We start from the raw sequence: 115,343 nt of genomic DNA on the forward strand, positions 1-115,343 counted from the left end.
GCACCACCAACACACGCCTTTTAAACCCTTCGTTTTGTTCTAAAATTTGAGCCGCTTTGACAAACAAAGGGAATATTTTAGCGATTTCGCTTTTCCTACTTCCTGGCATAAACACTAGAGTTTCGCCCTTAATATCTTTTTTATAATATTTAATCTCATCTAATAAAGGGTGTCCTACATATTGAGCCTTTTTTTGGTAATAGCCCACTTCAAAAGGTAAAATCGCTCCCAAAAAATCGCAGTATTTTTCAAGGCTTTTAGCGCGCCATTTTTTCCATGCCCAAACTTGCGGTAAAATATAATACATGATTTTTTTATGCGGATCTTGTTTTTTGATTTTTTTGGCTAGGGGGATATTGAAAGAAGAAGAATCCATTAAAAGCACCATATCCGCTTGTTTGGCTAATTGGACCATTTCTTTATGGGCTTTGAGTAAAAACCCCAAACGGCCTATCACGTCTCTAAAACCCATGACAGAAAATTCTCTAGGGCTATAGAGGGCCTCTTTGCCTTCAAACACGCCAATAAAACGATAATCTTCAGGCAAATTGTGGCGTAATTCCTCTAAATGAATATTAGAGCTCGCTTCTAAAGCGCTCACTAAAATCGTGGGCATTATTTGTCTTTCAAAAGGTTTTGGACTTGATAGAGCTTGATTTCTTTATGCAAATCCCTTAATTCAATTTTGAGTAACGAATTTTCAAAATCTTTTTTAGAGAGATGGTTTTTTAAAAGCCTGTTTTCGCGCAAAACGCTGCGGTATTGCAAGTAAATCCCTTCATCAAACACGCGCTTGCTTGGTTTTGCCATTATAACCTGATTGTCCTTAGTGTAAATTTCCACTTCTTCAAGGGCTTTAGGGAAAATTACATCCACTTCTGTATTTTGCACTTCTTTGTTTAATCGGGAGTTTTCTTTTTCTAATTTTTTTTGATAGATTTCTTGCTTCAAACCTTTTAAAGCGCTCTTTTTCTTACGCAAAATTTCTTGGACCTGCTTCAATTCCAAACGGATTTTTTTTAAAACTCCTCTAGTGTCTTCAATTTCTTGCTGGTAAGCGTTCAATTCTTCTTGCATCGGTTTTTATTCCGCTAACATTTCTAAAGACAACAAACGCATTTCGTTGCCTTGAGTGATAATAACATTCTTGCTGTGGCATTTCTCACACACCCCATAATCTAATGCGTTAGGCTTAAAAACATGCGAACAATCCTTGCATTCTAATTCAACCTTTTCATCTACAATGTCTAAAATAGCGTCTTTACACACCAAAGATTCTTCTCTAAAAGTCTCAAACGCGCTCACAAACAAGCTCTTATCCATAGCGCTTCTTTCACCAATACCGACCACGACTCTTTCAATCTTATGGGCTTGATTTTTCTTCGCATGCTCTTCGCAAAGAGCGATTAAAGAAGAAACGACCGAGTATTCATGCATACTAAACCTTAATCTTTAAATTAGCCCCTATTATATTGTATTAGAGTAATCTTTTAGTTTATTGCTTAAGATTCAATAGGGTGTTAAGGATTTGATCGGATGTGGTTACCGCTTTAGAGTTCGCTTGAAACCCCCTTTGAACCACAATCAAATTCGTTAAACTCCGGCTCAAATCCACATTACTAGACTCTAGTTTAGATCCTGAGATCGAACCTCTACGCCCCGTATTAGCCGCACCGATTAAGGCTTGCCCTGAGTTTCCGGTTTGAGAAAAGACATTCCCGCCTAAAGCCTGTAAGCCCGCATCGTTAGCGAAATTCGCTAAAGCCACTTGAGCGAGCGCTAAAGTCCTGCCATTACTGAACGCTCCTAAAAGCACCCCATCTGAATCAAAGCGGACATCCATCAAATCGCCCGCTTGATAGCCGTTTTGCTCAATCGCATAAGTTTCAGAAATCTTATCCACGCTCGTTAGCCCATCAAAACTTCCCGATGAACCAAAGGCTAAATTGATGCGTTGGGGAGCATCAGCGCCATTTTTAGGGTCAAATTGCAAAAGAGGCGGATTCATGCCTGCAAGCGATCCGTCGTTATTAAAATGCAAACGGCCTCCCTCAAACACATTAGGCCTAGCCGCTGACCCTCCTACTAATTCCCCAGGCTCAGGAACGATCACCCTGAAATTCCATTCCGCCCCCCCACTCCTATAAAACTCAATGCGCATGGCGTGTTTAGTGCCTAAGCTGTCTATCACATCAATGCTTGTCGCATGCGTAGCGTGGGTGAATTTAGAACTGCTCGCTGACGCTCCCCCCTCAATCAAAGAAGCGGTATTAAGCCCTTTCATGGCGTTTTTAAACAAAACATTGTTCGTTACGCTGTCTGAAGAATACCCGCTCACAAAGATATTTAGATTTTCTTTAATGACATTTTTATTGTCTTTATTGTTGATTTCAAACATGCCGTATTGATTGATTGTAACCCCTATAGAAGCCGCTGAGTCCTGGTAATTGTCCGCCAAGCTAGGATCTTTAACGATATTAGCGTCATGCTGGATTAAGGCGCGCAAGTCTTCAGTGGTCCTAAACTGCCCAATATCCGCATTAGGGCTGATAGAATGCGTATAACTATATTTGAAAGCCGTTACATCTTTATCGCCGTCTAAAAAGTTGGCGAACGCCCCGGTCCCGGCTTGGGTAACCACAATGTTTTTAAGCTTTTCATCGCCGTCTAATTCATTGGTGTTTTCCAAACGCAATTGTTTGCCGTCCAAATAAGCTTCAATGCCTGTTTGGCTTTTGACCGCATTGATCGCATTTTTGGCTGCCACTAAGCTTGAAGTCCGGCTCACCGCTGAATCGTTTGTGAAAGAAATCTTAACCCCATTCAATTCAAGCGTGCTGTTTTCTGCAGAAGAGAGGATGTCTTTGACCATTTTTGCACTCTTATAGCTCACCCAAATCCCTTGATTTTCATTCAATAAAAGAGCGTCGCCATCTTCATTGTATAAAGATCCCATGTCTTCGGCGACTTGAGCAAGATTTGTGCCTGAATCATACACCGGATTAATGCCATCTGAAGGGGTTTTAGCCGAAGAATCCAAAGCAAATATCGCCGCTGTTTGATCGGCATGCCTTCCAGCGTTTAAATTCGCCCTCATAGAAATGCGGTTGCTCGCTCTGGCTGGCATCACCATTCCTGGATCAATTCTGATGTTTTCTAAAGGGCCGGTGTTATCCACTTTTAAAGCGTCCGTATCGCTCCCTTTATTGCCGGTATCGCTCCCGTTCCTCACCCACCCTTGCACCACAAGCCCGCCGGTGGTAACCAAGCTCCCTTGCGAGTCAAAAAGGAACTCCCCATCTCTAGTGAAATTGCGCGTAATCCCCCTATCAGGGCTAATGATAAAAAAGCCATCGCCTTGAATCGCTAGATCGGTTTTGACATCTGTGTTTTGGATATTGCCTTGCGAAAAGATTTTAGTCGTCGCATCCACGCCTACCCCAAGCCCCACAGAAAAGTCATTCTGCCCTGCTAACCCGTTTTTATAGGGCGCGGTAGCGATGAGTTTGACTTGAGAGAGCATATCCACAAAAGAAGCCCTAGAATATTTAAAACCAGTGGTATTCACATTCGCAATATTATTACTCTCAATATCCAAAGCGATTTGGTGGGCTTGCATCCCATTGACACCAGACCATAAAGACCTAAGCATGGTTATCCTTTAATGTAAAGAAATTCAATCTATGCCAAAATAAAGCAAAAGTCGTTCCTAAATAGCTTTTTAAAAGGATTGGTTGCGGATTTTAAAGTTTTGTTAATCAAAAAGATCAGTCAAATTCATAAGGAAATAGGGGGGTTTTGCAACACCACCCCCATAACGCTTTTTAAAGCTTATCGCTCAAATTTAAGAATCTAACTCGCTTTAGTGCAAAATCGCGCATTCATGATCTTGAATCTCTTCGGCTGAAGCGCGATTTAAAGTCAATGGGTTAAATCGTGTCGCTAACAAGACAAAGGAGTTATCGCTTTGTTGCACCACCGCCAAACCATAGTCTCCCATGCGTTTGTGCGCATTAGGCACTTCTTTAGCAAGCATGACAAACGGGCTTTTTTGCGCCAATTCGCTCTCTGTTACCCGACGCACCAAATATTTATGCCCACTCAAGCCCCCTGATAATGGCGACCAACGGCTGTTGATTTTTTTTAGGTTATTATCAAGCTGTTTGCGCGCATCAAGGCTAATGCAAGAGATATGGATGTGAAAATGGTTTTGCGAGCGCCCTTTACTAGAGTTAATCGTCAAAGAAATTGCGCTATTAGGAATGGGTTTGCCGTATTTTTTACTCATAAAATCGCGTGCTTGCCATGATAAATAAAAAAAGTTAGGCGTGGAAAAATCAAGCAGCAAAGGGTTTTCAATACCGCTAATGTGAGTTGTTGGCATCAACAAATATTGCAACGGACCGTTAATATCTTTTAAAACCACATAACCGGCATCGGGTTTGACTTCTATGCATGGCGAAGGATTCTGATTTTTCTCATAATTAGGCAGACATTTCTCAAAAACAATCTTACGCAACACATTCGGATCTTTAGCGTTTAAACTCATAACAACGATAGCCATTACCGCTAAAAAAAGAAAGCCCGCTTTTTTCATCTTTTTTGCTCCTTGTTTTTCTTGTTTTTAATGAGAGTTTTTGCAAACCCTCTTGTTATTTTTCTACAATAGTGGTTAAAAGCTTTAATCATTATGATTATTTTAATAAATTTTAACTTATTTGCTCCATTTAGTAACCTATTTTTAAAAAGAGCTTTTTGAATACTAACTAGAAAAAATTTAAATTGATAGCATTAAAAAGATCTAAAAGAATTTTTTAAAATATTAAATAGCTTGAGCTAAGCAGGTGATAATTTTTCGTCATGCGATCTTAGGGGGTTGATACTTGTCAAAATAAAGCGTTTTATAACCTTGATTTAGGTAATATCATCACACTAATACCACAATAAGGATAATTATCATGCAAGATTTACCCCCATGCCCTAAATGCAACGATGCCTGCACCTACCATGATGGCACGCAATTGGTTTGCTCTAGCTGTTTGTATGAATGGAATGAAAATGAAGCTAATGATGAAGAATTGATCGTTAAAGATTGCCACAATAATCTTTTACAAAATGGGGACTCGGTCATTCTCATTAAGGATTTAAAGGTTAAAGGCTCATCTTTAGTGCTTAAAAAAGGCACTAAAATCAAAAATATCAAGCTTGTCAATAGCGATCACAATGTGGATTGTAAAATAGAAGGGCAGAGCCTGTCTTTAAAATCTGAATTCCTCAAAAAAGCTTAGGAAAATACAAAAGCTTAAGAAAAGCTTAGTGGTTTTTTAAGCTTGTAAAAATCATTTTTTAGAAAAAATCAACTTATCCAGCTTGAAAAAAATCACCGCTCCAATGGTTTGCCCCAAAAAAAGATTGAGCCACAACGGAAAATTGAAATAATAAAAAACCTCCATAAAAGGCAGCATCACCAACGCACTCAACATCCATCTAAGCCAATAAACTAAAAACAACTTAGAAGCGTATTCTGTGCCAAGTTTCTTAAAAAATTCTCGCATAAAGACAACCCTTTAAACCCTTTTTGCAAACTCTCCCTAAAAAGGAAAGCCCGCTATCAAGGAATATTCCTAAATTTCATGCCTTTAGACAACCGTATAGGACACTCTTTTTTCAAAAAGTTTGCTCTCGTAATTGCCTAAATCCCTACCATCCACAAGGGCAAAGGCATCGCCAAAAGTCGCCAATAAGGCAGAATCTAACTGCATGTCTTTATGGCGATTCAACGGGATAAAAACTTCCTTGTGATTATTTTGAAAATCAAACGCTAGGAATGAATCTTTCAAATACACTTCCACTCTAGGAGCGTTTTTCACCACGCTGTTTTGACCCAGTTTCAAGCCTTGCACTTCAGCGCTTTTAATCCCACACGCATGGCATAAGGACACAAACATGCTCTCTTTTGAAATGGTTGCAAACCAAGGCAAACTCTCACGCTTGGGTAAATTTTCTTTACCCTCTAAAGCCTTCTGTCTCTTAGGCATCTCATGCTTGATAAACGCATAAAAATTGCGAACGCTTTCTTTAGGGGTTGTTCCCTTGAGCTGGTTGGCAATGTTAGCCACGCTCGCATCGTCTCTTTCATAACGCCCCATTGCTACAAAATCGCTCGTTTCAAACAAACGCTCATTCAATTGATAGCTAGCGATCTCATAAGACAAATGGACTTGCTTTTTTTGAGCGCTTTTTAAAAAATCCACTTGCAAATAAGGCACTCCAAAATTGAGCATGCTTTTATAGCTGGCATGATTGCCTTGTAAATGCACATTGCTCGCTACAACACTCGGCATGGGAATGAAAAGCGAAGTGTGTTCTGCAGAATCAAAATCAATGCTGTATTGAGCTTCTATTTTATATTTTGCAACACTCCCTTTGCTTTCTTCTGCCTGCAAAATCTGTGCTCCTAAAACAGCACCTGTAGCGCCTAAAGCAGTCGTTTTAATAAAATCCCTTCGTTTCATAACTATAACTCTTTATTGTAATTTTTAAATTCGTTGAATGAATGAAAAAATAGGACACACCACCAAAGGACTGATGAGTATCCAAAAACCTAAATTTTGAAAGACAAAGCGTTCCTAAAAAATAAGAACGCTTAAAGAAAAGGGTTACTTTTTCTTTTTTGTGTGGTGCATGTCTTTTCCATGCATGTCTTTCATCATTTTTTGGTGTTTTTCAAGAGCTTTTTTAACCCCCTCAGCGTATTTGGGGTCAGCTTTCTTGAAATGCTCCAATTGTTTATCCACAATTTCCTTATGGGTAACATGAGCCAAAGACTCTCCAATAGTGTCATGCAACCTTTCTTTTTCATCAGCTGGCAATGAGCGGTAGTAATCACCTGGTTGGGTGTAGTAATCGCTATCATCAGCTCTGTAATCCCAATTCCACACTTCAAACTCTTTCTCAATATGAGCTAAGTTGAATTTAGGATCTCTCGCGCTCTTATCTTCTTTATAGCCAGGCAATGAGCTAGGCGTATAGTTTTGTAAAGAGCCGTAATACCCATTTTGCATGTAACCATCTCTGCTAGAAGAGTGGAACGGGCATCTTGGTTTATTAACCGGTATTTGAGGGTAATTAACCCCTAAGCGGTAGCGGTGTGTATCCCCATAAGAGAACAAGCGCCCTTGTAACATCCTATCAGGGCTATAGCCAATTCCAGGAACGACATTAGCCGGACTGAATGCCGCTTGCTCCACTTCTGCGAAATAGTTTTCGGGATTTTTATTCAACTCTACAATGCCCACTTCCATCAACGGATAATCTTGGAGGTACCAAATTTTAGTCACATCAAACGGATGGAATCGATACTTCTTAGCATCTTCTTCTGGCATCACTTGAACGCTTAATTTCCATTTTGGGAAATCCCCTCTAGCGATCGCATTGAATAAATCCCTTTGATTGGAATCAGGATCATATTTTCTGACTTCTGCGGCTTCTTCGTTAGTCAAGTGCTTAACGCCTTGCATGGTGTGAAAGTGGAATTTCACCCAAAAGCGTTCGCCTTTAGCGTTGATAAGACTGAAAGTGTGACTGCCAAAACCATCCATGTGGCGGAAAGATTTAGGAATCCCTCTATCGCTCATAACCCATGTTACTTGGTATAAGCTTTCAGGAACATTACTCCAAAAATCCCATACCATGTCATGGTTAGGCAAATTGGTTTGAGGATCTCGTTTTTGAGTGTGGATGAAATCAGGGAATTTGATCGCATCACGGATAAAGAAGACAGGCGTGTTGTTCCCTACTAAATCCCAGTTACCTTCTTCAGTGTAATACTTCATCGCAAAACCTCTAGGGTCTCTTACCGCATCCGCACTGCCTCTTTCACCAGCCACAGTGGAAAATCTGAAGAAGCATTCGGTTTTTTTGCCCACTTTAGAGAAAATTTTCGCTTTAGTGTATTTAGTGATGTCTTTAGTCACAGTGAAAGTGCCATAAGCTCCGCTTCCTTTAGCATGCACCACCCTTTCAGGGATTCTTTCTCTGTCAAACGCCGCTAACTTTTCCAAAAACCAAGTGCTTTGTAATAAAACAGGACCTCTAGGGCCGGCCGTAATCACATTGTTGTCATCCCAAACGGGAGCGCCAAAAGCAGTGGTTTGTTTCACATCTTTATTAACCATCTTTTTTCCTTTATTTGATCTTAAATCTTCGTAATCTGACACTAAGCCGATCACTTGTGGTGATTATTACATAATTTGTTATACAAAGACTAACAAGATTCAATTTCCTTAAAAAATCCTTTTTTAAGAATTAAAAAAACCCCTTAAGTATTTCTATTCGTAACAATTAATGAAAATAAGAAAGATTAAGAACAAAATTTTATTTTTAATCTGGTTTTAATAATAATTATTATACTATTTTATATCAATGCATTGACGGATTTTGTTTTTTTTTTTTTTTGATTTTTATTTTTTGAATTTTTAAATTTAAGGAGAGTTGTTGGATGTTTTTAAGATCATACCCAAGGCTTAGATACGCTTTATGTTTACCCCTACTCGCTGAGACTTGCTATAGCTCGGATCACACTCTAGGCAAGGTTACCACCCAAGCTAAAAGGATTTTCACTTACAATAATGAGTTTAAAGTAACTTCTAAAGAATTGGATCAGCGCCAAAGCAATGAAGTCAAAGACTTGTTTAGGACTAACCCTGATGTGAATGTGGGCGGAGGGAGCGTGATGGGGCAGAAAATCTATGTGAGAGGCATTGAAGACAGGCTTTTAAGGGTTACGGTGGATGGGGCTGCGCAAAATGGCAATATCTACCACCACCAAGGCAACACCGTGATTGACCCTGGCATGCTCAAAAGCGTGGAAGTGACTAAAGGTGCGGCTAATGCGAGCGCAGGGCCAGGAGCGATTGCGGGAGTGATTAAAATGGAGACTAAAGGAGCGGCCGATTTTATCCCTAGGGGGAAAAGTTATGCTGCGAGTGGGGCGGTGAGTTTTTATACCAATTTTGGCGATCGAGAGACTTTTAGATCGGCTTACCAAAACGCGCATTTTGATATTATCGCTTACTACACGCACCAAAACATCTTCTATTATAGAAGCGGCGCTACAGCGATGAAAAACCTTTTCAATCCCACACAAGCCGATAAAGAGCCAGGAACTCCTAGCGAGCAAAACAACGCTTTAGTTAAAATGAATGGTTATTTGAGCGACAGAGACACGCTCACTTTCAGCTGGAACATGACACGAGATAACGCCACACGCCCTTTAAGGAGCAACGCTATAGGGTTAGCCTATCCTTGTGAAGCCCCTTTTAGTCCTGATGGCGCTCAAGGGTGTCCTAATGTGCTAGATAGTTTCACAAGGTATTTGTATCACTCTATTAATAGCACCAACAACTTTTCCTTACAATACAAAAGGGAAGCGGGAAATTCTTTTGGCGACCCACGATTAGATTTTACCCTTTATACAAGCATTAGAAACGCTCAGTTTGATCCCCTATTTGATCCTAATGGCGTTTATGCTAAATTCCCCACTTCTTTAGCGAGCGCATGGGAAAAAGAAAATTACCCATGCGTGGAAGGTGCTTATTGCACCCCAAGCTTTTCAGATGTGGATAAACCAAGCTCACAGCCTAGGGATTTGTTTTTAAACAACACCGGCTTAAACCTTAAAGTCGCGCATGTGATTGATGAAGCCACAGACAGCCTTTTTGAATACGGATTCAATTACCAAAATTTAAGCGTTTTTGACGCTCGCATCCCTAAATCAGAATTATACAGGCCTAATCAAGTTTATACTGATGATAAAGGACAAAAACAAATCGCTTGCTCTCTTGTGGATAATAACCCCAATGACCCTACGCTATGCCAAAGAGGGAAAGCGAACGGGAATATTTATGGAGGCTATGTGCAAGCGAATTACTCGCCTCATAAAATCATCACTTTTGGAGCCGGGGTAAGGTGGGACGCTTACACGCTTTATGATAAAGATTGGAACCACCGCTACACTCAAGGCTTTAGCCCTAGCGCAGCTCTTGTGATAAGCCCCATTGAGCCTTTATCTTTAAAAATCACTTATTCTCAAGTTACAAGGGGGGTTATGCCAGGAGATGGCGTGTATATGCGCCAAAACGATTTGCGATACGCTAAAAATATCAAGCCTGAAGTGGGCTCTAACGCTGAATTTAATATTGATTATTCAAGCCAGTATTTTAGCGGGAGGGCTGCGGCGTTTTATCAAGCTTTGGATAATTTCATCTCACAATACGCGCAAAATTTGATTGTAACCAATTTAAATCAAGCGATTAGGATTTATGGCTATGAAGTGGGTGGGACATTCAAATACAAGGGCGTGAGTTTGAATGTGGGGATCTCGCGCACCTGGCCCACCACCAGGGGGTATTTAATGGCGGATAGCTATGAGCTTGCCGCAAGCACCGGTAATGTTTTTATCATCAAATTGGATTACACCATCCCCAAAACAGGGATCAATCTTGCATGGCTTAGCCGTTTTGTTACCGGTTTAGATTATTGCGGGTTTGATATTTACTTGCCTGATTATGGGACGGCTGAGAAACCCAAAACCCCTACCGATTTAGCCAAATGCGGATCTAAATTAGGGTTAGTGCATATGCATAAACCGGGTTATGGCGTGAGTAATTTTTATATCAATTGGAGTCCTAAAACCAAAAGCCGCTGGAAAGGTTTGCTGCTTTCTGCTGTGTTTAATAATGTTTTCAACAAATTCTATGTGGATCAAACAAGCCCCTATGTCATGAGCCCAGATATGCCAGGCACTGACGCTGTTAAAAGAGCGATCGCTGAGCCTGGGTTTAACGCGCGTTTTGAAGTGGCTTACAAATGGTAGTTAATGGAGCTTTAAGCGTTGCGCATGCGTGATAGCAACGGCTATCGCATCGCTAATATCCAAAGGCTTGATTTCGCTTGTGATGTTAAGCAAGCGCTTGACCATAAAGGCCACTTGCTCTTTAGCGGCTTTCCCGTTACCGGTTAGGGCTTTTTTGACTTGCAAGGGCGTGTATTCGCTAAAATTACCGATCCTTTCTAAAATCTTTAAGGACAACGCCCCTCTGAATTGCGCGAGCTTGATCACGCTTTTTGGGTTATACCCAAAGAAAATATCTTCAATCGCTACTTCATGAACTTCGTAACGATCCAATAAGCAATCTAAGGCTTCTATTAAGTCTAATATTTGTTCTTGCAAGCGTGTCGTGGTGATGTTAATGAACCCGGCCGTGATTAAAGAAAGCTTGTTAGAAGTGTGAGAAATGATAGCATACCCGCATTTCCTACTGCCCGGATCTATTCCTAAAATACGCATCAACCATTCCTGTTTATTTATCGCAAGGTTTAAAAAACGCTATTATTATATCCATGTTTCTTGTTAGAATAAAATACAAGATTGCATTAAGAACTTTTAAAAAATTTAGCATATAAATAAGGGAGCAATAAATGAAAGCAAACACAATCATACTAGTGGATTGGGAGAATTTCAGGCGCGATATTAAACAAACAAAATGCGTTAATTACAATATCGCTTTAGATGTGATCGTTACTATTAGGGCTTTTTTACTGGATGATGAATGGATTAGTCGTATTTACTTTTATACCACCCCACCCTTTGATTTTGAACATGCGTTATGGGATAAGAGGAACGACACCCTCCAAAATGAAAAAAATCCGGGAACAGAAATGAAAATCTTCACGAGCAGCGACATTGAAGAGATCTTGCAAAGCAGTGAAGCGACTAAATGGGAGAAGATTTATAGCGATGTGGAAAATTTCCAACACGATCTGGCTTCATTGGATCAAGTGGAATTGAGGTTAGGGAGGACTAAGTTAAACGCAATAAGGGTAGAGTTTGATGGGAGTTATAGGGCGTTATTGGAACAAAAGCAGGTGGATATGCTCATGGGTCTTGACATTCAAAGAATAGCCTTTAAAAAAATAGCTGATAGGATTTTGATATTTTCAAAAGATACGGATCTAATCCCAGCGCTCAAATTAGCCAGAGATGAGGGGTTAAGGGTGGATATTGCCGATTTGTCTAACAGATTGTCCCTTCTTAGCCAGGATTTGAAATACAATTCGGATAAAGTGAGGAAATTGAGCAGTAACGAAGTCAAAGACAAGCTTTTTTCCATCAGAGAAAATCTCACTAAAACCAACTGGGCTTAAACTAAACCATAAAAAGGGTTATTTCATTTTTATAGAGTTTAAAAAATCATTTTTTAAAAACTCAATTATTGGCGTTTGATTAAAACAAGGCCAGAATTTTTAAAGGGGTTTTTAGGCTTATCTTTCTCATACTGACTGGGTTGGGTAGTTTATTGCCTTGCTTATTCTTTTGTGGTAGGATTGGGGTTATTAGAGTTTAAAGAAGAAGCTAAACGCTCTCCATCTTTTGTAATTAAGTTAGGGTCTATAAACTTAGCTTGCTCTCTAAGATTTCCTGCTTTCTTTTCAAACCCTATAATAACCCACTCACTCTTTAATGATTCGCCTTATCCATTATCCTTCTCGCTTCTCCTATAGATTTGATTGTAGCTATACTCTTCGTTAGTTTTCATTTCTTGACTTCCTTGACTTTTTAAAGTTTTTGTTTTATAGTTTCAATGGTAGCCCACTCATTGCTTTTTAGCATTTTTAGCTATCCTGCGGAATGAAAGAGTGGATAATGTCCGCCTTGTCAATCTCTGCTTTAACATCATTTTTATTTTTCATTCATTCTCCTTGTGTTATCCTTGAAAAGATTTAGGTCGTTATTTGACTTTGTTGGGGTTTTTATGGTAGCATCCTTACAGACATCGCTATAGGAACTCGACCTATGGTTGCCCATTAGAGGGTTTGGTGTCTTGCATTAAAGCTTTGATTGATGCATCATTTTTAAGATTAATTCATTTTTTACCCCTTGACTTGTTGCTTCTTTTTGTGTGATTATTAAAGTATGGGTTAGAGAATAATTTTCTAACCCACACTAAAAACACTTTAAGTGTGCCAAGAGACCCTGACACATAAGACGCAAGGGCTTGTGTATAATCAAGGTGAGGCTTTTTAATCCTTTTCATTTCTCACTCCTTGTGTTTAATTTTTTATGTTAAAGTTTCAAAACACATTAGCTTTATCAAATATGTCTAGCACTCAGCTCATAACTGGTGTTTAATCGCTATTTTTGAGATTTTGCTAGTGTTTTTTATAGATTTATCCTTATCATTTCGTTTTACGCATTTTTTTGCATTGTTTTTAGCATTAGCTCGTGCTTTTATGCTCGCATTTGTGCTAATGGGCTTAAATTTGTAGGCTCTGGTGTTCTTTCGTTTAAATTTTCTTGTTATTTTAATAAAACTTCTTGACTTGTTAGCGGTTTTTGTGTATTGTTATTTTCAATGGAGTTTAAGGGTAGAGTCTCACTCATTGTTATTAGTGGATGAGCGTATAAATTTCCGCTACTCTCTGTCTTCTCATATCTTGTTATAATCCAATGATTAGGTGATTTTTCTCCTTTCCAATTATCCTTTAACCTACTCTTATATTTTGGTATTCAATAGCTACTCTGCCATTTTGTTCAACCTTAACGCCTTTGTCAATCACTTCCGGTATCGTTTTAATCACGCTTATGGCGTAATCTTTGGCTTCTGTTTCATTCGCTCCCTACTTTATCTTATTAGGCTATCCTACGCTCTATTATGCGCACTAAACTAAAAACCTTTTTTAAGAACGCAGTTGTTGTAAGGCTTCTTTAATCGCTGCTTCTATGCTGAGATTGGGTTTTAGGGTTTTTAAGACTTGGTTGATTTCAGCGCTTTTAAAGCCCAAACTCTCTAGGGCTAAAAAGACTTCATTGCGTGCGGGCTTATTTTCATCTTGAATGAAAAAGCCAATCAAATCCACCATGATCTTATCAGCGAGCTTTTTGCCAATGCCTGGGACTTGCTGGAGTCTTTTGACTTCTTTAGTGGCGATAATGCTTTCAAATTCGTTCGGCGAAAAGCTTGAAAGAATGGCTAAAGCGATACGCCCCCCTACCCCATTGATTTTTAAAAGCCTTTCAAAGAGGATTTTTTCACTCTCTTCTAAAAATCCGTATAAAAGATGCGCATCTTCTTTGATCACTTGCAAGATTTTCAAACGCGCTTTTTGGCCCGCTTGAAGCAAAGCAGAAGTGCGCATAGAAACTTGCACCCCATAAACAACCCCTTGCACTTCTATATGTGCTTCTAAAGCGGAGATTTTTTCCACAACCCCTATCAAACCCACTATCATTTTTATCCCTTTTTTATCTCTTGCTTTAGCCTTTTATAGCGCTTTTAGGGATTTTTTTGATTTTATGATCTTCATAGATCACATCCACGCTTTCATTGTGGCTTAACATGGCGGTTGAATTGCTCACTTTAGGGTAATTGCGATGGTAAATCACGATATTTTCTTGCTTGAAAGGGTTTTTAGTCGTAATGCTTGCATGCTGGAAGCTGTTTTCTATGCTGATGAGTTTAGCGTAGCATTCGTTATTGATTTTTTGCAATTCTAACATTTGGGCTTTTAAGATTTTCAAACGCTTTAAAGCAAACACAAACTCGCTATAAGCGTCTTTCACGCTTTCTTGTTGCATTAAAGAGCGTTTGATTTCTTCGGTGGCGTTTTTAAGCTTTTCCATGATGGCTTGATGGTTTTTGACTAAATGGTTTAAGGACTGGTGCTGAGCGATGATTTTTTTGGATTTTAACCCTAATGCATTGAGTTTTTGTTTAGCGGCTTTCAATTCTTCTTGGTTTTCTCGCCCCCCAAAAGCGTAAAAAATAAAGCGGTTGCCATTACCATCCACCTCATCAATCCAACATTGCTTGGAAAAATACAGCTTGTTGTCGCTTTTGAGCTTTTCTAAAGCGATTTCTTTCGCATAGACCACGCTCCCTGCGCTCGCTTCCACTTTAACGCTATTGGCATACACTTTAGCGCGCTCTAAATACTTGCACTCAAACTCTTTAGCGTAGCACACGCCCTTATGGTTAGTGATGCACGCTTTATTGGCATAGACATAGCTTTCAGGGTGGATTTGCCCCTCTATAGTAATTTCTTTAGCCACTAAGATCACATTCTTGCCCACATTGCCCTTAATGTTAATCGCGCTCGCTTCTAAAATGAGGTTAGAATCAATCGCATCGCTCAACTCGTCTTTAGCTTGAATCTCTAAAACTAACCCGCTCTCCACTCCCCCTAAAAGATTAGGCGTTTCAATGGATTTGATCCCGTTTTTGAAAATAAAATTTTGCTTAGAAACCAAACGCCCTTTTTCCATTTTAACCCCTTGTAAGGCTTTGGAGTAATACACTAAGGCGTTATTTTCTTCTCTCTCTTCAAAAGCGTTTTTGTCATGCCCTATGGGGGTGGGCGAATTAGCAACTTTAGGCAATTCAATATAAAGGCCTTTAAGGTTACGGCCGTCTCTGCCTTGTTTGGGGTAATTCACGCAAGCGATTTTTTGATTTTCTTTAGCGATATAATCATTTTCTTTAACAAACGATTCTTCTTGATCGCTTAAGGGAATAATATGCACTGGAAGGTATTCTTCTTCTAATAAAAAATGGGATTGTTCTTCTGTATTAGGGATAAAGGTTGAAGAAGCGTATAAAACAAAGCGCTTGTTTTGGGCTTCTTTTTGATATTTTCTCAATTCTGTTTTTAAATTTTCATACATTTGTGAAAGGTGGCGAAACACCACGCCTTGAAAGGCTAAACACTCTTTAATATACGCAAACATTTCTTGGTAATGCTCTTCAGTGTCTAGAACAATAAAACACTCATCTAGAATGATTTCTATTTTGCTTAAATTTTCATCCACTTCCACTTCAAAAAAGCGCTTATAAGCGTTTGATTTGATTTTAATGTCGTGGGTTTGATAAAGGGTTAGCTCTTTTTTTTCATAGTATTCATCTTCTTCTAATTGCTGCAATTCCCCACCAAAAGCCTCGCTAAAATCGTCTTTAGCGCTGTTTTTGATAAAAATAGAAGTTTTTAAAATCTCAAACCATAGATCTTCTGTTTGTAATTTATTTTCAGCAGCCGCTTTTTTTAATTCTTTTTGAATGTCTTTGCACCGCTCAACTTTTATAGGGGCAAAATGCTCCAAGCTCATTTTTTAATCCTTAAATGGTATAATATAAGAATTTGAAAAAAGGAATATGCTAACAAAAAAACACTGAAAATTAGGTAATAAATACAACTAGTATGCTAAAAAAAATATTTTTAACCAACAGCTTAGGGATTTTATGCTCTAGGATTTTTGGCTTTTTACGGGATTTGATGATGGCCAATATTCTAGGGGCTGGGGTGTATAGCGATATTTTCTTTGTGGCTTTCAAATTGCCTAATTTATTCAGGCGTATTTTTGCGGAGGGCTCTTTTTCACAAAGCTTTTTACCAAGCTTCATACGGAGTTCCATTAAAGGGAGCTTTGCGAGTTTGGTGGGGCTTATTTTTTGTGGCGTTTTACTGGTATGGTGCTTATTGGTGGCATTAAATCCCTTATGGCTCACCAAACTCCTAGCTTACGGCTTTGATGGAGAAACGCTCAAACTATGCGCCCCTATTGTAGCGATCAATTTTTGGTATCTTTTATTGGTGTTTATTACCACTTTTTTAGGCGCGCTTTTACAATACAAACACAGCTTTTTTGCCAGCGCTTATAGCGCAAGCTTGCTCAATGTATGCATGATTTTAGCCCTTTTCATTTCCAAAGAAAAAACGCATTTAGAAGCGTTGTATTATTTGAGCTATGGCGTGCTTTTAGGAGGTGTGGCTCAAATTTTATTGCACTTTTACCCTTTAGTGAAATTGGGCTTATTGAATTTATTATTTAAAGGATTTTTGAGCTTTAAGACCAAAAACGCCGCCAAAAAAAAATACCGCTCTAAAAGGGTTAAAAGGGATTTGAAGGGGTTTTTTAAGCAATTCCTCCCCAGCGTTTTAGGCAATTCTAGCACTCAGATCGCTTCTTTTTTAGACACCACGATCGCCTCTTTTTTAGCGAGCGGGAGTGTGTCCTATTTGTATTACGCTAATAGAGTCTTCCAGCTCCCTTTAGCTTTATTTGCCATAGCCATATCCACAGCCCTTTTCCCTAGCATTGCGATCGCCATTAAAAACAATCAGCAGGATTTGATCTTACAACGCTTGCAAAAGGCGTGGTTTTTTTTGGTGGGGATTTTGCTTCTTTGCAGCATTGGGGGGATAATGTTAAGCAAAGAAATCACCGAGCTTTTATTTGAAAGGGGGCAATTTAGCCCTAAAGACACCCTAATCACTTCGCAAGTCTTTTCGCTCTATCTTTTAGGTTTGCTCCCTTTTGGGCTAACCAAACTCTTTTCTTTATGGCTTTATGCGAAATTAGAACAAAAAAAAGCGGCTAAAATCTCTTTAATTTCGCTTTTTTTAGGTTTAGCGGCTTCTTTGAGTTTAATGCCTTTGTTAGGGGTTTTGGGTTTAGCGTTAGCGAATAGCTTGAGCGGGTTATTTTTATTTGTTTTAACGATAAAAGCGTTTGGCTTTCAACCATTCTTGGGTATAATCAAGAATTTAAAATCATGGCTTGTAATCCTTTTCCTCGCTTGCGTGGAAATCTTATTACTCTTAGCGTTCAAATCGTGGGTTACACATTTATATTTATTTTATTATTTTCAAGGTTTTTAAATGTTTATTTATGATACCAAATTAAAACAAAAAGTCCCTTTTGAGTCTTTAGTTGAAAAAAAGGCGAATGTTTATGTGTGCGGGCCTACGGTGTATGATGACGCTCATTTAGGGCATGCCAGGAGCGCGATTGCTTTTGATTTGTTAAGGCGCACGCTTGAATTGAGCGGCTATGAAGTGGTGCTAGTAAGGAATTTCACCGATATTGACGATAAAATCATCAACAAAGCCTTAAAAGAAAACAAAAGCATTCAAGAATTAAGCAGTATTTATATTGAATCTTACACAAGGGATCTGAACGCTTTGAACGTGAAAAAACCCAGCCTAGAGCCTAAAGCGAGCGAGTATTTAGACGCTATGGTGCGCATGATTGAAACGCTTTTAGAAAAAAATATCGCTTATCAGGTCTCTAATGGGGATATTTATTTAGACACGAGCAAGGATAAAGATTACGGCTCTTTGAGCATGCATAATAGCAGTATTGAATTTGGCCGTATTGGTTTGGTGCAAGAAAAACGGCTTGATCAGGATTTTGTGTTATGGAAAAGCTATAAGGGGGATAATGATGTGGGCTTTGATAGCCCTTTAGGTAAGGGGCGCCCTGGCTGGCATATAGAATGCTCTAGCATGGTTTTTGAAACTTTAGCGCTCACTAACACCCCCTATCAAATTGATATTCATGCAGGCGGAGCGGATTTGTTATTCCCCCACCATGAAAATGAAGCGTGCCAAACCCGTTGCGCCTTTGGCGTGGAGCTTGCCAAATATTGGATGCATAATGGCTTTGTGAATATCAATAATGAAAAAATGTCTAAAAGTTTAGGGAATAGCTTTTTTGTTAAAGACGCCTTGAAAAACTATGATGGCGAAATTTTGCGTAATTACTTACTAGGGGTGCATTATCGCTCTGTTTTGAATTTCAATGAAGAAGACTTGTTAGTGAGTAAAAAACGCTTGGATAAAATCTATCGCTTAAAACAGCGCGTTTTAGGGACTCTTGGAGGAATAAATCCAAACTTTAAAAAAGAAATTTTAGAATGCATGCAAGATGATTTAAACGTTTCTAAAGCGTTGAGCGTTTTAGAAAGCATGCTTTCTTCCACTAATGAAAAACTGGATCAAAACCCCAAAAACAAGGCTTTGAAGGGCGAAATTTTAGCGAATTTGAAATTCATAGAAGAACTGCTTGGCATCGGGTTTAAAGACCCTAGCGCGTATTTCCAATTAGGCGTGAGTGAAAGCGAAAAACAAGAAATTGAAAACAAGATAGAAGAAAGAAAACACGCCAAAGCGCGAAAAGATTTTTTAAAAGCCGATAACATCAGAGAAGAGCTTTTGAAACAAAAAATCGCTTTGATGGACACCCCACAAGGCACGATTTGGGAGAAGCTTTTTTAAACGCCTCCAATTTTACCTTTTTACACATTCTAGCAACAATTTTCAACATTTTTGCTTTTTAAATCTTGTTGAGTTTTATGTTCATTTACTTTAATTTGATAAAAATTGAATATTGGTTGTAGATACTATATATTTATAGCCTTAATCGTAAATGCAACAGAAATTTTCTAGTCTAAAGTCGCACCCTTTGTGCAAAAATCGTTTTACAAGAAGAAAGGAAAAAAATGGAAATACAACAAACACACCGCAAAATCAATCGCCCTCTGGTTTCTCTTGCTTTAGTAGGAGCGTTAGTCAGCATCACACCGCAACAAAGTCATGCCGCCTTTTTCACAACCGTGATCATTCCAGCCATTGTTGGGGGGATCGCTACAGGCGCTGCTGTAGGAACGGTCTCAGGGCTTCTTAGCTGGGGGCTCAAACAAGCCGAAGAAGCCAATAAAACCCCAGATAAACCCGATAAAGTTTGGCGCATTCAAGCAGGAAGAGGCTTCAATAATTTTCCTCACAAGGAATACGACTTATACAAATCCCTTTTATCCAGTAAGATTGATGGAGGCTGGGATTGGGGGAATGCCGCTAGGCATTATTGGGTCAAAGGCGGGCAATGGAACAAGCTTGAAGTGGATATGAAAGACGCTGTAGGGACTTATAAACTTTCAGGCCTTATCAACTTTACTGGTGGGGATTTAGATGTCAATATGCAAAAAGCCACTTTGCGCTTGGGCCAATTCAATGGCAATTCTTTCACAAGCTATAAGGATAGTGCTGATCGCACCACGAGAGTGGATTTCAACGCTAAAAATATCTTAATTGATAATTTTTTAGAAATCAATAATCGTGTGGGTTCTGGAGCCGGGAGGAAAGCCAGCTCTACGGTTTTAACTTTGCAAGCTTCAGAAGGGATCACTAGCAGTAAAAACGCTGAAATTTCTCTTTATGATGGTGCCACGCTCAATTTGGCTTCAAGCAGTGTTAAATTAATGGGTAATGTGTGGATGGGCCGTTTGCAATACGTGGGAGCGTATCTGGCCCCTTCATACAGCACGATAAACACTTCAAAAGTGACAGGGGAAGTGAATTTTAACCATCTCACTGTGGGCGATCACAACGCTGCTCAAGCAGGCATTATCGCTAGTAACAAGACTCATATTGGCACATTGGATTTGTGGCAAAGCGCGGGGCTAAACATTATCGCCCCTCCAGAAGGCGGTTATAAGGATAAACCTAAGGATAAACCTAGTAACACCACGCAAAATAATGCTAACAACAACCAACAAAACAGCGCTCAAAACAATAATAACACTCAGGTCATTAACCCACCCAACAGCGCGCAAAAAACAGAAATTCAACCCACGCAAGTCATTAATGGGCCTTTTGCTGGCGGCAAAGACACGGTGGTCAATATCAACCGCATCAACACTAACGCTGATGGCACGATTAGAGTGGGAGGGTATAAAGCTTCTCTTACCACCAATGCGGCTCATTTGCATATCGGCAAAGGCGGTATCAATCTGTCCAATCAAGCGAGCGGGCGTTCTTTATTGGTGGAAAATCTAACCGGGAATATCACCGTTGATGGGCCTTTAAGAGTGAATAACCAAGTGGGTGGTTATGCTCTTGCAGGATCAAACGCGAATTTTGAGTTTAAGGCTGGCACGGATACCAAAAACGGCACAGCCACTTTTAATAACGATATTAGTTTGGGAAGATTTGTGAATTTAAAAGTGGATGCTCATACAGCTAATTTTAAAGGTATTGATACGGGTAATGGTGGTTTCAACACCTTGGATTTTAGTGGCGTTACAGACAAAGTCAATATCAACAAGCTCATCACAGCTTCCACTAATGTGGCCATTAAAAACTTCAACATTAATGAATTGTTGGTTAAGACCAATGGGGTGAGTGTGGGGGAATACACTCATTTTAGCGAAGATATAGGCAGTCAATCGCGCATCAACACCGTGCGTTTAGAAACTGGCACTAGGTCAATCTTTTCTGGGGGTGTCAAATTTAAAAGCGGCGAAAAATTGGTTATAGATGAGTTTTACTATAGCCCTTGGAATTATTTTGACGCTAGGAATATTAAAAATGTTGAAATCACCAGAAAATTCGCTTCTTCAACCCCAGAAAACCCTTGGGGCACATCAAAACTCATGTTTAATAATCTAACCCTGGGTCAAAATGCGGTCATGGACTATAGTCAATTTTCAAATTTAACCATTCAGGGGGATTTTATCAACAATCAAGGCACTATCAACTATCTGGTCCGAGGCGGGAAAGTGGCAACCTTAAATGTAGGCAATGCAGCAGCTATGATGTTTAATAATGATATAGACAGCGCGACCGGATTTTACAAACCGCTCATCAAGATTAACAGCGCTCAAGATCTCATTAAAAATACAGAGCATGTTTTATTGAAAGCGAAAATCATTGGTTATGGTAATGTTTCTACAGGTACCAATGGCATTAGTAATGTTAATCTAGAAGAGCAATTCAAAGAGCGCCTAGCCCTTTATAACAACAATAACCGCATGGATACTTGTGTGGTGCGAAATACTGATGACATTAAAGCATGCGGTATGGCTATCGGCAATCAAAGCATGGTGAACAACCCTGACAATTACAAGTATCTTATCGGTAAAGCATGGAAAAATATAGGCATCAGTAAAACGGCTAACGGCTCTAAAATTTCGGTGTATTATTTAGGCAATTCTACGCCTACTGAGAATGGTGGCAATACCACCAACTTACCCACAAACACCACTAATAATGCGCGTTCTGCTAACTACGCTCTCGTGAAGAACGCTCCTTTCGCTCACAGCGCCACTCCTAATTTAGTCGCTATCAATCAGCATGATTTTGGCACTATTGAGAGCGTGTTTGAATTGGCTAACCGCTCTAAAGATATTGACACGCTTTATACTCATTCAGGTGCAAAAGGTAGGGATCTCTTGCAAACCTTATTGATTGATAGCCATGATGCGGGTTACGCTAGACAAATGATTGATAACACAAGCACCGGTGAAATCACCAAGCAATTGAATGCGGCCACTACCACTTTAAACAACATAGCCAGTTTAGAGCATAAAACCAGCAGCTTACAAACCTTGAGCTTGAGCAATGCGATGATTTTAAATTCTCGTTTAGTCAATCTCTCCAGGAAGCACACCAACAATATTGACTCGTTCGCTAAGCGCTTACAAGCTTTAAAAGATCAAAGATTCGCTTCTTTAGAAAGCGCGGCGGAAGTGTTGTATCAATTTGCCCCTAAATATGAAAAACCTACCAATGTTTGGGCTAACGCTATTGGGGGAGCGAGCTTGAATAATGGTTCTAACGCTTCATTGTATGGCACAAGTGCGGGCGTAGATGCTTACCTTAACGGGCAAGTGGAAGCTATTGTGGGCGGTTTTGGAAGCTATGGTTATAGTTCTTTTAGTAATCGTGCGAACTCTCTTAACTCTGGGGCCAATAACACTAATTTTGGCGTGTATAGCCGTATCTTTGCTAATCAGCACGAATTTGACTTTGAAGCTCAAGGGGCGCTAGGGAGTGATCAATCAAGCTTGAATTTCAAAAGTGCTTTATTGCAAGATTTGAATCAAAGCTATAATTACTTAGCCTATAGCGCTGCAACAAGAGCGAGCTATGGTTATGACTTTGCGTTTTTTAAGAACGCTTTAGTGTTAAAACCAAGCGTGGGCGTGAGCTATAACCATTTAGGTTCAACCAACTTTAAAAGCAACAGCACTAATAAAGTGGCTTTGAGTAATGGCTCTAGCAGTCAGCATCTATTCAACGCTAGCGCTAATGTGGAAGCGCGCTATTATTATGGAGACACTTCATACTTCTATATGAACGCTGGAGTTTTACAAGAATTTGCTAACTTTGGTTCTAGCAATGCGGTGTCTTTAAACACCTTTAAAGTGAATGCCGCTCGCAACCCTTTAAATACCCATGCCAGAGTGATGATGGGTGGGGAATTGCAATTAGCTAAAGAAGTGTTTTTGAATTTGGGCTTTGTTTATTTGCACAATTTGATTTCCAATATAGGCCATTTCGCTTCCAATTTAGGAATGAGGTATAGTTTCTAAATACCGCTCTTAATACCGCTCTTAAACCCATGCTCAAAGCATGGGTTTGAAATCTTACAAAACATTAACCCCTACAACGCATACACGACAAGCTTGTTGTCATGCCAGATCGCTTCTAAGGGCGTGTCATAGAGCGCGCTTAAATTGTGTGAAGTCATAGCGATTGGCGTGGAAGCTTGTAAAAAAAGTTTTTTATCTTTGAGCATGACCACATGCGTGGAGTGCCTAGCAACCAAATTCGGGTCATGGATATTGACTAAAACGCTCAATTCTCGTTTTTTCATCTCATCTTTAATCGCATCAAAAAAAAGGGCTTGGTTTTTTAAATCTAACGCGCTCGTAGGCTCATCTAATAACAATAAAGGCGTTCTTTGCAACAAGCTTCTGGCTAAAAGCACCATTTGCCTTTGACCGCCGGACAAATCGTTAATGCCTTGATCTTTTAAGGATTCTAAATCCAAGCGCTCTAAAACGCTAGTGGCTTCTTTAATGTGCTTGGCTTTAGGCATAGCGAATAGATTCAAATGCGTCGCTTTCCCCATTAAGACAAAATCCAACACGCTGAAATTAAACGCATAATATTCCACTTGGGGGATATAAGCGATTAGTTTGGCTTTTTCATAAGGCTTTAAGGGTAAAATATCTTTGTTACACGCTTTAATTTCGGTTTCTTCTAAAGGCTTTAAAAGCCCTAAAAGGCATTTTAAAAGCGTGGTTTTACCCGAGCCATTAGGCGCTAAAATGCTGGTGATGCTGTTTTTTGGCACGCTAAAACTCAATTTGTCTAAAATGAGTTTTTGAGAATATTTAAAGGACAGGTTTTTAACTTCTAAGACCATCACACCCCCCTAGTTCTAAACAAAAGCCACAAGAAGAAAGGCGCTCCTAAAACGCTTGTCGCAATGCCTACCGGTAAATCATAGGGGGTAATGGTTTTAGCCACCACATCCGCTAAAAGCAAGAAAAACGCCCCCATTAACAAAGAGCTTAAAAGCAGTTTTTGTAAATTCGCCCCAAAAAACAACCTAGCCACATGCGGAATGACTAACCCAATCCAGCCAATCGTGCCAGACACGCTCACCGCTAAAGCGCTCGCCACGCTCACGCACACCAAACAAAGCGATCGCAATAACACCGGGTTAATCCCCAAACTCAAACTTTGTGCATCGCTCAAGCTCAATAAATTAATGCGCCACCTTAACAAAAAAAGCGGGATAAAGCCCAAAGATAGCCCTATGAAAGCGATCAAGCAATCCTTATAACTGCTTAAAGACAAGCTCCCTAAAAGCCACACGACAATCGCTTGCGCTTTTTGGGGGATCACAAAGAATTTTATCGCTCCGGCAAGTGCACTTAAAAACGCGCTCAACACCACCCCTGAAAGCACCAACGAAAGGACGGAATTGCCTAAAACCCTATTCATCGCCAAAACAGCAAGGCTGGCTAAAATCGCCCCAAAAAACGCTAAAATCGCAATATTAGACTCCACTACCGCTATCGCCATCGCCACGCCTAGCATCGCCCCGCTAGAAATCCCTAGTAAAAAAGGATCCACTAAGGGGTTTCTAAAAATCGTTTGCATCACCACCCCACTCCCGGACAAACTCGCCCCCACTAGGAGCGCTAAGATCACTCGTGGTAGTCGTATTTCTAAAATAATAACACTTAAAGAGCTCAGTTCTTCATTGTGTAAAAAGTGGTTTTTCACGTTAAGGCACACTTCTTGCCATTCTTCCAAACTCAAGGACTCCCCCCCAAACAACAGCACCACCACCGCTAAAATCACGCAAGCTAAGGCGATATGATAGGTTTTAAGCATCACGCTTCCTTTTAAGAACGATTAATCTGAACAAAGAATCATACCAACTACTCGGGAGGATTTGATACAACGCTAACAACAATTGGGTTTTTAAGCCGATCAAATAGCGGGCCTTGATTTTGTGACTCATACTAAGAAAAACGATTTTTTGCGCCACGGCTTTAGCGCTTAGGGCTTTTTGATACACGCTCGCGTAAAAAGTTTTAGCCGCATCCATCTCTAAGGCATAAAGGCCGTTTTCGTTCTCAAAATTCTCAACTGAAAAAGCGGTTTTTTCCCAGTTGCTTTTCACCGGGCCTGGCTCAATCAAACACACTTGAATGTTAAAGGGTTTAAGCTCTAAACGCAAGGCATCGCTATAGGCCTCTAAGGCATGCTTACTCGCGCTGTAATGGCCTAAAAAGAGCATGCTCACACGCCCTGCTATGGAAGAAAGATTGAAAATCTTAGAGTAGGGCTTGTTTTTTAATAAGGGCAAACAAAACTGCACCACTTCACAAAGGGCGAAAAAATTCACGCTAAATTGCTTTTTAACCTCTTCAATAGGCGTGTCTTCTACGCTCCCAAACACCCCATAACCAGCAGAATTGATCAAAACATCGCAATGATCTTCTTTAGTGCTAATGTTTAAAAACGCTTCTTTCAAAGCGTTAGAATCGCTCACATCAATATCAATGCTCTCGCATAACGCATGGTTTAACGCCACGCACAAAGTCGCATGCCTAGAGAGCGCATAGACTTTATACCCTTGATCTAACAACATTAACGCGCACTCTAACCCAATCCCAGAACTCGCCCCAGTGATAACCGCCACCTTTTGGCTTTCTTTTTTCTCGCCCATTATCTAACGCTAACCCTCTTATTATTTTTAAAATTCCTCTAATATTCACTCAATATTACTTAATTTTTACTAATATATAGTTCTTGGAATGTTTTTTACAAAAAACATTTTTAACACCAATTTTAATTAAGGAGAAGCAATGCCTCAAATACAATCATCGCATTCCAATCATTTTGATTTCACTATAGACACAGCGGATCGCACTAAATTATTGATGAGCTATTTAGTCGTGCCTACAACCGCTAATTTCAACAATGTCATGCATGGGGGGGAATTATTGAATTTATTGGATAAAGTGGCTTATGTGTGCTCAACTCGTTATTGCGCTAAAGGAACGGTCACTTTAAGCGTGGATGGGGTTACTTTTAAATACCCTATTCCTGTAGGGAATTTGCTCACTTTTTTAGCCAGCATCAATTATGTGGGCAACACCTCGTGCGAAGTGGGGATTAAGGTTTTGAGCGAAGACATTAAGACTCGTGAAATCACGCACACCAATTCATGTTATTTCACGATGGTGGCTGTGGAAAATGGCAGACCCACCCCCATGCCTAAATACGAGCCTAAAACAGAGGTTGAAATCCGCCGTTATGAAGGGGCTTTGAAGCGCAAGGAAATGCGCACACGAGGGTATTTGAAAAGCGGGAAACACGAGGGTGTGTGAAGCGAAAAAAGCGTAAGCGGTGTTTTAACCCTAAATTTTACCCCTAAAAAAGGGGGATAGTTGGTTGAGCGGTTGGTTTAAAACAGCGTGCTATGGCTGCCTAACCTTACTAAAAAGAGGGTGTTTTCTTGTTTTTTAATTTGATAGACAAGCAATAAATCCGGTTTTTAAGTGGCATTCCCTAAAATCTTTTATAAAGTGCCTTTGAGCGGATGGTCTTTGTATTTGGGAGCTAGGGGTTGCTCTTTGGCTAAATTTTCAACCACTTTATACAAAAGCTTTAAATCAAACCCGTTTTTAACAAGAATTTTAAGATCCTTATCAAATTTTTTTACTGGTTTCAATCATCAGCATTTTTAAATCTTAAATTTTCACAATGTTTTTTAAAATCCTCTACGCTTTTAAAACAAAGGTGGTTTTTTGTATCTTTAGCCCTTGCTAAGATTTCTCGCTCTTCTTCTATGATGTATCCGTTTTCGGTTAAATGGAGTGCTTTTTTGATTCTTTGTTTTTGAGCTTGGATTTCTTTCAATTTTTCTAACGCTCTTTTTTGTTTGGTCTTGATAGAATTTAAAAAATTAAAAAGCTGTTTTTCGCTGTATTGGGTGTAGTCTTTTTCTGCGGTGGTGTTAGGCATGCTTATTCCTTTTTTAAAAATACCAGCTCATTATAGCGCAAGCGATTTGGTTTAAGCGTTTAAGGGGTTTGGGTGGGTTAAAACAACTCGCTATGACTGCCTAACCTTAACAAAAAACAAGTTCATCATCTTCCACTAAATAAACAAGCAAAATGTCGGCTTTAATATGGCATTCCCTAAAAGGTTTCCACTTTCCCTTTAAGGCATGATCTTGAAATTGTGGGGGTAGTGGTTCTTTCTTTCTTAGAATGACTTCATTCAAAACGCTATCATCAAACCCATTCAAAAGTAATTTATCAAAATCTTTTTGAAAAGATTTTTTAAGGTTGAGTTTTAACACCTAACGCTCTTTTTCTTTCATCGCTATAACTAGAAAAATCCTCAACAATCAAATCGGTTTCTTTGTTGAGCGCATCTCTCATGGCTTGTTGCGTTTGAATGTTTGGGATCTTGCGCCCCAAACAGCAATCTCTTTTATCATCAAAAGCTTGGCTGATTTTTTGCAAGAGTCCATTTAATGCGTCTATTTTATCCTTAAAGTTTTGATCCCTTTTTTCCAATTCTTTAGCCATTTTTTCTTTAAAAGAAACTCTATCATTTTGCATCTTTTTGATTTTTCGCTCTAATTGATGGATTAAATTAAAAAGCTGTTTTTCGCTGTATTTTGTGTAGTCTTTTTTGGCGGTGGTGTTAGGCATGCTTATTCCTTTTTTAAAAATACCAGCTCATTATAGCGCAAGCGATAGAGTGGGATTAAAAAGGTTAGAAAAATAAAAACTCAAAGATTAAAAAAGCAGATGAAAAATCAGTGAAAAACTTAAAGATTAAAAACTTAAAGATTAAAAACTTAAAGATTAAAAACTTAAAGATTAAAAGCGGAGGGAGAAATCAATGAAAAATCAGTGAAAAAGATTAAACCCCCCAAAAAAAGCACTTTTTAAAAACTATCGCTTAAATTAGTATCAAGTTTTCCACTAAATAATCACTAAAAACGCTAAAAAGGATTTTTTCATTTTTAAAACTATCGCTTGCTTTTGGCAAGCTCTTTTATCATTGGTTATAAAAAATACTAAAAAAGATTTTTCATCAAACCACCCCAAAAAAACAAAGTGTTTAAGAAAAGAGAGTTTAAGAAAAGAAATCTCTCAATAAGAAGCCCCCTAAAACAAAGGGTTCAAAACAAGAAACCCCCTAAAAAAAAGAGGATTTAAGAGAGGGGGTTCAAAAGAAAAAAGATTTTTCATTAAAATCCCCCAAAAAGAAAGAGGGTTCAAAAACAAAGAGAATTCAAAAACAAAGGCTTCAAAAGAAACCCCCCAAAAAAAGAGTTTAAAAGAAACCCCTTAAAAAGGGAGTTTCACAAAGGGTTTTTAGCTTCTAGTAAGCGAACACATAATTCAAATACACGCTATAAAGCCTTCTGTATTTGAGTTCAGCTCCCATAAAGGAATAGTAATTGGTGTTGATGGTGGGGATTTTCACGCCTAACTCAATCCCATGCTGAGCCGCATGATCGCTGCCTTTTTTCTTGGATCTGGCTAAATTCATCCTCACTCCCATGTTGAATAAGAATTGGAAGTTCGCCACGTTCATTTTAGCGTTATAGACATTATTCACGGTGGCTAAATTCACGTATTCAGAATTAAGCCATGAAGTGCCCGCTAACGCAATCCCGCCAAAAAGCCCCACGGAAAGCTTGTTGTTCTTGCCTAAGAAATTGGTGGCTTTATCGTTGATGAAATTATAGAGAGCGTCCGCTCCAAAACCATAAGTCCACACGTCAGAAGCCGAGTTGAAGAAGCTGGATTTGATGAACGCATGGTTGTAATCAAAAAAGCCGTAATACCTAGCGCCCCATTTTCTTTTTTGCCCAAAGAATTGCTTGTAACCCACTTGAATACCGATCCCATTCATGGCACCATTGTTGGTTTGAGAACCGACGATGCCCACTTTCCTAAAGGGATTACGCCCTAATTCTTGGTTGATGGTTTGGATTTGGTTGTAAGAATTTTGATTCAAGTAGTAATTGGTTTCTATGCCTTGCGGGCTATAGGGGTTATTCTTTTTTCCCACCACGTTTTGCAAGCTTGAGCCGTTAGGGACTTTGGAGAGCGCAGTAGTGATGCTGTTATAGGTGTTGCCCAATTCGCTGTATCTAGATCTGAAATTCACCAAAGTGTCAGCGATGTTTTCGGCTTGCTGTATCTGCTGCTCTTGAGTGCCAAAATGAGCGATGCTGTTGGTTAAATTCGTTATGGTTTCTTGCACATACGCACAACCGGCCCCCCAAGTGTTAGAAGTTACCTGACCTGGATTGGTGCCCCTACGCTCACCCCCTTGCACTTCATAACACACCCCTAAAGAGTCTGATACAAAATTTTTAGGGATTTTTTCAAAGTTTTTCACCACTTGTTCGGCTTGGTTTAAAATCTCTGCTTGGGCTTGAGCGTTTTTGAGCATGCTTTGCGCAAAGCTAGCGTCCGTGTAAGGGTTGAATGGCTTTCCAGTATCCAAGTTGTTTTGATTTTGCGCGTTTTCACTAACGATTTTACTTTGCGCGACAGCTTCTTGAGCGTTAGCGATCATGCCTTGGATCGCGCTGATTTCATTCTTAAACATCCCACACATTGTCCCATTGCCGCTTATCCCTTGCCAATAACCGCTACCACCATTCTGAAAGTTTGGGCATGCCTCATTTAAGGTAGTGATAATGATGCTCGCTTGTTTTAACAACTCTTGAGCGTTATTTTCTGTGTTGATACTTTCTGAGGTGCTTGTTTGTGTTCCTCCATTCCACGAGGTTGAAATAGCTTTCCCATGGCTCCATGGGTATATTAATGGTTCATTTGGTTTGCCCCCCGTTCTTTTGTCTCCATTGATAGTGAAATCAAGTTTTGTAGTGGTGTTGCTTAAAACGGGGACCCCATCTCCATTAGATCCATTGGCTGTCAAAGCCTTTTGGATGATTTGATAGGCTTGATTGATTTTCGCATAGTTTGCAGTGGATATAGGCCCGCCATGTCCTGGTTGATAATACGAATTGCAAGTGATGGTCGTCGTATTTTGTCCTGGCACATTATTAAAAGTTTGGATACCTCCATTCGCGCTCTCGTTACTGCCAGGACCACAAGCAGTAAAAGCGTAGCTTGTAACTTGCCACAACCCCACTGCAGCATTCAGTGCTAAAAGCACGGCTTGATAAGCCGGTGAGTTGGTTTTGACATCAAGCAAATTCCTAGAGCTTGAGCCTAGATTATCCCTTGCGTCGTTAATCGCACTCGGATCAGCGGACAATTTGATAAGGGTGTTTAGGGTGCTGTAATTATTCAAAAGATTGTTCAGCTTTTCATAATTGTCTGAAAGCTGTTGGATGCCTTTGGTGTTTGTTACCATTTGAGCGGCTTCACCGATCTGATAGCCTACGCTTGTGTAAAAGCCGTCGTCTTCAGCGTGGAGCAAAAACGAGAGAGAGAGAGAGAGAGTAAAAGGGTTTTTTTCATGTTTTTTCTCCTTTTTGGATTAAATTGGATTAGTATTAGGGATTTTATACATTAGAATACATTTGCATTAGAATGCATTTGCTATTAGAATGTATTTGGAGTATTATAGCATAAAGCGTTTTTTTTTTTTTTTGTCATTTGGGGAAAATTTTGTGATTTTTTTACTTTTGATGCTTTTTGTTTCATTTGGTGGTAGTGTGGTGATGTGATTTGAAAGATTGGTTGCGGAGAATGGATTTGAACCACTGACCTTTGGGTTATGAGCCCAACGAGCTACCGGACTGCTCTACTCCGCGCCAAAAAATAAGGAAAAATGGCTGGGGTGCAAGGATTCGAACCTCGGAATGCCAGGACCAAAACCTGGTGCCTTACCGCTTGGCGACACCCCAACAAAATTAAAAGAAGCATTATACAAAAGCTTTTTAAAAAAGTCAAGCTAAAAACGCTATAATTTTATCATGGAAAATGGATTTGACCCCCTCATTTATAAACGCTATTTGAAAAAGAAAGAAACCTTTTTGCTGTTTAAAAAAATCGCTCAAGCCTCTGCGTTTAAAAATTTAAAGCTCCAACTCAAGCGAAGAGAGGTAATCAAGCGCTATGTTTCTCAAGCTTTGGGGGATTTAAAGAAAGGATTTAGATACGCTAAAGTAGAACACCAAATCCTAAAAATCTATTTCACGCACCCAAGTTTCTTGAAAGCCTTTAAGATAGAAGAAGACTATTACACCAACCACTTGAAAGCCCATTTAAAAGAAACGCAAAAAATCCTAAAAGCTTTAAATTACCCTTTTGATTTTAAAACTATCCAAGCGAGCGTGAGAAAAAGGGCGTATCAAAAACCAGTTGTTAAAAAAGAAAAACCCCCTAAAAGCGTGAATGTCAATTGCGAAGGTTTGAGCGATTTCACTAAAAAGCAATTTCTAAAGCTCAAACGCGCTTGTAACGATAATACGCCGCGCACGCCCCCTCAGAGCTGACCATGCAACTGCCGATCGGGTTTTGCGGGGTGCAAGTTGTAGCGAACAATGAGCAGTCTAGGGGTTTAGCGATGCCTTTTAAAATTTCCCCACACTTGCATGCCTTGTTTTCTTTAGAGGTTTTGTGGCTTAAGTGTTCTTTAAAGACTTTTTCAGCGTCATAAGAAGCGAACGCTTCTTTGAGCTTTAGGGCGGAATGTTTGATATTCCCTAACCCTCTCCATTCAAAATTTTCCCTAACTTCCATGCACGCATTGACTAACACTTGCGCTTTCACATTCCCCCCATAGCTCACCGCTCTTTTGTATTGGATTTCTAGCTTGGCTTCTTTGTTTAAGGCTTGTTTAAGAAGCATCAGCACGCTTTCTAATATATCCACCGGCTCAAAACCGCTCACGATAATGGGGATTTTGAAGCGATCCACTAAAGGAGCATAGATTTGAGCGCCGCTGATCACGCTCACATGGCTAGGGGCTAAAAGGGCGTTAATCTGGCATGCTGGATCTTTTAAAATCGCGCTCACGCTGGGAGGCACTAAAATGTGGTTGGTGTGGAAAAAAAGGTTGTTGATTTTTTCTTTTTTGGCGTTCAGTAAAACGCTCGCTGTCATGGGCGTGGTGGTTTCAAAACCGATCGCAATGTAGATGACTTTTTTATGCGGGTTTTCTTTAGCGATCTCTAAAGCTTGCATGGGCGAATACAAAAAGCGCGCATCTAGCCCCTTTTCTCTGGCTTGTATCAAACTCCCATAGCTCCCGGGGACTTTCATCATATCCCCTAAACTCAAAACAATGCTATCTTTGATAGTGGCTAACTCATAAGCTTCATCAAGGCGCGCTCTTGGCATCACGCATACCGGGCAGCCCGGCCCATGCACAAACTCTAAATTGTTAGGCATCAAATCCAAAAGCCCGTATTTCATGATCGAATGCGTATGCCCTCCGCACACTTCCATGATGACTAATTTTTTTTCAAGTTTGGAAGCGAGTTTTTTGATTGCATTAGAGAGCGCTAAAAGGGTTCGCTTGTCTCTAAAGGGCGAAATGAGATGATCAACGCTCATTGTTATTATTGCGTTTCGTTCATTTTGGCGATCATTTCTTGATAAAGCTCAATGGATTCTAGGGCTTCTTTTTCATCAATCTTGCTCATCACATAGCCGATGTGGAGCAGCACGTAATCGCCCACTTTAACGGACTCGCCCATTAAATCCAAGCTCGCCTCTCTTTGAACGCCCAAAGTCTCTAAGAGCGCCACATTATCGTTAATGGCTATGACTTTAGAGGGGATCGCTAGACACATTAAAACGAATGCGTGGACTGGTAATTTTCACGCTTTTTTTCTAAAAGGAAGTTTTTAAAATCTTCCAAACTTTTAGGATCTTTGGAACTCATTAAAAAAATAGGCGCTTCAGGCTTTAATTTTTGCATGTCTTCTTTGACTTGAGAAACCCTGAAATTAAACACTTCAATCATATCCGCTTTACTGATAATTACCGCATCCGCACACATGAACATCGTGGGGTATTTTAGCACCTTATCATCGCCCTCTGGGACGGAGAGTAAAACGATATTCATCGCCGCCCCTAGATTATAGCTTGAGGGGCAAACCAGATTCCCCACGTTTTCAATGATTAAGAAATCGCTTTTTTCTAACGCTCCCTCATCTTTTAATAAATCAAACGCCCCCTCAATCATGCTCGCTTCCAAATGGCACGCTTCGCCGGTGGTGATCTGGTGTGCGCTCACGCCTTTTTTACGCAATCTGTCCGCATCTCTGTTGGTTTGCAAATCGCCCTCTACCACGCAAAACTTAAAGTCTTTAAAATCCGCTAGATTTTCTAGCATCGTGGTTTTACCGCTGCCAGGAGAGCTCATGAAATTTAACACATACAGCCCTTCTTTGAGATAGCGCTCTTTCATTTCAGCGGCTTTAATGTCGTTCTTGCTCAAAATCTTTTCCACGATTTTGACGTCTTTTTTACTCAAATTAGGGTTATTTTGTAAAGATTCTTTTCGTTGTTCGCTCATGCTTTTCCTTTCTTTTAAAATTTTCGTATTGTAGCGTGCTTAATTAAACAACTATGATTTAACCACTTCTTTTATCTTCTTGGCTGATTTTTTGTAGATCAAAAATATGCTTTACCCTAACCCCTTATCGTCGCTGTCGTTTTTATCTTTTAACACTAATTTAATGATCCTCCATATGATGATTAATAAAATGATGGTTAAAAGCAAATACCAAACATTGATAAAAACGGCTTTCATCATTTGATTTTCCTTATTTTTTACTCAAAGACAATCTGATAACGCTATTTTCTAAAGCGTCCAAACGATGCGAAACTTGGGCTTCTAGGCTGATTAACGCTCCCTTTGGCATTTCTATTTTTTCATCTCCCACTTCAAAAACGATTTTGCCCTCTAAAACCTGCACGCTGATAGCTCCCGGGGCCTTGTGTTTGTCCATGATCGCTCCCTTGGGCATGCAAATGCGGATTTCCTTATTGGAAGAATTTTCACTCAACGCTTCAATGTGGAGCTTTTCAAAATGAACGCCCTCTAAAAAATTAACCATTCTCATTAAACAACCTTTATTTTAATTTTTCTACTATTTCTTTCGCTTGTAAAGCGATTTCTAACTCTTCATCAGTAGGGATTCGTAAAACCTTAACCTTAGCGTCAGGCTGGCTCAAATCCACTAATCCGTTGCCCGGATTGTCGTTGGTGGGCTTACATAAAGCGATCCCTAAATTTCTAATCCTTCACACACGCTCTCTCTTAAAGCCGAGTAGTTTTCCCCTAATCCCCCTGTAAAGAGGATCGCATCTACTTTTTTTAAGACCACCATGTAAGCCCCAATATACTTTTTAATGCGATAAGCGCACATTTCAAAAGCGAGTTTGGCTTGTTTATCGCCTTTTTGCTTTCTGGCTTCTATGTTTCTCATTATCCCCACAAATGCCTTTCAAACCGCTTTCATGGTTTAACATTTTCATCACTTCTTCTAAGCTCTTGTTCGCACATTGCGCAGTATATTCCACCACAGTGGGGTCAATATCCCCACACCTTGTGCCCATAATCAAGCCTTCTAATGGGGTTAGCCCCATAGAAGTGTCCACGCTTTTACCCTTTTGAATGGCTGTTGCGCTTGAGCCGTTCCCTAAATGCAAACTGATAGCGGTGAAGCACCCAAACGCTAAAGCGATTGGGCTTCCTCGGCTGATGTTGCCCATAGGGAAAGTTTGGTTCTCACTTTGTGTCCCTAATCATAGGGATTTTACAGAGTTTGATCTCCAACGCATTCCCTACAGGTCTCACACATCATATCTCCAAAGGCGTAACTTTGCGTACTTCCTACGCTAGATACAAATGTATGGAGATATTATACTACAAATTAGCAGCATTCATCCCAAACACTAAAGATGTTTGGGATTTCTGCTTGGGTGGTTTAAAAAGCCCGCTCGCATGATCTTTAATCACAAGCTTTTCTTTAAGTTCTTGATCGTTATGGTGTAAATGCGATTTGATTTTCAACTGCCCTATTTCTTCGCCGATTTTTTCGGCCAAACCGCTCGCTAAGGGCTTATTTTCTTTCATGTCAAACAATTTAAACTTAATAGACGAACTGCCCAGATTCAAAACTAAAATTTCCATCAATTCCTCCTAGTCAATTAATCTTGCGCTTGAAGGGCGCTAATCAAAACGGTGTTGATAATAACTTCCACTAAAGCGCCCCCTACTCAAATCGTTAATGGGCTTGTTCAAACCTTGTAAGATAGGCCCTATCGCCACGGCTTTAGCGCTCCGTTGCACCGCTTTATAAGCGATATTCCCAGCGTTTAAATCCGGGAAAATAAAAACGCTAGCTTGCCCGGCCACTTGGCTGTTAGGCATTTTTTTCTTCACTACGCTTTTATCAATGGAAGCGTCAAATTGTAAAGGGCCATCAATTTCTAATTGTGGATCTAACTTTTGAGCGATTGTTAGGGCTTCGTTGATTTTGTCTATCATTTCGCCTTGAGCGGAATTGCCTGTCGCATAAGAGAGTAAGGCCACTTTAGGTGCGATATTGAGTTGCTTAGCGCTTTGTGCAGAAGTGATAGCGATCTCAGCTAATTCTTTAGGGCTAGGGTTAGGGATAATCGCGCAATCCCCAAAAACCAACACTTGAGTGTCTAAACACATTAAAAACACGCTTGAAACCAAGCTCACGCCGGGTTTGGTTTTGATGATTTGTAAAGCGGGTCTAATGGTCTCAGCTGTGATTCACCCCAGAAACCATGGCATGCGCATAACCTGAATGCACGAGCATGGTCGCAAAATAAGTCTTATCCAACACTAATTGTTCAGCTTCTTGCTCACTCAAGCCCTTTGATTTTCGTAATTCATACAAACTATTAGCAAATTCTTCTCTATAATGAGAAGTGCTAGGATCAATGATTTCTACATTTTCTAAATTCAAGTTCAAATTTTTCGAATTAATGGCTTCTTTATCGCCCAATAAAATCAATCCCACCGCGCCCATAGCGTTCAAACGATGCGCGGCTTTTAAAATCCTTTCATCTTCGCTCTCGGGTAAAACCACTTTTTTAATCTGTTTTTTAGCCTTTTTTTCCAAACCCATTTGAAAAGCTAAAGGGGTAATAATCTCGCTTTTTATTTGCAACACGCTTTCTATCAGATCCGCTTCTAATGAGACGCGCTTAAAAAATTGGGTTTTTCATGCATTTCGCCCGCAAATAACCCTACAGCGAAAGGGGCTTCTTTTTTAATGATATGAGAATGCATGGCTTTCAAATATTCCAAACTCGTTTGCGCGACAGCCACAACAGGAGCGTTTAAATGCTTGGCTAAAGTGGTGTTTAAATCTAAAAGAGCGTTTAAGAAAAACTTCGGCGCATACCCTAAACTAATGACAAAATCATGCGTGGTTTGTAATTCATCATAGCGTTTGAGAATCGTTTCAAATAGTAACTCTTCTTGAGCAGCGCTCGCAAACTCTAAAGCCTTTTGTTTGTCTATGGCGCTATGAAACTCTAAAGAGTTCAAGCCATAGCGCTCCCAAAAACCCTCACGCCCCCCATCAATGGGCGAAAACAATGCGATTTTTTGATAGCGTGGCTTTAGCGCTTTTAAAAGGCTCTTACAAGCAACCCCTAAAACTTCTGTATCCTCTGGGTAAATCCATAAACCTTGCATGCCAATCTCCCTAAAATTATCGTTTTTACTTAATTGTAGCGAAATTTAATTAAACCTAAACGAAACCATAGTTTTAAAAATCTCTGTTCTCATTAAGCGCGAATAACGACAACTTTTATTTTTAAAAAATGGGGTTTTTCGTTTTAAAAAACACCTTTAGCATTTTTAGATTTGATCATGCATCTTAAGGAACTCTTTTTGCTTAACTCACACCATGTAAAATAAAAGAGTTGTTTTAAAGGATAACCATGCCATCTCCTATTAATCCCATTCACACCAACGCAAGCGCCAACGCAAGCACTTTAATAAATAGCGGAGCGAAAAACGAAGACACCAAAAACGCCCCTAAAAGCGCATCAAAAGATTTCAGTAAGATCTTAAACCAAAAGATCTCTAAAGACAAAACCGCCCCTAAAGAAAATCCTAACGCATTAAAAGCCGCACCCAAAGACTCTAAAGAGAGCACTAAAGAGGACGCTAAAGCGCTTGAAAAAACCCCTACCCCACACCACCAACACGCTCAAAATCCCGCCAAAGACCAACAAGCCCCTACCCTAAAAGATTGGCTCAACCACAAAAAAACAACAGCCCCACATGAGGCTCAACATGAAACCCATGAGGCTAATGAAACTAACCCCAAAACCCCTAACGAAACTTTAAACAAGAATGAAAAAAAGCCTAACGAAGTTATCTCTAACGCTCATCAAATAAATTTAACTAATAAAAACCCCATAACCCCCACCAACCACGCTAATAACGCTATCAAAAAACCCACAGCCCCAACCCATAACGCTAAAGAGTCAAAAACCCTTAAAGACATCCAAACGCTCAGCCAAAAACATGACTTAAACGCCAGCAACATTCAAGCGACCACAACTCCAGAAAATAAAACCCCCTTAAATGCGAGCGATCATCTTGCTTTGAAAACAACGCAAACGCCCACTAACCACACCCTTGCAAAGAACGACGCTAAAAACACCGCCAACCTTTCTAGCGTTTTGCAATCCTTAGAAAAAAAAGAATCGCACAATAAAGAACACGCAAACCCCCAAAATAACGAAAAAAAAACGCCCCCTTTAAAGGAAGCTTTACCAATGAACGCTATTAAAAGGGATAAAACGCTTTCTAAAAAAAAGTCAGAAAAAACCCCTACTAAAGCCCAAACTACAGCCCCAAGCACAACGCCAGAAAACGCCCCTAAAATCCCTCTTAAAACGCCCCCTTTAATGCCTTTAATAGGAGCTAACCCCCCTAACGATAACCCTCCAACGCCATTAGAAAAAGAAGAAACAACTAAAGAAGCAAGCGATAATAAAGAAAAAACTAAAGAATCCACTAACAACGCTCAAAGCGCGCAAAACGCCCAAGCTAGCGATAAGACAAGCGAGAATAAAAGCACTGCCCCTAAAGAGACGATCAAGCATTTCACCCAACAATTAAAGCAAGAAATCCAAGAATACAAACCCCCCATGAGCAGGATCTCTATGGATTTATTCCCTAAGGAATTGGGCAAGGTTGAAGTGATTATTCAAAAAGTGGGTAAAAACCTTAAAGTGAGCGTGATTTCTCACAACAACAGCCTACAAACCTTTTTAGACAACCAACAAGATCTCAAAAACAGCCTGAACGCTTTAGGCTTTGAAGGGGTAGATTTGAGCTTTTCGCAAGATTCTTCTAAAGAGCAACCCAAAGAGTCATTCAAAGAGCAGGAATTAACCCCCTTAAAAGAAAACGCCCTAAAAAGCTACCAAGAGAATACGGACCATGAAAACAAAGAAACGAGCATGCAAATCACTCTTTATGCGTGATTTTAAGCGAGTTTGCTCTATAATAAGACATCTTTAATAAGGAAGAGATCATGGCCATTGATTTAGCAGAAGTTACAGGAGCTAAAGCCGCGCAAGAAAGGAAAAAAGAGCAACCCACCATCGCTAACGGGTTGGATAAAAACGCTTTCATGAAACTCTTTTTAGAGCAATTGAAAAATCAAGACCCCACCGCTCCTATGGAAACGGATAAAATCATCACCCAAACCGCGCAGCTCACGCAAGTGGAAATGCAAGAAGAAAACAAAAAAACCATGCAAGAAGTCGCCAGTGCGATGAAATCCAATAAAGAAACTAACGAATCTTTAAAAGACTTTCAAGGCGCTTTAAAAGACACCATGGAAAACCTTAATAAAGGCATGGACGATAGCTTGAAAGCCAATAACGCTTTAAGGGAAGTAACGGCCCTTAATTCTGTGAGCATGATAGGCAAAATCGCTGAAACCGATGTGAGCGGGGCGAATTTTGACGGCAACAACAAGCTTTCTTTTTCGCTCTTTTTTGATGAAAAAATTGACGCTTCTAAAGGAGTGCCAGCGATTCAAATCCTGAATGAAAACAATGAATTAGTCAAAACGATTCCTTTAAAAGATTATAACGGGCAAAAGGGGTATATCAATTTTGAATGGGACGGCACAAACGAAAAGGGCGAAAAAGTCCCTAAAGGCAATTACAAAATCAAGGCTGAATACAATTTAGACTCCCAAAGCAAGCAGTATTTGCAAACGCGCATTGGTAGGGGCGAAGTGGAAAGCGTGATTTTTGATAAAGGCAAGCCCATGTTAAGAATGGGCGAAATGATTCTACCCATAGACAGTGCGATAGAATTTTATAAACCGGATCAAAAACCGATTGAACAGAAACCGATTGATCAAAAACCGCTTGAACAGAAACTCTCTGATCAAAAACCCATTGAGCAAAAACCGATTGAGCAAAAACTCTCTGATCAAAGACCGATTGATCAAAAACCCCAAACTCCCCCTAAAGAGACAGCATGAACGACACCTTATTAAACGCTTATAGCGGGATTAAGACCCACCAGTTTGGCATTGACAGCCTTTCAAATAATATCGCCAATGTCAATACTTTAGGCTATCGCTCCAATGATCCGGAGTTTAAGACCTTGTTTTCTTCGCATTTAGACGCTTTGAACGCCAAATCCGTTGTGGCTAATGACCGAAATTACGGCGTTACAGGCTCAGGCAATGTCCTTTCTAATAAAGACGGGGAATACATGCCAAGCGAGGGGGAATTCCACATGGCGTATCAAGGCAAGGGCTGGTTTGTGATAGGGCCCAATAAAAATGGGGAAATGACCATTAATAAAGACGGCTTTAGCAAAAAACAGGATAATTTCCTAACCCGCGCCGGTAATTTCGCACGAGACGCTGATGGCTATTTGGTAACCCCTGAGGGCTATTATGTTTATGGTATTGATTTGAAAAAGATCAAAGACGGCACGCTCAATTCCACCGCTAGAGATGAAGATATTGAAAAATTGCATGGCAACACCCTTTCGCCCTTACAAATCCCCCAAGATTTGACTTACCAGCCCGTGCTTAGCACGAAAGTGGGTATTAGCGTGAATTTAAACCCTAAAGACCATTTAAAAGGCGTGCAAGATTTTTTCTTAAACGATAAGGGCGAGATCATTAAAGAGCGTTTTTTAAACCAGGACATTAACGCTTTAGCGAATGACGATAACGAGCCCATAGACGCGATCACTAATCGTAAGTTAAACATCAGTATCCAAAAAGAGAATGGCAAAAAAGAAGATTTTGTTTTCACTTATGGGGACGCTGAAAAAGGCGAAAACCAGTTCAAAACTTTAGGCGATTTGCAAAAACTCCTTAAAGAAAAAACCGGGCTAGACTTAAACCTCATCAAAAGCGAAAAAGACGCCAAAAGCCCCCCCCTTTTATTAGAGATCGCTAATCCTAGCCAAACGCCTATCACCTTTAGCTTGAGCGGGGGCATTGCGGATAAATTGGGCTTGAATGCGAACGGAATGGAACTAAAAAAGGGCATTAGCAGGGATTCAGTAGCGATTAAAATCCCTTATTACAGCACAGAAGTGGATATTTATGATAAAGCCGGGGATAAATACTTGCTCCAAAGCGAATATTACATGACCAATTCCAACGATCCCACATCAAGCCCCACAAGCAAAAGGAAAAACCAAACTTGGGAAGTGAAAAGCTACATCGTAGATCCCAAAAACAAAACCCCTATCAATGATCCTACTTGGGAAATTGTCGGCTTTGATTCAGCCACGCACAAGATGAAATCCGCCCCCATGACTTTGGATTTTAAAGGCAATAAGCTCACCTACTCTTTAGATAAAAGCGAAAACCATGATTCTAGCGATTTGTCTTACCAAGACTCTAAACTCTTAGAAGCGAGTCAAGACGGCAAGCCTAGGGGCATTTTTAGAGACATGCGCATTGAAGAAAATGGCGTGATTTCTTTAGCTTTTAGTAACGGGGTGGTGGAGCCGGTCGCTCGCATCGGTATTTTAGCTTTCACTAACGATCAAGGCCTAAGAAAAATCGGCGGTAACCTCTATGAAATGCAAGAAGGCACCATTAATGGCGAAAACAGACCCCTAAGCGGTAACCCCATTTTAGGGTGGGACGAAGAGGGCAAGCTCAAGTTTGGGAAAATCAGGCATAAATATTTAGAAACGAGCAACGTGAATGCTGGGAACGCCCTAACCAATCTCATTTTAATGCAAAGAGGCTATTCCATGAACGCTAGAGCCTTTGGCGCGGGCGATGACATGATTAAAGAAGCCATTAGCTTGAAAAAATAAGGGGCTAAAATAAGGAGTGTGGTAAAATACTCTTTTTAATAAGGATATTTAATGATACCCACACAGCTTAATGAAATTGCAGAATTTTTAAAAACAAACCCTTATGATTTGTCTCAACCCTTACAAGATGGGCGCTTAAATCCATCTGTCAATGAAGAAGAAATTTTAAACACCATCAAACATTTTCCTATCCAACTACCAAAAGCCAGAGAATGGTGGGATTTTAGTTTTAAAAAAAACGATATTTTTTATCCTGTTAATATTAAAACCACCACCACAAAAACCGCTGACAATCTTAATGGTAAATTAGGGATTTATTATGCGTTGTGCGGCTTATTACCGGAATTTAATAACGAAATTGCATGGGAAAAATACTTTCAAAAACTGCATAAAGACTTAGGCAAAAACACCGATAGAGACTATTATTTTTTAATTATCAACAAAAACGATCCTAAAGATATTTTTATCAATTCCTTAAAAGGTATTCAAACCCTCCAGCCTAATGGCAATAACTTGCCCTTTCAATGCAAGTGGGACAACAACAGAGAAATCGTTCAAAGAGACTTTGATGGAAGTAAAAATTTCATCTTAAGCGCTTTAGCCAAAAGTGTAACTCTAAGGGCTAATATTTATTAAGAGAAGTTTTTGGAGAATTTTTTGAATAATTTAGACATTAAAACTTTAGGGCAGGTTTTCACCCCTAACAATATAGTGGATTTCATGCTCACTCTCAAACACAATCATGGGAGTGTTTTAGAGCCAAGCGCGGGCGATGGGAGTTTTTTAAAGCGTTTAAAAAAGGCTGTAGGGATTGAAATCGATCCTAAAATCTGCCCTAAAAATGCCCTTTGCATGGACTTTTTTGACTACCCTTTAGAAAATCAATTTGACACGATTATTGGTAACCCGCCCTATGTCAAGCACAAGGATATTGCGCCAAGCGCAAAAGAAAAACTCCATTACAGCCTTTTTGATGAAAGGAGTAATCTATACTTGTTTTTCATAGAAAAAGCGATCAAGCATTTAAAACCTAAAGGCGAATTGATTTTCATCACCCCAAGGGATTTTTTAAAATCCACTTCTAGCGTGAAATTAAACGAATGGATTTACCAAGAAGGCACGATAACGCATTTTTTTGAACTGGGCGATCAAAAGGTTTTCCCAAACGCCATGCCTAATTGCGTGATTTTTCGTTTTTGTAAGGGCAATTTCAGTAGAATCACCAACGATGGTTTGCAATTTTTGTGTAAAAAAGGCATTTTGTATTTCCTCAACCAATCTTACACGCAAAAATTAAGCGAGGTTTTTAAGGTTAAAGTGGGGGCAGTGAGCGGGTGCGATAAGATTTTTAAAAATGAAAAATACGGGAATTTAGAATTCGTCACCTCAATCACGAAAAGAACCAATGTTTTAGAAAAAATGGTTTTTGTCAATAAGCCTAATGATTATTTACTCCAGCATAAAGACAGCTTGATGCAAAGAAAGATTAAAAAATTCAATGAAAACAACTGGTATCAATGGGGGAGAATGCATCACATATCCCCTAAAAAACGCATTTATGTCAACACCAAAACGCGCCAAAAAAACCCTTTTTTTATCCACCAATGCCCTAATTATGACGGCTCTATTTTAGCGCTATTCCCTTATAACCAAAACCTGGACTTACAAAACCTCTGCGACAAACTCAACGCTATCAACTGGCAAGAATTAGGCTTTGTGTGCGATGGGCGTTTTTTGTTTTCGCAACGCTCTTTAGAAAACGCTCTTTTGCCTAAAGACTTTTTAAATCTAGGATAAAACTTGTTAGAAACTTTGCAATTAAACCCTGAGCAACTAAAAGCGGCCAAGGCTTTGCAAGGGTATAATTTAGTGATCGCAAGCGCTGGCACAGGAAAGACTTCTACGATTGTGGGGCGCATTTTATACCTGCTAGATAACGGCATCAAGCCTGAAGAAATCTTGCTTTTGACTTTCACCAATAAAGCGAGTAATGAAATGATTGCCAGGGTGGCTAAATATTTTAAATCAAGCTCCAAAATTGAAGCGGGCACTTTCCATGCGGTAGCGTATCGCTATTTAAAAGAGCATTACCCTAATTTAAGCCTAAAGCAACCTAAGGAACTAAGAAAACTTTTAGAAAGCATTGTGGACACTAAAAATGCCATAGATGATGATAAAAAGCCCTACACTTCGCAACACCTCTACGCCCTCTATTCTCTTTATACCAACGCTCTAAAACAAGAAGATTTTAGCGCATGGCTTTCTAATAAAAGCCCTGAACACACGCCATACGCCGCCCTTTATGAAAACATTTTAGAAGAGTTTGAAAACACCAAAAAAAAGCATAATTATATTGACTATAACGACTTGCTGCTGTTATTTAAAAAAGCGATGCTAGAAAGACCTAGCCCTTATAAAGAAGTGCTTTGCGATGAGTTTCAAGACACTAACCCCTTACAAGAATCCATTTTAGACGCTATCAACCCCCCTAGTTTGTTTTGCGTGGGCGATTACGATCAGAGCATTTACGCTTTTAATGGGGCGGATATTTCTATCATTTCTAACTTCACCCAAAAATACAAAAACGCCCGAGTTTTCACGCTCACCAAAAACTACCGCTCTTCTAAAGAGATTTTAGATCTCGCTAATCAAGTGATACAGCATAACGAGCGCATTTACCCTAAAAATTTAGAAGTGGTGAAATCAGGGAAATTCAATAAACCCACGCTTTTAAATTACAACGACAATATCGCGCAATGCCAAGACATCGCTAAACGCATTGTCATGCGAAAAGATTTTAAAGAAGTGGCAGTGATTTTTAGGAATAACGCCAGCGCGGATCAATTAGAAGCCGCTTTAAGATCCCACAACGTGCCAAGCAAACGAAAAGGGAGCGCGAGCTTTTTTGAATCCAAAGAAGTGGCGTTAGCGTTAGATATTTGCGCGCTATTATTTAACCCTAAAGACATTATGGCAGCCATTCACATTTTAAGCTATATCAGCGATATTGGCTCTAACACCGCTAAAGACATTCATGAAGCCTTGATGCTTTTAGGCAATGGTGATCTCAAATCAGCTTTAATTCAGCCTAATAAAGAAGCCAAAATTTACACGAAGAAAAAAGAAATCACCTCTATGGGGCTTTTTGAAGAAATTTTTGCCCTAGAAAACAGCTCAAGGTTTAACAGCGTGATAGATAAAGCGTTTCATTCGCACCCGGTGTTGATGCACCCTAAAATCTCACTCAATGGGGCTAAAACGCTTAGCGATTTTTTCACTCTTTACACCAAAGCCCCTACTCATTCCCCTAGCGCTTTAATCAAGCACATCTTAGAAAGCGCGTTTTTTCAAACCTTTAAAACACGCCTTTTAAAAGAGCGATCCAAAAATAAGGACGGATCTTATAACGAATTTAAAAAACTCCAAGCGCAAAAACGCTTCAATGAAAAAATGGACTTGCTGAGTTCTTTGGCGAAAAATTACCAAAATTTAGGGCGTTTTTTAAACGGCACTTTAATAGGCTCCAGTGAAGCCACGCAAGGCGAGGGCGTGAATCTGTTGAGCGTGCATGCTTCTAAAGGCTTAGAATTTAAAGATGTTTATATTATAGATTTAATGGAGGGCCGTTTCCCTAACCACAAGCTCATGAATACCGGTGGGGGCATTGAAGAAGAGCGGCGGCTTTTTTATGTCGCTATCACAAGGGCTAAGGAAAATTTATGGCTTTCTTATGCGAAAAACGAATTGAGAGAAAACGCCAAACCTAAAGAGCATAAGCCTTCGGTGTTTTTGTATGAAGCGGGGCTTTTGAAACCCGATTCAAAATAAAATTGGTTTTTGTATTGTTTGTTTAAGCAAAAGATGATATGATTATAGCGATAGTTAAGCCCCTAAGAGCTAGGAACTCTTAAGAGCTTGTTCTTAATAAAGTAGCAGTGTTAAGATAACCACTAAAACTATCGCTATAAAAATGAATTTCATGGTAGTGCCTCCTAACGGAGTGCCACCCACTGCAATCTCCCAACCCATTAGATCAGAAACCACTAATTGCTCCAAATTCGCTTAACACTAGAATTACTACCATGTCATATCATTTGAGTATTATAGTATTATAATGGGATCTTTATGAGATGTAAGAAAAATACAAAAAACGCTAGCAACCATAGATTTTAGACTCTAGCTTGCGCTAGAGCCAAAATTTTAGTATAATGGCGTTGCGAAGGCCATTAAAACTATGATTGCTAATAGTAATTTCATAGTTGGTTATCTCCTTTCGGGGTAACCACCCACTATCACCCCAAACCCTAACATGCTCCAAATTTTCACAACAAAAGAGAAACCTAGAAATTACTATTTGCGTTAGCGTGATTTTACATTAAAAAACCTAAAAATGCCAAAAAGCGTTTTTAAAACCCCCTAAAATTTAACGCTAATCCCCCCTAAAATCCCGTTTTTTTTTTTTTTTGTAAAAAACGCTCCAATTGGTGTAACTTTATTTCCTTAATAAGGGGTTTTTAAGGGGATTTTTAAGGTTAGTTTAACTTTTCTTATGTGAAAATATCACAATTACATTTGACAATTTGTATTACTAAACATTATTTACAAGCTCTGATGTAACTAAATCCCAAATTTAATCTCAATCAAGGAGCATCCCATTGATAAGGAAAATCATGATAAAGAAAAATAGAACGCTGTTTCTTAGTCTAGCCCTTTGCGCTAGCATAAGTTATGCCGAAGATGATGGAGGGTTTTTCACCGTCGGTTATCAGCTCGGGCAAGTCATGCAAGATGTCCAAAACCCAGGCGGCGCTAAAAGCGACGAACTCGCCAGAGAGCTTAACGCTGATGTAACGAACAACATTTTAAACAACAACACCGGAGGCAATGTCGCAGGGGCGTTGAGTAACGCTTTCTCCCAATACCTTTATTCGCTTTTAGGGGCGTATCCCACGAAACTCAATAGTAGCGATGTGTCTGCGAACGCTCTTTTAAGTGGTGCGGTAGGCTCTGGGACTTGTGCGGCTGCAGGGACAGCCGGTGGCGCATCTCTTAACACTCAAAGCGCTTGCACCGCTGCGGGCTATTACTGGCTCCCTAGCTTGACTGACAGGATTTTAAGCACGATCGGCAGCCAGACTAACTACGGCACGAACACCAATTTCCCCAACATGCAACAACAGCTCACCTATTTGAACGCGGGGAATGTGTTTTTTAACGCGATGAATAAGGCTTTAGAGAAGAATGGGACTACTAATGGCACTAGTAGCACTAGCGGTGCGACTGGTTCAGATGGTCAAACCTACTCTCAACAAGCCATCCAATACCTTCAAGGCCAACAAAATATCTTAAATAACGCAGCGAATTTGCTCAAGCAAGATGAATTGCTCTTAGAAGCTTTCAACTCTGCCGTAGCTGCTAACATTGGGAATAAGGAATTCAATTCAGCCGCTTTTACAGGTTTGGTGCAAGGCATTATTGATCAATCCCAATTGGTTTATAACGAGCTCACTAAAAACACCATTAGCGGGAGTGCGGTTAATAGCGCTGGGATAAACCCCAACCAAGCTAACGCTGTGCAAGGGCGTGCCAGTCAGCTCCCTAACGCTCTTTATAACGCGCAAGTAACTTTGGATAAAATCAACGCGCTCAACAATCAGGTGAGAAGCATGCCTTACTTGCCCCAATTCAGAGCCGGGAACAGCCGTTCAACGAATATTTTAAACGGGTTTTACACCAAAATAGGCTATAAGCAGTTCTTTGGGAAGAAAAGGAATATCGGTTTGCGCTATTATGGTTTCTTTTCTTATAACGGAGCGAGCGTGGGCTTTAGATCCACTCAAAATAATGTAGGGTTATACACTTATGGGGTGGGGACTGATGTGTTGTATAACATCTTTAGCCGCTCCTATCAAAACCGCTCTGTGGATATGGGCTTTTTTAGCGGTATCCAATTAGCCGGCGAAACCGTCCAATCCACGCTCAGAGATGACCCCAATGTGAAATTGCATGGGAAAATCAATAACACGCACTTCCAGTTTCTCTTTGACTTCGGTATGAGGATGAACTTCGGTAAGTTGGACGGGAAATCCAACCGCCACAACCAGCACACGGTGGAATTTGGCGTAGTAGTGCCTACGATTTATAACACTTATTACAAATCAGCAGGGACTACCGTGAAGTATTTCCGTCCTTATAGCGTTTATTGGTCTTATGGGTATTCATTCTAAGAAAGGGGGGAAGAGACAAACATGAAACAAAATTTAAAGCCATTCAAAATGATTAAGGAAAATTTAATGACACAATCTCAAAAAGTAAGATTCTTAGCCCCTTTAAGCCTAGCGTTAAGCTTGAGCTTCAATCCAGTGGGCGCTGAAGAAGATGGGGGCTTTATGACCTTTGGGTATGAATTAGGTCAGGTGGTCCAACAAGTGAAAAACCCGGGTAAAATCAAAGCCGAAGAATTAGCCGGCTTGTTAAACTCTAATACGACAAACAACACCAATACCAATATTGCAGGCACAGGAGGCAATGTCGCCGGGACTTTGGGCAACCTCTTTATGAACCAACTAGGCAATTTGATTGATTTGTATCCCACTTTGAACACTACTAACATCCAACAATGTGGTGCTACTAATAGTGGTGGTAGTGCGACCACAGCCGCTGCTACTACTAGCAATAGCCCTTGTTTCCAAGGTAACCTGGCTCTTTATAACGAAATGGTTGGCTCTATCAAAACTTTGAGTCAAAACATCAGCAAGAACATCTTTCAAGGCGACAACAACACCACGAGCCAAAACCTCTCCAACCAGCTCAGTGAGCTTAACACCGCTAGCGTTTATTTGACTTACATGAACTCATTCTTAAACGCCAATAACCAAGCGGGTGGGATTTTTCAAAACAACACCACTCAAGCTTATAGAGATGGTGTTACCGCCCAACAAATCGCTTATATCCTAAAGCAAGCTTCAATCACTATGGGGCCAAGCGGTGATAGCGGGGCTGCCGCAGCGTTTTTGGATGCCGCTTTAGCGCAACATGTCTTCAACTCCGCTAACGCCGGGAATGATTTGAGCGCTAAGGAATTCACTAGCTTGGTGCAAAACATCGTCAATAATTCTCAAAACGCTTTAACGCTAGCCAACAACGCTAACATCAGCAATTCAACAGGCTATCGAGTGAGCTATGGCGGGAATATTGATCAAGCGCGCTCTACCCAACTGTTAAACAACACCACAAACACTTTGGCTAAAGTTACCGCTCTAAACAACGAGCTTAAAGCTAACCCATGGCTTGGGAATTTCGCTGCCGGTAACAGCTCTCAAGTGAATGCGTTTAACGGGTTTATCACTAAAATCGGTTATAAGCAATTCTTTGGGGAAAACAAGAATGTGGGCTTACGCTACTACGGCTTCTTCAGCTATAATGGTGCGGGCGTGGGTAATGGCCCTACTTACAATCAAGTCAATCTGCTCACTTATGGGGTGGGGACTGATGTGCTTTACAATGTGTTTAGCCGCTCTTTTGGTAGCCGAAGTCTTAATGCGGGCTTCTTTGGGGGGATCCAACTCGCAGGGGACACTTACATCAGCACGCTAAGAAACAGCCCTCAGCTTGCGAATAGACCCACAGCGACGAAATTCCAATTCTTGTTTGATGTGGGCTTACGCATGAACTTTGGTATCTTGAAAAAAGACTTGAAAAGCCATAACCAGCATTCTATAGAAATCGGTGTGCAAATCCCTACGATTTACAACACTTATTATAAAGCTGGCGGTGCTGAAGTGAAATACTTCCGCCCTTATAGCGTGTATTGGGTCTATGGCTACGCCTTCTAAAAAAGCTCAAGGCCTTTTATAGGCTTTGATTTAACCCTTTTAACCCCCATTTTAAAAACAAACCCAAACCCTTATCCAATAATCAAATAATGGAATTGACCCCCTAAAAACGCTTAAAAATAAAAACGCTTGATTAAAAGCTACCACTCACAAAAAGCTTAACATTCAAGGCTTATTGAGGTTTTAAAACGCTTGATTAAAAACTTTTAAAAAGCTTTAGCGCTTCAAAATTTTTATATTTAGAAAAACAACCCAAAATCTTTATCAAATGTTGTCAAATATTGAGATTATCCCCCAAGAACGGCTTTAATAATAAAGGTGATCAAACGCTAAAGGCGTTTAGGATTTCTGTGGTTTAAAAACTTTGTTTTGTGGTTCTAAATTTTATGGTAAAACTCATTTTTTAAGGGGATAGGAGATATTTTGAAACCCCCCCCAAAACTAAATCCCCCCTAACCCAAGAAAACCGCTTTTAAGAAACTAGCTACGCAAAGTATTAGATTTTAAAAAATGCCTTGGAGTGTTTTTAACTTGCTGTGATTAAAAATCAAAACTTCAGCGTGAGGTTGGTCATCATGTAACTTCTGTCTTGGTAATTAGCGCTAAAATCGCCATCAGGGTTATTGAATTTGGGCGCTCCAAAATACCCTGCTTGATACCCTTTATTGATCCTAGCCCCATAATAAGTGATCCTAAAGTTAAGAAGAACCGATTCAGTGAACGCATAGCTCGCATTGAATTGCAAGGAATATTCATTAGCCCTCCCCACTTGCCCTAACGCATTTTTATTCGCATGAGAGACGCGCCCAAAAACATGCCATGCAAAACGCTTATGGATCCCTCCAACAGAAGTGTAAAAAGTGAAAGTGTTCGCGTTAGTGATCGCATCAGCCAGCCCATCATAAGCCGTATTATCCCAAAAATCATAGCCAATCATTCCGGCATGCCTAGTCGTTATGGAGATTTCACTACCGATATAGGAAGTGTTATTACCCCTTGGCATCGTGTGAGAGCCTAAAAAAGCGTCTGAATTGCCAAAGGTGTTATAAAAGCCAATGGACCAGTTGAAATTATCCCACCAAAAAACCTGGCGGATATTTAAAGTAACGCCATTCCTCCCCAACAACGATCCATGAGGCGTGCTGTCTTCTAAACTATAAGTGTTTGTTTCTGGGTTATACCACCCCCTATAGTATAAAGGAAAGGTTGTCATGATCATGCTTTGAGAGCGAAAGCCTACATTTTGAAAATTCCTATTCGTGTCATAAACCAGCTTAAAACCAGGAGCGTTATAAGTCTTAGGCGCAAAATAATAAAAAAATTGAGCGTCTAAACCTTTATAAGAATAAGTCGTGGTGATCCCATGCCAGCCATAATTGATGAAATCGTTGCTGTTATTAGGATTGCCTCCCTTTTTCAAATAAGGCACTGTCGCAAAAAACTCATAAATCCAAGAGTTGAACGCCAAACCTCTCCCAAAAGAACTCCACCACCAAAACCTTAACCTTTGCGTCTCAGTCTTATAGGGCTGATAATACACTTCCCACCCTTGATTGGAACCGCTCATAAAATCAATATTCGCCTCATAACGCCCCGCTTTAAACCCAAAAACATCTTTGTAATCGTATCGTAAAAAAGCGGTATCCACCACATAAGGCCTTGCATGATAGCTCGCTGATTGAGAAGTCCCCGCATAAGCAGGGCCAAGATACTTATTGAAAAAGTATCCATGATAGCCCCCAATGAAATTCTCTACAATAGAGCCAAAAATCTTCCCGTTAGCTTGGTTAATATCATACTTAGTCTTATCATAAGGAATGGCTGCAATCGCCCCACCCAAAGAGACAGAGAGCCTATGGTTTTCGGTGCCTTTAGGGAGTAAATTGACTTTGACTTGCGCTAAAGTTACAATATCTATAAAACTTTCAGTAGGATAAATCCCTTTTTTAGTATTGATTTGAGAATTGTTAAAACCAATCTTAGAAAAGTTCTCCACACGACCGCTAAAGCGATAATCAAAAGCTTCTACAGGACATAATAAAAACGATAAAAGCGATAAAGAAGAAGTCAAAAAACACTTTTCTTGCCTCACTAAACTCTCCCTAATTTTAATGGTATGATCTTTTTTGTTGAGATTATAATTATAATCAAAAAAAAACAGCATAAAGTTAAAATATTAATTAAAATCCACAACCTTATTTTACAAAAAATAACCCCTCATTGTAAATTGGTTTAAAATTAAAGGATTAAAATCATATATTTGTTACTTCTAAAGAATGTTTTATTTTTGATTAGATCCGCTACCCATGAAATCCTCATTTTTAGCTCCATTATTAAAACTTATAAGAAATTTCAAATCTAGCGTTAAAGCCAGGCTCTGCCATGCCCCTTGCGTATTTGTCTTGATTGGGTTCATCAGGGCTCATCACCGGGCTGGCTTGATCAATATATTGTTGGTTAAAAACATTGGTGAAGCACCCAAACGCTAAAGCGATTGGGCTTCCTCGGCTGATGTTGCCCATAGGGAAAGTTTGGTTCTCACTTTGTGTCCCTAATCATAGGGATTTTACAGAGTTTGATCTCCAACGCATTCCCTACAGGTCTCACACATCATATCTCCAAAGGCGTAACTTTGCGTACTTCCTACGCTAGATACAAATGTATGGAGATATTATACTACAAATTAGCAGCATTCATCCCAAACACTAAAGATGTTTGGGATTTCTGCTTGGGTGGTTTAAACACCGCATTCAAGCTCAACCCTTCAAGTTTTTTATAAGTGGGTTTGTAAGTGATAAAAAAACTGCTCACCCCATAGCCGGGTTTATGCACATAAAAAATCCCGGGCGTTTTAGGGCAATTACTAGGCCGTCTGTCAATATCCGTAGGGCCGTTACGATAAGGGCTATAAGAGCAATAACTCAAATCCGTAACAAAGCGTGAAAGCCAAGTGATGCTAATGCCGGTGCGTGGGATTTTATAACTTGCCGTTAAAATAAACACATTGCCGGTTGTAGCAGCCAATTCATACACATCAGCGATCAAACGCCCTTTTAAAGAAGGCCATGATCGCGCTACGCTCAAGCCTAAAGAAAAACCCTTGTATTTAGCTGTCCCTGAAACTTCATAACCCGGCACATAAATAATATCTTGTGCGGGCAAATTGGTTACAAAAAGCGTTGAAGAAAATTGATTGATGTAGTTAGAAATCAACTGGACAAAACCGGCGGCCCTGAAATCAAAATACTGACTGCTGTATTCGGTGTTAAATTCCACATTTTGCCCGATTTCTGGCTTTAAATTGCGGTTGTAGCGCAAATTATCTTGACGCATCCACACCAAACCTCCAGGCATAGGGCCTCTGGTTACATACGCGTAAGAAAGCCTGAAATTCAAATTTTCTAAAGGCGAGACATTTAAAGCCGCGCTAGGGCTAAACCCTTGGGTTATGTGCAATTGCCAGTCTTTATCCACTAAAGTATAGACATCATAACGAGTCCCTGCCCCTAAAGTTACCATAGGATGCAAGGTGTAATTCGCTTGCGCATACACCCCAACCACATTCGCAGTAGCGCCATTTCGTTGGCAACGCCCGTTCATGTTAGGATCATTGGGGCTTGTAACCCTTAAACATGCATCAGGGGCATCGCCGGGTTTGACTAATTCGCTATTAGGGATCGCTTTATCAAAAGTGGTTAAGTTTTGGTAATTCAACCCGTATTCAAAAAGATTGTCATTCTTATGATCTATGGTGTGGATCACATTCGCATTAAACCCAGAATTGATGATGAATAAATTTTTATTAGCCACCACAGAACCCCCTCCAAGGCTTTTAAAAGTGATGGAGCAAGTTTGTTTAAGAGCGTCATAAATGCCCCCTTGCGCCACGCATTCATTTTCTTCGCTAAGTTTGGGGTTTGGGGTGAAAGGAATACTAGCCGCTATATCGTTAGACTTAAAAAGCGGATCAATTTGGACATTCCTAATACTTGTATAACCATTGATTTTTAATTTAGGATCACCAAAACGGCTCCCCCCTTCTCTTTCATAATTCAAACTCACGTTATGCACTAAATTGACGCTATAAGTTTTAAACAAACTAGCGTCATTTTCAAACAAGCAATCATCAGGGTTTTTCTCGTTAGGGAAAGCGTTAAAATCACCGCAAGAATAGGGTAAAAAAGTGCCTGTAAAATTCGCTCTTAAAGGGCGGTTAGCGTTGTCTCTGGTCATGTTATAGCTGAGCGTTAAGGTATCTCTTTCGCTCAAATAACCATTGATCTTAGCCATCACATTGTTTTGCTCGCTAGGACTTCCTGTAACTTTATTATCTGCTTTAGGTCTAAAGAGATCTTTTGTGGCATTATCCCCATCACGATAGTAAAAAATATTTTGATGCGTGTAATACAAAAGCATATCAAAATGATTGTTACGATAAGCGCCCATCACGGTTTCTCGATCCCCAAAGTTGGTCAAAAAAGTGGCAGCCCCACTTATAGCGTAGTCTTTACCTTTAGGGATAAAATCGCTAGCGCTCTTAGTCTCCATTTTGATCGCGCCAATCAAAGCCATAGGCCCTGCGCTCGCTTGAGCCGCCCCCTTAGTAACCACCACGCTTTTGAGCATTCCAGGGTCAATGATCGTATTGCCTTGATGCCCATAGCTTGCGCCCATTTGCGCCGCGCCATCCACCGTAACCCTAGCCAATCTGTCTTCAATGCCGCGCACATAAATTTTTTGCGCTATCACCGCGCCACCGCCCACATTGATATTGGGGTTTCTTCTAAACATGTCGCTGATTTGGTTGGCTTGCCTTCTTTCTAATTCATTATTTGAAATGGTTGTCTGGTTGTTGTAATTAAAGATTTTAGCCGCTTGAGTGGTAACTTTACCCAGAGTGTGTTGGGCGTTCTTATCTTTTTTCCTTTCTGTCTTTTTTTCTTCTTTTTCTTCTTCTTTAGCCTCCAATTCAAACATGCCTAATAAGGACAAAAAAATAGAAAAACTACAATATTTCCTAAAACGCTTGTCATTCATTCTTAAAATCCTATTTATTATAATTTCTCTTAAAAAATAAAGGTGTTATTATAGTCAAAAAAATATTACAATCACCTTAAAAGAGCTAGCTATTTTTAATAAACGAATGATAAACTTTTAGAAAAATCCCACAAAAACCCCTTTCAAAGCGCGCAGAATACGAAATAATAAAGGGTAATTTTATCTTATTCTCACTTTTTTATTTTTATAAAGCCTGAATATTTTAGAACTAGTGCTTTCAAACAAACCCCTTTCATCGCTCACAATGACATCAGCGAGGCTGGAAGCGATTTCTTTATCATAAGCGCATCGGGTGAGGTTGGCTGAGGTGCTATAAAGCGTTTTAAAACGCTTTAAAAAATCCCCATGCCTGCCCTTAATCACACGAACGGCCTTAGAGTTAGGGTAAATAAAAGTGGTTTTAGCGCTTCTTCTAATGAGGTTTTTAAACGCATTGGGCGCGCGCACTAGGCTTTTTAGGGTGCTAAAATCAGCGCTTTCTATTAAAACGCTTTGGTTTTTAGGGCGGCCTTTTAAGACGTTGAGCTTTTCGCTGTCTTTAGAAAGCAGTCCTATAGTGGTATCGCTTTGAGCCAGATACACTAACGCCATCAAACTACTTTAAATAATCTTGTAAGGCTAACAACTCGTCTTCTTTAGAGCTTTCTTCTAACGCTAAAATCAAGACTTCTATCGCGCTTAAAGTCGTGAAATAACTCACATGGTTTTTCAGCACAGAAGCACGAATGAGTTTGGCGTCATCTTGAGATTTGTGATCGCTGGTGTTGATAGCCATGCTGATTTCCCCATTCATCATTAAATCCATGATATTGGGGCGGCCTTCGGAGATTTTAAGCACTTTCAAAGATTTCACCCCGGCTTTTTCCAAAGCTTTATGCGTGCCTTCTGTAGCACACAATTCAAAGCCTAACTGAACCAAGCGCTTCATTAAAACGCATGCTTCTTCTTTATCCTTATCTTTAATAGAAACAAAAATAAGCCCCTTGTTTTTAATGGGGTTAAAGCAAGCCGTTTGAGCCTTGAAAAAAGCCAACCCTAAAGATCTAGCAATCCCCATCACTTCGCCGGTGCTTTTCATCTCAGGCCCTAAAATCAAATCCGATCCATAAAGTTTATTAAAAGGGAAAACCGCTTCTTTTAAAGCCACAAAATGGGGCATTTTAGGCTTATAAACGCCTTTAGAATATCCCACGATATTTTTTTTATCATAAAACTTCAAGGCTTCTTTCAAATCTTCTAACACCATAACCCTAGTCGCAACTTTGGCTAAAGGAACGCCTAAAGCCTTGCTTAAAAAAGGCACGGTTCGGCTGGCTCTGGGATTGACTTCAATCAAATACAGCGAATTTTGATGCACAGCAAATTGGATATTCAATAGCCCTACTACGCCCAAATGCAGAGCGATTTTCGCGCTCACCCGCTCAATTTCATCTAAAATTTCAACCCTTAAAGTGGAAGGGATAAAGCACGCCGAATCGCCTGAATGGATTCCGGCTTCTTCAATATGCTGTAAAATGCCGGCAATATAAACCTCTTTTTTATCGCAAATAGCATCCACATCTAATTCCACCGCTTTTTCTAAAAACTTATCAATGAGGAGCGGGTTTTTAGGGCTAATCTCTAAAGCATGCGTAACGCTTTCTAAATAATGGTGCAGTTCTTCAATGTTTTCTAAAATTTGCATGTGTTGGCCGCCTAGCACATAACTAGGGCGCACGATAATAGGGAAACCAATCATGTTAGCGATGCTATAAGCTTCATCAACGCTCTTAGCCATGCCGTTTTTGGGCTGCTTGATGTCAAGCTCTTTTAAAAAGAGGGAAAACTTTTCTCTGTCTTCTGCAGTATCAATCACCTTAAAAGGCGTGCCAATAATGGGGGCTTGCATCTTCGCTAAATCTTTAGCGAGTTTTAAGGGGGTTTGTCCCCCAAAATGCACGATAATGCCATCCACGCGCTCCCTTTGAATGATAGTCTTCACGCATTCAAAATGGATCGGTTCAAAATAGAGTGTGTCGCTCGTGTCATAATCCGTGCTCACAGTTTCTGGATTGCAATTGAGCATGACGCTTTTAATGTTTAAATCTTTTAAAGCAAAGCTTGCATGCACGCAACAATAATCAAATTCAATGCCTTGACCGATGCGGTTAGGCCCAGAGCCTATGATTAGGATTTTCTTTTCTTGTTTTTCTTGTTTGTTTTCAATAGGGAGCAAAGGGTTAGGGGCATAGGTGGAATACAAATAAGGCGTGAGCGATAAAAACTCCGCCGCGCAAGTGTCCACTTCTTCAAAATGGGGCGCGATTTGTAAATTAGATCTAGCTAATTCCACTTCAAAAGGACTCACCTCTAAATTTTCATTTTCTTTGATTTTAGCGGCAATCCTGGCATCGCTAAAGCCTAAATTTTTAAGCCCTCTCAATTTTTTGGCATCCGTTAAAACGCTAGAATTGATACCCTCTTCTGCTTTGACTAGTTCTTGGATTTGAGATAAAAACCACCTATCAATCTGGCATAATTCAAACACTTCATCTACAGAAACGCCCAACCTAAACGCATCAGCGATATAGAGCAAGCGTTTGGGATTGGGCCGGCGGATTTCCTTTTTGATCGTTTCTAAATCTTTGCTTAACGATTCAAACCCTAGCCAATTGTTTTCCAAAGAGCATAACGCTTTTTGTAAGGCTTCTAAGAAATTCCCCCCTATCGCCATCACTTCGCCAATGCTTTTCATAGAAGTCCCTAAAGTGCTAGAAACACCGGCAAATTTTTCAAACGCAAAGCGAGGGATTTTCACCACGATATAATCCAAACTAGGTTCAAAACTCGCCGGGGTGTTGGTAATATCGTTTTGGATTTCATCTAAGCTAAAACCCACCGCAAGCATGGTAGCCACTTTTGCAATAGGAAACCCAGTCGCTTTTGAGGCTAATGCGGAGCTGCGGCTCACTCGTGGGTTCATTTCAATCACAACCATTCTTAAAGTCTCTGGATGGATCGCAAATTGCACATTACTCCCGCCCGTATCCACGCCAATTTCTCTCAAAATCGCAAAGCTCGCATCGCGCATGCGTTGGTATTCTTTATCGGTTAAGGTTAGGCTTGGAGCGATGGTGATGCTATCGCCGGTATGAACGCCCATGGGGTCAATGTTTTCAATGCAGCACACAATGATGCAATTATCCTTGCTGTCTCGTATGACTTCCATTTCGTATTCTTTCCACCCCAACAAGGACTCTTCAATCAAAATTTCATTAATGGGCGAAGCGTCTAGGGCGTTTTTAGCCAATTCTTGAAACTCTTCAATATTATAAGCGACCCCACTCCCTCCCCCAGCTAGCGTGAAACTCGCTCTGATAATGGCTGGAAAACCAATTTCATTAATGGCTTCTAGGGCTTCTAACTCGCTATAAGCGTAACGCCCTTTAGGCAAATCCATCCCGATTTTTAACATCGCTTCTTTGAAAGCCTGCCTGTCTTCGCCTTTTTTAATCGCTTCAATCTTAGCCCCTAAAAGCTCCACGCCTTCTAACATGCCCTTTTGGTGCATTTGCATGACCGCATTCAAAGCGGTTTGCCCGCCCATTGTGGGTAAAATAGCGTCAATTTTTTCTTTTTTGATGATAGCGGCGATATTTTCTGGGGTGATGGGTTGGATATAAGTTTGATGAGAAAATTCAGGGTCAGTCATCACGGTGGCCGGGTTAGAATTGATTAAGATCACTCTATAACCTAAAGATTTTAAGGTTTTACAACTTTGAGTCCCTGAGTAGTCAAACTCACAAGCTTGCCCGATCACAATAGGGCCTGAGCCTATCAGTAGAATGTTAGAAATATCGGTGCGTTTAGGCATAACTAATCCTTAAAGAAAGAATATCAACGAAGCGTTATCAATATTTTAAAGTATTTTTTATTAGGTTTTTGCGTGGCTTCCCCCCCTATTTTTTCAAACTATTTGTCTCTGTCTGAAAAAATACCAATGATTTGCAAGATAGAAATGAAGACATTCAAAAAGTCTAAATACAAGCTCACCGCCGCATCAATGGGGCTATCATACATGCCTTTAACGATGTTTTGGGTGTCATAAGCGATGTAAAGACTAAATAATATCGCACTCGCTCCCGCAATGACAACCTGGAACATGGGGCTACCCAAAAACAAGTTAATAAGCGAACACACCAGCACCACAATCAAAGCGATGAAGAGCATTTTACCCATATTCGCTAAGTCGTTTTTAGTTTTAAGGGCATACACGCTCATCAAACCAAAAACAATAGTCGTCATGCCTAAAGCTTGCCAAATCGCTCCTAAACCAGCTTTTGCAATCACCATACCCAACAAAGGCACTAGAGTAACCCCTGATAATGCAGTGAAAGCAAACAGCATGAACAGATTCAATCCAGGTTTGGATTTAGAAAACATCAAACCAAAAAGCACCGCAATTTCAGCGATAAAAAACACCCATTTATACTGCACTACGGCTTGAAAATTCATTAAACCTAATAACGCCCCAATAGTCGCTAGTAACAAACTGCCCGCAAAGAACTTGTAAGTCGTTTTAACAAAACCCACCAGCTCGCTTTCGTGCAATAAAGAATCTTCTGCATACGCATTACGAGAATCAGCTCTGTCATACAATGCCATGTTTTACTCCTTGAATTCAACTCAATAAATAATTTTAATTAACCCTATAGCTAGGTCCAATATAATAGCGCAAAATGTAGTAAAATACCAAACAAAACCCCCTAAAATTGAAATTGAAGTCTGAAAATAGGATAATAGTTACGATGAAAATTTTTATCAATGGATTTGGCCGCATTGGGAGATGCGTTTTAAGAGCGGTTTTAGAGCGTAGCGATACAAACCCTAAACTAGAAGTGATAGGCATCAATGACCCTGCTAATTGGGAAATCCTGGCTTACCTTTTAGAGCATGACAGCGCGCATGGGTTGCTTTTTAAAGAGGCGCGTTACTCTAATTACAAGCTTATTATCGGCTCGTTAGAAATCCCTGTTTTTAATAGCATCAAAGACTTGAAGGGCGTGGATGTTATCCTAGAGTGTTCAGGGAAGTTTTTAGAGCCTAAAACGCTAGAAAATTACCTTTTGCTTGGGGCTAAAAAGGTTCTGTTATCCGCTCCCTTTATGGGCGAATACGATGAAAAACAATACCCTACTTTGGTGTATGGGGTCAATCATTTTTGCTATCAAAACCAAGCCATTGTTTCTAACGCCTCTTGCACGACTAACGCTATCGCGCCCATTTGCACTATTTTAGATAAAGCTTTTGGCATTAAAGAGGGCATGCTAACGACCATTCATAGCTACACGAGCGATCAAAAACTCATTGATTTGGCCCACCCTTTGGACAAACGGCGCTCCAGAGCGGCCGCAAGCAACATTATCCCCACCACCACTAAAGCCGCTCTAGCCTTGCATAAAGTTTTACCCAATCTCAAAAACAAAATGCATGGGCATAGCGTAAGGGTGCCTAGCCTTGATGTGTCCATGATAGATTTGAGTTTGTTTTTAGAAAAAAAGGCCCCTAAAGATCCCATCAATGATTTATTGATTGAAGCTTCCAAAGGGGTTTTAAAAGGCGTGCTAGAAATAGATTTAAAAGAAAGGGTGAGTTCTGATTTCATTTCTAACCCTAGTAGCGTCATCATCGCGCCTGATTTGACTTTCACGCTAGAGAATATGGTCAAAATCATGGGGTGGTATGATAATGAATGGGGGTATTCTCATCGTTTGGTGGATATGGCGCAATTTGTGTATCATTATTAAGTCATTTTGCGAATCTTTTTGAGTTTGTTTAACATCAAGTTGTATAATGTGGGATTTATAAAAACGATTGGGGTTTTAAATGGCGTTTAAAAAGGCTAGATTGATTTCTAGGTTTATTTCAAAGGGATCTTTCAAATTGAATAAGATCTCAAAGAAAATTTTCACATTGAATCAAATCTTAAAGCGTGAAAATCCCTTAAAACGCCATAAAAAAACAAAATCCATTAAAAAGCCCTTTAATAAAAACAAATCTTTTTTAAAAGCTTCGATTTTATTGATAGGAGCGTTGGGGGGATTATCTCACCTAAGGGCTAGCGAATGCCGTTATTGGTCATGGTGGTCAGGTTATCATGACAAGATTGAAAGCGGCCCTAATTCACCCACGCACAACTCTTATTGTCTTTTTAGTAGCGCTCAAGGCTCTGGGACTTATTATTTGAACACCCTTACCACTTATAGCGCTGGTGGGGCTAGTTTCACGCAAAAATTCAATGGCGGCACGCTTAATGTGGGAGGGAATATCCGCTTTGGAGGCACAGGTATTAATGGGGGTGATGTCGGCTATATCACAGGCACTTATGATGCGACTAATATTTACTTGACAAGCCATTTAACAACCGGAAACTCATACGCTGATGGCGGTGGGGCCACGCTCAATTTCAATGCGGCCAATAATATCACTATCAATCAAGCGAGTTTTGATAACAGCGATGCAGGGACGCAAAAATCTTACATGAATTTTAAAGGCTCTAATATCAATGTCAGTGGCTCTAGCTTTAAAGATGATACTGATGGGGGCTTTAATTTCAGCGGTAATAACAATAATAGCGTTATCTCTTTCAATCAAACGAACTTCAATCAAGGCACTTATAATTTTAGTAACAGCACCACTTTAAGCTTTGATAATAGTAACTTCAATCAAGGGACTTATCACTTTAATAGTACCCAATCTGCTTTTAATAACAGCACTTTCAATCAAGGGACTTATAATTTTAATGGCAACACCAGCTTTAATAACGACACTTTCAATCAAGGGACTTATGACTTTAATACCAGCAAGGTGAGTTTCTCAGGCATCAACACTTTGAATTCAAGTTCGCCTTTTGCCAGCCTTAAAGGCAGTGTGTCTTTTAATTCTGGTGCGATCTTTAACCTCAATCAAACCCTTAATAATAATCAAACCTATGACATTCTCACTACAAACGGAGCGATCTAGTATGGGGTTTATCAAAGCTATTTGTGGGATCTAATCAACTATAGGGGCGATAAAGCCATTAGCCATGTTGGAGTGGGCAATAATACTTATGATGTAACCTTTGGTATTAACGGGCAAGATGAAACCTTACAAGAAACCTTTAACAACCAATCCATTATTACCCAATTTTTAGGAGACGATTTACAACAACAAGCCCAACAAACCTACCAACAAGACTTGAGTGATTCACAAAGCGCTTTAAATAACGCTGCTAGTGATAGTAAGATCGCAAGCAACGATACAAGCTACACTCAAAGCAAAAACACCGCTGTCGCTAAAGACGCTCAGAATTTAGAAAACACCAACCAACAAATCGCTCAAGATGAACAAGCGTTACAAGGAGATTTAGACAAGCTCAAACAATTAGCCAACTCCACCACAGGCTTTAACGAACAAGCCTTTAATACTGCGCAAAAACAAGAGCAACAAGATGAACAAACCTTACAAAACGAAGAAAAGACTTTTAATAGCGAGCAAGATAGTTTAAATAAAGCGATACAACAAGCGCAAGCCCAACAACAAAAACAAGAACAACAACAAGCCCAACAAACCTATCAAGAGGATCTAACCAATTCCCAGAGCGCTTTAAATAACGCTGCTAGTGATAGTAAGATCGCAAATAGCGATACAGACTACACCAACAATAAAAACACCACTATCAAAGAAGACGCTAAGGATTTAGAACACACTAACCAACAAATCGCTCAAAATGAACAAGCGTTACAAGGAGATTTAGACAAGCTCAAACAATTAGCCAACTCCACCACAGGCTTTAACGAGCAAGCTTTCAATCAAGCGCAAAGCAAAGAGCAACAAGATGAACAAACCTTACAAAACGAAGAAAAGACTTTTAACGCTGAACAAGAGGGATTAAAACAAGCGATAGCTAACGCTAAGCCTACAAGCCCCACACCAAGCCCTACACCCACTCCTACAAAACACACAGCGCCAAACACTCCCACTAGTCAAGTTCCGCCCACACCCCCTACTCAAAATTTACCCACAACGAATGTGTGGAATGGAGTTTATTGGCTTCAAAATCAAACTTACTCAAACAAAGGGGTTTATTATATTGATCCCAATCTTTCAGGACAGAGCGGTCAAAGCGGCAACACGCTCAGCACTTATACGGCTAATTTGTTTGGAAGAAGTTTTGGCGTGAATATCCAAAATGGCACTTTGATCATAGGGAATGACACAGAGAGCGTGAATGATAATGGGTTGATTTGGATAGGGCATGGAGGCTTTGGCTATATCACGGGAACTTTTAATGCGACTAACATCTATTTGACCAATAATTTTAAAACCGGTGAAGGCGTTTCAAATTCAGATGGTGGGGGAGCGAACATCACCTTTAAAGCAAGCGATAATATCACTATGGATGGCTTGAATTATAATGACGCTGAAACCGTTACTAAAATGATTCAAACAGGGGCCAGTCAGCATTCCTATGCCGCTTTTGATGCTACCAATAATATCAGTGTAACCAATTCCAGTTTTAGCGATATGACTTGGGGGAAATTCAGTTTCAGTGCTAAAAATATTTCGTTTTCTAACGCTTCGTTCAGCGGCTTTACAAACCCTGGAGGATCAAGCACTATCAGCGCTAACGCTTCTAATTCTTTAAGCTTTATCAATTCTCGCTTGAATGGTGGGGCAGTTTATAATTTGCAGGCAAATAGCCTTATTTTCAATAACACGCAAGCGGTTTTTAATGTCTTGTATTCTAGGGGGACAAGCAATTTTAACGCCACCACACAGCTTTTAGGCAACACGAGTTTTACGCTTAGCTCTCAAAGTTTGCTGAACTTTAATGGCGATACAACCTTGCAAAACAACGCTAATATCACGCTTGGCAATAAAAGTCAAGCCGCTTTTAAAAATTCTTTAACGCTTGATAACAATTCTAATTTGAGCTTAGACAATCAAAGCGTTTTGAACGCGAATGGCGCAAGCGCTTTTAACAATCAAGCGAGTCTCGATATCTATAATGGGAGTCAAGCGACCTTTAATAGCCTCTTTTTTAATGGCGGGACACTCAGTCTTAATGCGAATAGCAAGCTCAACGCTTCTAACGCTAGTTTTTCAAACAACACCACTATCAATTTAGACGATAGCGTTTTATCAGCCAATAACACAAGCTCTTTAAACGCTAATATCAATTTCCAAGGCGCAAGCCAAGCCAATTTTGGAGACAACACGACTATTGATACAGCAAGCTTTAATTTTGACAGTGCAAGCTCATTGAGTTTTAATAATCTCACGGCTAATGGGGCGTTGAATTTTAATGGTTATGCGCCCTCTTTGACTAAGGCTTTAATGAGCGTTAGCGGGCAGTTTGTTTTAGGGAATAATGGGGATATTAATTTATCTGACATCAATATTTTTGACAACATTACAAAATCTGTAACTTACAACATCCTAAACGCTCAAAAAGGCATTACTGGCATTAGTGGGGCTAATGGCTATGAAAAAATCCTTTTTTATGGCATGAAAATCCAAAACGCTACCTATAGCGATAGCAATAACATTCAAACTTGGTCGTTTATAAACCCTCTCAATTCTTCTCAAATCATTCAAGAGAGCATTAAAAATGGGGATTTAACCATAGAAGTTTTAAATAACCCTAACTCGGCTTCTAACACTATTTTTAATATCGCTCCTGAGCTTTATAATTACCAAGCTTCTAAGCAAAATCCTACCGGTTATAGCTATGATTATAGCGATGATCAAGCAGGCACTTATTACCTGACAAGCAACATTAAAGGTCTTTTCACCCCTAAAGGCTCTCAAACGCCTCAAGCCCCAGGCACTTATAGCCCGTTTAACCAGCCTTTGAATAGTTTAAATATCTACAATAAGGGTTTTTCTAGTGAAAATTTAAAAACGCTTTTAGGGATCCTTTCTCAAAATTCCGCTACCTTAAAAGAAATGATTGAATCCAATCAATTAGACAATATCACTAATATTAATGAAGTGTTGCAACTCTTAGATAGACTTAAGATCACCCCAACGCAAAAGCAAGCGCTCCTAGAAACGATCAACCATTTGACTGACAACATCAATCAAACCTTTAGTAATGGGAATCTCGTTATAGGCGCTACTCAAGATAATGTTACAAATTCTACCAGCTCTATATGGTTTGGGGGCAATGGTTATAGCAGTCCTTGCGCGCTAGATAGCGCCACTTGTTCTTCTTTTAGAAACACTTACTTGGGGCAATTATTAGGCTCAACTTCCCCCTATTTAGGCTACATTAACGCTGATTTTAAAGCTAAAAGCATTTATATCACTGGAACGCTTGGAAGCGCTAACGCTTTTGAAAGTGGAGGGAGCGCAGATGTAACCTTTCAAAGCGCTAATAACTTAGTGTTGAATAAAGCTAACATAGAAGCTCAAGCCACAGACAATATCTTTAATCTTTTGGGTCAAGAAGGGGTTGATAAAATCTTTAATCAAGGGAATTTAGCGAATGTTCTCAGTCAAGTGGCTATGGAAAAAATCAAGCAAGCCGGCGGTTTAGGGAACTTTATAGAAAACGCTCTAAGCCCTTTGAGTAAGGAATTACCCGCTAGCTTGCAAAATGAAACCTTAGGCCAACTTATAGGTCAAAATAATTTAGATGATTTATTGAATAATAGTGGAGTCATGAATGCAATCCAAAATATTATCAGTAAAAAACTAAGCATTTTTGGTAATTTTGTTACCCCATCCATCATAGAAAACTACCTTGCTAAGCAGTCTTTAAAAAGCATGCTAGACGATAAAGGGCTTTTGAATTTCATCGGTGGGTATATAGACGCTTCTGAATTAAGCTCTATTTTAAGCGTGGTTTTAAAAGATATTACTAATCCCCCTACAAGCCTGCAAAAAGACATCGGTGTGGTAGCGAACGACTTGTTGAACGAGTTTTTAGGACAAGATGTTATTAAAAAGCTAGAAAGTCAAGGCTTAGTGAATAATATCATTAATAATATTATTTCTCAAGGCGGGTTAAGCGGCGTTTATAATCAAGGTTTAGGGAGCGTGTTGCCGCTCTCTTTACAAAACGCGCTCAAAGAAAACGATTTAGGCGCTCTTTTATCGCCTAGAGGCTTGCATGATTTTTGGCAAAAAGGGTATTTTAACTTTTTAAGCAATGGTTATGTTTTTGTCAATAACAGCTCTTTTAGCAACGCTACAGGGGGCAGTTTGAATTTTGTCGCCAACAAGTCTATTATTTTTAATGGCGATAATACGATTGACTTTAGCAAGTATCAAGGCACATTGATTTTTGCTTCCAATGGTGTTTCTAATATCAATATCACAACCCTAAACGCTACTAATGGCTTAAGCCTTAATGCGGGTTTGAATAATGTGAGCGTTCAAAAAGGGGAAATTTGTATCAATTTAGCTAATTGCCCTACAACCAAAAACAGCTCTTCTACAAACTCCAGCGTAACCCCCACTAATGAGTCTTTAAGCGTGCGCGCTAACAACTTCACTTTCTTAGGTGCAATCGCTTCTAATGGGGCTATTGATTTGTCTCAAGTAAAGAATAACAGCGTCATAGGCACGCTCAATCTTAATGAAAATGCGACCTTGCAAGCCAATAATTTGACGATCACTAACGCTTTTAACAACGCCTCTAATTCTACGGCCAATATTAATGGTAATTTCACCTTAAACCAACAAGCGACTTTAAGCACTAACACTAGTGGTTTGAATGTCATGGGGAATTTTAATAGCTATGGCGATTTGGTGTTTAACCTTAGCCATTCAGTTAGCCATGCCATTATCAACGCTCAAGGCAGTGCGACAATCATGGCTAATAACAATAACCCCTTAATCCAATTCAACACTTCTTCAAAAGAAGCAGGTACTTACACGCTCATTGATAGCGCTAAAGCCATTTATTACGGGTATAACGACCAAATCACAGGAGGCAGTAGCCTGGATAATTACCTTAAGCTTTACACGCTCATTGACATTAATGGCAAGCGCATGGTGATGAGTGGCAACGGCTTAACTTATAACGGGCAAGCCGTGAATATTAAAGATGGCGGTTTAGTTGTGGGCTTTAAAGACTCTCAAAATCAATATATTTACACTTCCATTCTTTATAATAAAGTGAAAGTCGCTGTTTCTAATGATCCTATCAATAACCTACAAGCCCCCACTTTAAAACAATATATCGCTCAAATTCAGGGCACTCAAGGCGTGGATAGTATTGATCAAGCTGGAGGCAATCAAGCGATTAATTGGCTCAATAAAATCTTTGAAACTAAGGGAAGCCCTTTATTCGCTCCCTATTATTTAGAAAGCCATTCCGCAAAAGATTTAACCACGATCGCTGGAGATATTGCCAACACTTTAGAAGTCATCGCTAACCCTGATTTTAAAAATGATGCCACCAATATTTTACAGATCAACACCTACACGCAACAAATGAGTCGTTTAGCCAAGCTCTCTGACACTTCAACTTTCGCTCGTTCTGATTTCTTGGAACGCTTAGAAGCCCTTAAAAACAAGCGATTCGCTGATGCGATCCCTAACGCTATGGATGTGATTTTAAAATACTCTCAAAGAAACAGAGTCAAAAATAATGTATGGGCGACAGGAGTTGGAGGGGCTAGTTTCATTAATGGAGGCACTGGAACTTTATATGGTATCAATGTAGGGTATGATAGGTTTATTAAGGGCGTGATTGTGGGAGGTTATGCCGCTTATGGGTATAGCGGGTTTCATGGAAATATCACTCAATCAGGCTCTAGCAATGTCAATATGGGCGTTTATAGCCGAGCGTTTATCAAAAGAAGCGAATTAACCATGAGCTTGAATGAGACTTGGGGATACAATAAGACTTTCATCAACTCCTATGACCCCCTACTCTCAATCATCAATCAGTCTTACAGATACGACACTTGGACGACTGACGCTAAAATCAATTATGGCTATGATTTCATGTTTAAAGATAAAAGCGTTATTTTTAAACCCCAAGTAGGCTTAGCCTATTATTACATTGGTTTGTCTGGTTTAAGGGGTATTATGGATGATCCTATTTATAATCAATTCAGAGCCAATGCTGATCCTAATAAAAAATCCGTTCTAACGATCAATTTTGCCCTAGAAAGTCGGCACTACTTCAACAAAAACTCTTATTATTTTGTGATTGCGGATGTGGGCAGAGATTTATTCATCAATTCTATGGGGGACAAAATGGTGCGTTTTATTGGTAATAACACCCTAATCTATAGAGATGGCGGCAGATACAACACTTTTGCTAGCATTATCACAGGCGGGGAGATAAGGTTATTCAAAACCTTTTATGTGAATGCCGGCATTGGGGCTAGGTTTGGGCTTGATTATAAAGATATTAATATCACCGGAAATATTGGTATGCGCTATGCTTTTTAATGGTATCATTAAACCTATTTTCAACAAGCCCAATTCATAGCAGGATCAACCCATGCCAAAAACCTTATTACATTCATCATTCTTTTTACCTTTACTTTTATCTTTTTGTATCGCTGAAGAAAATGGGGCGTATGCGAGCGTGGGGTTTGAATATTCCATTAGTCATGCCGTTGAGCATAATAACCCCTTTTTAAATCAAGAACGCATCCAAATCATTTCTAACGCTCAAAATAAAATCTATAAACTCCATCAAGTCAAAAATGAAATCACCAACATGCCTAAAACCTTTGCATATATCAACAACGCTTTAAAAAACAATTCCAAATTAACCCCCACTGAAATCCAAGCTGAGAAATACTACCTCCAATCCAGCTTTGAAAATATTGAAAAAATAGTCATGCTTAGCGGGGGCGTTGCATCTAACCCACAATTAGTCCAAGCGTTAGAAAAAATGCAAGAACCCATTACTAACCCTTTAGAATTTGAAGAAAATTTAAAAAATTTAGAAGCGCAATTTGCTCAATCTCAAAACCGCATGCTTTCTTCTTTATCTTCTCAAATCGCTGCCATTTCAAATTCCTTAAACGCACTTGATCCCACCTCTTATTCTAAAAACATTTCAAGCATGTATGGGGTAACTTTGAGCGTGGGCTATAAGCATTTCTTCACTAAGAAAAAAAATCAAGGGTTGCGCTATTACTTGTTCTATGATTATGGTTACACCAATTTTGGTTTTGTGGGTAACGGCTTTGATGGTTTAGGCAAAATGAATAACCACCTCTATGGGCTTGGGATAGATTATCTTTATAATTTCATTGATAATGCACAAAAACATTCTAGCGTGGGTTTTTATGCGGGCTTTGCTTTAGCGGGGAGTTCGTGGGTAGGGAGTGGTTTGAGCATGTGGGTGAGCGAAACGGATTTTATCAACAATTACTTGACGGGCTATCAAGCTAAAATGCACACGAGTTTTTTCCAGATCCCTTTGAATTTTGGGGTTCGTGTGAATGTCAATAGGCATAACGGCTTTGAAATGGGCTTGAAAATCCCTTTAGCAGTCAATTCCTTTTATGAAACGCATGGTAAAGGGCTAAACACTTCCCTCTTTTTCAAACGCCTTGTGGTGTTTAATGTGAGTTATGTTTATAGTTTTTAGGGGCTTAGGGAAACAAGCACCCCTTAAATGTTATCGCAACAATTTTAAAGATTTAGTTTTTTTGTCTCAAATGATGGACACTCTCGCCCCCAAGACCATAATTATTAGAATCGACCTCATCTATAATGACCACAATAGAAGCCTTATTTTTGTTTAACACCTTAACCATCAAATCTGAAACCCCTTCAATCAATTGCTGTTTTTGCTCATTTGTTGGCCCTCCATTTTCTGGCACAAGTTTGATATTGATAAACGGCATAGTATTCCTTTAATTTGAGATGACGCATTATAACGCTTTTATCCATAAATTTGAAACGATTTTTTAAAAAAACAATGGATAAAAACCCTTTTGATCCCTTTAGAGTTAAGTTTGATATACTAACAGAATGAATACTTATAAAAACAGCTTGAACCACTTTTTAAATTTAGTGGATTGTTTAGAAAAGATCCCCAATGTGGGTAAAAAGTCTGCCTTTAAAATGGCGTATCATTTGGGTTTAGAAAACCCCTATCTGGCGCTCAAAATCACGCACGCTTTAGAGAACGCGCTAGAAAACCTTAAAACATGTTCATCTTGTAACGCGCTCAGCGAGAGTGAGGTTTGTGAGATTTGCTCTGATGAGAGCCGACAAAATTCTCAGCTTTGCATGGTTTTACACCCAAGAGATGTGTTTATTTTAGAAGATTTAAAGGATTTTTTAGGGCGCTATTATGTGTTAAATTCCATAGAAGAGGTGGATTTTAACGCCCTAGAAAAACGCCTGATTGAAGAAAACATTAAAGAAATCATTTTTGCTTTCCCTCCCACTTTGGCTAATGATTCTCTAATGCTTTATATTGAAGATAAATTACAGCATTTCCACCTCACTTTCACCAAAATCGCTCAAGGCGTGCCTACTGGAGTGAATTTTGAAAACATTGACTCCGTTTCGCTCTCAAGGGCGTTTAATTCAAGGATCAAAGCATGAATTTAAATTTTATGCCCCTATTGCATGCTTACAACCATGCGAGCATTGATTTTCATTTCAATTCTAGCGCTAGGGATTTTTGCGTGCATGAAGTGCCTTTGTATGAATTCAGTAACACAGGCGAACATGCCGTTATTCAAGTGAGGAAAAGCGGTTTAAGCACTTTAGAAATGCTTCAAATTTTTTCTCAAATTTTAGGGGTAAGAATCGCTGAATTGGGTTATGCGGGCTTGAAAGATAAAAACGCGCTGACGACTCAATTCATCTCACTCCCTAAAAAATACGCCCCTTTATTAGAAAAAAACACGAGCAACTTTCAAGAAAGAAACCTTAAAATCCTGTCTTTGAATTACCACCATAATAAAATCAAATTGGGGCATTTGAAAGGGAATCGCTTTTTTATGCGTTTTAAAAAAATGACCCCCCTAAACGCTCAAAAGACTGAGCAGGTTTTAGAACAAATCGCGCAGTTTGGCATGCCTAATTATTTTGGCTCGCAACGCTTTGGGAAGTTCAATGACAACCACCAAGAGGGTTTAAAAATCTTACAAAATCAAACGAAATTCGCCCATCAAAAATTAAACGCTTTTTTAATTTCAAGCTATCAAAGTTATTTGTTTAACGCGCTTTTAAGCAAACGATTAGAAATCAGTAAAATCATTAGCGATTTTAGCCTAAAAGAAAATTTAGAATTTTTTAAACAAAAAAATTTAAGCGTTGATTCAAACACTCTAAAAACCCTTAAAAACCAAGCCCACCCCTTTAAAATTTTAGAAGGCGATGTGATGTGCCATTACCCTTATGGGAAGTTTTTTGACGCTTTAGAATTAGAAAAAGAGGGCGAAAGGTTTTTGAAAAAAGAAGTTGCGCCTACGGGGTTACTAGATGGCAAAAAAGCTCTTTATGCAAAAAATTTGAGTTTAGAAATTGAAAAAGAATTCCAGCATAATCTTTTAAGTAGCCATGCTAAAACGCTAGGATCCAGGAGGTTTTTTTGGGTGTTTGCAGAAAATATAACTTCTCAATACATGAAAGAAAAAGCGCAATTTGAATTAGGATTTTACTTGCCTAAAGGGAGTTATGCGAGCGCGTTGCTCAAAGAAATCAAGCATGAGAAAGGAGAAAATAATGACGAATTTTGAAAAGATTATCGCGCAAAACAGGATCAAAACGAACGCGGTTTTAGCGACTTATTGCGCGATTTTTGCTTTTATCGGGTTGTTGGTGGATGTCATTAGAATCAACGCTAATGATTTAGGAACAGCTCTTTTTAAACTCATGACTTTTCAAATTTTTCCTACAATTACCATTATCATGTTTTTAGCGGCTTTTGTCATTATTGTTGTTTGTATCCAAAATTTTAGCTCTATCATGTTAAGCGGTGATGGATACAAACTTATTGACACAAGCAAGGTTTTAAGCTCTAAAGAAAATCAAATCCATCGCCTTTTGTTAGAGCTTTTAGAAGAGGCTAAGCTTCATTTTGAGCCTAAGCTTTATATCATTAACGCCCCTTACATGAACGCTTTTGCGAGCGGGTGGAATGAATCCAATTCTCTTATCGCTCTTACAAGCGCTTTAATAGAAAGGTTGGATAAAGATGAATTGAAAGCCGTGATCGCTCATGAGCTCAGCCATATCAGGCACAACGACATTCGCTTGACCATGTGCGTGGGGATTTTAAGCAATATCATGCTGTTAGTGGCTAATTTTAGCGTGTATTTTTTCATGGGGAATCGCAAGAATAGTGGGGCGAATTTAGCCCGAATGATTTTATTAGTCTTGCAGATCATCTTGCCTTTTTTAACGCTTATTTTGCAAATGTATTTGAGCCGCACACGAGAATACATGGCCGATAGCGGGGCGGCGTTTTTAATGCATGACAATAAGCCCATGATTAGAGCCTTACAAAAAATTTCTAACGACTATGCGAACAACGATTACAAGGGCATAGATCAGAACTCCACCCGATCGGCGGCTTATCTTTTTAACGCTGAAATGTTTAGCACCCACCCTAGCGTTAAAAATCGTATCCAATCCTTAAGAAAGCGTGTGATTTAAATGGAAAATTTTTTCAACCAATTTTTTGAAAACATCGGCGAAGATAAGAATAGAGAAGGTTTGAAAGAGACGCCTAAAAGGGTTCAAGAATTATGGAAATTCTTGTATAAAGGCTATAAAGAAGATCCTAAAGTGGCTTTAAAAAGCGCGTATTTTCAAGGCGTTTGCGATGAAATGATAGTGGCTCAAAACATTGAATTTTACTCCACTTGCGAACACCATTTGCTCCCTTTTTTGGGGAATATTAGCGTGGGATATATCCCTAAGGAAAAGATTGTAGGCATTAGCGCGATCGCTAAACTCATTGAAATTTATAGCAAACGCTTGCAAATCCAAGAAAGGCTGACCACTCAAATTGCAGAAACCTTTGATGAAATCATAGAGCCAAGGGGCGTGATCGTGGTTTGTGAAGCTAAGCATTTGTGCATGAGCATGCAAGGGGTGCAAAAGCAAAATGCGATCATTAAAACAAGCGTTCTAAAAGGCCTCTTTAAAAAAGACCCTAAAACCAGAGCTGAATTTATGCAACTCTTAAAATCTTAGGTTATAATTCCATGCATGAATAACCCTAATTTATCCTTTTATTATAATGAGTGCGAGCGTTTTGAAAGCTTTTTAAACCACCATCATTTACACCTTGAAAGCTTCCACCCTTATTTGGAAAAAGCCTTTTTTGAAATGGTGCTTAATGGGGGTAAGAGATTTCGCCCTAAGCTTTTTTTAGCCGTGCTTTGCGCGTTAGTGGGTCAAAAAGATTATTCTAACCAACAAACAGAATATTTTAAAATCGCTTTAAGCATTGAATGCTTACACACTTATTCGCTCATCCATGACGATTTACCATGCATGGATAATGCCGCTTTAAGGAGAAACCACCCCACTTTACACGCTAAATACGATGAAACCACAGCCGTTTTAGTCGGCGATGCGCTCAACACTTACTCTTTTGAATTGCTTTCAAACGCTTTACTAGAAAGCCATATCATTGTGGAATTAATCAAAATCTTAAGCGTTAATGGGGGGATTAAAGGCATGATCTTAGGGCAGGCTTTGGATTGCTATTTTGAAAACACGCCCTTAAATTTAGAGCAGCTCACTTTCTTACACGAGCATAAAACCGCTAAATTGATTAGCGCAAGCCTGATGATGGGGCTTGTTGCGAGCGGTATTAAAGATGAAGAGCTTTTTAAATGGCTTCAGGCTTTTGGGTTAAAAACGGGTCTTTGTTTTCAAGTGTTAGATGATATTATAGATGTTACGCAAGATGAAGAAGAAAGCGGTAAAACCACTCATTTAGACAGCACTAAAAACAGCTTTGTGAATTTATTGGGGCTAGAGAAAGCGAATGATTACGCTCAAACTTTAAAAACAGAGATTTTAAACGATTTAAACCTATTAAAACCCGCTTACCCTTTATTGCAAGAAAATTTAAACGCATTATTGAACACTCTATTTAAAGGCAAGACATGAAAAAAATTTTACTCACCAACGATGATGGCTACCATGCAAAAGGCATTAAAGCTTTAGAACAAGCTTTAGAAGAAATGGCAGAAATTTATGTGGTCGCCCCCAAGCATGAAAAAAGCGCATGCTCGCAATGCATCACCATCACTGCACCTTTAAGAGCGGAGAAAATTAAGGGTAAAGAAGGCCGGCATTATAGGATTGATGATGGCACGCCAAGCGATTGCGTGTATCTGGCTATTAATGAGCTTTTTAAACATGTTTGTTTTGATTTAGTGGTTTCAGGGATCAATCTTGGATCTAACATGGGCGAAGACACGATTTATTCGGGAACGGTGGCCGGAGCGATTGAAGGCACCATCCAAGGCGTGCCTTCCATTGCGATTTCTCAGATCCTTTCTAACAAAAACAAAAACACCCCCCTAAGTTTTGATCTAGCTCAAAAGATTATCCAGGATTTAGTCCAAAACATCTTCACAAACGGCTACCCTTTAAAAGGACGCAAACTCCTAAATGTGAATGTCCCTAATTGCTCCTTACAAGAATATAAGGGTGAACGCATCACCCCTAAGGGCTATAGGCTGTATAAAAAAGAAGTGCATAAACGCACAGACCCCAAGAATGAAAGCTATTTTTGGCTAGGGTTGCACCCTTTAGAATGGCAAAAGCGTGAAAATGAAGACAGACTCTCTGATTTTGACGCTATTGCTTCAAACCATGCCTCTATCACGCCTTTAAATTTAGACTTAACCAGTTATGATGATCTGAAAAGCTTGGAATCTTGGCATGAGGGAATGTTAAAGTGAGTAAAAATCACCGCTTGGCTTTTTTAGGGCTAATTGTTGGGGTGTTTTTTTTCTTTAATGCATGCCAACACCGCTTGCACATGGGGTATTATTCAGAAGTTACAGGGGATTATTTGTTCAACTATAATTCCACTATCGTGGTGGCTTATGACAGAAGCGATGCGATGACTTCTTATTATATCAATGTGATTGTTTATGAATTGCAAAAATTAGGCTTTTACAATGTCTTCACACAAGCGGAATTCCCACTAGATAAAGCCAAAAATGTAATCTATGCACGCATTGTCCGTAACATCTCAGCTGTGCCGTTCTACCAATACAATTACCAGCTGATCGATCAGGTCAATAAGCCTTGTTATTTTCTTGGGGGGCAGTTTTATTGCTCCCAAACCCCTACCGATTACTACGCTATCAATGGCTTTAGCGAGCAAATTTTAATGAGCGCTAATTCGCATTTTATTTTAGATTGGTATGATGTGGTGTTGCAAAAACGGGTTTTATATGTGGATGGGAGCGTGAGCGGGAGGACTTGCGGCTATCAGATGCTTTATAGGGATTTGATTAAAAGCACGATCAAGCGCATTGATTTTAACCGCCCTGAACGCTACTACTACAATTTAAGACTGCCCCTTTATCAGCCATGTTATAGAGAATGAAATGGTTATCAGGCGATTGTATAAATTTTGCGCTAGCCATGTGGTGCGCAATTGCTCTTCTTTAAAATGCGCTCAAAATATCCATGGGCATAATTATGAAGTGGAAGTCTTTATTGAAACCAACCGCTTGGATAATGCGAACATGGCATTAGATTTTGGGCTGATGCAGCAAGAAATGCAGGTTTTCATTGAGTCGTTTGATCATGCCCATCATTTTTGGGACAAAGAAAGCCTTGAGTTCCAGCGTTTTATAGAAAATCATTGCGTGCGTTACGTGAAATGCTCGTTTAATTTGAGCGCAGAGAGTTACGCCCTCATGTTTTTATACTACTTGACAAAAATTTTACAAAAAAGCGTTTTTTCTAATGATGAAGGGGAGTTAAAAGTTTCTAGCGTGCGCGTGCATGAGACTAAAAACGGCTACGCTGAAAGCTTTTTAAAAGATTTAGAAAACCCCCATTTTAAATCTTTAGTGCATGATCATTGCGTTTCTTTTTCGCAAGGCATTCAAAATTTGTGGCATGATAATGATTTTTTTAATAAAATCATTAGCGATGAAAAACAATGCTTTTTTCATGCTAAGCCCTTACACCAAATCCCATGAAACTCCCGGTCGTTGAGAGCTTTTTTTCCTTACAGGGTGAAGGAAAAAGGATAGGCAAGCCCAGTCTTTTTTTACGCTTAGGGGGGTGTAACCTTTCATGCAAGGGCTTTAATTGTAAAACCTTATTGAATGATGAAATTCTAACAGGTTGCGACAGCTTGTATGCGGTGCATCCTAAATTCAAAACATCTTGGGATTATTACAATGAGCCTAAACCCTTGATTGAACGATTAGAGGATTTAGCCCCTAATTATAAGGATTTTGATTTCATTCTTACAGGCGGGGAGCCAAGCTTGTATTTCAATAACCCTATTTTAATCAGCGTTTTAGAGCATTTTTATCGCCAAAAAATCCCTTTATGTGTAGAGAGTAATGGTTCTATTTTTTTTGAATTTAGCCCTATTTTAAAAGAATTGCATTTCACCCTGAGCGTCAAACTCTCTTTTTCTTTGGAGGAAGAAAGCAAGCGGATCAACCTCAAAGCCTTACAAAATATCTTAAATAACGCTAAAAGCGTGCATTTTAAATTTGTATTGGAGAGTCAAAACGCCGCTCAATCTATTACAGAAATCCAAAGCCTTTTGAAACAACTCTCCTTAAAAAATAATGAAATCTTTTTAATGCCCTTAGGCACAAATAACAACGAGCTAGACAAAAATCTAAAAACCCTAGCCCCCCTAGCCATAAAGCATGGTTTCAGGCTAAGCGATAGGCTTCATATCCGCTTGTGGGATAATCAAAAAGGGTTTTAAAAAGTTAATCATGACCATCAAAGTTTTTTCGCCCAAATACCCCACTGAATTAGAAGAATTTTATGCTAAGCGCATCGCTGACAACCCTTTAGGGTTTATCCAACGCTTGGATCTTTTGCCCAGTATTAGTGGGTTCGTTCAAAAACTGCGCGAGCATGGCGGGGAATTTTTTGGAATGAGAAAGGATAAAAAGCTCATCGGGATCTGCGGGCTTAATCGTATCAATGAAACAGAAGCAGAGCTGTGCAAATTCCACATGGATAGTGCTTATCAATCTCAAGGGTTGGGTCAAAAACTCTATGAGAGCGTGGAACGATACGCTTTTATTGAAGGCTATACTAAAATCTCTCTGCATGTGAGCAAAAGCCAAATCAAGGCATGCAACCTCTATCAAAAGCTGGGTTTTATGCCAATCAAAGAAGAAGATTGCATGGTGGAGTTGGGCGAAGAGATTTTGATTTTCCCTACTCTTTTTATGGAAAAGATTCTGTCTTAATTGGCGCATCCATTTGACACACGCCCAAGCGATAATTTCCCTATCAAACTTTGATTAACATAGCCTAATTAATGATAAATAAACTATAAAACAAACGCTTGTTGTTAAAATTTTGTTTTAATATGAAACACTAATCCCTTGTAAAAACTTTAATTTTCAAAAAATAAACAAACCATCCCCTTAAATTGTATAATAAAGACACTATAAACTAAAAAGAGATAACCATGAGAAAACTATTCATCCCACTTTTATTATTCAGCGCTTTAGAAGCGAATGAGAAAAATGGCTTTTTCATAGAAGCCGGGTTTGAAACTGGGCTATTAGAAGGCGTTCAAACGCAAGAAAAAAGACACACCACCACAAAAAACACTTACGCAACTTATAATTATTTACCCACAGACACGATTTTAAAAAGAGCGGCTAATTTGTTCACGGACGCTAAATCCATATCACAATTAAATTTTTCATCTTTATCTCCTGTTAAAGTGTTGTATATCGGTGGTAAATTAACTATAGAAAACTTCCTACCTTATAATTTAAGCAACGTGAAGCTTAGTTTTACAGACGCTCAAGGCAATGTAATCAATCTAGGCGTGATAGAGACTATCCCCAAACACTCTAAAATTGTTTTACCTGGGGAGGCATTTGATAGCCTAAAAGAGGCGTTTGATAAAATTGGTCCCTATACTTTCTTTCTTCCAAAATTTGAAGCCACTAGCACTTCTATTTCTGACGCTAACACGCAGAGGGTGTTTGAAACGCTCAATAACATTAAAACAAATCTTATAATGAAATATAGTAATGAAAATCCAAGCAATTTCAACACTTGTCCTTACAATAATAATGGTAATACAAAAAATGATTGTTGGCAACCTTTCACCCCACAAACCGCAGAAGAATTCACCAATTTGATGTTGAACATGATCGCTGTTTTAGACTCCCAATCTTGGGGCGATGCGATCTTAAACGCTCCTTTTGAATTCACTAACAGCTCAACAGATTGTGATAATGATCCTTCAAAATGCGTAAATCCCGGAGTAAATGGGCGTGTTGATACTAAAGTTGATCAACAATATATACTCAACAAACAAGGTATCATTAATAATTTTAGAAAAAAAATAGAAATTGATGCGGTTGTTTTAAAAAATTCAGGGGTTGTAGGGTTAGCCAATGGATATGGTAATGATGGTGAATATGGCACATTAGGAGTAGAAGCCTATGCCTTAGAACCCCAAAAACTCTTTGGTAATGACCTTAAGACTATCAATTTGGCTGATTTAAGGACCATTTTGCATGAATTCAGCCACACCAAAGGCTATGGACACAATGGGAACATGACCTATCAAAGAGTGCCAACCGGTCAAACTGAAAATGGCAAGCCAAAAGATTCTGATGGTCTCCCCTATAACGTGTGCTCTCGCTTCAATGGTTCAGGTCAACCCGCTTTCCCTAGCAACTACCCTAATTCCATCTACCACAATTGTGCGGATGTCCCGGCTGGGTTTTTAGGGGTAACAGCAGCGGTCTGGCAGCAGCTTATTAATCAAAACGCTTTACCGATCAACTACGCTAACTTGGGGAGTCAAACAAACTACAACCTAAACGCTAGTTTGAACACGCAAGATTTAGCCAATTCCATGCTCAGCACCATTCAAAAAACCTTTGTCACTTCTAGCGTTACTGACCACTATTTTTCAAGCGCTTCACAGAGTTTTAGAAGCCCTATTTTAGGGGTTAACGCTAAAATAGGCTATCAAAATTACTTTAATGATTTCATAGGATTGGCTTATTATGGCATTGTGAAATACAACTATTCTAAAGCCCTTAATCAAAAATTCCAGCAATTGAGCTATGGTGGGGGGATAGATTTGTTGTTGGATTTCATCACCACTTACTCCAATAAAAATAGCCCTACAGGCGTTCAAACGAGAAAGAATTTTTCTTCCTCTTTTGGTATCTTTGGGGGGTTAAGGGGCTTGTATAACAGCTATTATGTGTTGAACAAAGTCAAAGGGAGCGGTAATTTAGATGTGGCTACTGGGTTGAATTACCGCTATAAGCATTCTAAATATTCTGTAGGGATTAGCATCCCTTTAATCCAAAGAAAAGCTAGCGTCGTTTCTAGTGGTGGCGATTACACGAACTCTTTTGTTTTCAATGAAGGGGCTAGCCATTTTAAGGTGTTTTTCAATTACGGGTGGGTGTTTTAAAACGCTAAAATATTAAAAAACTCAATCAAGCGATAATCTCATTGTGATGCACGAAGTTAGGGTGTTTTAAATCACTCAAGCAGAAATTCCAATCGCTTTATCGGTTGGGTGCTTCACTGAGATTGCAGAGAGGAATTATAATATCCCCCACCCCCTTAAGAGTTTTACAACAAAGTGAAATCTAAAACGATAAGTTTAAAAATCTTTGAATGTTAAGAATTTCATCGCCACCAAAATCCACCGACGCTAAGCGTTAAACCCTTACAACAAATAGCGCTAAAACACCTTATTAAAACTTAAATAATAACGCTTTCTTTTTAGCTTTTTCTCTCTTTTTCCACGAAATTCCTCTATATTTTTAATTCTAGGGTCAATACGATTTTTTTAAATATGGTTTAATGAAAATCGGCTCAATCTTGGTTGAATCACTCAAAAGTTTGTGCTTCTTTCATGTTATGGGCGATTCGTGTTGGGGGTTAGATTGATTGTAAATTGGCGCCATTAAAAGCGATGTAATAAAGGCAATTAAAGAAACCACAAAAATATAAAAGCTTAAACCATAACTTTGCAAGCTTTCAGGCGCCACTATAGCTTTTGCGTTTAACCAGCTTGAAAGTTGAGGGGTAAAGCCAGCGGTTATAGCATAGGCTATGTTATAAGCGAAGGAAATCCCGCTAAAACGGATTTTGGCGCTAAACACATCGCTCATAAAAATGGGGCAAAAATTCATAATACCCGCGCAAAAGCAAGCTAAAAAGTATAAAACTATGGTATTGATTAAACTTGGCGCGTTAGAATAAAATTCTCTAAAGAATAAAAAGCCAAAAAAAGCAAAAGCCACGCTAAAAGCCATGCAAACTTTGTGTGGTTTGATTTTATCGGCTAAAAACCCGGTTAAAACAATAGAACTCACAATACCAACAAGTCCTAAAATTTGAAAATAGGTTTTTTCAAAAGGAGTGAAATTAAAATTGGGATGCATGAGAGTGAAATTGGGAACGAAAAGGATAAAAATCAAAATGCAAGCGGTTAAAACCCAAGTGATAAGCATGGAGATTAATATGCCAAAGCGAGAGTTTTTAAACACCTCTTTAAGCGGGAATTTAACTAAGGCGTTGTCCTGCTTCATTTGCTGAAAAACAGGAGTTTCCTCTAAAAAGCGCCTCAAATAAACAGAAATGATACCAAAAATCCCTCCAAGCCCAAAGGCAACCCTCCAAGCCCAATCTTCAACAACAGGCTTGTCAAAAACCATGTAAATCCCTATATAAACCAAACTCCCAAGCAAAATCCCAGAAACTACAGAAGCGCTTAAAAAACCGATATAAGTGTTTTTTTGGCCTTGCGGGGCATGCTCATGGACAAAAACCCAAGCGCCAGGCAATTCACCACCCACAGCAACGCCTTGACAGATCCTAACAAACACCAAAAAAACAGGAGCTATGTAACCAAGATAATGAGCGTTTTTTAGGCTAAGTCCCATGCTACCAACGCCAAAACCCACCAAATCATTAAAAGTTGGCATCAAAGCGAGCGCAAAGGTTGGGATTACCATCAATAAAATAGAGAGCATGAACATGTTTTTACGGCCGAATCTATCCCCAAAGTGGGCCATCACTATGCCGCCAAGCGGGCGCGCTAGATAGCCTGCAGCAAAGATACCATAAGTGTTGATTTCAGACCAAATAGGGCTAAGCGTGTTCGGGAAAAAGTGTTTGGCAATGATACTCGTAAAAAATACAAAGATGATAAAATCGTAAAATTCTAAAGTCCCGCCAAGCGAAGATAACCCTAAGGTTCTTACCTCTTTTTTGCCTAAATGTTTTATTGATTATCCTTTCACTAAGGCTATCGCCCTTTTAATTTTTCATTTTGAAACTAAGATTGATAAAATTAATATAGCTACCTTACACCTTAACGGCATTTTTAGATAGCAAGCAGTAAATGAAATTTATTATCGTTCAAAAAGTGAATCATTCTACCTTTTTTATCATTAAGCATGACTTAAACGAGTTTAAATTTTGTTTTACCCATTTTGTCAAAACGCTTTACCCGATTCTATCAGCCAAAAAAACACTCCTATGAAGACTTAGGCAATAACGCTTCTTTTAATCTTTTAATGATAGCTTCTTCTCTTTTTTCACGAAATTCTTTTATATTTTCCCATTCTAATTTTAGGGTAGGGTCAATATAATTTCTTTTTTTATACTCTTCTATGGCTTGCTCATTTTTATCCAACTAGCGCGAAAAACTCCGTCCTTTAGGGCGGAGATGTAAGCGTTTAGCCGTTAGGCTATTTGAACATTGTTTCACCTAGATCCATTCGCTTTTTAGAGCATTCTATTAAAAATCAAAGTTAGCTAATTTAATGCGGTGTTTCTTGATCTTATATGTATTGCTTAATCATCTCTAAAGGTGCACCCCCACAACTCCCAGCGAAATAACTAGGCGACCATAAATGCTTCCCCCATAAACAAGCTTCAACGCTTTTGAAATGGTGTTGCCTAGTCAAACGACTGCTCACGCCTTTTAAAGAATTGACTAACTTGCTCACGCTCACTTTTGGAGGGTAGTTGATAAGCAAATGCACATGATCGCTTTCCCCATCAAACTCCACCAATTCGCTCTCAAAGTCTTTACACACTTTAGCAAACACCGATCCTAAAAAATCTATCACTTCCTTGTTGAACGCTGAACGCCTGTATTTAGTAACAAACACCAAATGCACATGCATCAAAAAAACACAATGTCTTCCGTGTCTTGTGTCATCAATTTTTTTCATAGACCTATTTTAACTAAAAGATGTTAAAATACTTCTATGAAAGTCAATAAGGGTTTTAAATTCCGCTTGTATCCCACTAAAGAACAAGAAAGCAAACTGCAACATTGTTTTTTTGTCTATAACCAAGCTTATAATATTGGCTTGAATGAATTGCAAAAGCAATATCAAAACAACAAAGATTTACCACCTAAAGAAAAAAAATACAAAAAATCAAGCGAGCTAGATCATGCGATCAAACAATGCCTAAGAGCTAGGGATTTACCCTTTAGTAGTGTGATAGCCCAACAATCACGCATGAATGTTGAAAGGGCTTTTAAAGACGCTTTAAAAATTAAAGATAGGGGTTTTCCTAAATTCAAGAACTCTAAATTCGCCAAACAATCTTTTTCGTGGAGTAATCAAGGCTTCTCTATCAAAGAGAGTGATGATGAGCGCTTCAAGGTATTCACTCTGATGAAAATGCCTTTATTCATGCGCATGCACAGAGACTTCCCCCCTAACGCTAAAATCAAGCAAATTACAATCTCTTGCAGCCACAGAAAATATTTCGTTAGCTTTAGCGTGGAATACGAACAAAACATTACTGCCATCAAAAACCCTAAAGATTGTGTGGGGCTAGATTTGAATGTTCTTGATATAGCGTGTTCTTGTGGCGTGAATAACCATGAAAAACTCACTGACTTTAAGCGCTATATTCAAGACATGAAAGAATTGCTAGGATTAGAAATAGATGAAAAAACAGATCCAAAACGATTTATCCCCACTTGTTCCAAATTGTATTCTTTAAAAAAATACTCTGAAAAATTTAAAAGATTGCAAAGAAAACAGAGCCGTAGGGTTTTAAAATCCAAACAAAACAAAACCAAATTAGGAGGTAATTTTTACAAAACGCAAAAGAAATTAAACCAAGCCTTTGACAGGTCTAGTCATCAAAAAACAGACCGATACCATAAAATCACAAGCGAACTTTCAAAGCAATTTGAATGGATAGCAGTTGAAGACTTGCAAGTAAAGAACATGACTAAAAGAGCCAAACTCAAAAATGTTAAACAAAAGAGTGGGCTTAATAAATCTATTCTCAACGCTTCATTCTATCAAATCATCTTCTTTTTAGACTACAAACAACAGCATAATGGCAGATTGTTAGTGAAAGTTCCCCCACAATACACTAGCAAAACTTGCTGTAATTGTGGGAGCATCAACCCCAAGCTTAAACTAAATCACAGGCAATATTGGTGTTCTGATTGTGGGTATAAAGAACACAGGGACATCAACGCTGCGAACAATATTTTAAGCAAAGGGTTAAGTCTTTTTGGGGTAGGAAATATCCATGCAGACTATAAAGAACAAAGCCTTTCGTGTTAGCATTCAATGGAATGCTTTAGTTAGGAAGCTCCTTGCTTTAGCAAGGGGTGGTTTCACCTGTTCTAGGTGTGAATACTAGCGATAGTTGTAACTTGGGCATTAAGTTTAAAAGAATGATTAAAGCCTTACATAGCATCGGTTATGAAGTTGAAATTATAAAAGAAAAAAAAGGGATTGATGCTAGGCGCATCTCGGCTTTGCGTTTTAATTTTAAAGAAATAAAACAAGACGCCACTAAACAAGCTAATATTACCACTCCCACCACTACTAAAGCCACTAACACTCGCTCGCTAGATTGCCTTATTAACTTAACTTATAAAAAAGATGATAAGCTTGTAAGGTTAGCTAGGATAGATAAAGATGGCGCTTATTATAAAGCGTGGTTTGATGATGTAGACAATAAAGGTGGCTTCTTTGTCAATATCAAAGACTATGATTACTTTATGGATTATTTGCTATTAAATGGCTTTATTAAACAAGATAAGCCTATGATTAGTGAAGTTAAATCTAATCAAGCTGAAACGCCTGTGCCATTTAAAGAAAACGATGCCCTTATTCGCTTTAAAAATGCCATTAAAAGGCTAAATAAAGATAAGCCTAACCCTACCATAACACCCACGGTTAAAAACGCTAATAATAAGCAAATACAAGCGAATAATGAAATATTGACTAAATTTGAAAATATAGTGCTGACAAGTCCTAAATATTTTGATTATACGATTAAGTCGGTTACTAAAGGCTCATTATACTATGAGATAAATGCGTTCTGTGATTTAAAGAAAAAACATGAGATGATTAGATTGCTCGTGGCTGAATATAGTAAGATAGGAAAGATTAAAGCATGGTTACTAAAACGCATCATTTCTTCTATCGCATCGTTAGTGATTTTTAAAGGGCTTGTTTGGTGTTTGGCTAAATTATGGTTGAATGATTCAAAAGTTTGCACATCTTTCATGCTATTGGCTATGTTGTTTAATTTTGTATCCGTTGAAGGAGTGAAATAACTCGTGATTTGAGCGTTACGGACAAATTTTAGGGCTTGTTCTTCATCGTTTTTATCCATTTTTGAATTTAAAAAATAAAAATAGGCTAAACTGGATAAAATATAAGCTGAACCTAAATAGCCTGCATAACCAAAAGTTTCTAATAGTTTTGTAGCATTATCAATGCTTTCTGTAATTTTTTCCCAATTTTCTTCAATCTCTTTGATATTCTTTTTATTAAAATTTTTTAATTCAAAAGTAGTGTCTTTACCAATGAGAAGCAAGCAAGTTTTTAACACCTGGTCTTTCCCCACATTTGGAAAACCTTTATCTTTTAAAATATCCACTAGCTCATTCATTTTTTCTCTAATATTGCTTGAAAAACTTGCTGTCAAAATAGACATCAATAAATCAGAATAGCTTAACTTGACCCCGCCGCTATTGACACGGATAAAGATATTTAAAACTTTATTAAGATTTTTTTCTGTTTCTTCAAAATATGAAATGAGCTTTTCGGTGCAAAAAGCATTTTTTAGATTTTCTAGTAATGCTGACTCTTCACCACCTAAATTGTGTTCTCTCGTATAACTTACAACATTTTTTAATTCTAAAATATCCCCCACCTTAAACCACCAATGTTTTTTATCGTTTTCAGGCTTTTTGGCATGAAATTCAAACTGGTAATTGTCTTCTGGGTTGTCCATGTTTGGCTGGTGTTTCAAGTTCAAATACAAACGCTTCTCTTCATAAGCGTTGGGGTCATCGTATCTAGCCCCCTTTTTCTTAAGCGTTGCCTTTAAGCCCGATATAAAGCGAGGTTAAACGCTGTTGGCCATCTAGGACAATAGACAAATCATCAACATTAATTTTTTCAACATGGATTTTTTCATTGTGGGGCTTTCGCGCATCGTAGTTTTCAATGAATTGATAAAGTTGGAAATTGAGTTTATTATTATCTTGTTCGTTACTCGTTGCTATATCTTTTCTTTGTAATTTCTAAAATAAAAAAGAGCCAATAGGATAGCCCCTAAGAATGGAGTCAAAAAGTTGCTCTATCTTTTTTTCATCGGCGTTTTTGAGCCACATGTATTCACGCTGAATGTCAGGCAAAAAATAACGGACATTCAATTCATCTACCACATCTTTAATGCTCTTATCCAAAAACACACCCATGCGAATTTCCTTATTTTATATTATTTAGGCTGTATTATAATCAAATATTAGATTGAGCCAACTCAATTTAAGATTTTTTCCACGCGCTTTTGGACCGCTTCTAAAACCAAGCAAAAAAGCCAATAAATCAAAGCGGCTTCCAAATAAATAGGCAGAAAGTCATAGCTGGCGTTCGCTTTTTGCTGCGCGATTCTAAAAACCTCTGCGATAGTTACCACAGACGCCAAAGAAGTTTCTTTAAAAAGGCTGATGAAGGTGTTACTCAGGCTTGGCGTAGCGACTTTGAGCGCTTGAAAAAAGATGACATGCCAAAAGGTTTGCAAGTAATTCAAACCCAAACTCAAGCTTGAATCCCATTGATCTTTAGGGACAGAAAGAAAGCTCGCCCTTAAAGTCTCTGAAGCGTATGCCCCCACATTAAAAGAAAACGCAATAATGCCTGCCGGGATTGGATCCATATAAACCCCAAGGGCGGGCAAACCATAAAACACCACCACAATTTGGACCAATAAAGGCGTGCCTCTAATGAGCGAAACATAGAAATTCACGCCCGCTAATAAAGCCTTATGAATGAAATGTTTAGGAGGCGCGATTTTAATGAGAGCCACCATAACCGCAATGAATAAGCCCAAAATAAAAGAGATGATCGCTAAAGGCAAAGAAATGCAAAAAGCGGCTTTTAGCATGGGGTAGAAAGCCTCTAATAATAATTCCAAACGCTCCTTGCTCAAATCTAAAGATTCAAAAAACAAAGACAGATTAGGGCTGGCTGACATCTTTTCCAAAAAATTGTTCGCCTAAGCGTTTTAAAACCCCTTTATCTATCAATCTTTGCATCGCTTGGTTGATAAGCTCTAAGGCTTTTTCTTGGTGCTTGTTAATAACAAAGGAAGCGCCCCCATCTTTTTCTTTGGACTCCCATGCGATTTTAAAGGGGTTGTTTTTGTGGGTGTTAAGGTAGTTTAAGATCGCTAAAGAACTATTTAAGGTCAAATCGGCTCGTTTTTGCACCACCAGCAACAAAGCTTGCGCCATAGAATCCACCGAAACGATTTGAGCGTCGTATTTGGAAGCGATTTCCCCATAAGTGGAGCTTAAAGTGTTAGCCGCTCTCAAACCTTTAATGTCTTTGATGTCTTTAATGCGGTTTTCATCTTTCCTAACGAGCATGATCGTGCCTGAATAGCTATAAGGCAAGCTTTTATCAAAAGCCGCTTGGCGTTTTTTAGTCGTCAAACTCACCTGGTTAGCGACCATATCAAAACGCCCCGATTTCAAACCTGTAAGCATGATATCCCATGAAGTTTCGTGGAATTTGATTTTCACGCCAAGCTCTTTAGCCAACTCCCTAGCCACTTCCACATCATAGCCGGTGAGCTTGCCTTCTTTATTATGGTAAGTGAAAGGGGGGTAAATGCCTTCTGTGCCAACGCTGATCGTTTCTTTATTAATCAGTTTTTCATACAAGCTAGAAGCGTTCAAAAAACCCCAAAAAAAGCTTATTACCAATAAAAATAAAACTTTTTTCATTTTATATTTTAATCCTAAATTTTTTCGAGCATTCTAACACAAAATAAAAATTTTGCATGGTTTGATTTTAAATATAAACGCGCTCCAAGCGTTTGGATAGGGTGCTGATAGTTTCATAAGCAATGGTGTTTAAAAGCACAGCGATTTCGCTTGCGTCGTTAGCCTTAGCGCTTTTATCCCCAAACAAGATGACCTCATCGCCCTCTTTAGCTTGAATATCATTGAGTTTGACAAAACACTGATCCATGCACACCTTGCCAATAAGAGGGGCTAATTGGTTATTGATCACTACTTGAATGCGATTGCCTAAAGCGCGCGCTAACCCGTCCGCATACCCTAGAGCTAAAACGCCCACTAAAGTCTCTTCATTGGTATAAAAATGCTCGCCATAGCCAATAAATTCGCCTTTTTTAACGCTTCTGATTTGAACAATTTGCGCTTTCAAGCTGATAACATTTTTCAAGATGGTTGGGCATGATTCTTTCATTTCATTAGAGGGGTAAAAACCATAGAGCATGATACCTGGGCGATAGAGATTTAACAAACGATTTTCATTCCCGTTACACAAAGAAAGGATACCGGCGGAATTATAAGCATGGCGGTATTGAAACTCTATTTTTTGATCCAAAAGCTGCTCTAAAAAAGCGTTAAAGGCTTTCATTTGGTTTTTAGCATGGGTTTTAATCTTAGCATCAGCGTTGCTTAAATGCGTGAATATCCCTTCCACTTCCAAGCCCTTTAAAGCGCGGATTTTTTTAATGGTTTCTATGCTTTTAAAATTAGGCTCTAAGCCCAAGCGGTGCATGCCGGTATCAATTTTGAGATGCACTTTTAAGCGTTTTTGAGATTTTAAAGCCATTTGGGAAAAAACTTCCGCTTGTTCAAGGCTAAAAACCATAGCGCTCAAATCGTTATCAATCAGCACGGAAGCGTTAGCATTAGGGCTATAACCTAAAATCAAAATGGGGGTTTTAGGGAAATGAGAACGCAACTCTAAAGCTTCATCTAAGGCCGCTACCCCTAAATAATTAGCCCCTTCTTGTAAGAAAATTTCGCTCGCTTTAATGGCGCCTGCCCCATAAGCGTTCGCCTTGACAACCGCCATGATGTGGGCGTCTTTAGGGACAATGCTTTTGACTGCGCTAAAATTATGCCTTAAAGAAGCGCTATTCACTTCTACAAAACTCGCCCTTTTTAACATGCCATCTTACTTGTTAGAATGCTTGCTAAAATACCAGCGCGTTTCTGAAGAAACCACCTTATGCAATAAAATCAAAGCGATTAAATTAGGGATAGCCATAAGCCCGTTAGAAAGATCCGCTAAATTCCACACAAAATCAATTTTAGCCATAGCCCCCACCATCACGCTCGCTAAAAAGATCAAGCGGTAATATTTCACTTTTTTTTCACCAAAGGCGTATTCAGTGCATTTTTCCCCATAATAAGCCCAACCAATAATCGTAGAGTAGGCAAAAAAGATCATGGTCAAAAAAATCACCACCGTCCCTAACGAGCCTAGAAAATACTCCGTGCTTTTTAGAGTGAGCAAATTAGCGCTTAATTTTTCCCCATTAGGGAGCAAGGTGTTGTATTCTGGCGCCATTAAGATCACGCTCGCTGTTGCCGAACACACTATTAAAGTTACAATAAAAGTTTGGAGCATGGACACTAAGGCTTGACGCACCGGGTGGCGCGTTTGAGCGCTTGCAGCAATAATGGCTGAACTCCCCAACCCCGCTTCATTAGAATACAACCCTCTAGCCACGCCCGTTTTTATCATCGTCGCTACCAACGCACCACTCGCTCCGCCCACAACGGGTTTAGGGTTAAAGGCTTCTTCAAAAATGAGTTTGATCGCTTGAATGGCTAAATCAAAATGGCTAACAATAATATAAATAATAGCGATCAAGTATAAAAGCACCATAATAGGAGCTAAGTAAGAAGTGAATTTACCAATGGATTTAATCCCCCCAATAACAATGAAAGCGGTTAAAATCGTGAGCAATAAACCTGAAACCCAAGTGGGAAAGTTCGCTTGTTCGCTCAAAATGGAAGAAACCGCATTAGATTGCGTCATGTTACCGGTGCCAATGCTTGCAATAATCGTAAAAATCGCAAACGCCATGGCGAGTTTGGGCATGTTAAGGCCGTTTTTGATGTAATACATAGGCCCTCCGTTGTATCCAAACGCCCCTTTTTCCCGGTATTTCACCGCTAAAATCCCCTCAGAATACTTAGTCGCCATGCCAACAAGCCCAGTAACCCACATCCAAAACACCGCTCCTGGCCCTGCAATGCTGATAGCAGTCGCTACGCCTACGATACTCCCAATGCCTACAGTCGCTCCTAAAGAGAGCATGAGAGCAGAAAATTGCGAAATGTCGCCCTTAGATTGGGACTCTTTGTCAAAAAGGATTTTGATCGCATAAAAGATCTTACTGAATTGCAAACCCCTAAGATAAAAGGTTAAAAACAAGCCGGTGCCTACTAATAAAATTTGCATGGGAATCCCCCACACCAAATTAGATAACGAACGCACCACCGAATCAATCGTTTCCATAAAAACTCCTTAATAAACTAGGGGTTAAAAAAGAAATCCCTTAATCCCTAAAAAATGCAGAAAAAAGCATAATATCGGCATTTTTTTCATTCGCTCCGTCTTGGCTTAAATTGGCGATGATTTTACCAATGGCCGGGCCAAAAGTGATGCCAAGCCACCCCAGCCCTGTCGCATGGATTAAGTTTTTATAGCGTTTGTCATAGCCCAAATAAGGAATATCATTAGGGGTTAAGGGTCTGAAACCGCACCACTCTATGGCGTCTTTCATTTCAAAAGGCTGCGTGAAAGCGGCTAAATTCTTTTTCATGTTAGCGATTTGCTCTTTATCAATGAGGGCGTTGTTGGTGTTTAATTCCAGTTTAGAGGTGATCCTAACGGTGTCTCTTCGTGGGGTCATTGCCATGAAAATATCCGCAAATAAAGAAGAAGTCTTGGGTTTTAATTCTTCAGGCATTTTAAAGGTGATGCTATAGCCTTTAGCCCCCATCATTAAAAAATCGTTTTTGGTTTTTTTAATGAGAGTGGGGTTAGCCCCAGTGGCCAGAATGATTGTTTCTGCTTGGATTTTTTCCTTGTGCGTGATAACGCCCTCAATAAGGTTGTTTTTAAACTCAAAATCGATCACTTCTTCATTATAAAGGAACTCCACGCCAACATTTTGTAGATATTCTTGTAAAGAGCGCATCACTTCGCCCGGATCCACATGCGCGTTTTCGGTCAAAAGCACGCTCCCACAGATATTGTCATTAACAACGGGCATGTATTCTTTGGTTTCTTTCACACTAAGGATTTTATAAGCGCCGCTGTCATCACAAGTTTTAAGCTTTTTTTCAAAGCTTTCTTCTAGAGTGTAGATCATTAAAAGCCCGTCTTCTTTATACCAAAAATCCATGCCATCTTTTAGCATTTGATGATACATATCAATACTCAGCCACCCGTAGCGTTCAAACAACGCCATGGTGCGGTGCGTGGATTTGGCGTTCGCGCTTTTCATAAACTTTAAAATCCATTGATAGAGCTTTAAATTAAGCCCAAAATGGAATTTTAAAGGGGCTTGGTTTTTGAGCATGAGTTTTAAGGTGTCTAACACCACACCAGGGCATGAGAGCGGGGCTTTTTTAAACGCAGAAATGAGCCCGGCATTCCCAAAAGAAGTGCCGTTTTTGCCATCGCTTTTTTCAATCACGCAAACCTTATGCCCTAATTTATGCATAGAATACGCGCAAGAAAGCCCCACAATCCCACCGCCTATGACCACGACTTCTTTTTTCATGCTGATAGCCCCTTTAATAAATTACCTAATGGCTATCGCTTCAATTTCTACTAAAGCGTCTTTAGGCAGTTTAGCCACTTGAAAGGTCGCTCTAGCCGGATAAGGCTCTTTAAAATAACTCCCATAAATTCCATTCACCACCGAAAAATCGTCTAAACTTTTCAATAAAATAGTCGTTTTAACCACGCTATCCATCCCTAACCCTGCTTCTTTTAAAATCGCTTTGATATTTTCCATTGACTGTGTGGTTTGAGAGTGAATGTCTGCGCCTTTAAATTCGCCGGTGCTCGCATCAATGCCTAATTGCCCAGAGACAAAAACAAGATCGTTAGTGGCGATAGCTTGAGAATAAGGACCTATCGCTTTTGGGGCTAGTGTTGAATGAATGACTTCTTTCATGATTGAAACTCCTATGGTGATGTGTCATGCCAACTATTATTATGCAATCAAATTAAAAAGAAATAAAAAATGAGCGCAAAACGCCATGAATTTTCATCTTATTATAAGGTATTGTATATTTTTTACCCATATTTAGAAATTCTTAAACGGGTTTTGTTTGAATGGAAACTCAAAACATTATTGTTCATTTTTTAAATAAAAGGGGTTTTAGCTGTTTTTGATTGGTTTTAAAATCAGTTTTGAAATTTTTCATAAGCCCTTGACTTTTATTATTGAGTTTAGATACAATAACAATTGTCTTTTTGAATAAAGAGTGCGGGAATAGCTCAGTGGTAGAGCACGACCTTGCCAAGGTCGGGGCCGCGGGTTCGATCCCCGTTTCCCGCTCCATATTTTGATTTAACTTCTAGAGCATGGTTTCTATTTAGTTAGTTTACCCATTAGTTTGCCCAGGTGGTGGAATTGGTAGACACAAGGGACTTAAAATCCCTCGGTAGCAATACCGTGCCGGTTCAAGTCCGGCTTTGGGCACCATCATTGCAAATTAAACCAAATTAAACATGGTTTGATTTTGTTATCTCAATAGATGTGCTATTGTTAAATTTAAGGCGACATAGCCAAGTGGTAAGGCATGGGTCTGCAAAACCTTGATTCCCCGGTTCGAATCCGGGTGTCGCCTCCATATTGTAGTCATTTAGGGACTTTTGTAAGGGACTTTTATGAAAATAGCGGGAGATGGCTGAGTGGTTGAAAGCGGCGGTCTTGAAAACCGTTGAGGGTCATACCTCCGGGGGTTCGAATCCCTCTCTCCCGGCCACTTGATTAAAATCTTTTAAGCGATTTGTTTTGGCAAATTCATCTCTTCTTTTAACAAAGAATTTTGTGAATATTGATTGTCTCTTTTAATTGAAATTTAAAGATTAGTTTAAAGGATTTTATTCGGTGGGATTGTCAGCGTTAAGCCTTATCGTTCCTTTTAGCGTTATTTTAATGGTGGTTTTCACTAAAAGAGTCGCACTCTCGTTGTTTGTAGGCATTTTAGTGAGCGCTGTTTTAATGCATTCGTTACACCTTTCTCAACTTGTAGAATATATTTATCATAAAATCACTTCCGTTTTTTACACTTACGAGCCAGAAAAAGGGCTTCATTTCAATCTTTCCAACCTCTATGTTTTTGGGTTTTTAATCTTTTTAGGCGTCTTAAGCCAAGTGATTTTAAAATCCGGTAGCGTGCAAAACTTTGTCAAAAAAGCTAAAAAATATTCTAAAAACGCCAAAACCCCTGAATTTATCGCCTTTTTTTCAGGCATTATTATTTTTGTAGATGATTATTTTAACGCCCTAACCGTGGGGCAAATCTCAAAATCTTTAAACGACGCTCATAACTCCACACGAGAACGCTTGGCTTATATCATAGATTCCACTTCAGCGCCGGTGTGCTTATTAGTCCCTATTTCTAGCTGGGGGGCGTATATTATGGGGATCATGAATAACGACAGCTCGCCCTTATTAAAAGATAGTTTTTCGGTGCTTGTGCAAAGCTTAAGCAGTAATTATTATGCGATTTTTGCGCTCATTGCGGTGTTTCTCACCATTTTATGGCAAATCAACCTCCCTAGCATGAGGAAGTATCAAAACATAGGCGTGAAGGATTTTTATAGCGAACAAGAAGAAGGCTATTCAAAACTAGCCCCCTTAAGCCTGTTACCCCTTTCTATTTTATTATTGATCGTGTCCATTTCATCATTGATTTTTTATACAGGAGTGGTCTTAAAAAACACTGATGCGAGTTTTTCGCTCTTTTATGGGGGGCTGTTTTCGCTCATTGTTACTTATCTTTTAGCTTATAAGTTTTTAGAAAAAGGGAGCTTTTTTAAACTCATGTTGGATGGCTTTAAGAGTGTGGGGCCAGCGATACTAGTCTTAACGCTCGCTTGGGCTATCGGGCCTGTGATTAGAGATGACGCTCAAACAGGGATTTACTTGGCCCACATCAGCAAGGGATTTTTAAATAGTGGGGGAGGCGTGTATATGCCTTTAATCTTTTTTTTAATCTCTGGGTTTATCGCTTTTTCTACCGGCACAAGCTGGGGAGCGTTTGCAATCATGCTGCCCATTGGAGCGGGCATGGCCAATGAAAGCGATATTATTTTGATTGTTTCAGCGATCCTCTCAGGCGCGGTTTATGGCGATCACACAAGCCCCATTTCTGACACGACTATATTATCGGCTGCAGGGGCAGGGTGTTCGGTGCAAAGCCATTTCATCACACAACTCCCTTATGCGACTATTGCGATGCTTTGCAGCGCGGTGAGTTTAGGGGTGGCAAGTTTTATGCATTCGCGCTCGCTCGCTCTTGTAATCGGTGTGGCTTTGCTTGTGGGGGTGTTTTATCTTTTAAAAAAATTTTATGGTGAAAATCTAAAAACTTGAATATTGATTGAAGAAGCTTAAAAATCCCATTTTTTAAAATTAAAATAAGGTTTTAGCGATCCCTATTGGATTAAAAAAGAGTTATTCCATTATCAATCAATTAAAAAAGGTTATTCAAAAATAACCATACAATTATAAAAATCTTCACAAATCTCTAAAGAGTAACGCTTTTTAAAAAAATACATTTTTTTTAATTTTTTAATCAATCGTTAAGGTGTTTTAAGTTAAATTTCCTTATCTGTTAAACATGCGGATAATGTTATATCTTAAGGAAAGAAAATGGGGTTAGGACACTAATAAGTTTAGGGATTTTGTTAAGCGTTTTGAGTGGCGATGATCTGAAGTTGTATTCAAAACCTTTGGTCTATTCGGCTGGAAGTGGGATGATTGGGATTGATATTGACAAACGGACATTTTACAAACGAGCGTTCGTTTTCACGATGAAATCGTTGTTCGGTGAAAACTTGATTCTGTTTGTCAAATTAAAGCATTCTGCATTGATGAGCAAGCACATGAAAGGGCCTTTGGAAAACCGCCATCACCATTCTTTCACTAAAAATTATGAAAAAGCGATCAATGGTTGTCAAAAGTATTTCCATATCAAATTGCCTGAAGGTGCTCCTAGCAACTTCAAATCAGGCTCATACATGGCCACTATGGTGGTGCGTTTTTAAAGCGTTATTTGGGGTATTCTTTAATACCATTATTATCTTTTAAAAACACAAATTTGTTTTTTAGCCTTTTTTTTAAATCTTCTTAGAACTCTTTATATTGATTGAGTGGAGTGTTTTCAAGATACGGATAAAAATTCGTAGAAGAAAAATAAAAAGGCTTTGTTTCCATCAAATACGGGTTACTAAAACTTTTTATGGTGGGTTATAGCGTATTTTTGGCTTTAGTTGTTTCTTTTAGGATTAGTTTTATCAAGGTTTAAAGCATTAGCGTCTTTCCTCTTATCATTTGGCGTTAAAAGCGACTCCATTAGCCCATTTCTTGAATTTTTTGCAACCATCTATTTTTAATCTGCCCTAAAGCCATGAAGCAAAACAAACCCCCTACAAAAACGCTTCTAACTTATAGGCTTTTTTATGCTCTTGTTTCAAATCCATATAAGCGTTTAAAAGCATGTATTCTTCAAAAGATAAAACCGCTAAATGCTCCTTAGCGAGATCGTTCATTTCTAATTCTAACAACACGAATAAAAAGGCTTTTTGCGCCTTATCGTCTTCTTGGCTTAAAATCTCAAAAAATTGGAACCATTGATCGGGGACAAGAAATTTTTGTGCTTTTTGCGCGAGCTTCAAATAATCGTTCTTGTCATAACCCACCTTTTTGCAAAGCTCTGAAATTTTTAAAGTGTCTGTGTTTAAAGATTTTTCAAAAAAGGCTTTTAAAAAAGATTTCACGCACTCTTTATCCAAGTTATCTTGCATCGCGTTCAAAGCCTTTAAAATCTCTTTTTTGTCGCCTTTTTGGGCGATTTCTATAAAAGCGTAGCGGCGTAATTCCAAAGGGATTTGCGCGTTTGTTAAAACTTCAAAGGCGTTTTTTAAATCGTTATGAATGAAAGCCTTCAAGCGTTTAGAAAAATAAGCATGCTCATAAGCTAGCGAATGCTTAGCGTGATCTTTAGGCTCAAGGGTGTTATTTTCTATATTGTGGTAATGCTTAAAAAGGTTGTCCACTTTTTCGCACCCGCTATTTGGCGTGTTTAAATCAGCCTTTAAATCATAACGGGCTAAAATTTGAGAGAGGTTTTTAGCGAGATCGCTTTTAAATTTCGTTTTTAAAAAAGTCTTTTGAGTGTCTTGGGATAGGATTTGTTTGAGCAATTTGTCAAAATCCCTTTTTTCATGGTATAAGCGGATTTTATGGCTGAGATTGTTCTTAAATAAAAAAACCCATGAAAAAAAAGCGAATATGCCCAAAACGCCCATAAGCCATACGGCAATGGGAAAATTAAAGCTGTAGCTCCCTAAATTGAAGGCATACGCTTGCGGATCAATACTATAAACAAACACGCCAAAACCCACAATGAACAAAAATGTAAAGATAATGTAAAAACGCATGCGCACCTCCTATTTATGGTATGGATGCTTAAAAATAATGCTTAAAGCCCTATAGATTTGCTCGCATAAGACAATTTTAGCCACTTCATGACTAAAAGTCATCTCGCTCAAACTCCAAGCTTGACAACCCTTTAAAAAATTTTCTTCAAACCCATACGCTCCAGCGATAAAAAAATTAATATTAAGATGATTTTCTAACATTTTACTAAACGCAAAGCTATCGCCCCTTTGAGCTTTAGGGTGTAAGGCAATATTTTTTGCCTTAGGGTTTAAATACGGCTCAAAGGCTAGAGAGTAGCTTTTTTGAGCGAGTTCTTTAGAAACTTTTTGAGCGTTGGCGGTATTTTTAGGGAATAAATCCACTAATTCCAGCTCGCAATCAAATTGCTTGCATTGCTTTTGATAGACTTTCACTAACTCTAAAGGCGAACTTTTAGCGATAGAATACACCACGCAACGCATCAATGTTAAAACTCTAAAAAATCTTTGAAGTCTTATGCATCATCATAGCGATGAGATCGCTCAAAGTTTTTTTCAAATCCTTCCTGTGTACAATCATATCAATCAAACCATGCTCTAATAAAAATTCCGCCGTTTGAAAGCCCTCAGGCAAATCCGCCCCTATAGTTTGCTTGATCACCCTAGGCCCTGCAAAACCTATCATCGCCCCTGGCTCTGCGATAATGAGATCCCCTAAAAAAGCAAAAGACGCGCTAACGCCCCCATAAGTGGGATCGCTTAAGAGCGAAATGAAAGGGAGTTTGGCCTCACTCAATCGGTTCAAAGCCGCGCTCGTTTTAGCCATTTGCATGAGCGAATAAGTGGATTCTTGCATCCTGGCCCCCCCACTCGCTGAAACAATCAATAACGCTTCTCTTTTAGCGACCGCGCGATTGATCGCTCTTACAATCTTTTCCCCCTCTACAGAGCCTAAACTCCCCCCCATAAAGCTGAAATCAAACACCACGATCTGCAAAGGCATGCGGTTGATTTTAGCCTCACCGCTGATCACTGAGCTTGGGCGGTTAGTCCTTTTTTCGTATTTTTTAATGCGTTGTTTATAACTCTCTTTATCCACGAAATTTAAAGGATCATTAGGCCGTAAGTGCTTGTCAAACTCTTCAAAACTCCCCACATCGCATAAAAATTCAATCCTTTCAGCCGCTTTCATGCGGAAATGGTAATGGCATTTCAAACACACGCTGTATTTACCAAACACTTCTTTATGATACATTAACGCATAACATTTAGGGCATTTCACCCAATGGCTTGGCTGTTCTTCCTTACTTGGCGCTGTCCGCAATTTATTGATCTTAAAATTTTTAAAGAAATCTGCAAATCCCATGTTTTTCCTTAATTTTGCAGTTTTATTAGGATTGTATCCAAGTTTTGCTTATAATAAACCAAATTATCTTAAGAGTAGTGATGCAAGGGTTTCTTTTACAAACACAAAGCATAAGAGATGAAGATTTGATCGTGCGCGTTTTAACCAAAAACCAGCTCAAAACTCTCTATCGTTTCTATGGCAAACGCCATAGCGTGCTGAATGTGGGGCGTAAAATTGATTTTGAAGAAGAAAACGATGATAAATTTTTGCCCAAGCTAAGGAATATTTTGCATTTAGGCTACATTTGGGAAAGAGAAATGGAGCGCTTGTTTTTTTGGCAACGCTTTTGCGCCCTCTTGTTTAGGCATTTAGAGGGCGTGCATTCTTTGGATAGTGTCTATTTTGACACTTTAGATGATGGGGCTAACAAACTCTCCAAACAGCACCCCTTAAGAGTGATTTTAGAAATGTATGCAACGCTTTTGAATTTTGAAGGGCGCTTGCAAAGTTACAATTCTTGTTTTTTATGCGATGCAAAATTAGAGCGTTCTGTCGCTTTAGCGCAAGGGTTTATTCTAGCACACCCCTCTTGCTTGAAAGCTAAAAGCCTGGATTTAGAAAAAATCCAAGCTTTTTTTCGCACTCAAAGCACGATTGATTTAGAAACAGAAGAAGTGGAAGAATTATGGCGCACGCTGAATTTAGGGTTTTGAAAGGTTAAAAATGAAATTTAAATTTTTGAATATGGATAATGAGAGCGGTTTTATTTTGATTGAAAAAGAATTAGAACGATTAAACATTCTCGCTCAAGTCAAAGAAGATTGCATTGAATTAAAAGGCGAGAATGTAGAGCGTGCGAGAGTTTATCTTAAAACGCTTTTTAATTCTAACATTGTGGAATTAGACGATCACCAAAAAAGCGCAAACGCTTTAATAGAGCGCTTGAAATCTTTAGGTTTAAAAATTGCGGTGGCTGAAAGCTGCTCTGGGGGGTTGTTATCGCATGCATTCACTTCCATTAGCGGGGCTTCAGCGGTTTTTATGGGGGGTGTTGTGTGTTACAATGAAGAGGTTAAGCGCGAATTATTGAAGGTCAATGCCACGACTTTAAAAGTCTTTGGGGTTTATAGTGAAGAATGCGTGAAAGAAATGCTACTAGGCGTGTTTTTGAATTTTAAAGCGGATTTAGCGCTTGCGATGAGTGGGGTGGCTGGCCCTAATGGGGGGAGCAAGGCTAATCCTGTAGGCACGATTTATATTGGTGTGCAAAAGTTAGGATCTCAAGCTTTAATCGATCGCTGTTTTTTTGAAGGGGACAGAGAAAGCATTCAAAATAAAAGCGTAGAGCATGCTTTAAACATGCTCGCTAGAATGCTATAAAACTACCTTAATGCGCAAACGCTACCAAATTCTTTTTGAGCGACCTTAGCGATGTAAGCGATTTCATTATCGTTAAGGTTTTCAACGCTCGCTTTTAAATACCTTTTGATTTGCTCAATCTGGCAACCCACTAGCTTGATTTTCACCACAGCCACCTCCGATTTTAAATTCGTATAGGTGTTGGATACCTGGATCTTAGTCGCTAGGTAATTATAGACAGCGTAGCTGATACTCGTAGTCGTCTGCTCGGACTCATGGAATTGCTCAATGAAGCGTTTTTTATACTTCATCATGATTTCATGAAAAACCACGATCAGGCTCAATTTAGCGTTCAAAGTCGCTTGCTCAATCCCTAAATATTTGTTATTAACAGGGATATACGCCACTCCCATTTCTTCGTAGGGGACTTTAGCGTCTTCAAAAACCCAAGCAGGAGCATCAGACAGTTCTGATTTCATGCCCTTTAAATCAGAAACTAAAATCCCATCATCTCTTAAAATACTCTTAGCGCTTAATGAAACGCTTGAAAACACCCCTAAAAGAGCGATTAAAACCATTCTTTTAAACAAAATGCCACTCCTTAAACTTTAATTTAGGTTTGATTATAGGTGAAGCACCCAAACGCTAAAGCGATTGGGCTTCCTCGGCTGATGTTGCCCATAGGGAAAGTTTGGTTCTCACTTTGTGTCCCTAATCATAGGGATTTTACAGAGTTTGATCTCCAACGCATTCCCTACAGGTCTCACACATCATATCTCCAAAGGCGTAACTTTGCGTACTTCCTACGCTAGATACAAATGTATGGAGATATTATACTACAAATTAGCAGCATTCATCCCAAACACTAAAGATGTTTGGGATTTCTGCTTGGGTGGTTTAAATCCTTATTAGTAACTATCACAAAATGCCATGGCTGCGTGTTGTAAGAGCTTGGCGATAGCCTGGCGATTTCAGCGACTTCTTCTAATTCCTCGCTAGAAAACTCATAATGGCTATCAAACATCTTGCAAGAATGGCGCTCCTTTAGTAATTGTCTTCTTTTTTCTTGATCCAAAAATTTCATTGATTTTCCTTTATTTTTTTAGAATTTTTTGTAGCATACAATAAAATCCCTAACGAAACAATTACCATAAATAAGCTTAAAATCTGCCCCATGCTCAAATTCAAAAAATAAACCCCCATTTGGCTGTCTGGCTCTCTGTAAAATTCCGCAATAAAGCGCATCAAGGAATACCCCAAGCCATAAACCACAATCAGCAACCCATGCGTTTTGGTGTGTTTTTTAGCCCACATTACCATTAAAAACACGATAACCCCCTCTAAAAACGCTTCAATCAACTGGCTAGGATAACGCAATTGATTATCCACCATAATGCCTATGATTTGCCCTAAATGGCTGTCTTTGGGGACAATCCTCCCCACAAGCTCCTGGTTTAAAAAATTCCCAATCCTCCCAAAAACATACCCTAAAGGCAGGCTGATCGCAATCAAATCCAAATAAATCAAAAGCTTTTTCAAATCCTTACGGCTATAAAGATACGAAGCGATCAAAAACCCCACCAACCCCCCATGATAGCTCATCCCACGAATGCCTACAAAATTCCCATGGCTATCAAAAGGGTTAAAGATTTGCCAAAAATGCGTCAAATAATAGCTGGAATTAGGCTCATAAATAAGAACATATCCTATCCTTGCCCCTAGCACAATGCCAAGCTCCGCCCATAAAAAATAACTCTCAAATTCCTTCCTTTCAATGGGGAATCGCTTGGGATCTTTTTGAATCATTCTTAACGCCATATAAAAAGCGATAACAATCGCGCACGCATACGCCAAACCATACCAATGCACTTCAATACTGCCAAGACTAAAAGCGATAGGGTTAAATTGATCATAAATCGTATTCCAAGCGTTCATGATCAATCCTTAAATTTCAAATTCTTTAGGGGGGATCGCTTCAAATTCATACCCTAGTAGCGCGATTTTATGCGCATGGAGCATCAAGCGTTTGGCGGAGTGTTGGCTATCGCCATAGATTGTATCGCCTATAATGGGGTGGTTGATATGCTTTAAATGGACTCTGATTTGGTGGGTTCTTCCGGTTTTGATCCCCACTTTTAAAAGGGTTTTTTTGTTGATAATTTTTAAAGGCGTGATTATCGTAACCGCTTCTTGCCCTTTTTTAGAGATCTTGCTAAACGCTTTAGTGGTTTTAATCGTAAGAATGGGAGCGTTGATTTCTCGCTCTTCTTCTATGATGCCTTGAGCGAGCGCTAAATACTCCTTTTTAACCGCCCTGTCTTTAAAAGCCTTTTTAGCTTTTAAATGGAATTCTGAATTTTCTTTCACCAACAAAATCACCCCGCTTGTTTCTTTATCCAAGCGGTGCAACAAAACCCAACCTTTGAAAAAAGAGATTAAATCATAGCTCTCTATAAAAGGAGGTTTAAAAAGAGCTAGAATGTTTTCATCTTCAAAAATCACGCTGGGTTTTTCAACCTTTTGGACGCTAAAGCGCGTGTTTTTGGGGAGTTCTTTTCTGGCGACCATCAATTTCTTCCCCCCTATACTCACTAACCCAGAATCGATCAAAGATTTAGCTTTTTTATGCGAAACGTTTTCTTGAACGCTCAATATTTTATAAGCTTTTTCCATGTTCATCCTTTATCCTTTTTAATGTTTAATGAAAGCGAGCAATTCGTTTAAATCATGCCCGTTTTCTAAAAAACGCACCACGCCTAAATTTTTGTAATCTAAAAGAGCGCCTAACAGATCCTCTTTTGGAACGATTTTATAAGGCTTGACTAATTCAAACAACGCTACCTGGTTGAAAAGATACTCCCCTGTGATCAAGCACGCATTAAAAAACGCCGGCTCTAAAGGGTTATGCCCCCCCATTTTGACAAACGAACCCCCTAAAATGACAATATCTGCGATCGCATAGAAATTATTCAATTCCCCCAAGCGATCCACTAACAAAATATCGCATTCCACAAAACCCTTTGAAGAAAAACACTCCCAACTAAAACGAGTCGCTTTTAAAGCATCTTGCAATAAATTCTGCACGCTTTTAAAACGCTCCGGGTGGCGCGGCACGACAATCAGTCTTGCATTTTTAAAAGTCTTTTTGAACTCTAAAAACGCTTTTAACCCTAATTCCTCCTCGCCCTCATGCGTGCTAGCTAAAACAATGTTTAAAGCGTCCGGGTTTTTAGGGTAAAACGAAGCGATCACAGGCTTTGAAAAACGCTTGATATTCAAAAAATCCACCACTTTTTTTGCCCCTAGATTCAACAAGCGCTTTTTATCCTCCTTGCTTTGCGCTAAAATCAAATCAACGCGTTTGAATAAAAGCGCATAAAAGAAAGAAAAACGCTGATACTTGGGGTAAGAACGAGCGCTGATGCGAGCGTTAATGAGCATGGTTTTTGCCCCTAATTTTTGAGCCGTATCAAACACATTAAACCACAATTCCGCTTCTGTAACCACCAAAGTTTTTAAGCGTTTTAAGTTTTTTTTCCATGCAAATAATAGGGTTTCAAAAGGCAGGTAACGCACTTCTATATGCTTAGAATGCTGATAAGTTTGAGCGGCTAATTCAAAGCCGGTATTAGTGGTAACGCTGATTAAAATCGGCTCTTTTAAAGCTTGAATGATTGGCTCTAAGGATTTGACCTCCCCATAAGAGCATGCATGAAACCAAAAAACCGGCTCGCTTTTTAAAAAATTGTCTTTAAGAAAAAAACGAGCCTTCAAAGAATGGCGGTATTTTTCCTTAAAACTCCAAAAAAAGATGAAAGGCACACCAAAAAGATGCCCCAAAGTTAACAATAAAAGGTAGAAAAACTTAAACAATCAAACTGATTCTTGGCTTTCTTTTGGAGGTTGAGCGCTGTTTTCATACGCGCCCTCAGCGTATAAAATACGCCCGCAATACGGGCAAGTGATCATGTCCCCACTCGTTAGCACTTCGGTATAAATCTTATCATTCAGTCTAATAAAACAACCCCCACAAGCTTGTTTTTTGATCGTTACAATGCTCGTGTTTTTCGCCCATCTTCTGATCCTTTCATAAAAGCTATAGATTTTAGGCTCGGTTTTTTCCACGAGTTCTTCTTTCTTTTTAAAGATGATTTGTTGGGTTTCTTTGATGTTTTTGACTTCGTTTTCCACTAAATTTTCCAATTCCAACGCTAATTTTTCAAGCTCTAGCATTTCCTTTTTCAAAACTTCTTGTTTTTCGCTTTTGTGCTTGATTTCATTTTGCAGGTTTTCAATTTCTCTGTTGGCTTGGTTGGAGCGCTCTTTAGCAATATCTTCTTCAATGTTTAAAGATCGCAATTCCCTTTCGGATTTGATCTCGCTCATTTTCTTTTGAATGCTAGCGATTTTAGCGTTCGTGTCTTGTAGGGTTTGCTCGTTTTTAGAAACCTGTAATTTTAGGGCTAATTTTTCCTCTTCCAAATTCAAAATCGCTTTATTTTTAGCTTCTTTATCATTCAAGGCTTTATCCAAGTCTTTTCGTTTTTCTCTGATCAACGGCTCTAAGGAGTCAATTTCTTTATCCAAATGCGAAATTTCAATCAATTGTTTGAGATGGGTGTTCATCGCTTTCCTTTAAATGATTTGCAAGGGGTTTTTAAAATTCTCTATTGTAACCAAATAATTAAAAGAATGCAAAATTTCAGCCACAATGAGTGCGAAACCCCTTTCGCTATAATAATGCGTGGCGTCAATCAAACTTATCCCTAAAGATTGAGCGATCATAGCGTCATGGTATTTCACATCGCCTGTAATCAAACAGCTTTGCGCTTTTAAAGAAGAAAACATGGACGCCCCCGATCCGCACACAAACGCTAGATCTTTAATCATTTGAGAACTTTTGACGTATGCTAATTGTCCCACCCCTAAAGAATATTTAATCCTTTCTAACAGTGCATCAAATTCCATATTAGCGTTTTCTTTCACTAACATAAGGCCTTTTTCTATCAAGTTATCAAACCCTAAAAGCGCGCTAGCGAAATGCTTGTTTAAATGCGTTTTGTCAAAATTCGTGTGCATGCTGATGACTGAAACGTTTTTTTGGATTAAGATTTTTAAAATATTGCCCGGATAAGCCTCATCGTTAAGCGTTTTTAAGGGCTTGAAAATTAAAGGGTGGTGCGTGATGATTAGGGCGTTTTTGGGAGCGTTTAGAGCGATTTTAAGCGTGATTTCTAAACATGCGACAATCTCACTAAACTCATGGTTTTCACTCCCCACATTCAACCCGCTATTATCCCACAATTCTTGAAGTTCAAAAGGCGAAAGGCGATTCAAAACTCCCAACACTTCCTTAACTAACGCCATTTTAAGCCTTTGTTAAAGCGTTTTTTAAGCGCTCTTCTCTCTCTTCTTCTTGCTCTTTATAAAGAAGTGCGCACCATTTGGCTAAATCCCTGATTTGTAAAATATAATTTTGCCTTTCAGCCACCGAAATCGCTTTTCTGGCGTCTAAAATATTGAAAAAATGCGAGCATAGCATCACGAAATCATAAGCCGGCAGCGGGAGCTTGTTTTTTAAGCAATGCAAGGCTTCGGCTTGGGCGTTTTTAAACATTTCTAATAGCCTTTTCACGCTCGCTATTTCAAAATGATACTTGCTGAATTGGTATTCGCTTTCTAAATGCACTTGCGCGTAACGCACGCTGTCATGATTTTTTTTAGCCCATTCAATCTCTAGGATATTTTCCACTTTTTGCACATACATCGCCAATCTTTCTAAGCCGTAAGTGATCTCCACCGGGATAGGGTTGCAAGGAATGCCCCCCACTTGCTGGAAATAAGTGAATTGCGTAACTTCCATGCCATCAAGCCACACTTCCCAGCCAAGCCCCCATGCCCCCAAAGTCGGACTCTCCCAATTGTCTTCTACAAATCGTATATCATGCTCATTAAGGTTTATCCCTAACACTTCTAAGCTTTTTAAATAGAGTTCTTGAATATTAGAAGGGCTTGGCTTGATAACTACCTGAAATTGGTAATAACTCCCCAAGCGGTTAGGGTTTTCCCCATAGCGCCCATCAGTAGGCCTTCTAGAGGGCGCGACATACGCCACATTCCATGGCTTTTTATCCAAACTCCTTAAAAGCGTGGCCGGATGGAATGTCCCAGCTCCTGCAGGAATATCATAAGGCTGGATCACCAAACAGCCTTGATTCTTCCAATACTCTTGTAATTTTAATAATAAACTTGAAAAATCTTGCATGTTCTCTTTCCTTTTAAGCGCGTCTGATCAAATCGTTCATGCTCTCTAGCACACTCTTACCCTTTAAAAGCAAGGCTAATTCGCTCGCAATGGGCGTATAAATGCCGTATTTTCTAGCGATTTCCACAATGGCGTTGGTCGTTTTCACCCCTTCAGCCACTTCGCCTAATTCTTCTAAAACCACCTCTAAAGGCTTGTTTTGGGCTAGCCCCAAGCCCACACGATAATTCCTAGATAAAATAGAATTAGCGGTTAAAAACAAATCCCCAGCCCCAGAAAGCCCTAAAAAAGTCTCTGTCTTGCCCCCAAAGAACGCCCCAAAGCGTTGCATTTCCACTAAACCACGAGATAACAAACTCGCTTTAGCGCTATTGCCTAATTTCAAGCCATCACAAACCCCCCCAGCAATGGCTATCACATTTTTATACGCGCCAGCGATTTCACCCCCTATGATGTCTTGTTGGGCGTAGGCTCTGATAAAAGAGGGGGTTTTATTGGCAAATTCTAGCGCCAAAGCCTGATTATTGGAATGAATGACTAGCGCGCAAGGCAGGCCTTGAATGATTTCAGCCGCAAAACTCGGGCCAGCTAAAAAACACAAAGAATTAGGATCGATAAAATCCTTTGCGATCTCGCTCACAAACGCCCGGTTTAAAACCTCTATCCCTTTAGAAGCGATTAAAACCTTAGCGTTTTTGGGTAAAGAAGCGTTTTGAAACCATTCCCTCAAGTGCTGCACGCTAATAGCGATGACATAGAGCGCTGCTTTTAAGCCTCTTTGTAAATCCACTTGCTCTATGGGGGCAGAACCTTTAGAAATCAAAGCGTCATTGAGCTTTTTTAACGGCTCGTTTAAATCGCGCCTTGAAATGATTTTGACTTCATTCTTTTCTCCAAAAGCAAAGGCTAAAGCCCTCCCCCACGCCCCGCCACCAAATACTGCAATTTCCATTAAATTCCTAATCTCATTGATTGTAAAACTCACCATTTTACAATAATAAGTTTAAAATAGCCCTTACAATCAAAACGCTGTCTTTGATTAAAACATATTAAATAATATTTTAAAATTAAAAAGCGTTAAACCAATTTATTGCCCTCAATATACTTCACCACCCTCTTCGTCGTCGTTTTCTTCTTTGTATTTTTCAAAAGTAAAAGCGCTCACGCGATCAAAAACCTTATCAATACTTTCTTTAAACAAGTCAATCACTTCGTTCAATTGCGCTAAACTCTCTCTTTTGGATTCTTCTTGCTCAGAAAATTCTTTTTCTAAATTCTCAATTCTTCTAAAAATTTTATCGCTGAAGTCATCAAAGCCCTTTTGCAATAAATCCAATCTGACAGAATGCAAAGCCTTTTGGTAGCGTTTGAATTGGTTAGCGTCTTGCTCAATAGCCTTTTCATACGCCAAACACACATCGTATAAAACGCTTAAAATTTCGTTTTGTTTTTCGCTCCTTTGATTCAACTTCATTAAAAATTTTTCAAGCGAGTTAAAAACTTTGCTTTTTTCGCTGAACTCTTTAATTTCTTGATACCTTGTAGCGCTATAAGCGCCAATCCCTAAAAACTCAATGCCGCTATCTTCTAAAGTTTCTCTAATTTTCTTAGCGACTTCTTCTAATTGGCTTTTGGTGTGCCTATCAGCCCTACTCAATACGATAAAAACCTGCTTGCCTTCTTCGTATAATTCTTGCAAATATTCTAAATCATCTTTGTGAATCTCCCCACTCTCGCAACTAATGAACCATAAAACGTGTTTGGCGTGTTGTAGGGATTCTTTAGAGGCTTGTTTGTCCCCACCCGTATAGCCTTGATTGCCGGGGTTATAGCCAGGCGTGTCTATGAAGCATAAAAATTCAAAAGGCACGCTAGGAGCGCTTAAAAGCATGAAAGGCATGATCTCTTTGAGATTAAAGCCAAGGGATTCTAAAAACTGATGGTCAAAAGCGAGATGGGGCAATTCCACCATGCCCCCATTTTGAGAAAACCCCATTAAAACTTCTTTTTTACCCTTTAGGCAATAAGTGGGGATAGCTGTGGTGGGATTCATGTCTTCAGGAAGTTTTAATTTCAAGCCCAACAAGTTGTTTAAAAAAGTGGATTTGCCCGCGCTAAACCCTCCCCCTACTGCGACCATGTTTTTTTGAAACAAACTAGGGTAGCTCGCTACCAATTGCAATTCTTTTTTAATTTCTTGGAGCGTTAGTAACGCTATTTCCTTTTCTTTGAGCGAATCCACGCCGCTAGCGAACTCTAAAAACTCGTTGTCTAAAATGCTCTGGTATTCTTCTAGCCCTTCATTTTCCATTTTAGCGTTTAAAATACGAGCGATTAGATCGTAGCGTTCTTTTAACCCCTCTGTATTGTGGTGGTTTTCAGCCCTGCTATTGTCATTAAAAATGCCCTTAAAAAAATTAACGCTCATTGAATCCCCTTTAAAGCTTGGATTTGAGCGTCTAATTGAGCGATGGATTGCTCTTTGTTTTGCGCTTGATGTTGCAAGTTTTGCATGTCTGTTTTAAGCTTTGAAAGCACCCCATTAGCAAAATCTTGTTTTCCTAGCTTATTTTCTAAATCAGTGCAGTATTCTTTCACATCGTTTTTAGACTCAGCTTCAAAATCCCTCACATGCTTTTCCACGCTTTGTATAAAAGCATCGGCTTCATCGCCTTTTAAAAAGCCCGTCTTTGCTCCTATCTCGCTAGGAAGAGTGTAATCAAACTCTTTAAATTCAATGCGATCCAAGACAGCATGCACACTTTTTTTGAAAGCCACCTCATCAATCAAATCATCATCACGGATTATTTGACGCAAGACAGGAAAGACTTTAGCGTAGAGTTCTTTTTTAAAAACGATTTTAAAAGATCCAACGCTGTCGTTCAAAGCTTTTTCGCAGATTTTATGCATCTCTATTAAATAATCCACCACCGCTCCGGCTTTAACCACTACTCTTGTGCGCATCACTTCATCATAGCCCGCATCATCATCAGCCCACCACAAAAAATTTCTTTTAAAGCTTCCAAAAAGACCGCCTTGCTTCACTCTTTCAATATAATGCTCTTCTTCCTCTTCTTCTCTAGCGAGCGCACTAGCCTTTTTGATAGCTTTCGTTAAGGTTTCATTCAAGCCATCTCTAGTGTTTTTGATGAAATGAAAAATAAATTCTTCATACGCTTCCCTAAAACCTATTTCAATGTTACCAGAGAGCTTTTCATAAACCTCTATTTGCTTTTTGATAGTGCTAATGTCAGCGTTTTTAACCCTCTTTTTTTCATCTTCTAGGTCTTGCAACAACTGTGCTATTAATGAATGGAGGTTGTTCGCTTGGCTTTGTGTATAATCTTGCAATTTTTGAGAAATGATTTTTTCTTTCTCTTTTGCGGCTTTTTCTAAACGCTCTTCAATCGCGCCCATATTGCTTAAAAACAATAAGCTTTCTTCAGACTTATCATCGCTACTAAAAGCGTCAGGGTAAAAATCTCTTAAATTCCGTAAGGCATTGTGATACTCTTCTGTTTTTTGGTTTCTTTCCCAAGAAGCTTGGTTTTCAAAATCTTTATACATGCTAAAGCAAACCCCTGAAGCCAGAATGACGCCATTTTTGATCGCTTTTTCAAAAATCTCTCGTTGGTTAGGGTAGTTTTCAATCAACTTTTCCATGATATTATTTAATTGAGATGAAAGGGCTTTTTGCGCGTTTTCTAAGGCTGTAGGGAGGTGTTGGCGAGATTTTTCCACCACACTCATAGAAAGAGCAGCACTGTCGGCTTGGCTTGCCACAAAATAAATTTCTTGAAGGCCTTCTTTGTTAGAAACCCTATCAAACAAACTCATATCGCTATCCGTTAAAAACTGATTAGAAGGGCTTACAATAAACACCACATCGCAATCTTTCAATAAGGCTTTGGTGCGCTCTTCTCTTGAGACAATCGGATCGTTCACTCCCGGGGTGTCAATCACTTCCAAATCTTTAAGGTTGGGGTTATTCAAAGAAATTCGCACCACTTTAGTGTAGGGCATGAACTTCCCGTTTGCGCCCACGAATTGGAGCAATTTTTGATTCAGCTCTTCTAAGCTATTGGCTTGAATGCGCGAATCTTTTGTTTCAGTGTTGGTTAGTCCGCTTTTTTTCATTTTTTCGCATTGATCGTGTGATGAAACGAGCTTTGTGTCCTTTTCTAACTCATTTTTAGCGATCCTTTCAGCCCTTTTCACTATTTCTTCATCGCTTAAAATATTCTCTTTGGGCGCTTCTCCACCACTTTTGTTTTTGCCAAGCATTTTTCCAAACTTATTTAATCCCTCCTTAAATCCCTCTTTAGCCCTATTTGCCAAACTTTGTTTTTCTTTTTGTTTTTTGACTTCTTCATCAACAATCCTGTTAAACTCCCTTACATACCTTTCATGTTCGTTTTCAAGCTCTGCAATATCCTTTGGGCTATAAAACTCCACTTCAGCGCTCAGATTTTGAGCGTATTTTAAAATGGTAAGACTAGCCGTCATGGGCGTTGCCGCTTTGGGTAAAACCTCTACACCCTCAAAAATCAAAGCGTTTAAGAGCGAGCTTTTGCCCGCTTTCACGCGCCCGATGATGCCGACTTTAAGATCCCTATTTGTATCTTGCAACTCTTTTAGCGTTTTTTCTAACTCTTCGGTTTTGATCACAGCGTTTTCGCTGATAAAAGGCCTCGCTTTTTCTTGCAAGCCTTGTTCTTTTAGCGTTTTTTCAATTAAAGCGCTTTTTTTAATGATTTCTTGCACATTCATTTTAATCCTTTAAATATTGTTGTTCTAGATCGCTTAAAGCGTTGATCTTGTTTTCTAAGATTTGTTTTTGATCTTCTAAATCGTTTAAGTGTTTTTCTTTTTCCTTTTGAGCGAGCGCGATTTCTTGTTTTTCATGCGTGATTTCTAGCTCGCACCGATCTTTTAAACCTTTTAGGGAATTTTGCAAAGCTTCATTAAACAAGCCCGGTAAAACTTTTTTAAGCTTGTATTGAACCTCTGGTATCACTTTTGCTTCAATCAGATTTTCTAATTTCGCCCGCTCTTTTTCTTCATTTCTAAAGAATGAAGCGATGGTATTAGGCAACAAAGTCAATAATTCTTTTAAAAGAGGTTTTAACCCTTGCAAAATCAGCGCGAAGGGTCTTGTGACCGGATTCTTGGCTAAGATCACGCTTAAAGCGTTGATCCCTAGTTCAAGGCCATGCTCTAAATTCACAGACAAATCGCTAGAAAGCTGCGTGTTGTTCAAGCTTTCAAATTCTGCGCAAAAATCTTTTGAAAAAGAAAGGTTGATCTTTTCAATCTCTAATTTAGCGTTTTTGATCAAGCTTTGTTGCATGATGCTTTCTATTTCGCTATTGAACTCGTTAGGCTTGTTGATTAAAGAGGCTAAATAGGATTTTTGCTCCCTTACATCTTCTAGCACTTTTTTAACCACCGATCCCACAGCCACGCTAGAATATTCTTCTTCTAAATTAGCCCTTAATTTTTCATAGGTTTTTTCAATGTCTTTAACGCTCAAATCCAACGCTTGTATTTCTTCTAACGCCTTTTCTTTAGAATAATCAAAGCTTTCCATCACGCTTTTTAGGCTGTTTTGTAACTGGGAATTTAAAAACTTCAATCGTTTCAAGTACAAAGCGCTAAAAAGCTTTTCAGCGTCTATTTTATCCGCCACCTCTAAAAGGGCGTTATTGTCTTTATTGGAATGGATAAGATGCGTTGTCAAATCAAGGTGATCTTGGATTTGCTCTTGAATGTAGCGAGAGATTTCTCCCACTTGCGAAGGCGTCCTTAAATTCGTTTTACTCAAAATAAAGCTAAGGCCTTTGTCAAACTCTAAAAGGTTTTTTAATTCCCTAACCATGCGTTTAGTAAGGTTACCCTCTTCTACGCTTGTGAGAATGACAAAATGCACGCCTCTTTCTAAATATTCCAAAATGGCATGGGTGTGGCTTGAAATGGGGCTATCAAAGCCTGGCATATCCACAAACACTAAAGGAGCGCTGTTTTTCAAAGCTTCATTTAAACCTTAAGGTAGGAATACTTCGCCGCATTCTCTTTAATCACTTCAAAACTTTGCTCATTCAGTTCAAAACTTTCTGCTTTTTCATCATTGTTTGAAAAAGCTTCTATGCGTTCATTAGCGCTATAGTGCAACTCAGTGGCTAAAGAAGTCTCTGGCGTGATACCGGTAGGCAAAACGCTCTTTTCTAAAAAGCGATTTAGTAGCGTGCTTTTCCCTGTGCTAAAATTCCCCACAACGGGTATCACAAGCTGTTGTTTTTGAACGCTCGCTAAAAGCGTGGAGCATTCTGTTTTATCAATCTCCACTTCTTTTAAAACTTCTAAAACCTGTTCTAAAAACTCCACAAAATTTGTCTGTGCGCGTAAAACCATCATCAATCCTTTAAAATTAAAAACTAAAATCTAAACAAGACGCAAAAATCCCCAAAAAGGGTTTATACGGGTTTATATGGGTATGGGTTTATATGGGGGTGAAAAGATAAAGCGGCTGACTAGAGAGAGAGAGAAAGAGAAAGCGAATTTTTAAGAATAATCATCATTACAAACTCCTAGCACCATTTAATGGTGGGTATTATACTTGATTTTTCACAATCAAAACTAAAAAACTCAAAAATATTAAAGAGCTTGATTTTAATCAAGCGATAGCTTATAAAAAGCGGTCTTGGGGGGTTAGGGGGATTTTAAGGGGGTTAAGGGGGGGTATTATCGCAAAATACCCCCCTATCCCCTTAAGAGAATGAGTTTCAAAAACAAAGTAACTAAAACCCCATTTTTTAAAAAAGTTAAAAATTTTAGTTATTGGCATTTAATGAAAAACGCCATGCGTTTTACAACCCATGCGTTTGAGAATAAAACAATTTCATGTCTTTAGAAGCGAACTGGTTTTTTAAAGCTTGGGCTAGAGATAAAGCGACTTCCTCGCTTAAAAAAAGCTTGAATTTAGCGTAATCTTTACGCCCGCTCACCTGCTCTTTTTGGCTTAAAAGCAACGAAGAAGCGGCGTATTTATAGCACTCCACATAAAAAAAATCATCAAAGCCTTTTTCAAACAAATAATCTATTAAAGCGTCTTTCAAACAAATATCAATATAAATTTCTAAAGCGAGCATGTGAAATCCCTTAATTGATTTTAATCTTTTTAGCAATGAGCATGAACATGGGCGGTAGTAAGAGTAAGGTTAGAGCGCTTGAGGTAACCAAGCCCCCAAGCACCACGATCGCTAAAGGTTTTTGAACCTCTGATCCCACGCTATGAGAAAATAATAAAGGGAGCAAACCCAAACCGGCAATGCAAGCGGTCATTAAAACCGGCCTCAAACGCCTTTTAGCACCCAATAAAACGCATTCTTCCACGCTTTTCCCTTGTAAGAGAAGCTCTTTAAAATAGCCTATCATCACCACGCCGTTTAAAACCGCAATCCCAAAAAGAGCGATAAAGCCCACGCTCGCTGGCACAGAAATATACTCCCCGACCGCAAACAACGCAATAAGGCCTCCGGTAACCGCAAAAGGGATATTCAAAAGAATGAGCAAGGCTAAAGGAATGCTTTTAAAAGTGAAAAAAAGAATGAAAAAGATCGCTAAGATGCTTAAAGGGATAACAGTGGAAAGCCTTTTATTAGCCCGTTGCTGGTTTTCAAACTGCCCCCCATAAGTGATATAGTAGCTAGGAGGGAGTTTGATGTTTTGAGCGATCACTTTTTTAGCCTCTTCTACAAAAGAGTTCAAATCGCGCCCCACCACATTGCTGCGAACCACGCTCATGCGCATTGAATTTTCACGCACAATAGAAACAGGGCCATCCACTTCTTCAATCTTAGCGATAGAAGTGATAGGCACTAAAACGCCATATTTTGAAGTCAAGGCTAAACTTTTGATTTTAGTGATAGAGCTTGCAAAATCGCTCTCTTGGCGGATCATCACTGGGGTTCGTGAAATCCCTGTAGGGATCACATCTACAACCAAGCCCTCTAAAGCGGATTTTAAAAACTTGGAAAATTCATCGCTAGTGATCCCCACATCCGCCATCGATTCTTTATTAGGGGTTACATACAAATAATTCACGCCCTCATTAAGCGTGGTTAAAACTTCACTAGATCCTTTAATCCCTTTTAGAGCTTGCGCGATTTGAAAACTCAATTTATTCAATTCGCTAATATCATCTCCAAAAATCTTAACCGCTAAATCCCCCCTAACCCCTGTAAGCATTTCAGAAATCCTCATTTCAATGGGTTGGGTGAAAGAAAAGTTAATCCCCTTAAAGTCTTTTAAAGAATCCATGATTTTTTCTAATAATTCATCTTTGGTTTTAACGCTCCATTCTTTTTTAGGAATAAAAGAAATAAAAGTATCGGTTTGATTCAAGCCCCCTAAATCCAGCCCCAATTCATCGCTCCCTGTGCGCGCGACAATGCTTTTAACTTCCTTGACATGTTTTTTAATCGCGCTCTCAATGTTTAACATGAGATCCCTAGATTGATCTAAAGAAATAGAAGGGGTGGTTTCCACGCTCAAAACCACATCGCCCTCATCTAAAGCGGGCATGAAATTCTTCCCCACAAAAGGGAATAAAGAAAGGCTTGCGATTAAAAAAACAAACGCTCCTAAAATCACTTTTTTAGGGTTATGCACAAAAAATTCCAATAAAGGGGCGTAGATTCTGTTTAAAAACCTCGTTAAAAAGGTTTCGCTATGGGGCGTGGCTTTTAAGACAAGAGAGCTCACTACAGGAATGATAGTGATGGATAAAACTAAAGTGCCTAAAAGCGCATACACAATGCTTTGCGCTAAAGGCCTAAACATCTTGCCCTCTAACCCCTGTAAGGTTAGAATCGGCACAAAAAACACAATAATAATCACCACCCCGCTCACCACTGAAACGGCGATTTCTTTACAAGAGCGATAGATCGCATGGAGTTTAGTGGTTTTAGTGTTAGCGCTCAATTTTTCAAAAGCGTTTTCCACCACCACCACGGCTGAGTCAATGAGCATGCCTATAGCGATAACCAACCCCCCTAAACTCATCAAGTTTAAAGTCAGATCGCTAAACTTGATAAAAATAAACGCCACGGACAAGCTTAAGGGTAAAATCACCCCCACAGCCACGCTCGCCCTCAAATTCCCTAAAAATAAAAAGAGCGTGATGATGATTAAAACAACGGCTTCAATGAGGGTTTTAGAAACGGTGGCAATGGCTTTTTGCGTGAATTCTGAGCGATCATAAAAAACATTAATGGAAACGCCATTCGGTAAAAAGGGTTTTAATTCTTCTAGTTTTTGATACACTTGAGTGATGATTTCTTTGGTGTTAGCGTCTTTTAAAGAAAGCACCAAGCCTTCTGTGGTTTCGCCCACGCCATCTTTAGTGACAAACCCCAAACGGGTGCGAGACTGGCTGATGACTTTTGCAAAATCCTTAATGTGCAAATGCCCTAAATTAGTGGAAAGGGTGATTTTGCCAATGTCTTCCAAACTCAAAGAAGCGGTTTGGATTTTGACTAAAAAGGTTTCGCCATCCCTATCCACGCGCCCCGCTCCGCTGTTTCTTAAATTCACTCTCACAGCCGATTCTAAATCAGAAATACTCACCCCAAGCCTTGCCATGTCATTAAAATCCGGCACAATCACAAACGCCCTGCTAAAGCCTCCAATGGAATTGACATCCGCCACGCCGCTAATCATTCTTAATTGCGGGCGGATCACAAAATCTAAAAGCTGTCGTTTTTCTACCTCGGTGATATTGCCATCAATAGTGAACATAAAGATGTCTGACAACGGCGTAACAATGGGCGCCATGCCCCCTTCAACCCCCACGGGCAAATCTTTCATCACGCTGCTCAAGCGTTCATTAACAATGTTTCTCGCTAAATAAATATCCACGCTGTCATCAAAATCTATCGTGATGTCTGAAATAGAATATTTTGAAATACTTCTTAAAGATTTTTGCCCTTTTAGCCCTAAAAGCTCCAATTCTAAAGGGCGCACGATGTTGTTTTCCATTTCTTCAGGGCTAGAGCCAGGGAGTTTTAAAATGATTTTAACTTGAGTGGGCGAAATATCCGGGAAAGCATCTACTGGCGTGTTGATAAAACTATAAGTCCCAAAAAACAAAATAAGAATTGCGCCAACAATCACGATTATTCGCTGGCGTAAGGAAAATTCAATAATGGAAGCGAGCATTATTCTTCCCCTAAATTGTTGATCATGCCTTTTAACCCTATCAATGACCCCACTGCCACGCTGTCATTAGGGTGTAAATTTTGAGCGTTCACGATAAAAATCTTACTGCGCTCTTCTAAAACTTGAACCACCACAGGCCTAAAACCTTTAGGCGTCCTCACAAACACCAGGTAATCCTTCCCGTTTCTGATTAAAGCGTTTGAAGGGATTAAAACGGAGTCTTTGGGTTGAGAGCCTTGAATATACATTTCTACCATTTCCCCCACATGGTAATTGCCCTCATCTAATAAAGCGGTGGCTAAAATCGTGTTAGAGCCTTTGTCTAACACCACCGAAACGCTTTGAATCTTCCCGATTTTTTCCCCCTCTTCATTATAGACCGGCGAATCCCTTTTAATGGTTTTAGAAACGCCTACAGGCAATTTGATTTGAGCGATCAGATCATCGCTTTTTGAAATACGCACATAGCTAGTGAAAGCCAAAATCTTCTCGCCCACATTTTTAGGCGCTAACGCTAAAAGACCGCTATCTCTAGCCACAATCCTAAAACCATACTGCCCTTTAGGGTTTTTGGGATCCACGCCAAAGCTTTTAAACGCGCTCTCTAATTGTTCCAC

85 protein-coding genes, 6 tRNA genes and 12 pseudogenes (2 of these 103 running past the window's edge) are annotated in these 115,343 nt (G+C 39.3%); 39 read left to right on the forward strand and 64 right to left on the reverse strand.

Annotated features, from left to right (window positions below; all coding sequences use genetic code 11):
- The 5 genes and pseudogenes from lpxB to cdh all read right to left on the reverse strand — a co-directional run.
- Positions 1-616: the 5' portion of a lipid-A-disaccharide synthase gene (gene lpxB, locus DQL14_RS05515; RefSeq protein ID WP_108169029.1), read on the reverse strand. Its footprint begins 467 nt before the window's first position; only the first 616 of its 1,083 coding nucleotides appear in the window; it begins with the start codon at positions 614-616; its stop codon lies off the left edge, out of view.
- Complete coding sequence (gene mua, locus DQL14_RS05520) at positions 616-1,077, reverse strand: nickel-binding protein Mua (protein WP_108169030.1); 462 nt, start codon at positions 1,075-1,077, stop codon at positions 616-618. The genes lpxB and mua overlap by 1 nt, the downstream gene beginning before the upstream one ends.
- Before the next feature lie 6 nt (positions 1,078-1,083).
- Positions 1,084-1,437: a hydrogenase/urease nickel incorporation protein HypA gene (hypA, locus tag DQL14_RS05525; RefSeq protein ID WP_000545280.1), complete on the reverse strand. Its 354-nt coding sequence runs from the start codon at positions 1,435-1,437 to the stop codon at positions 1,084-1,086.
- A 58-nt stretch (positions 1,438-1,495) separates the two neighbouring features.
- Positions 1,496-3,652, reverse strand: coding sequence for a flagellar hook protein FlgE (gene flgE, locus DQL14_RS05530; RefSeq protein WP_097552156.1), 2,157 nt, complete (start codon positions 3,650-3,652; stop codon positions 1,496-1,498).
- A gap of 210 nt (positions 3,653-3,862) precedes the next feature.
- Positions 3,863-4,689: pseudogene (gene cdh / locus DQL14_RS05535) on the reverse strand (CDP-diacylglycerol diphosphatase).
- A 269-nt stretch (positions 4,690-4,958) separates the two neighbouring features.
- Here cdh and DQL14_RS05545 point away from each other — a divergent pair.
- Positions 4,959-5,288: a zinc ribbon domain-containing protein YjdM gene (locus DQL14_RS05545; RefSeq protein ID WP_001153341.1), complete on the forward strand. Its 330-nt coding sequence runs from the start codon at positions 4,959-4,961 to the stop codon at positions 5,286-5,288.
- Between the two features lie 51 nt (positions 5,289-5,339).
- On the opposite strand, the gene DQL14_RS05550 is transcribed toward DQL14_RS05545, so the two are convergent.
- The 3 genes from DQL14_RS05550 to DQL14_RS05560 form a co-directional block, all read right to left on the reverse strand.
- Positions 5,340-5,555, reverse strand: coding sequence for a hypothetical protein (locus DQL14_RS05550; protein WP_001206523.1), 216 nt, complete (start codon positions 5,553-5,555; stop codon positions 5,340-5,342).
- An 84-nt stretch (positions 5,556-5,639) separates the two neighbouring features.
- Positions 5,640-6,515 (reverse strand): twin-arginine translocation signal domain-containing protein, encoded by an 876-nt coding sequence (locus tag DQL14_RS05555; protein ID WP_108169032.1) that lies wholly within the window; start codon positions 6,513-6,515, stop codon positions 5,640-5,642.
- A gap of 144 nt (positions 6,516-6,659) precedes the next feature.
- A complete protein-coding gene (locus DQL14_RS05560; protein WP_108169033.1) occupies positions 6,660-8,177 on the reverse strand; it encodes a catalase in 1,518 nt (505 codons plus the stop codon).
- Between the two features lie 323 nt (positions 8,178-8,500).
- On the opposite strand from DQL14_RS05560, the gene DQL14_RS05565 reads away from it, so the two are divergent.
- Positions 8,501-10,876 carry a TonB-dependent receptor gene (locus DQL14_RS05565; RefSeq protein WP_108169034.1) on the forward strand — a complete coding sequence of 792 codons (2,376 nt, stop codon included), beginning with the start codon at positions 8,501-8,503 and terminating at the stop codon, positions 10,874-10,876.
- On the opposite strand, the gene ruvC is transcribed toward DQL14_RS05565, so the two are convergent.
- The gene (ruvC, locus tag DQL14_RS05570) at positions 10,877-11,350 is read right to left on the reverse strand and encodes a crossover junction endodeoxyribonuclease RuvC (protein WP_001919287.1); all 474 of its coding nucleotides are present in this window, start codon (positions 11,348-11,350) and stop codon (positions 10,877-10,879) included.
- A gap of 131 nt (positions 11,351-11,481) precedes the next feature.
- Here ruvC and DQL14_RS05575 point away from each other — a divergent pair, with 131 nt between their 5' ends.
- Positions 11,482-12,207 (forward strand): NYN domain-containing protein, encoded by a 726-nt coding sequence (locus DQL14_RS05575; RefSeq protein WP_000646773.1) that lies wholly within the window; start codon positions 11,482-11,484, stop codon positions 12,205-12,207.
- Between the two features lie 1,084 nt (positions 12,208-13,291).
- On the opposite strand, the pseudogene DQL14_RS08865 reads toward DQL14_RS05575, so the two are convergent.
- The 3 genes and pseudogenes from DQL14_RS08865 to DQL14_RS05595 all read right to left on the reverse strand — a co-directional run bounded on the left by DQL14_RS08865 (position 13,292) and on the right by DQL14_RS05595 (position 16,162).
- Positions 13,292-13,620 (reverse strand): annotated as a pseudogene (locus DQL14_RS08865) (DUF3519 domain-containing protein).
- 120 nt (positions 13,621-13,740) lie between these two features.
- Positions 13,741-14,292: a Holliday junction branch migration protein RuvA gene (gene ruvA / locus DQL14_RS05590; RefSeq protein ID WP_108169035.1), complete on the reverse strand. Its 552-nt coding sequence runs from the start codon at positions 14,290-14,292 to the stop codon at positions 13,741-13,743.
- Positions 14,293-14,317: 25 nt separating this feature from the next.
- Positions 14,318-16,162 carry a FapA family protein gene (locus tag DQL14_RS05595; protein ID WP_108169036.1) on the reverse strand — a complete coding sequence of 615 codons (1,845 nt, stop codon included), beginning with the start codon at positions 16,160-16,162 and terminating at the stop codon, positions 14,318-14,320.
- A 92-nt stretch (positions 16,163-16,254) separates the two neighbouring features.
- On the opposite strand from DQL14_RS05595, the gene murJ reads away from it, so the two are divergent.
- The 3 genes from murJ (at position 16,255) to vacA (ending at position 23,210) form a co-directional block, all read left to right on the forward strand.
- On the forward strand, positions 16,255-17,715 hold the full coding sequence (gene murJ, locus DQL14_RS05600) for a murein biosynthesis integral membrane protein MurJ (protein ID WP_108169037.1): 1,461 nt from the start codon (positions 16,255-16,257) through the stop codon (positions 17,713-17,715).
- Positions 17,716-19,113 (forward strand): cysteine--tRNA ligase, encoded by a 1,398-nt coding sequence (gene cysS / locus DQL14_RS05605; RefSeq protein ID WP_108169038.1) that lies wholly within the window; start codon positions 17,716-17,718, stop codon positions 19,111-19,113. It abuts the gene before it with no gap.
- Positions 19,114-19,337: 224 nt separating this feature from the next.
- A complete protein-coding gene (vacA, locus tag DQL14_RS05610; protein ID WP_108169039.1) occupies positions 19,338-23,210 on the forward strand; it encodes an autotransporter vacuolating cytotoxin VacA in 3,873 nt (1,290 codons plus the stop codon).
- Positions 23,211-23,281: 71 nt separating this feature from the next.
- Here the strand turns inward: vacA and DQL14_RS05615 are convergent, their stop codons facing one another.
- From DQL14_RS05615 to DQL14_RS05625, 3 genes are read right to left on the reverse strand one after another with little or no spacing between them, the layout of a single operon-like run.
- Positions 23,282-24,049, reverse strand: a complete 768-nt coding sequence (locus DQL14_RS05615; RefSeq protein ID WP_000242349.1) for an ABC transporter ATP-binding protein — start codon at positions 24,047-24,049, stop codon at positions 23,282-23,284.
- The gene (locus tag DQL14_RS05620) at positions 24,049-25,029 is read right to left on the reverse strand and encodes a FecCD family ABC transporter permease (RefSeq protein WP_000921461.1); all 981 of its coding nucleotides are present in this window, start codon (positions 25,027-25,029) and stop codon (positions 24,049-24,051) included. Before DQL14_RS05620 ends, DQL14_RS05615 begins: the two co-directional genes overlap by 1 nt.
- A complete protein-coding gene (locus DQL14_RS05625) occupies positions 25,022-25,870 on the reverse strand; it encodes an SDR family oxidoreductase (RefSeq protein ID WP_108169040.1) in 849 nt (282 codons plus the stop codon). The genes DQL14_RS05620 and DQL14_RS05625 overlap by 8 nt, the downstream gene beginning before the upstream one ends.
- Before the next feature lie 139 nt (positions 25,871-26,009).
- Between DQL14_RS05625 and DQL14_RS05630 the strand changes: the two genes are divergently transcribed.
- Positions 26,010-26,534, forward strand: coding sequence for an acyl-CoA thioesterase (locus tag DQL14_RS05630; protein WP_108169041.1), 525 nt, complete (start codon positions 26,010-26,012; stop codon positions 26,532-26,534).
- Between the two features lie 77 nt (positions 26,535-26,611).
- On the opposite strand, the pseudogene DQL14_RS05635 reads toward DQL14_RS05630, so the two are convergent.
- From DQL14_RS05635 to DQL14_RS05665, 7 genes and pseudogenes are all read right to left on the reverse strand, one after another.
- Positions 26,612-26,878 (reverse strand): annotated as a pseudogene (locus tag DQL14_RS05635) (HP0892 family type II toxin-antitoxin system mRNA interferase toxin).
- Positions 26,875-27,171 (reverse strand): hypothetical protein, encoded by a 297-nt coding sequence (locus tag DQL14_RS05640; RefSeq protein ID WP_108169042.1) that lies wholly within the window; start codon positions 27,169-27,171, stop codon positions 26,875-26,877. Before DQL14_RS05640 ends, DQL14_RS05635 begins: the two are co-directional and overlap by 4 nt.
- 77 nt (positions 27,172-27,248) lie before the next feature.
- Positions 27,249-27,511 (reverse strand): annotated as a pseudogene (locus DQL14_RS05645) (HP0894 family type II toxin-antitoxin system mRNA interferase toxin).
- Positions 27,492-27,869 (reverse strand): type II toxin-antitoxin system HP0895 family antitoxin, encoded by a 378-nt coding sequence (locus DQL14_RS05650; protein WP_108169043.1) that lies wholly within the window; start codon positions 27,867-27,869, stop codon positions 27,492-27,494. Before DQL14_RS05650 ends, DQL14_RS05645 begins: the two are co-directional and overlap by 20 nt.
- Positions 27,870-28,548: 679 nt before the next feature.
- Positions 28,549-30,671, reverse strand: a pseudogene (gene babB / locus DQL14_RS05655) (Hop family adhesin BabB).
- 219 nt (positions 30,672-30,890) lie between these two features.
- Positions 30,891-30,967, reverse strand: a tRNA-Met gene (locus DQL14_RS05660).
- An 18-nt stretch (positions 30,968-30,985) separates the two neighbouring features.
- Positions 30,986-31,060 (reverse strand) — tRNA-Gln (locus DQL14_RS05665).
- 69 nt (positions 31,061-31,129) lie between these two features.
- Between DQL14_RS05665 and DQL14_RS05670 the strand changes: the two genes are divergently transcribed.
- Positions 31,130-31,651: a hypothetical protein gene (locus tag DQL14_RS05670; protein ID WP_108169045.1), complete on the forward strand. Its 522-nt coding sequence runs from the start codon at positions 31,130-31,132 to the stop codon at positions 31,649-31,651.
- Here DQL14_RS05670 and hypD read toward each other — a convergent pair.
- The 7 genes and pseudogenes from hypD to pta form a co-directional block, all read right to left on the reverse strand.
- Positions 31,602-32,714 carry a hydrogenase formation protein HypD gene (gene hypD / locus DQL14_RS05675; protein WP_108169046.1) on the reverse strand — a complete coding sequence of 371 codons (1,113 nt, stop codon included), beginning with the start codon at positions 32,712-32,714 and terminating at the stop codon, positions 31,602-31,604. The two genes, DQL14_RS05670 and hypD, sit on opposite strands and share 50 nt — an antisense overlap.
- A 5-nt stretch (positions 32,715-32,719) precedes the next feature.
- Positions 32,720-32,953 carry a HypC/HybG/HupF family hydrogenase formation chaperone gene (locus tag DQL14_RS05680; protein ID WP_000335462.1) on the reverse strand — a complete coding sequence of 78 codons (234 nt, stop codon included), beginning with the start codon at positions 32,951-32,953 and terminating at the stop codon, positions 32,720-32,722.
- Complete coding sequence (gene hypB, locus DQL14_RS05685) at positions 32,953-33,681, reverse strand: hydrogenase nickel incorporation protein HypB (RefSeq protein WP_000003589.1); 729 nt, start codon at positions 33,679-33,681, stop codon at positions 32,953-32,955. Before hypB ends, DQL14_RS05680 begins: the two co-directional genes overlap by 1 nt.
- Positions 33,682-33,792: 111 nt before the next feature.
- Entirely contained in the window at positions 33,793-33,921 is a 129-nt protein-coding gene (locus DQL14_RS08780; RefSeq protein ID WP_000973846.1) for a hypothetical protein, read from the reverse strand.
- A gap of 10 nt (positions 33,922-33,931) precedes the next feature.
- Complete coding sequence (locus DQL14_RS05695; protein WP_108169047.1) at positions 33,932-34,231, reverse strand: cupin domain-containing protein; 300 nt, start codon at positions 34,229-34,231, stop codon at positions 33,932-33,934.
- Between the two features lie 10 nt (positions 34,232-34,241).
- Positions 34,242-35,304, reverse strand: a pseudogene (locus tag DQL14_RS08895) (acetate kinase).
- Between the two features lie 17 nt (positions 35,305-35,321).
- Positions 35,322-36,849, reverse strand: a pseudogene (gene pta / locus DQL14_RS08690) (phosphate acetyltransferase).
- A gap of 248 nt (positions 36,850-37,097) precedes the next feature.
- Between pta and fliK the strand changes: the two are divergent.
- The 8 genes from fliK (at position 37,098) to alpB (ending at position 49,322) form a co-directional block, all read left to right on the forward strand.
- Entirely contained in the window at positions 37,098-38,657 is a 1,560-nt protein-coding gene (fliK, locus tag DQL14_RS05725; protein ID WP_108169048.1) for a flagellar hook-length control protein FliK, read from the forward strand.
- A gap of 50 nt (positions 38,658-38,707) precedes the next feature.
- Positions 38,708-39,673, forward strand: coding sequence for a flagellar hook assembly protein FlgD (flgD, locus tag DQL14_RS05730; RefSeq protein WP_108169049.1), 966 nt, complete (start codon positions 38,708-38,710; stop codon positions 39,671-39,673).
- Positions 39,670-41,487 (forward strand): flagellar hook protein FlgE, encoded by a 1,818-nt coding sequence (locus DQL14_RS05735; protein WP_108169050.1) that lies wholly within the window; start codon positions 39,670-39,672, stop codon positions 41,485-41,487. Before flgD ends, DQL14_RS05735 begins: the two co-directional genes overlap by 4 nt.
- Before the next feature lie 51 nt (positions 41,488-41,538).
- Positions 41,539-42,123, forward strand: coding sequence for a restriction endonuclease (locus tag DQL14_RS05740; protein ID WP_108169051.1), 585 nt, complete (start codon positions 41,539-41,541; stop codon positions 42,121-42,123).
- Between the two features lie 9 nt (positions 42,124-42,132).
- On the forward strand, positions 42,133-43,284 hold the full coding sequence (locus tag DQL14_RS05745) for an Eco57I restriction-modification methylase domain-containing protein (RefSeq protein WP_162296876.1): 1,152 nt from the start codon (positions 42,133-42,135) through the stop codon (positions 43,282-43,284).
- 3 nt (positions 43,285-43,287) lie between these two features.
- Positions 43,288-45,315, forward strand: coding sequence for an ATP-dependent helicase (locus DQL14_RS05750; protein ID WP_108169052.1), 2,028 nt, complete (start codon positions 43,288-43,290; stop codon positions 45,313-45,315).
- Between the two features lie 842 nt (positions 45,316-46,157).
- On the forward strand, positions 46,158-47,714 hold the full coding sequence (gene alpA / locus DQL14_RS05755) for a Hop family adhesin AlpA (protein ID WP_108169053.1): 1,557 nt from the start codon (positions 46,158-46,160) through the stop codon (positions 47,712-47,714).
- A gap of 21 nt (positions 47,715-47,735) precedes the next feature.
- Positions 47,736-49,322, forward strand: coding sequence for a Hop family adhesin AlpB (alpB, locus tag DQL14_RS05760; RefSeq protein ID WP_108169054.1), 1,587 nt, complete (start codon positions 47,736-47,738; stop codon positions 49,320-49,322).
- Between the two features lie 547 nt (positions 49,323-49,869).
- Here alpB and hofG read toward each other — a convergent pair.
- The 6 genes and pseudogenes from hofG to DQL14_RS05800 all read right to left on the reverse strand — a co-directional run bounded on the left by hofG (position 49,870) and on the right by DQL14_RS05800 (position 59,024).
- Positions 49,870-51,414, reverse strand: a complete 1,545-nt coding sequence (gene hofG, locus DQL14_RS05765; RefSeq protein WP_108169945.1) for an outer membrane beta-barrel protein HofG — start codon at positions 51,412-51,414, stop codon at positions 49,870-49,872.
- 241 nt (positions 51,415-51,655) lie between these two features.
- Positions 51,656-51,844 carry a hypothetical protein gene (locus DQL14_RS05770; protein WP_172952999.1) on the reverse strand — a complete coding sequence of 63 codons (189 nt, stop codon included), beginning with the start codon at positions 51,842-51,844 and terminating at the stop codon, positions 51,656-51,658.
- Positions 51,845-52,061: 217 nt separating this feature from the next.
- A pseudogene (locus DQL14_RS05780) lies at positions 52,062-54,359 on the reverse strand (TonB-dependent receptor domain-containing protein); the annotation flags it as partial.
- A gap of 180 nt (positions 54,360-54,539) precedes the next feature.
- Positions 54,540-54,971, reverse strand: a complete 432-nt coding sequence (locus DQL14_RS05790; RefSeq protein WP_108169055.1) for a Sua5 YciO YrdC YwlC family protein — start codon at positions 54,969-54,971, stop codon at positions 54,540-54,542.
- 4 nt (positions 54,972-54,975) lie between these two features.
- The gene (gene carB, locus DQL14_RS05795; protein ID WP_108169056.1) at positions 54,976-58,233 is read right to left on the reverse strand and encodes a carbamoyl-phosphate synthase large subunit; all 3,258 of its coding nucleotides are present in this window, start codon (positions 58,231-58,233) and stop codon (positions 54,976-54,978) included.
- Between the two features lie 98 nt (positions 58,234-58,331).
- A complete protein-coding gene (locus DQL14_RS05800; RefSeq protein ID WP_108169057.1) occupies positions 58,332-59,024 on the reverse strand; it encodes a Bax inhibitor-1/YccA family protein in 693 nt (230 codons plus the stop codon).
- A 143-nt stretch (positions 59,025-59,167) separates the two neighbouring features.
- On the opposite strand from DQL14_RS05800, the gene gap reads away from it, so the two are divergent.
- The 3 genes and pseudogenes from gap (at position 59,168) to hopJ (ending at position 68,973) form a co-directional block, all read left to right on the forward strand.
- The gene (gap, locus tag DQL14_RS05805) at positions 59,168-60,166 is read left to right on the forward strand and encodes a type I glyceraldehyde-3-phosphate dehydrogenase (protein ID WP_108169058.1); all 999 of its coding nucleotides are present in this window, start codon (positions 59,168-59,170) and stop codon (positions 60,164-60,166) included.
- A gap of 79 nt (positions 60,167-60,245) precedes the next feature.
- Positions 60,246-67,817, forward strand: a pseudogene (locus tag DQL14_RS05810) (vacuolating cytotoxin domain-containing protein).
- A gap of 52 nt (positions 67,818-67,869) precedes the next feature.
- Positions 67,870-68,973, forward strand: a complete 1,104-nt coding sequence (gene hopJ, locus DQL14_RS05815) for a Hop family outer membrane protein HopJ/HopK (protein ID WP_108169059.1) — start codon at positions 67,870-67,872, stop codon at positions 68,971-68,973.
- 52 nt (positions 68,974-69,025) lie between these two features.
- Here the strand turns inward: hopJ and DQL14_RS05820 are convergent, their stop codons facing one another.
- The gene (locus DQL14_RS05820) at positions 69,026-69,232 is read right to left on the reverse strand and encodes a 2-hydroxymuconate tautomerase family protein (protein ID WP_001115881.1); all 207 of its coding nucleotides are present in this window, start codon (positions 69,230-69,232) and stop codon (positions 69,026-69,028) included.
- A 127-nt stretch (positions 69,233-69,359) separates the two neighbouring features.
- Here DQL14_RS05820 and recR point away from each other — a divergent pair, with 127 nt between their 5' ends.
- The 11 genes from recR to DQL14_RS05875 all read left to right on the forward strand — a co-directional run bounded on the left by recR (position 69,360) and on the right by DQL14_RS05875 (position 78,990).
- The gene (recR, locus tag DQL14_RS05825; protein WP_001099619.1) at positions 69,360-69,941 is read left to right on the forward strand and encodes a recombination mediator RecR; all 582 of its coding nucleotides are present in this window, start codon (positions 69,360-69,362) and stop codon (positions 69,939-69,941) included.
- Positions 69,938-71,083, forward strand: coding sequence for a tRNA pseudouridine(13) synthase TruD (gene truD, locus DQL14_RS05830; RefSeq protein WP_108169060.1), 1,146 nt, complete (start codon positions 69,938-69,940; stop codon positions 71,081-71,083). The genes recR and truD overlap by 4 nt, the downstream gene beginning before the upstream one ends.
- Positions 71,070-72,002: a zinc metalloprotease HtpX gene (htpX, locus tag DQL14_RS05835; protein WP_231952821.1), complete on the forward strand. Its 933-nt coding sequence runs from the start codon at positions 71,070-71,072 to the stop codon at positions 72,000-72,002. Before truD ends, htpX begins: the two co-directional genes overlap by 14 nt.
- On the forward strand, positions 72,003-72,545 hold the full coding sequence (gene folE / locus DQL14_RS05840; RefSeq protein ID WP_108169062.1) for a GTP cyclohydrolase I FolE: 543 nt from the start codon (positions 72,003-72,005) through the stop codon (positions 72,543-72,545).
- Between the two features lie 15 nt (positions 72,546-72,560).
- Complete coding sequence (locus DQL14_RS05845) at positions 72,561-73,472, forward strand: polyprenyl synthetase family protein (protein ID WP_108169063.1); 912 nt, start codon at positions 72,561-72,563, stop codon at positions 73,470-73,472.
- Positions 73,469-74,272, forward strand: a complete 804-nt coding sequence (gene surE, locus DQL14_RS05850; protein WP_108169064.1) for a 5'/3'-nucleotidase SurE — start codon at positions 73,469-73,471, stop codon at positions 74,270-74,272. The genes DQL14_RS05845 and surE overlap by 4 nt, the downstream gene beginning before the upstream one ends.
- Positions 74,269-74,928: a hypothetical protein gene (locus tag DQL14_RS05855; RefSeq protein WP_000041789.1), complete on the forward strand. Its 660-nt coding sequence runs from the start codon at positions 74,269-74,271 to the stop codon at positions 74,926-74,928. Before surE ends, DQL14_RS05855 begins: the two co-directional genes overlap by 4 nt.
- A gap of 1 nt (position 74,929) precedes the next feature.
- Complete coding sequence (locus DQL14_RS05860) at positions 74,930-75,532, forward strand: 6-pyruvoyl trahydropterin synthase family protein (protein WP_108169065.1); 603 nt, start codon at positions 74,930-74,932, stop codon at positions 75,530-75,532.
- Complete coding sequence (locus DQL14_RS05865) at positions 75,529-76,284, forward strand: 7-carboxy-7-deazaguanine synthase QueE (protein WP_108169066.1); 756 nt, start codon at positions 75,529-75,531, stop codon at positions 76,282-76,284. The genes DQL14_RS05860 and DQL14_RS05865 overlap by 4 nt, the downstream gene beginning before the upstream one ends.
- A 10-nt stretch (positions 76,285-76,294) precedes the next feature.
- Positions 76,295-76,780: a GNAT family N-acetyltransferase gene (locus tag DQL14_RS05870; protein WP_108169067.1), complete on the forward strand. Its 486-nt coding sequence runs from the start codon at positions 76,295-76,297 to the stop codon at positions 76,778-76,780.
- 224 nt (positions 76,781-77,004) lie between these two features.
- A complete protein-coding gene (locus tag DQL14_RS05875) occupies positions 77,005-78,990 on the forward strand; it encodes a porin family protein (protein WP_108168921.1) in 1,986 nt (661 codons plus the stop codon).
- A 448-nt stretch (positions 78,991-79,438) separates the two neighbouring features.
- On the opposite strand, the gene DQL14_RS05880 is transcribed toward DQL14_RS05875, so the two are convergent.
- From DQL14_RS05880 to tnpA, 3 genes are all read right to left on the reverse strand, one after another.
- Positions 79,439-80,818: an MFS transporter gene (locus DQL14_RS05880; protein WP_108169068.1), complete on the reverse strand. Its 1,380-nt coding sequence runs from the start codon at positions 80,816-80,818 to the stop codon at positions 79,439-79,441.
- A gap of 251 nt (positions 80,819-81,069) precedes the next feature.
- Complete coding sequence (locus DQL14_RS08410; RefSeq protein ID WP_157956330.1) at positions 81,070-81,228, reverse strand: hypothetical protein; 159 nt, start codon at positions 81,226-81,228, stop codon at positions 81,070-81,072.
- 148 nt (positions 81,229-81,376) lie between these two features.
- A complete protein-coding gene (gene tnpA, locus DQL14_RS05885; RefSeq protein ID WP_108169069.1) occupies positions 81,377-81,772 on the reverse strand; it encodes an IS200/IS605 family transposase in 396 nt (131 codons plus the stop codon).
- 36 nt (positions 81,773-81,808) lie between these two features.
- On the opposite strand from tnpA, the gene DQL14_RS05890 reads away from it, so the two are divergent.
- The gene (locus DQL14_RS05890; protein ID WP_108169070.1) at positions 81,809-83,137 is read left to right on the forward strand and encodes an RNA-guided endonuclease InsQ/TnpB family protein; all 1,329 of its coding nucleotides are present in this window, start codon (positions 81,809-81,811) and stop codon (positions 83,135-83,137) included.
- Positions 83,138-83,957: 820 nt separating this feature from the next.
- On the opposite strand, the pseudogene DQL14_RS08695 reads toward DQL14_RS05890, so the two are convergent.
- The 7 genes and pseudogenes from DQL14_RS08695 to DQL14_RS05930 all read right to left on the reverse strand — a co-directional run.
- Positions 83,958-85,293 (reverse strand): annotated as a pseudogene (locus DQL14_RS08695) (DUF262 domain-containing protein); the annotation flags it as partial.
- A 62-nt stretch (positions 85,294-85,355) separates the two neighbouring features.
- Positions 85,356-86,069, reverse strand: a complete 714-nt coding sequence (locus DQL14_RS05905) for an amino acid ABC transporter permease (protein ID WP_108169947.1) — start codon at positions 86,067-86,069, stop codon at positions 85,356-85,358.
- On the reverse strand, positions 86,053-86,823 hold the full coding sequence (locus DQL14_RS05910) for an amino acid ABC transporter substrate-binding protein (protein WP_108169071.1): 771 nt from the start codon (positions 86,821-86,823) through the stop codon (positions 86,053-86,055). The genes DQL14_RS05905 and DQL14_RS05910 overlap by 17 nt, the downstream gene beginning before the upstream one ends.
- Before the next feature lie 67 nt (positions 86,824-86,890).
- Positions 86,891-88,024: an alanine racemase gene (gene alr / locus DQL14_RS05915; protein WP_108169072.1), complete on the reverse strand. Its 1,134-nt coding sequence runs from the start codon at positions 88,022-88,024 to the stop codon at positions 86,891-86,893.
- A 6-nt stretch (positions 88,025-88,030) separates the two neighbouring features.
- The gene (locus DQL14_RS05920) at positions 88,031-89,383 is read right to left on the reverse strand and encodes an alanine/glycine:cation symporter family protein (RefSeq protein ID WP_108169073.1); all 1,353 of its coding nucleotides are present in this window, start codon (positions 89,381-89,383) and stop codon (positions 88,031-88,033) included.
- A gap of 40 nt (positions 89,384-89,423) precedes the next feature.
- Positions 89,424-90,656 carry an NAD(P)/FAD-dependent oxidoreductase gene (locus DQL14_RS05925; protein ID WP_108169074.1) on the reverse strand — a complete coding sequence of 411 codons (1,233 nt, stop codon included), beginning with the start codon at positions 90,654-90,656 and terminating at the stop codon, positions 89,424-89,426.
- A gap of 21 nt (positions 90,657-90,677) precedes the next feature.
- Positions 90,678-91,055 (reverse strand): RidA family protein, encoded by a 378-nt coding sequence (locus tag DQL14_RS05930; protein WP_023526383.1) that lies wholly within the window; start codon positions 91,053-91,055, stop codon positions 90,678-90,680.
- A 315-nt stretch (positions 91,056-91,370) separates the two neighbouring features.
- Between DQL14_RS05930 and DQL14_RS05935 the strand changes: the two genes are divergently transcribed.
- The 6 genes from DQL14_RS05935 (at position 91,371) to DQL14_RS05960 (ending at position 94,162) form a co-directional block, all read left to right on the forward strand.
- Positions 91,371-91,445: transfer RNA gene (locus DQL14_RS05935), tRNA-Gly, on the forward strand.
- 57 nt (positions 91,446-91,502) lie between these two features.
- Positions 91,503-91,589, forward strand: a tRNA-Leu gene (locus DQL14_RS05940).
- A gap of 73 nt (positions 91,590-91,662) precedes the next feature.
- Positions 91,663-91,737 (forward strand) — tRNA-Cys (locus tag DQL14_RS05945).
- Between the two features lie 47 nt (positions 91,738-91,784).
- A tRNA-Ser gene (locus DQL14_RS05950) sits at positions 91,785-91,872 on the forward strand.
- A 125-nt stretch (positions 91,873-91,997) separates the two neighbouring features.
- Positions 91,998-93,488, forward strand: coding sequence for a Na+/H+ antiporter NhaC family protein (locus DQL14_RS05955; RefSeq protein ID WP_108169075.1), 1,491 nt, complete (start codon positions 91,998-92,000; stop codon positions 93,486-93,488).
- 311 nt (positions 93,489-93,799) lie between these two features.
- Positions 93,800-94,162, forward strand: a complete 363-nt coding sequence (locus tag DQL14_RS05960) for a hypothetical protein (protein ID WP_108169076.1) — start codon at positions 93,800-93,802, stop codon at positions 94,160-94,162.
- 381 nt (positions 94,163-94,543) lie between these two features.
- Here DQL14_RS05960 and DQL14_RS05965 read toward each other — a convergent pair whose 3' ends face one another.
- The 3 genes from DQL14_RS05965 to accD are packed head-to-tail and all read right to left on the reverse strand — an operon-like array spanning position 94,544 to position 96,902.
- Positions 94,544-95,557 carry a LapA family protein gene (locus DQL14_RS05965; protein ID WP_108169077.1) on the reverse strand — a complete coding sequence of 338 codons (1,014 nt, stop codon included), beginning with the start codon at positions 95,555-95,557 and terminating at the stop codon, positions 94,544-94,546.
- Positions 95,558-95,566: 9 nt separating this feature from the next.
- Positions 95,567-96,019, reverse strand: a complete 453-nt coding sequence (gene rlmH / locus DQL14_RS05970) for a 23S rRNA (pseudouridine(1915)-N(3))-methyltransferase RlmH (protein WP_108169078.1) — start codon at positions 96,017-96,019, stop codon at positions 95,567-95,569.
- 13 nt (positions 96,020-96,032) lie between these two features.
- Positions 96,033-96,902 carry an acetyl-CoA carboxylase, carboxyltransferase subunit beta gene (gene accD, locus DQL14_RS05975; RefSeq protein ID WP_000505036.1) on the reverse strand — a complete coding sequence of 290 codons (870 nt, stop codon included), beginning with the start codon at positions 96,900-96,902 and terminating at the stop codon, positions 96,033-96,035.
- Between the two features lie 80 nt (positions 96,903-96,982).
- Here accD and recO point away from each other — a divergent pair, with 80 nt between their 5' ends.
- Both recO and DQL14_RS05985 read left to right on the forward strand, forming a co-directional pair.
- Positions 96,983-97,597, forward strand: coding sequence for a recombination protein RecO (gene recO, locus DQL14_RS05980; RefSeq protein ID WP_162296878.1), 615 nt, complete (start codon positions 96,983-96,985; stop codon positions 97,595-97,597).
- Between the two features lie 10 nt (positions 97,598-97,607).
- Positions 97,608-98,264, forward strand: coding sequence for a CinA family protein (locus tag DQL14_RS05985; RefSeq protein ID WP_108169079.1), 657 nt, complete (start codon positions 97,608-97,610; stop codon positions 98,262-98,264).
- A gap of 2 nt (positions 98,265-98,266) precedes the next feature.
- On the opposite strand, the gene DQL14_RS05990 is transcribed toward DQL14_RS05985, so the two are convergent.
- From DQL14_RS05990 to DQL14_RS06065, 15 genes and pseudogenes are all read right to left on the reverse strand, one after another.
- Positions 98,267-98,833 (reverse strand): hypothetical protein, encoded by a 567-nt coding sequence (locus DQL14_RS05990; RefSeq protein ID WP_108169080.1) that lies wholly within the window; start codon positions 98,831-98,833, stop codon positions 98,267-98,269.
- Positions 98,834-99,141: 308 nt separating this feature from the next.
- Positions 99,142-99,327: pseudogene (locus DQL14_RS05995) on the reverse strand (nitroreductase family protein); the annotation flags it as partial.
- Entirely contained in the window at positions 99,324-100,178 is an 855-nt protein-coding gene (lgt, locus tag DQL14_RS06000) for a prolipoprotein diacylglyceryl transferase (protein ID WP_108169082.1), read from the reverse strand. The gene lgt and the pseudogene DQL14_RS05995, both read right to left, overlap by 4 nt.
- 9 nt (positions 100,179-100,187) lie before the next feature.
- On the reverse strand, positions 100,188-100,916 hold the full coding sequence (locus tag DQL14_RS06005) for an RluA family pseudouridine synthase (RefSeq protein WP_108169949.1): 729 nt from the start codon (positions 100,914-100,916) through the stop codon (positions 100,188-100,190).
- An 18-nt stretch (positions 100,917-100,934) separates the two neighbouring features.
- Complete coding sequence (gene waaA, locus DQL14_RS06010) at positions 100,935-102,116, reverse strand: lipid IV(A) 3-deoxy-D-manno-octulosonic acid transferase (RefSeq protein ID WP_108169083.1); 1,182 nt, start codon at positions 102,114-102,116, stop codon at positions 100,935-100,937.
- Entirely contained in the window at positions 102,117-102,869 is a 753-nt protein-coding gene (locus DQL14_RS06015; RefSeq protein ID WP_108169084.1) for a zinc ribbon domain-containing protein, read from the reverse strand. It lies immediately after the preceding gene.
- Positions 102,870-102,878: 9 nt separating this feature from the next.
- A complete protein-coding gene (locus DQL14_RS06020) occupies positions 102,879-103,610 on the reverse strand; it encodes a GTP cyclohydrolase I (RefSeq protein ID WP_108169085.1) in 732 nt (243 codons plus the stop codon).
- A 1-nt stretch (position 103,611) separates the two neighbouring features.
- Positions 103,612-104,508 (reverse strand): glycine--tRNA ligase subunit alpha, encoded by an 897-nt coding sequence (gene glyQ, locus DQL14_RS06025; RefSeq protein WP_108169086.1) that lies wholly within the window; start codon positions 104,506-104,508, stop codon positions 103,612-103,614.
- A 13-nt stretch (positions 104,509-104,521) separates the two neighbouring features.
- Positions 104,522-105,460, reverse strand: coding sequence for an NAD(P)H-dependent glycerol-3-phosphate dehydrogenase (locus DQL14_RS06030; RefSeq protein WP_000401705.1), 939 nt, complete (start codon positions 105,458-105,460; stop codon positions 104,522-104,524).
- Positions 105,461-105,604: 144 nt separating this feature from the next.
- Positions 105,605-106,936 (reverse strand): dynamin family protein, encoded by a 1,332-nt coding sequence (locus tag DQL14_RS06035; protein WP_108169087.1) that lies wholly within the window; start codon positions 106,934-106,936, stop codon positions 105,605-105,607.
- The gene (locus tag DQL14_RS08460) at positions 106,933-109,278 is read right to left on the reverse strand and encodes a dynamin-like GTPase family protein (protein ID WP_162296879.1); all 2,346 of its coding nucleotides are present in this window, start codon (positions 109,276-109,278) and stop codon (positions 106,933-106,935) included. The genes DQL14_RS06035 and DQL14_RS08460 overlap by 4 nt, the downstream gene beginning before the upstream one ends.
- 1 nt (position 109,279) lies before the next feature.
- Positions 109,280-110,919: pseudogene (locus DQL14_RS06050) on the reverse strand (dynamin family protein).
- Between the two features lie 455 nt (positions 110,920-111,374).
- The gene (locus DQL14_RS06055) at positions 111,375-111,656 is read right to left on the reverse strand and encodes a DUF3240 family protein (protein ID WP_097551970.1); all 282 of its coding nucleotides are present in this window, start codon (positions 111,654-111,656) and stop codon (positions 111,375-111,377) included.
- A 10-nt stretch (positions 111,657-111,666) separates the two neighbouring features.
- Positions 111,667-114,726 carry an efflux RND transporter permease subunit gene (locus DQL14_RS06060; protein ID WP_162296880.1) on the reverse strand — a complete coding sequence of 1,020 codons (3,060 nt, stop codon included), beginning with the start codon at positions 114,724-114,726 and terminating at the stop codon, positions 111,667-111,669.
- Positions 114,726-115,343, reverse strand: partial view of an efflux RND transporter periplasmic adaptor subunit gene (locus DQL14_RS06065; protein ID WP_108169090.1) — the 3' portion only. 462 nt of this gene lie beyond the right edge of the window; only the last 618 of its 1,080 coding nucleotides appear in the window; the start codon falls outside the window, past its right edge; it ends in the stop codon at positions 114,726-114,728. Before DQL14_RS06065 ends, DQL14_RS06060 begins: the two co-directional genes overlap by 1 nt.

Source organism: Helicobacter pylori NCTC 11637 = CCUG 17874 = ATCC 43504 = JCM 12093 (assembly GCF_900478295.1).
GTDB classification, from domain to species: domain Bacteria; phylum Campylobacterota; class Campylobacteria; order Campylobacterales; family Helicobacteraceae; genus Helicobacter; species Helicobacter pylori.

Coding starts and splice junctions, on each gene's coding strand:
- DQL14_RS05650 (WP_108169043.1), bottom strand. CDS start 27,869: ATGCCTAACACCACCGCCAAAAAAGACTACACAAAATACAGCGAAAAA.
- DQL14_RS06055 (WP_097551970.1), bottom strand. CDS start 111,656: ATGCTCGCTTTAGAAATTTATATTGATATTTGTTTGAAAGACGCTTTA.
- DQL14_RS05620 (WP_000921461.1), bottom strand. CDS start 25,029: ATGCTTAAAACCTATCATATCGCCTTAGCTTGCGTGATTTTAGCGGTG.
- vacA (WP_108169039.1), top strand. CDS start 19,338: ATGGAAATACAACAAACACACCGCAAAATCAATCGCCCTCTGGTTTCT.
- DQL14_RS05820 (WP_001115881.1), bottom strand. CDS start 69,232: ATGCCGTTTATCAATATCAAACTTGTGCCAGAAAATGGAGGGCCAACA.
- glyQ (WP_108169086.1), bottom strand. CDS start 104,508: ATGCAAGATTTTTCAAGTTTATTATTAAAATTACAAGAGTATTGGAAG.
- accD (WP_000505036.1), bottom strand. CDS start 96,902: ATGGGATTTGCAGATTTCTTTAAAAATTTTAAGATCAATAAATTGCGG.
- DQL14_RS05680 (WP_000335462.1), bottom strand. CDS start 32,953: ATGTGTCTAGCGATCCCCTCTAAAGTCATAGCCATTAACGATAATGTG.
- carB (WP_108169056.1), bottom strand. CDS start 58,233: ATGCCTAAACGCACCGATATTTCTAACATTCTACTGATAGGCTCAGGC.
- DQL14_RS05860 (WP_108169065.1), top strand. CDS start 74,930: ATGGTTATCAGGCGATTGTATAAATTTTGCGCTAGCCATGTGGTGCGC.
- DQL14_RS05550 (WP_001206523.1), bottom strand. CDS start 5,555: ATGCGAGAATTTTTTAAGAAACTTGGCACAGAATACGCTTCTAAGTTG.
- gap (WP_108169058.1), top strand. CDS start 59,168: ATGAAAATTTTTATCAATGGATTTGGCCGCATTGGGAGATGCGTTTTA.
- lgt (WP_108169082.1), bottom strand. CDS start 100,178: ATGAACGCTTGGAATACGATTTATGATCAATTTAACCCTATCGCTTTT.
- tnpA (WP_108169069.1), bottom strand. CDS start 81,772: ATGAAAAAAATTGATGACACAAGACACGGAAGACATTGTGTTTTTTTG.
- folE (WP_108169062.1), top strand. CDS start 72,003: ATGGAAAATTTTTTCAACCAATTTTTTGAAAACATCGGCGAAGATAAG.
- DQL14_RS06005 (WP_108169949.1), bottom strand. CDS start 100,916: ATGGAAAAAGCTTATAAAATATTGAGCGTTCAAGAAAACGTTTCGCAT.
- DQL14_RS05615 (WP_000242349.1), bottom strand. CDS start 24,049: ATGGTCTTAGAAGTTAAAAACCTGTCCTTTAAATATTCTCAAAAACTC.
- DQL14_RS05790 (WP_108169055.1), bottom strand. CDS start 54,971: ATGGCGTTAGTGTATCTGGCTCAAAGCGATACCACTATAGGACTGCTT.
- flgD (WP_108169049.1), top strand. CDS start 38,708: ATGGCCATTGATTTAGCAGAAGTTACAGGAGCTAAAGCCGCGCAAGAA.
- alr (WP_108169072.1), bottom strand. CDS start 88,024: ATGTTAAAAAGGGCGAGTTTTGTAGAAGTGAATAGCGCTTCTTTAAGG.
- mua (WP_108169030.1), bottom strand. CDS start 1,077: ATGCAAGAAGAATTGAACGCTTACCAGCAAGAAATTGAAGACACTAGA.
- DQL14_RS05985 (WP_108169079.1), top strand. CDS start 97,608: ATGAAATTTAAATTTTTGAATATGGATAATGAGAGCGGTTTTATTTTG.
- DQL14_RS05965 (WP_108169077.1), bottom strand. CDS start 95,557: ATGCGTTTTTACATTATCTTTACATTTTTGTTCATTGTGGGTTTTGGC.
- DQL14_RS05875 (WP_108168921.1), top strand. CDS start 77,005: ATGAGAAAACTATTCATCCCACTTTTATTATTCAGCGCTTTAGAAGCG.
- hypB (WP_000003589.1), bottom strand. CDS start 33,681: ATGAGCGAACAACGAAAAGAATCTTTACAAAATAACCCTAATTTGAGT.
- DQL14_RS05865 (WP_108169066.1), top strand. CDS start 75,529: ATGAAACTCCCGGTCGTTGAGAGCTTTTTTTCCTTACAGGGTGAAGGA.
- DQL14_RS05920 (WP_108169073.1), bottom strand. CDS start 89,383: ATGGAAACGATTGATTCGGTGGTGCGTTCGTTATCTAATTTGGTGTGG.
- rlmH (WP_108169078.1), bottom strand. CDS start 96,019: ATGCGTTGCGTGGTGTATTCTATCGCTAAAAGTTCGCCTTTAGAGTTA.
- DQL14_RS06030 (WP_000401705.1), bottom strand. CDS start 105,460: ATGGAAATTGCAGTATTTGGTGGCGGGGCGTGGGGGAGGGCTTTAGCC.
- DQL14_RS05870 (WP_108169067.1), top strand. CDS start 76,295: ATGACCATCAAAGTTTTTTCGCCCAAATACCCCACTGAATTAGAAGAA.
- DQL14_RS05910 (WP_108169071.1), bottom strand. CDS start 86,823: ATGAAAAAAGTTTTATTTTTATTGGTAATAAGCTTTTTTTGGGGTTTT.
- fliK (WP_108169048.1), top strand. CDS start 37,098: ATGCCATCTCCTATTAATCCCATTCACACCAACGCAAGCGCCAACGCA.
- DQL14_RS05575 (WP_000646773.1), top strand. CDS start 11,482: ATGAAAGCAAACACAATCATACTAGTGGATTGGGAGAATTTCAGGCGC.
- DQL14_RS05890 (WP_108169070.1), top strand. CDS start 81,809: ATGAAAGTCAATAAGGGTTTTAAATTCCGCTTGTATCCCACTAAAGAA.
- recO (WP_162296878.1), top strand. CDS start 96,983: ATGCAAGGGTTTCTTTTACAAACACAAAGCATAAGAGATGAAGATTTG.
- DQL14_RS06035 (WP_108169087.1), bottom strand. CDS start 106,936: ATGAGCGTTAATTTTTTTAAGGGCATTTTTAATGACAATAGCAGGGCT.
- DQL14_RS06015 (WP_108169084.1), bottom strand. CDS start 102,869: ATGAACACCCATCTCAAACAATTGATTGAAATTTCGCATTTGGATAAA.
- DQL14_RS05595 (WP_108169036.1), bottom strand. CDS start 16,162: ATGAGCTTGGAGCATTTTGCCCCTATAAAAGTTGAGCGGTGCAAAGAC.
- DQL14_RS05630 (WP_108169041.1), top strand. CDS start 26,010: ATGCCTCAAATACAATCATCGCATTCCAATCATTTTGATTTCACTATA.
- recR (WP_001099619.1), top strand. CDS start 69,360: ATGAATACTTATAAAAACAGCTTGAACCACTTTTTAAATTTAGTGGAT.
- alpA (WP_108169053.1), top strand. CDS start 46,158: ATGATAAAGAAAAATAGAACGCTGTTTCTTAGTCTAGCCCTTTGCGCT.
- DQL14_RS05565 (WP_108169034.1), top strand. CDS start 8,501: ATGTTTTTAAGATCATACCCAAGGCTTAGATACGCTTTATGTTTACCC.
- DQL14_RS05735 (WP_108169050.1), top strand. CDS start 39,670: ATGAACGACACCTTATTAAACGCTTATAGCGGGATTAAGACCCACCAG.
- DQL14_RS05695 (WP_108169047.1), bottom strand. CDS start 34,231: ATGAGAATGGTTAATTTTTTAGAGGGCGTTCATTTTGAAAAGCTCCAC.
- ruvC (WP_001919287.1), bottom strand. CDS start 11,350: ATGCGTATTTTAGGAATAGATCCGGGCAGTAGGAAATGCGGGTATGCT.
- flgE (WP_097552156.1), bottom strand. CDS start 3,652: ATGCTTAGGTCTTTATGGTCTGGTGTCAATGGGATGCAAGCCCACCAA.
- DQL14_RS05800 (WP_108169057.1), bottom strand. CDS start 59,024: ATGGCATTGTATGACAGAGCTGATTCTCGTAATGCGTATGCAGAAGAT.
- DQL14_RS05845 (WP_108169063.1), top strand. CDS start 72,561: ATGAATAACCCTAATTTATCCTTTTATTATAATGAGTGCGAGCGTTTT.
- DQL14_RS05905 (WP_108169947.1), bottom strand. CDS start 86,069: ATGTCAGCCAGCCCTAATCTGTCTTTGTTTTTTGAATCTTTAGATTTG.
- DQL14_RS05925 (WP_108169074.1), bottom strand. CDS start 90,656: ATGAAAAAAGAAGTCGTGGTCATAGGCGGTGGGATTGTGGGGCTTTCT.
- murJ (WP_108169037.1), top strand. CDS start 16,255: ATGCTAAAAAAAATATTTTTAACCAACAGCTTAGGGATTTTATGCTCT.
- hopJ (WP_108169059.1), top strand. CDS start 67,870: ATGCCAAAAACCTTATTACATTCATCATTCTTTTTACCTTTACTTTTA.
- DQL14_RS06020 (WP_108169085.1), bottom strand. CDS start 103,610: ATGGCGTTAGTTAAGGAAGTGTTGGGAGTTTTGAATCGCCTTTCGCCT.
- DQL14_RS05740 (WP_108169051.1), top strand. CDS start 41,539: ATGATACCCACACAGCTTAATGAAATTGCAGAATTTTTAAAAACAAAC.
- ruvA (WP_108169035.1), bottom strand. CDS start 14,292: ATGATAGTGGGTTTGATAGGGGTTGTGGAAAAAATCTCCGCTTTAGAA.
- DQL14_RS05560 (WP_108169033.1), bottom strand. CDS start 8,177: ATGGTTAATAAAGATGTGAAACAAACCACTGCTTTTGGCGCTCCCGTT.
- hypD (WP_108169046.1), bottom strand. CDS start 32,714: ATGAGCGTTGATCATCTCATTTCGCCCTTTAGAGACAAGCGAACCCTT.
- cysS (WP_108169038.1), top strand. CDS start 17,716: ATGTTTATTTATGATACCAAATTAAAACAAAAAGTCCCTTTTGAGTCT.
- DQL14_RS08460 (WP_162296879.1), bottom strand. CDS start 109,278: ATGAATGTGCAAGAAATCATTAAAAAAAGCGCTTTAATTGAAAAAACG.
- htpX (WP_231952821.1), top strand. CDS start 71,070: ATGACGAATTTTGAAAAGATTATCGCGCAAAACAGGATCAAAACGAAC.
- hypA (WP_000545280.1), bottom strand. CDS start 1,437: ATGCATGAATACTCGGTCGTTTCTTCTTTAATCGCTCTTTGCGAAGAG.
- DQL14_RS05930 (WP_023526383.1), bottom strand. CDS start 91,055: ATGAAAGAAGTCATTCATTCAACACTAGCCCCAAAAGCGATAGGTCCT.
- alpB (WP_108169054.1), top strand. CDS start 47,736: ATGAAACAAAATTTAAAGCCATTCAAAATGATTAAGGAAAATTTAATG.
- DQL14_RS05625 (WP_108169040.1), bottom strand. CDS start 25,870: ATGGGCGAGAAAAAAGAAAGCCAAAAGGTGGCGGTTATCACTGGGGCG.
- DQL14_RS05545 (WP_001153341.1), top strand. CDS start 4,959: ATGCAAGATTTACCCCCATGCCCTAAATGCAACGATGCCTGCACCTAC.
- DQL14_RS05640 (WP_108169042.1), bottom strand. CDS start 27,171: ATGCCTAACACCACCGCAGAAAAAGACTACACCCAATACAGCGAAAAA.
- DQL14_RS08780 (WP_000973846.1), bottom strand. CDS start 33,921: ATGATGAAAGCCGTTTTTATCAATGTTTGGTATTTGCTTTTAACCATC.
- DQL14_RS06060 (WP_162296880.1), bottom strand. CDS start 114,726: ATGCTCGCTTCCATTATTGAATTTTCCTTACGCCAGCGAATAATCGTG.
- surE (WP_108169064.1), top strand. CDS start 73,469: ATGAAAAAAATTTTACTCACCAACGATGATGGCTACCATGCAAAAGGC.
- DQL14_RS05555 (WP_108169032.1), bottom strand. CDS start 6,515: ATGAAACGAAGGGATTTTATTAAAACGACTGCTTTAGGCGCTACAGGT.
- truD (WP_108169060.1), top strand. CDS start 69,938: ATGAATTTAAATTTTATGCCCCTATTGCATGCTTACAACCATGCGAGC.
- DQL14_RS05770 (WP_172952999.1), bottom strand. CDS start 51,844: ATGGGCAACATCAGCCGAGGAAGCCCAATCGCTTTAGCGTTTGGGTGC.
- DQL14_RS05670 (WP_108169045.1), top strand. CDS start 31,130: ATGGAAAATGGATTTGACCCCCTCATTTATAAACGCTATTTGAAAAAG.